Genomic DNA, 115,343 nt, shown 5'->3' with positions numbered 1-115,343 from the left:
ATTTCATAGAAATAATGGTGGTTTATCAAGATATGTGAAATTCAGATATTTTTTTGAGGTTATAAGAAATGAAAATATTTCCGAGGAAAATGTAAATATTTTGGCCAATAAGTTTTCGGAAGTAATGTTAGAAAGGCTGATGAACAGAAATTTGCTTATAGAAGACTCTTTTAACTTCATCCTAAACAATTATAAAAATTTTGATTTCCATATTGTATCAGGTTCAGATGGTAAAGAATTAAATCTAATTTGTAAAGAGATAGATATTGATGAATATTTTTTAACCATTAATGGTTCTCCTACTCCAAAAACTGAATTGGTTAGAAAATTAATTCAGAAATATAAATATAATACCTCACGTATTATGTTAATCGGGGATTCACATAATGATTATGAAGCAGCATTGTCCAATAATATTGCGTTTATGGGATATAATAATCCGAAGCTTAAAGTATTACCGATAAAATATTTAAATAATTTCTTTCCTAATCAAAAATGAAAATCTTCAGGAATATTAAAGGGATATTTTATATGTTATCATTTACTAAAATATTCAGGTCGAAAAGTATACTCAAGGATAAAAGAATAGCTATAATTGGTGCCGCAAATTCCGCCTTTGACGAAGAAAATGGAAATTACATAGACGATTTCGATTACGTTATCAGATTAAATAAGGCTCCTTATTCATTGACCGAAAATAAATCTAAATTCATCGGTACGAAAATGGATATTTTGATTCATTCATTTTATGAAAATAATGATAGCGGAGGAGGAGTAATTGATTTCAACTTATACAAAAAACTAGGGCTCAGGTATTTAATTAATCCTCATAATAATTTTAATGGATTAAAGACCCACTTAAATTATTTTAAACGAAATTTTTATACTGAGAGTACTTATTTACTATCAAAGAAAGAATATAAAAACTTAATAAGAGGTTTTGGAAAAAAAATTCCCACTGTAGGATACATTGGACTCTATATTGCTTTAAATAGTGGGGCTAAGGAAGTTTTCATTACAGGATTCACTTTTTTTAGAACTCCATATGCACAAGATTATAGAGATCATTTAATAGATATGAAAGCTAATCAAAAGCATATTTATAAGCAGGGACTTCATGACCCAGAATTAGAATTAAAAAAGTTCATTCAGCAAATTAAGAAGGTTAAAGCGGATCGTAAAATTATTATGGATAAAGCATTGCAAAATATTTTAAAAAAGGAATTGTGAACAATAAGGAGAAAAATAAGACTGCATTATTCGTGATGCCAAGGAAAAGTTCGGCTTGGAAAGGAGCGGAGGCTATGTGGATAACTGCTGGGGGATGGGCGGCAGCCGCAAAGCGACTTTTTGGTGAAGCTATAATATTTACAAATGACACCAGTGCAACTCCAAAAGAGATTCTCTCATATCCAGTTAACTCCTCAAAAGATAAAAATCAAAAAAAACGCTCAATATTAGTTAGATATTCCCCTGAAATAATTAAAACCTTATATAAAGATTTTTTATTATGGCGGGCATCTAAAAATGGTACGTTATATAATCATAAAGCTGTAATTAAGGATCAAAATATAAGTTTAGTTTGGGAGCAGCATGATTTATTTCCTGGTATAGGATATAAGTTGGCTAAAAAATATAATGTGCCATTTATTTTATATGTTCATGCTCCGCAAGTCTGGGAAACATCGAAATGGGGGGTAAAAAGACCAATTTGGGGAAAAATTATCGAGAAAATTGAAGCTAAATCGCTTAAGCGGGCAGATTTGGTGGCTTGTGTTTCAGAGCAAGTTTCTCAGAAATTGATTGAAATGGGTGTGCCTAAAGAGAAAATTCATATTTCACCAATGGCTGTTGATCCTCATTTATTTGATGATATAAATTCGAATTCGATTAAAAGAAAATTCGATTTAAATAATAAACTTGTTTTAGGGTGGACAGGCTCATTTAGGAGTTTTCATGGTCTTGATCTGCTCATAAAGACATTTGATCAAGTTTTAATGGCTGTTCCTAATGCTATTTTATTGTTAATCGGCGACGGAAAAGAGAGAGAAGAAATTGAAAAACTTGTGGAAGATTTGGATATAAGTGAAAATGTAATATTTGCAGGAAGAAAATCTTTTATTGATGTCCCAAAATATGTGAATGCTTTTGACGTAGCAATTGTAAGTGCTAGAAGTAGCAAAGATTTTCATTATTCTCCTTTAAAACTTAGAGAATATTTAGGAGCTGGAATCGCATCATTGGCACCGGACGCAGGTGAAATACCAAAAACTTTTATAGATAATCTTCATTTGAGAATATATGAAATAGGAGAAATTGAATCTACATCCCAAATAATAATAGAGCTTTTCCGAGATCAGGAAAAGCGTCAAATTTTGGGTAAAAATGGTAAGGAATTTATTTTAAATAATGGTACTTGGGATGTGGAATTGGATAAAGCCTTAAAAAAATTAAATACTTAAAATGTTAAATCGATAATTAATTATTTGAATAAAAAGGTTTTGATAATTAAATGAAAAAACTATATAAAACATTTTAATTAATTGATATATAGTATTTTAGTTTGTTTTCAAAATTTTCGTTCAATTTTTAATTGAAGTACTAAATCAAAATTTGCTTTTAAGGTATTCACTAATTCCATTTCAGTTTATGTAAAATGCCGCTCAAATTTAGCTTGCTACTTACAGATCAAAAAAATAATAAGATATTTTAATGGGAAATATAGTGGAAAAACAATTCTAAATTAGTTCCTGATTATATTCTATAGATTAGAAATAAGGTATAATTAGATGAAAAATGGACGGATTTGAATCCATTGAAATTTTCTGTTTGTTTTGGAATGTTGAGATTGAGATATAGGACGAAAGGATAATCATTGGTGAAAAATGATATATTAGGATAGTATTATTAACTCTGTTTTTATGTCATGTAAAAACATTCATAGAAATTTCCTACTATATACTAATTTTAATTTGATAGATATACAATCATTGGAAGATTTCATTTTTTTAAAATTAAGAGAACATTTAATTACTGGTCAATATTTGTTCGAAGTAATGGTGTATTATTTAATGAGCTTAGAGGTTAGAAATTATAAAAAATACTTAAATGATGCTGAACTTAGTTGAAGATCAATTATTAAAAAATAGCTTCTTGAATTATGAGATTAGTGGTTTAAGGAGAAAGTACTTTAATTACTTGCTTAAACGAGTAAAGCCTTGTAATATTCTAAGTATGTTTATGAAAATCCTCTAATTTGAAAATTCTTCAAGTAATTCAAAGGCCACAATTAAGAGGTGCAGAAATATTTGCTTGCCAACTATCCAACCACCTTCTGGATCAAGGACATGATGTGGTGGTACTTACTCTGTATCCTGGAGATGGAGAATTGCCTTTCAAGGGAACTCAAATCCATTTGAACAGGCCTATATCGCATAGGCTTTTTGATTTTATCGGTTGGAAAAAATTTGCGGAATATATTAATAAATATCAACCAGATGTTATTCAGGCCAATGCCTCTGATACTTTAAAGTTTTGTTCAAGTTCCAAATACCTCTTTAAATGGAAAAATAAACTGGTTTTCAGAAATGCAAATAAAATGGGTGATTTCATTGACTCACCACTTAAGCATAAATTGAATAAATTTTATTTAAAAAACTTGGATTACGTCATCTCTGTAAGCAAGGAATGTGAAAAAGATTTTATTAAAACTTTTCAATTTTCGGAGGATAAAATTCAAACCGTTACCATTGGTGTAGAAGAAAAGAAAATTGATGCCCTATCGCCTGATTTAAAAGAGATATATTCAAAGGGACCAGTTATAGTGCATATTGGAGGATTTGTGCCGGAAAAAAATCACGAAACTCTTATTAGAATTTTCTCATGCCTTTTAAAAAACAACCAAAGGCTGCAATTGGTTTTAATAGGAAAAGGAAAGCTTCAGGAAGCTATAAGGCAGGAAGTTCAGGAGAAGGGTTTAGAAAAAAATGTGCATTTTCTGGATTATAGAAATGATATTCTGGAAATTTTAAAAAGAGCAACTTTATTCGTTATGCCCAGTCTAATTGAAGGCTTACCTGCGGTAATTTTGGAAGCTATGTATTGCGGTACCCCAGTCGTCGCTTTCAATGTGGGGGGAATTAGTGAAGTCATTAAAAGTGGCCAAACTGGCGAACTTGTTCAGAAAGGAGATGTAGATGATTTTATACAAAGAGTTGAACGAATATTAGGTGATGAAAATTATAGAGATGAAATTGTTCAGAATGCATCAGATTTGATTCACTCACAGTTTTTAAATAATCAAATTGCTGAACAATTTGAAAGCTGTTATGAAAACCTTCTTGAACCTGAAATAAAGAGAGGGCAACTTCGTATACTTCAGATTATTCAGAAGAAGCAATTTCGCGGAGCAGAAATATTTTGCTGCCAACTATCAAATGAACTAGAGCAAAAAGGCCATGAAGTACAGGTGTATAGTATTTTTGAGGGTTCAGCTGATTTGCCTTATTCAAAAGTAATTAATTCATTTCAGCGAAATCAATCATTAAGGTACACTGATTATTCTGGCTGGAAGGCAATTGCCGAAATTGTTAGGAAATTCAAACCAGATATCGTGCAAGCGAATGCGTCTGATACTCTGAAGTATACGGTTATTTCTAGACAGTTATTTGGTTGGAAGGTCCCTATTGTTTTTAGAAATGCCAGTTTAACGAGTTTTTACATCAATGGAAGCCTTTCCAAAGAGATAAACCGATTTTTATTTCAGAAAGTTGATAAAATCGTCTCTGTTTCGGAGTCTTCTAGAAACGATTTGAATGGCCTGTTTCCATCCACAACAAACAAAAGCATTGTGATCACAAATGGGGTTAATTTGGGTTTGCAAGAAAATAGGATTTCGAGCCCCTTTCAAAATGGTAAGCTAAATATTGTTCATGTTGGTTCCCTTACTTCAGAAAAAAATCATCTCAAACTGATTAGAATTTTTGAAGGGTTTCTTGAAACTTTTTCAGAAGCGAGTTTGCATATAATTGGTGATGGACCTTTGAAAAAGATTATTGAGAATGCGATTCAGAATGCTAATTTGACAGATAAGGTTATCATGCATGGTGAAATGCCAAATCCGCAGTTGTATATAAAAAACGCCTCTATGTTGGTGTTACCAAGTCTAGTAGAAGGTCTGCCTGGGGTCATATTAGAGGCCATGAATTTTGAAACGCCAGTTGTAGCCTATAATGTTGGTGGAATTTCCGAAGTTTTAAATGATAAAACGGGATATCTTGTCGAATCAAATAATGAAACTCAATTTGTAGAGGCGATGAAACAAGTAGTTATCTCCGATAACACCAATAAAATTCTGAAAGCAAAAGAATTGGTTAAATCCAAATTCAACAATTCCCTTCTAGCCGAGAAGTTTGTAAAGGTTTACAGGAACACTATCGCAGAAAAGAAATTCAATTAATGAAAAAGATCAGAATTCTACACATCATTAAGTCATTAGGAAGGGGAGGAGCTGAAATGCTGTTGCCAGAAACGCTCGCTCTCCATGACCAGTCAAAATTTGAATTTCATTATATTTATTTTTTGCCCTGGAAAGATCAAATGGTTCAGGCCATTGAAGAACAGGGAGGAATTGTAAACTGTTTTGAAGCTAAGAATAATATTCAGTTAATTGGGCAATATCCTAAAATTGCTGATTATTGTCATTCTCATCAAATTGATCTCATACATTGCCATTTGCCTTGGGCAGGCTTTGTTGGAAGGTTAGTGCATCGAAAAACCCGTATTCCAATGGTATACACCGAGCACAATATGCAGGAACGTTATCATCCTGTGACGAAATTCCTGAACAAGAAATCTTTTAATTCTCAATCGCTGGCAGTTGGAGTTTCGGAAGACGTCTCGCAGTCTATTAAAAATAATATTTCTCCTAGTATACCGGTGAGGACTATTCTCAATGGCGTAAATACACAAAAATTTAGTCGGAATAAGCACGATCTTTCCGTTAGAGAACATTATAATATTCCGGAAAATGCCATTGTAATAGGCTTGGTTTCGGTTTTTCGGTTTCAAAAACGGATTAAGGAATGGTTACAGGTATTTAGAAACTTAAAGAATTCTTCTTCAGAAGAAATTTTCGGACTGATTGTTGGAGCAGGTCCTCTCGAAGAAGAGATTATGCAGGAAGTTGAAAGATTGAACTTAAGAGAGTCGGTTATTTTTACCGGACTCCAGGAAAACACGCTGCCATATTTCAACGCGATGGATATTTTTATGATGAGTTCCTCATTTGAAGGTTTGCCTATTGCGTTGTTAGAAGCCATGAGCATGGAATGCGCTATCGTAACAACAAATGCTGGCGGGATAAAAGAAGTGGTTAGAGATGAGAAAGATGGTTTAATGGTTCCTGTGGAAGAATGGGAAGAACTAAAAGAACGTTTGCAATCCCTGATAACTGATAGACCTAAATTAACAGAATTACAAAAGGCGGCTAGAGAAAGAGTCATAACCGAATTTAGTTTACAGGTAATGACAAAGAATTTGGAACAGGCATACATGGAATTTTCAGAATGATTATAAGAGAAGCACATACCGAAGACCTTGAGGACATTATTTCAGTTTTGAAGGCAAGTCTTGGTGAAACTTCTTCCAAGAAAACTAGTGACGTCTGGAAATACAAGCATGTAGCTAATCCATTCGGTAAAAGCCTGGTTTTGGTGGCAGAGGAAGATGGTGAGATCATTGGAGTAAGGGCCTTTATGCGATGGAAGTGGCAACTGGGAAGCCAAACTTTCAGCGCTTTTCGTGCCGTAGACACCGCAACTCATCCAGACCACCAGGGCAAGGGAATTTTCAAGAAACTTACTTTAAAAGCTTTGGAACTGGCAGAACAAGCAGGAGATCATTTTGTTTTCAATACGCCGAACTCCCAAAGTAAACCAGGTTACCTGAAAATGGGCTGGCGGGAAGTTGGTAAAGTACGTACCCAAATAATTCCGCAATCACCGTTCAGATTTCTACAAACTGCTAGAAAAACTCCCATCTATGATAATGGAAAACCCTTGAACGATTTATCAGATTTAATAAAGATTTATGATCAAAGGCGTTTAAAGGATGCTAAACTTTACACTCCAAAATCTATGGAGTATTTGACCTGGAGATATTCTGAAAATAAGATTCAACAATATTTTATTTCCTCAGACCAAGATCATTATGTAGCGGCCTATTTAAAGGATAGAGGTAAGATTTTGGAATTGCGTATTTCTGAAATGATTTTCGTGGACCAAATAGGTAAAGATAAAATATGGAAGTTTATAAATCAACTTAGTAGTCAGTATAAAGCCAATATCATATCTCACAATAGTCTAGAAAAATTTAGCAATTTTCAGATAAAAGGCAATTTTGGGCCAGTTCTGACATTTAAAAATATAACTTGCAAGTCTAAAGATCATGAGAAATTCCTGGAAGATTCTTCCTGGAATTATACTATTGGTGATCTTGAATTATTCTAGGAATGGTTGGAGGAATATTTCTTATACTTTTTTTGGCAGTAATTAACCAGGCTATTTTTAATGGGTTTGCCAAAAAACATCAATTTTTTTCGAAGAAATTGATGAATAATCTATATCTCTATCATATATTTTTTCAGATTGTCTATTACACTTATGCAAGTTTTAACGCGAGTGATTCCAAGTTATATTATTCTAGACCACAGAATAATACTAAATCCTGGTCAGAGTTCTTTGGAACTAGTACGACCTTTGTTGATTTTATATCTTATCCATTTATAAATTATCTCCATTTCAATTACGAAATGATGATGATTTTATTTGGTTGGCTAGGATTCTTGGGTTTCCTGTTTGCATATTTATTTTTTCGAGAAAATATTCCTATTAAAGTTAATGTTTTTAAGAATATAGATTTTTTGAGTTTAATTCTTTTTTTGCCAAACATGCATTTCTGGACTGCTTCTTTGGGTAAAGGATCGATAATATTTTTTGGTTTGATGATGTTTGCCTATGCCATTAAATATCCAGGAAAACGTTTAATAAGGCTTATACTAGCTGGAGCGGTGATTTATTTTGTTAGACCCCACGTTCTCCTATTTGTCGGTTTCGGTACATTATTAGGTTATATGAGTGGTAGAGAAAAAATTGCTTTTTGGAAAAAATTGTTGGTCTACATTGGAATGATAGGTGGGCTGGTATTGGCTCAGGAACAAATTTTAGCAATGGCAGGTATGCAAAATACGGATAATTTCGTTGAAAATTTTGAAAACTTTTCTGAAGACCGGGCAGATGATTTAAGTAAATCAGGTAGTGGAGTAGATATGACTTCATATCCGTTACCAATTAAATTATTTACATTCTGGTTTCGACCGCTTTTTCTCGATGCTCCTGGAGTATTAGGTCTAATAGTATCTATTGAAAATTTTATCTACCTGCTCTTATTCGTGAAAATTTTAAATAAAAGATTTTGGAAGTTTATAAAAAAATCTCCGATTACTGTTAAAATGAGCGCGACTGTATTTTTTACTTCGTCACTAGCATTAGTTTTCGTGATGTCTAACTTAGGAATTATTATGCGCCAAAAGTCACAGGTAATGTATTTCTTGTTTTTTGTGATTTACTATTTTCTGGCAGAGGAGAAATACAAAAAAATTGTAAAGATTAAGAAACTAAGAAACCTTCAGGCTAAAGAAGAGCAATTAATTACTACATGACGAATTTGAATTCTTATCTAGTCATATCTCTTGACTTCGAATTACTCTGGGGCGTATTTGATAAAGTAGATTTTCGCCAAAAGCATCAATATTTTCACAATACCCGAAAAGTTATTCCTCAACTGTTGAAGTTATTCAAGGATAACGAAATTAACTGTACTTGGGCGAGTGTAGGAATGTTGTTTAATGCGGATTGGGAAGAATGGTCGCAGCACAATCCAACTGAAGTACCTTCTTATATTAATAAAAAATTATCACCCTATTCCTATAAATTAAATAATTCGAACCTTCCTGAGGAATTGTGTTTTGCTCCAGAATTGCTTGATCAAATCTATTCTACTCCTGGCCAGGAAATTGGCACCCATACTTACTCTCATTATTACTGCTTGGAAGAAGGTCAAAGCCTGGAAGAGTTCCGTGTTGATCTCAAATTAGCTATCGATTTAGCAGCCGGGAAAGGATGTGCGATTAAATCTCTAGTGTTTCCCAGAAATCAATTTAATGAGAAATACCTTAAGGTTTGCCAGGATTTAGGAATACACTCGGTTAGGATCAATCCTACAAACTGGTATTGGAACGATGTTCAGTCAGACGGATTACTGAATAAAATCTTTCGATCTGGAGATGCTTATATAGGGCCGAAAGATAAATCGTATCACATTTCGGAAATAGAATTCTACAACAACCAGATATCTCTTCAAAAAGCAAGTAGATTTTTGCGGCCTCATTCTTCAAAATTCAATTCTATTCGCTTGGATAGAATTAAATCTGAAATGTCTTACGCTGCAAAAAATGATGAAATTTTCCATCTTTGGTGGCATCCTCATAATTTCGGTGATTTTCCAAATGAAAGTTTGTTGGAACTGAAAGAAATTATTACTCATTTTAAAGAATGTCAAAGTAAATTCGGAATGCAATCCGCAAATATGGAAGAAATTCATTTGGCTGCTCAACATTTCCACAAAACTGTGGAGTCTTAAATTTCCCTAGAACTTCACAATAGCTCAGTAATTCGTAATATTTAGTAAATTTATTGAGAATTCAGCATGAATTTGTTACATATAGCAACAATTAATCAAATTTCTATTTTGGTCTAAAATTAGAATCTATTCGTAAAAAATTGCGAAAGATTTGGATTTGATTTTACCCTACATTCAATTTTTATTATTGTTTGCCGGATTATTCCTGGTAACCAGGAACATTTTTTCCTATTTCGAGAAAAAATTTGATTTCTTTTCCAAGGATATGATGTGGTGCGTTTACGTTTATCACCTCCTATTTGGATTGATCTACTATTTGTATGCTTTATCAAACCCGTCTGACAGTAAGAAATATTTTTCAAGTACTTTATCCACAAGTAAGAGCTGGGAGCATTTTCTTGGCACTGAGACTTCTTTTATTAAGTTCATATCCTATCCATTTATAAACTACCTGAATTTCAGTTATGAAATGATGATGTTATTATTTACCTGGATAGGGTTTTTAGGGTTTCTTTTCGCTTACCTGTTTTTCAAAGAAAATATTAATCTCAAGGTTACAATATTCAAAAACATCAATCTCTTAACCCTTATTCTTTTTCTCCCCAATATGCATTTCTGGTCCGCATCCCTAGGGAAAGGAGCTATTATCTTTTCGGGATTGATGTTATTTGCCTATACTTTGAATAAACCTGAGAAACGCATATTACCAATGGCATTTGCGGCAATCTTGGTGTTTGCAGTAAGACCTCATATTTTCTTTTTTCTGGTATTAGCGCTGCTGTACGGAGTCTTTTTTGGTAAAAACCAATTGCCTTTGAAGGTTAAACTGGGTGGGATTTTGATTCTGGTTGCCAGTCTATTCCTGCTTCAGGATAAAATTTTAGGTGTTGTTAAATTATCAGATTCTAATAATCTTATCCAGGATTTTTTGGCATTTGCTTCCAAGAGATCTGGGGATTTAAGTGAGGCTACTTCTGGTCTGCATATGGCTAATTACAGCATCTTGGAAAAAGTATGTTCTTTTTGGTTTCGACCTTTATTTTTTGATGCACCGGGAATTTTAGGAGTTTTCGTGTCTATTGAAAATTTGGTATACATCATTTTATTCTCCCGTCTTTTCAAATTAGACTTTTTCAAATTCTGGAAATCCGCCAATTCCAATGTGAAGATGAGTATGGTTCTTTTTTTGGGTACCTCACTGGCCATGACTTTTATTATGTCCAATCTCGGAATCATGATACGTCAAAAGTCCATGATCATGTATTTCTTATTATTTGTCGTGTATTACTTCCAGGCTCACAGTAATGGCATTCCTGCCAGAAAAAAAGCCGAAGTGGTAAATAAATAATAAACCCAAATCTATAGAGGTATCTGGTCTCTTTAAATTATGTAGATTTGAAAAGAAGTTAAGATCTGCTTTGAATGATCCCATTTAAGAGACCGCAACAATATTTTCATTATTTCAGATTCTTTTATCGTTACCTGGGGATAAAAGTCTTCATCGGTATTATTCTGAGTTTATTGATGGGGGTTTTTGATGGAGTAGGTCTGGCACTATTCATTCCGCTGATCAAACTGGCGTTTGGAGAATCGGTTGAAACAGGGACTGAACTGGATCGGTATAGTCAGTTTTTGCTGGAGAATTTTCAGTTTGATCTAAATCTTCGGAATGTTTTTCTGCTGATCCTTATCCTGTTCAGTCTAAAAGGTATCTTTAAATTCATCGATATTTTTTTCCGCGTTTGGACTCAACAAATTTTTATGCGGAAAATCAGGGATCGCAGTATATTTCTGCTAAGCCAGTACGATTATCAGCATTTTGTAAAAGCAGATACCGGAAGAATTCAGAATATTCTCGGAAATGAGGTCAATCGTGTAAGTTTGGCTTACGGACGCTACTTCAGAACGATACATTATTTTGTTTTAGTCGCGGTTTACCTGGTTTTAGCCATGTATAATTCGTTCTGGTTTTCATTTATCGTTTTGATAGGCGGTGTGTTGCTCAATCTGGTGTTCACCTTCTTTTACAAAAGAACCAAGTTCTATTCGGCTAAATTTTCATCGGAAAGCAATGAATTTCAGGGACTTCTAATGCAGAAGATCAATAGTTTTCATTATTTAAAGGCAACGGGAAAAGCTCGTGCATACGCCAAGCGCCTGAAAGTTAAGATCAAAGAACTGGAAAAATACCAATTACGACTGGGAATAGTAGAAGCCTTTATCAGCGGGATCAGGGAACCGTTCACCATCCTCATCGTTTTTGCGGCAATTGTCATTTTCATTCAATTTTTCGAAAGTCCGTTTGCCAGTATTTTACTCAGTTTGTTGCTGCTCTACCGTTCCATAACTTATTACATAGCCATTCAGGAGCAGTGGAATGCGTTTTTAGGTGTTTCCGGAAGCCTTCAGAATCTTACGAGTTTTTTGGAGGAATTATATCAGAACCCGGAAAATTCAGGGAGTCGTGATTTTTTCCATTTTCAGCAGCAGCTTAAATTGGAAGGGGTTCAATTTGCTTATGAGGATTCCCCACCCATATTGAATAATATCAGCCTTGAAATTAAAAAGAATGAGACGGTAGCGATTGTTGGGGAAAGCGGAGCCGGAAAAAGTACCTTGCTGAACATTCTTGCCGGAATTTTGATGCCTGGAAAGGGAAGCTATCTAATTGATACTGTCAATTTCAAAGAATTTAAATTTGATTCCTTCCGCGAAAAAACTGGCTACATTGTCCAGGACCCGGTCATTTTCAACGATACAATCTTCAACAATATCAGCTTCTGGGACCAGAAGAATGACACCAATCTGGAGCGATTCCGTAAGATATGTAAGAAATCTGCCATTGACACATTTATTCAGAATTTGCCGCAGAAAGAGGATACGCTTTTAGGGTATAACGGCTTAAATGTAAGCGGTGGACAAAAGCAAAGGCTAGCCATTGCCAGGGAACTTTACAAAGACGCTGAGATTATTTTTATGGATGAGGCAACCTCGAATCTTGATAGCGAAACAGAAAATGAAATCCAGACCAATTTATTTTCCTTGAAAGGAGAATTTACCTTCGTGATCGTAGCTCATCGATTATCTACCGTAAAAATGGCTGATCGCATTATTTTACTGAAAAAAGGGGAAATTGCAGCGATTGGTGATTATCGAAGCTTGTTGGAAAACAATGAGGATTTCCGAAAAATGGTAGAATTACAGGAACTGTGAAAATAACTACCAATCAATTTGCTGCTTTTATTATCACTTATAATCGCCCGGAGATTATAGGAAATACCATTACTAAAATAAATGAGCAGTCTTTCCCTCCGGAAAAAATACTGGTTGTAGACAATAGTGAATCTGATGTCACCAAAGAAGCTATTGAAAAGCTGGGATACGAAAATTTAGAATATTACCGCGTTGGATATAATTCTGGTCCAGCCGGCGGTAGCAAGATAGGTCTTGAAAAACTATCTGCTGAAGGTTATGACTGGATCTACTGGGGAGATGATAATAATCCGCCTCGTGATGAAACAGTTTTCAGAAGATTTTTTGAATGCATTGAAGAATTGCAGCGAGCCGGAGAATCTATTGGTATGTTTTGCGGAAAGGGCGGTAAATTTAATAAAATTACCGGTCGTATCCGGTCCATGAGCAATCAGGAATTAGAGGGGAAAGAAATTGCTGAAATTGATGTAGTTGCCGGAGGGCAAACGCTGCTGGTAAATGCGGAAATTGTCAAAAAAGGAATTTTGCCGGATGCTAGTTTATTTTTTTCTTTTGAAGATTTGGACATGAGTTTAAAAGCCGGTACCATTGGTTTTAAATCATATACCGATGCTAAAACATGGCTCGAAATAAGAAAGAATTATGGTGATATCCGCACACATTACCGGCCATCAGGATCCAGTTTTGGAGACCAAACAAAACTTCACAGAAATTTTTATTCATTAAGAAATTTGCTGATAATTTACTGGAGGAATCAGTTCATTTTTGCAGTAATATTTTTGCTTATTAAATCTTTGATGAAAATGTTGGTGTCCTTTAAATTTGGATGGAAGCATGGAATTATAAATGCTCGATTAACTTATCAGGCCTTATTCCAATTTGTTTCTGGGAAATTGATTAATTTCTTAAAGATCTAGAAGTCGATGAAAATCCTATACTACAGCACGGCTTATTACTCTCAACATGGCGGGAGAGTTCAATCCAGGGAATTCTTTAGTCATCTTAAAGAAATTCCGAATTATGAAGTCAGAATTTTTCCCGAGACTGAAGTTAAAAGTACTAAAAATCAAAAGAGTAATTGGAAGAATTTGATTAAGAGAAATGGGCTCTTCCAGGTTTTATCCTTTTTCCGACGGAACAATCTATACCTTAATGATCTACTGGAAACTCTAAATTCTTATAAGCCTGAGGTTCTAATAATGCAAATGGATTCTAATTTTTTACAAATTAGAAAGGTTAAGAAATTATTTCCTCAAATAACTATATGTACTCAAATTAATGGTTCTCATTTTGATGAATCTTTTAGCAAAATAATTTTTAAAAGAACGTTTAAGAAATGGGAGAGAAAAGCCTACGGTTGTGCTGATTTAAATATTTTTGTCACGGAAGAAAGCAGGAAGATGATTATGGGAGATCACGTTTCTGTCAATAGAGATATTGTTATTGCTAATGGAGTTGATCTATCGAAGTTCCACCCTTTGGATAAAACAAATCTTAGACAAAAGCTGCAATATCCTGAAAATGATTTTATACTCGGATATATTGGTACTATCGATAATCACAAGAACTTATCAGAATTACTTCTAGCAATTGAAAATATTAGTATGGAGGACAAAAGTATAAAGTTGGTCATTATTGGAAGCGGGCCGGGCTTTTTAGATCTTCAAAATCAAGTAGAATTTCTGGAATTAACTGATCAAGTTCTATTAAAGGGCTTTATTCCATTTGAAGAAATTAACGAACATTTGAACTGCTTTGATCTCGCCGTGCATCATTCGGCAAATAGTTATATGCATCCACTGAAGTTGATGGAATATTTAGCAGTAGGGATTCCTGTGATCGCGCCAGATATTCCATTTGTGAGACAGGAATTTAAAAATGGAGAGGACGTATTAATCAATACTGAAAAACAAAAATTGGAAAATTTGATAATTTCAATAAAAAATGATGACAATTTGAGAGAAAAATTGTCAAATAATTCTAATGTCAAGCAAAAGTTACAGGAAAAATTTTCTTGGAATGCTTACGCTGAAAAAATAGCAAAACACATTGAAGAAAAAAGGAAATAGAGAGAAACTCATTAGAATTACCACCATTCCGCTGTCGTTGGAAAAACTTCTGGAAGGCCAGCTAACTTTTATGAACCAATATTACGTGGTGACCGCTGTGGCTGCGGAAAAAGAGCGACTTGATCAATACGGAGAGGATAATCAGGTCGATACTTTTTGGGTAGAAATGACGCGTGCCATAACCCCATGGCAGGATTTAAAAGCACTTTTGAAACTTTACAGATTTCTGAAAAAAGAAAAACCTTTAATCGTACATACTCACACTCCTAAGGCTGGCATTATTGGGATGACCGCTGCAAAATTAGCCGGTGTGCCTTTGCGCTTACATACTGTTGCGGGACTGCCGCTTTTGGAAACTTCCGGTCTAAAAAGAACAATTCTGGACTTTGTAGAAAAGCTAACTTACCGGTTCGCCACTCGCCTATATCCAAATTCTTTTGGGCTTCAGAAGATCATTCTGGAGCTGGATTATGCTTCTCCGGAAAAACTTAAAGTATTAGGAAAAGGTAGTTCCAACGGTATCGATACTACTTATTTCGATCCTTCTCAATATTCTTCAGAATTTAAAGTGGAGCTTCGGAAAAATCTAAATATTCCGCAGGAAGATCTCGTTTACATTTTCGTGGGACGTTTAGTAAAAGAAAAGGGAATTAATGAACTAGTAGCTGCCTTCACAGAAATTCACAAAAAAACACCTTCCGTTAGTCTTTTATTAGTCGGGCCTTTTGAACAGGATCTTGACCCGGTAAGTGAGCTAACGCTGGATCTCATTCAAAATCATCCGAAAATCTTTACAACTGGCTACCAGGTTGATGTAAGACCGTATTTTGCTATTTCTAATGTGCTGACCTTCCCCAGTTACCGAGAAGGCTTTCCGAATGTGGTGATGCAGGCAAATGCCATGAATTTACCGGCAATAGTTTCCGATATCAATGGATGTAACGAAATTGTGGAAAATGACACAAATGGAATAATTATTCCTGTTAAAGATGCCCAGGCTCTGGAAGCCGTCATGTTTACCTTATATTCCCGGCCGGAAACGAGAGAGCAGCTTTCAGAAAATTCAAGGAGACTGATGGTTGAGAATTATGAAAGACAGGAATTTTGGCATATTTTGTTAAAAGAATATAAAGAATTAGAAGCGGCTCAGAAACATTGTTAATTTCGCCGCGCCTAACCGCATTTAACGCAACATTCATGTATCGTTCTTTTTTTAAACCATTGATCGATTTTTTAGCAGCCTCAATCGGTTTTTTACTACTGAGTCCGCTATTCCTGGTTTTCACAGTGTTATTGGCGATCGTGAATAAAGGAACACCATTTTTCTATCAGCAACGTCCAGGTTTACATGGTAGAATTTTCAAGATCATCAAGTTTAAAACGATGACTGATGCAAAAGATGCTTCAGGAAAATTGAAACCCGATGCAGAACGTTTGACGATGATCGGTAGAATTGTTCGGAAAACATCTATGGATGAAATTCCGCAGTTATTAAATGTGATTAAAGGGGATATGAGTTTAGTGGGGCCGCGGCCGTTACTACCTCAATACCTGGACATTTACACGCCGCGGCAGGCGAGAAGGCACGAAGTGAAACCTGGAATTACCGGCTGGGCACAGGTGAATGGCAGAAATGCCATTAGCTGGACAAAGAAATTTGAACTCGATATTTGGTATGTGGAACATATTTCTTTTTCGGTAGATTTGCAGATATTATTTAAGACAGTCAGGAAAGTTTTAATTTCCGAAGGAATCAATACGGGAAATATGGCTACAACAGAGCCATTTAACGGAAGAAACTAAATGATTTTATACGGGGCAAGTGGGCACGGAAAAGTCGTGTTAGACATACTTCAAAGTCGGAACCTGAAGATAAATCAGGTGATTGATGATAACCCGGAAATTGAAAATTTCCAGGGCTTTTCAGTTGAATTACCTGCTGAGATAGCCGGAAATTCTGAGGTAGTACTGGCGATTGGCAACAACAAGATCAGGCAAAAACTTTCTCGAAAACTTTCTGTGAATTTCAGTAGAGCGCTCATCCACACCAAAGCCCATATTTCAGAAAATATTCAAATTGGAGATGGAAGCGTTGTAATGGCAATGGCCGTTATTCATCCTGATGTCCAAATTGGTAATCATAGCATTATCAATACTGGAGCTATCGTGGAACATGATGCGGTTCTAGGAGATTTTGTACATATTTCACCGGGCGCTGTGGTAACCGGCAATGCTAAAATAGGAGAAGGAACGCATATTGGGGCAGGAGCGACACTTATTCCTGGTGTGAAGATTGGGAAATGGGCAACCATTGGAGCTGGAGCCGTCATTATTTCAGATGTTCCTGATTATGCAGTAGTTGTTGGGAATCCTGGTAAAATCGTTAAATTTAACAAAACCGAAGATGAGTAAAGAAAAAATCTGGCTCTCCTCACCGCATATGGGAGGAACAGAATTAAAATATATCCATTCCGCATTTGATGAAAACTGGATTGCCCCACTCGGTCCTAACGTAACCGGTTTTGAAAAAGATATCCAGGTTTTCCTGGAAAATGACGGAAAGTCGGAATGCGAAGTTGCCGCACTTAGTTCAGGCACCGCGGCCTTACATTTAGCTTTAGTTTTGTTGGGAGTGGAACACGGCGATGAGGTGATTTGCCAAAGTATGACCTTCGCAGCTTCAGCAAACCCAATTACGTATCAGGGAGCAACGCCAATTTTTGTGGACAGTGAGGAGCAAACCATGAATATTTCTCCACTGGAATTGGAAAATGCGATACAGGACAGAATTCAAAAAGGTAAAAAGCCTAAAGCGATTATCGCTGTTCATCTATATGGAATGCCTTATCAGGTTGATGCAATTGAGGAAATTTCCAAAAAATATGATATTCCAGTAATTGAAGATAGTGCAGAGGCATTGGGAAGTACTTATAAAAACAAGAACTGCGGAACTTTTTCAGATTATTCTATTCTTTCTTTTAACGGAAACAAGATCATTACCACTTCAGGTGGCGGTGCTTTGGTTACGAGAAAGAAAGAGATCAAAGATCAGGCAGTTTTTAGAGCAACTCAGGCTCGTGATGCCGCACCTCATTATCAACACAGTAAAATAGGTTTTAATTACAGGTTGAGCAATATTTCTGCAGGAATTGGAAGAGGCCAAATGGAGGTACTCGTCGAAAGGGTTTCCCAAAGACGGAAGATGTTTGAATTTTACGTAAATTTATTTTCTGAAGTTGAAGGAATTACTGTACAACAAGCACCAAATTCTGATTATTTCAGTAATCACTGGTTGACAGTAATTCATGTAGATCCGGAGCAATGTGGTTTTGATCGTGAAGTATTGAGATTGCACCTGGAGCAGGAAAATATTGAAAGCAGACCTCTTTGGAAACCGATGCATTTACAACCTGTATTCCAGGATGCACCGTTTTATGGCACGGGTATTGCCAAGAAGTTGTTCCAAAATGGTTTATGTTTGCCGAGTGGTTCAAATCTGAGCGATGAAGATCGTGATCGAATTGGTTCAGCTATTCGGGAGTGTTTGACAAAGTATTCAAAAAATTATGGGTAGACTTCAGAAAGCCCTACATAGAATTTTTTCCGATCCTGATCGTTCGCTGGATATAAGAAATATCAAATATCTGCCGAGATGGGCGGTTTTATTGATTGATATTGGACTTGTTTCGATTTCTATCATTTTTACCATTCTCATCCTTCTGGATCTTTCACCATTTCAGTATACCCTGATCAGCTATTTTGATAAAGCGATCATGGTGGTAGCCGTTAATATCTTTTACTTCTATATTTTTAAGACCTACGCAGGAATTATCAGGTATTCGTCAAACATTGATGCGCTGAAACTCTTGCTTGCTACCATCAGTACCTTTATTACACTGGTGGTCATCAATTATGTGGTATATTTTTCCATTGACGAAAAGATTTTCCTGATTGGCGGCTTGTTAATCAACCTTTGGATTTCCTTTTCATTATTATTCTTATTCCGCTTAGGCGTAAAACAGGTTTACGAATATTTTAAGCTTGCTCAAAAGGACGAAAAACTAATAAAAGCTGTTATTCTGGGAGTTGATGAAAATGCTATTTCAATTGCAGGTGCACTGGACATCGAACATCCCAAACGATTCAAAATCGTTGGCTTTTTAACGAATAACACCCATAAAAGTCTACAAATATTAGGGAAACCGGTTTTAAAGCATACCTCAAAAATCCATGAAGAAGTTGCATCTCTTGGTGCCGAGGCGATTATTTTTTCGGAACATTCTTTTACTCCTGAAGAAAAATTCAAGCTGGTGGAAGAATGCCTGGAGCACGATATTGCGGTTTATAATGCCCCGCTTGTTTCTACTTACGACAATGAAAATGATCAGCCAATCGCCAATAAAGTAAAGTCCCTTCAGATTGAAGATTTGCTGGAACGAGATCCTATTGAGCTGGAAGTTCAGAATAAAATAGAACAGCTTACCGGAAAGACCATTTTAGTGACTGGTGCTGCAGGTTCTATTGGTAGTGAAATCGTGCGCCAGGTAGCAGAATATAACCCTAAAAAATTGATCATTCTGGATCAGGCTGAAACACCCTTACATAATTTGCAGCTTGAGATCGAAAATTCCTTTCCGAAATTGAATTTCAGGCCTATTGTAAGTGATGTTAGTAATAGCCGAAGGTTAGCCGCTCTATTTGCAAACAACCAGATTGATGTGGTCTACCATGCCGCTGCATACAAGCACGTGCCGCTAATGGAAAACAATCCACATGAAGCGATTTTTGTAAATATTCATGGGACAAAGAATTTAGCCGATCTGGCTGTAGAATATAATGTTGGGCATTTCGTGATGGTTTCGACGGACAAAGCGGTGAATCCCAGTAATGTCATGGGAGCATCTAAAAGAGCTGCTGAAATGTATGTCCAATCACTTTATCATAATCAGCGGGCAAAAGGACCGGAAACGACTAAATTCATTACTACTCGTTTTGGGAATGTTTTAGGCTCGAATGGTTCCGTGGTACCATTGTTCAAAAAGCAAATCGAAAAGGGTGGACCAGTGACCATTACACACCCGGATATCATTAGGTATTTTATGACCATTCCGGAAGCCTGTCAGTTAGTTCTGGAAGCTGGAGCGATGGGTAAAGGCGGAGAAATCTTTGTTTTCGACATGGGAGAACCAGTCAAAATTATGGATTTGGCGATAAAAATGATTAAACTTGCCGGCTATACACCTAATAAGCATATTAAGGTTAAAATTACCGGACTTAGACCGGGTGAAAAACTATATGAAGAATTACTGAATGATGAGTGTAAAACTCTGCCTACGCATCATAAAAAGATCATGATTGGTCAGGATGTTGTAAGAGATTATGAAGTAATAAACGATAAAATTGAAAAAATCATCAAGTCTGCCTATAAGTTGAAGAATGATAAAGTTGTAGCAAAATTGAAGGATTTAATTCCGGAATTTAAGAGCAATAACTCGGCTTATGAGCGTTTAGATAAGACCCCAGAACTCAAAAAAAACTAATCAGTGCGAAGCATTAAGTCAGTTTCCAAATACCTCTATCTTTCAATAATCAGTATTTTTTTATTGGGCAGTTGTGCCACGCGGGATGAAGTGGTTTATTTTCAGGAGCCGGAATCTCTTCAGGGGTATCAGAATTTAATGGACTATGAACCAACTATTCAGAAAAACGATGTATTAAGGATAGACGTTTCTTCCAGGAATGAAGAAGTGGTTAAGCCTTTTCAGAAAAATTCTAATGGGCAGCAATCTGGAGGTCAAAGTGGGAATATGTCGTTGACAGGCTACTTGGTAGACCCGAAGGGTTTTATTCAGTTTCCGGTATTTGGAAATATTGAGGCGGCTGGAAAAACCAGGGGAGAATTTCAAGCCGAAATAGAAGATAAAGTTCGCACGATGGTTACCGATGCGGTTGTGACGGTTCGAATAATTAATTTTAGTGTTACAGTATTAGGAGAAGTTGGAAGCCCCGGGAGAGTTCAGGTACAAGATGGCCGTCTAACTTTGCCAGAACTTTTTGCCTCTGTAGGAGATATTTCATATAGTGGGCTAAGAGAAAATATAGTTGTAATTAGGGAACAGAATGGTGAAAAATCGGTTGGAAGAGTAGATATGACTAGTGCAGATGTTTTTAAAAATCCATTTTACTATTTGAAGCAAAATGATGTGGTATATGTCGAGCCGACTTATAAACAGGTCAAATCTGCTGGTTTTATTACCAGTTATACCGGAATTTTTTCATTGATCGCTTCGATTACTGGTTTAGTACTACTTTTTTCTAAATAGTTTCCATGGAAGAAATTTTTGATTATAACGAACAGAAAGAAGAGTCCAGCTTTGATTTAAAAGCTGAGTTATATAAATACCTTACTCATTGGAAGTGGCTTTTGTTTAGTTGTATGCTGGGGCTTACAATAGCCTATTTGTATAACCGCTATACCTTACCAAAATTTAGATCTGAAGCGACTTTAATGATTCTAGACGAATCTGAAGGGAATGTATCTGGAGTATTAAATGGAGATGGTTCTGGTTCACTGCTAAAATTGGAGGATAATAGTTTGGATAATCAGATTGTTAATCTTAAGTCTAAGCGTATTGTTGAAAAAGTAATTGATGACTTGGATTTTAATATTGCCTATTTTATTGAAGGGAATGTGATTACTCCGGAGGTTTATAAAAGTTCTCCAATAACAATAAAATTTATAACATCAGATAGTATCGTCAATAAATCTTCACTAGACTTGTTGATTTCTCCAATTTCTAATCAAAAATTTCAACTTGTAGAGGACGAGAATAAAATTGGTGATTTTAATTTTGGAGAAAAGATACAACTTAAAGATTTACAGTTTAGGATTACATCAAATATTAGCCAGATTAGCAAAAGTAATCCTGTACATATTGTTGTTCAACCCACACTAGCTGTCACACAGCAATATATTGCAAACAGTGCGATATTTCCTAAGGGTAAAGCGATGGATATTCTTACTTTACAAACTACAAATAATGTAAGTACAAAAGGTGAAGACTTTTTGAATAACCTGATGTATCAATTTAATTTAGACGGTGTTCGAGATAAACGTCAAGTGGCTGCTAAAACCACTGAATTTATTCAGAACAGGTTGGAAAATATTAGCACTGATTTGGATTCCGTAGAATCCAACTTAGCTGATTTCAAAAGAGAAAATCAGTTTATGGATATTAATATTGGGGCAACCGAATATATGTCTCAGAAGACAAGTGCTGACCAGGAGCTATTTAATTTAGAAACACAGCTGAATATCATTTCATCTATTCAGAAAAGAATACAGGAAGAAGGCCAGTATGATTTGCTACCTGAAAATGTTGGTATAGAATCGGGAAATGTTAGTGGTACAATTAGTAGTTATAATCAATTGATACTGGAAAGGCGGGCGCTGTTGGCAAGTTCAACTCCTGAAAATCCGGTTATTCAAGATTTGAATGAACAGATTAATGCTGTTAGAAAAAACTTAGATGCTAATATCAACACAGCGATTAGCAATTTGAACATTAAAAAAGAGAAGCTGAGCGGTAGACAAAATAGTGCAACTGCTAAATTCAGCACCTTTCCGGGAATGGAAAAGGGGATTCGAAATATTGAGAGACAACAACAGATAAAAGAACAATTATATCTCTTTTTATTGCAAAGAAGAGAAGAGGCTGCTATTGCCTTTGCAGTCACTTCACCTGTATCAAAGGTTATAGATTCCGCATTTACACACTCTTCACCTGTTAGTCCTGAACCATGGCTTATATTAGTAGGTGGCTTTGTGATTGGTTTATTAATTCCGATTTTAATCATATTTGTCAAAAACTTTTTGGATACGAAGGTCCACCATAAGGGCGATTTGAATCCTTTGATCAAAGAAGTTCCGTTCATGGGTGAAGTTCCGAGAATTGGTCAAGATCAGTCGGATGTTATTCAACTTAATGATCGCTCTCCATTGGCAGAGTCTTTCCGAATATTGAGAACCAATTTAGCTTATCTAATTCAGAAGAAGGATAAGGGTGCGGCTGACATCATTTTCGTTACCTCAACAGTCAAAGGAGAAGGAAAAACTTTCATTTCTTATAATTTGGCCAGGACACTGGCTACCACGAATAAAAGAGTGCTATTGATCGGTGCAGATATCCGTAATCCTAAGCTTCACCGTTATACTTCTGCAACCATTGGTGCCAGGGAAAAAGGATTGTCTGATTATCTCTATGATTATGAGGTAACCAAAGAGGATATTATTTCTAAAACCAATGATGAGGGTATTGCTGTAAATGTTATTCTTTCAGGGCCTATACCTCCCAACCCTGCTGAATTGCTTATGAACGATCGAATGGAAAATTTAATCGAAACCTGTAAACCGGAATACGATTATATTATCGTTGATACTGCTCCGACTATGATCGTTACCGATACGCTATTAATTAGCCAGCAGGCCGATTATACTCTTTACGTGACAAGGGCCGATTATACTGAAAAGAACCTGCTTCAATTTCCGAAAGATTTGAAAAAACAAGGTAAGTTAAAAGGTCTTGCCGTAATCCTGAATGATGTGGATTATTCTAAATTCTCATACGGTGCCCAGTACGGCTATTCTTACGGGTACGGTTATGGTTATGGAGCCGATGAAGAATCCCGTTTGCAAAGACTTAAAAAACGCTTGTTTACCAAATCCAAATAGCGTCCTAAGCAAACAGTTTTTTGTTATTATCAACTAGGACTTTGATCAAATCTTCATGTTTGGTTTTGATCTTAATTTTCTTCAATTTTTCCAGGTGATCCATTCTATGCGCATCACTTGAAATATAATCTAACATGCCTTTTTCTAGGAGTAGAAAAGCGGTTTTCTGAATTCCCGTTCCGTAGTGACCAGATAATGACAACATATTCAATTGAAATTTGCAGCCTCTCGTTTTAAGATCTTCATATTGACTGAATTTATGATGATAATACGCATACCTCTCTGGATGTGCTAAAATGGGAGAATACGAATGATTCTGTAGCCGGAAGAGTATTTCATTCAAATTGATCGGAGCCTGGAAATAAGACATTTCAACCAACACTTTTTTGCCAACAACAGGTAGAATTTCCTGCTGTTCAATAATCTCCATAAAATGCTGATCCATCATATATTCTGCGGAAGCATTTACTGATATTTCAGTTTGCGATCTTACTTCAGCTAATGCTGAATGGATCGTCTCCTGAGTGTTTGGATAATAATCACCCATCACATGAGGCGTGCATACAATTTTTTCAATACCAAAGCTCCTAAACTGTTCAATTAACTGAAGGCTTTCTTCAATATTTTTAGCACCGTCATCCAGACCAGGCAATATATGATTATGGAAATCGGTTATACCTTCTAGAAGATCAATGAGGTAGCTGTTTTTCCGGAAGATTGAGAACATTTAAACTGTTTTTATGATTCAAAATTACATAATTTAAAGACTTATTGATAATATTTGCAACAGAGTCCTAAAAACTTATATGCGCAGACTTTTTCCGCTTTTTATTTTACTACACTCATTTTGCCTTTTTAGTCAAACGGAATACTCGGCAGAATTTTCAGGAGTTGGTCTGGCCTCTTCCAATGGCGAAATGCCTTTTTGGTTCTATTCCAATACAAAGGGAAGAATTGACCAGAAAACCAATTTGATGGGGCTATTTTCTGGAAAAGGAACTTTTGATACTTCAGATGAATCATTTGTGGAAATGGGTGCGGGCGCTTTTTTTAGCGAAGGCTATGATAATAATCTGAAACTGGATGAAGCTTATATAGCTTTCACCTCTCCAAAAATTGGAGTGGTCGTGGGAAAAAAGCATAAAAAAGATCTTTTCCGAGGCTTAAGTGCTTCCAATGAAAGTATTTTATGGTCCTTAAATGCCGGTGCAATTCCGGGAATCAGACTGTTTACTACCGATCCATTTTTTATCAGCGGAAAAGATCATGGTTTTGGTGTGACCGGAAGCTGGGAAGAGTATTTGCTTGATGATGATCGATATGTAGAAAATACCCGGCTCCATCATAAAAGTTTTCATTTTGTTTACCGCAGTCAAACTGAATTTCAGGTGTCTGTAGGATTGCAGCATTTTGTGCAATGGGGAGGTGTTTCACCCGATTTTGGGAAATTACCCAGTAGCTTTCAGGATTACACTAAGATTATTACTGGTGGAACCGGGGAAGATTCGGTAGGAGGGCAGGAAGTCAATGCTTTAGGAAATCAATTAGGAAGCTACGAATTAAAAGTCAGAGCCAAAATACAGAACTTAGATTTTCAGTTCCTGTATAATCATATTTTCGAAGATGGCTCTGGTTTAAAAATGGGAAATCTACCAGACGGTCGCTATTCTTTATATGTTGAAGATAATCGGGATAGTTTTTGGGGAGTGCCTTGGTTCAAAGCTTTTATATTGGAATATTATTATTTGGAAAACCAATCCAGAAATCGGCAGGGATCTTCTGTTGATGGGAGTGATAATTATTTTAGCAATAACTTATATCGTTCGGGTTGGACCTACAATAACTTTACCATTGGGAATCCCTTTATTATTGCCAACACACCTCAAGGAATTGGTATCAAATACAATATAGTTTCGGCAATTCATATGGGAATTACGGGTGAAATTCTGAATGATCAACCCTATAAATTGTTACTTTCTTATCGTTCTATCTACGGAAAAAAGGATTCGTTCATTGCAGATCCTAAGAAAATTATTTCTCCATTTTTCGAATTAGCTCTTCTCCAAGGGGATTACCAGTTGAACCTGCAGTTGGGAGCGGATATTAATTCTGGTGAAAGTTCTAATTTTGGTGTTGGATTGAGTTTCCGACAAGAATTCTTTTAGTCTGAGAAATTATTCTGTATTCAGCAGTAGATTTCCTATATTTAGCTACAACCAAATCTAGCATTATGAATCCCACCAGCCAATCTCCAAGGAAAGGAACCGACTTTCCCATGTTTAACTCGGTCTTCAAATTTATTTTTTAAATATATCCCTGGCGAAAATATGCATGATGAAACCCTTCGTTTATTAATAATTGAAGGCGTTCAGGAAGATTTTGCACATGTTTCAGATCTTTTAAAACCTCACAAGAATGAGGTGAAAATGGAGCTTGCACAGTCCCTTGAGACAGCCAAAAGCTTGTTGAGCGTTAGTGATTATGACCTTATTCTCTTAAGTTTTGAGATCATTCCAGCTGATAAAGAGACTGAAATAATTCAGTTATTAATGGGGCTGGCCGGTGATATTCCTTTAATTCTTCTTTGCGCGGAAGCAGATGAAAACTCTCGATCGGAATACCTATCCCGGGGAGTGAGCGATTGCCTGTTTAAGAATGAGCTTAGCTCTCGTGTGCTGCTGAAAACTATTGAATATAATATCGAACGGAAAAAGATCCAGTTAAAATTAGAGCATTCCGAGAAAAAATATAAAAGTCTGTTTGATTACAATCCCATGCCCATGTGGGTTTTGGATAAAGATGATCTCAGTTTTTTGAGCGTAAATCAGGCGGCTATAGATTTGTATGGCTACACTTCCGAAGAATTCAAAAAAATGACCGTGAAAGCGCTTTGGGCACCTTCTGAAGAAAATAGGGTGGAAAAAGTGGTGATGGCCAATGCGGAAGGGTATTTCAAAGTTCGGGTGAAACATCTTACCAAATCTGGAAAAGAGATCGTTGTGGAAGTGAAAAGTAATCCGCTTATCTACGACGGGCATAAGGCCAGAGTTTCTTTGGTTAACGATATTACGGCCCAGATCGAGGCAGAAAGGAAAATTCAGGAAAGTGAGAAAAGATTTAAATCTCTGGTCCAGGAAGGCAGCGATATTATCGCGATTCTGGATTGTGAACTTCAATACAAGTATTGCTCGCCATCCTGTACTAGTGTCTTCGGAAGAGTTCCTGAAGAATTAGAAGGTTTTTCATTCTTTGATTTGGTGCATGAGGATGACCTGGAAAAATTGCAGGTAGAAATGGCAGATCTTTCCGAAAAAAAGCGCAGCCAGTTAAGTTCTTACCGTGTAAAAGGTCAGAATGGGAACTATCGATGGCTGGAAACAGTCGCAACCGACTTAAAAACCGATGAGGCTATTCGAGGTATTGTTCTAAACTCCAGGGATATAACGCAATTTGTAGAACAGGAGCAAAAACTGAAACACAGCCTGGAGCGGTATAATATTGTGGCAAAAGCGACCAGCGATTTGATTACCGATTATGATGTGGTAAATGACTATATGCACGTAAGCCCGGCAGTTTCAGAAATGTTCGGGTATCCTTATGAAGAAGTAGACCGCCGGGTGTCCTGGTGGAATGAAAAGATTCATCCGGAAGAATATGAGCAGATCAAATCACGTATCTGTGAAATGACAAAAAATGGTGTGAAAAATCTTACAACTGAATATCGATTCAGATGCGCTGATGGAAGCTATAAATTTATTCTGGATCGAAGTTATTTGCTGATGGACCATGAACAGAAACCTCTTCGGATTATTAGCTCAATGCAGGATATTACTGATCGTAAGCGCCATATGATGGAGGTTGAGAGCCATAATAAGAGACTTCGGGAAATAGCCTGGACACAATCGCACGTGGTTAGAGCGCCACTCGCTAAACTGATGGGTTTAGTCGATCTAATGAAAAATTATCAAAATGATTTTGATAATTTTGATGAGATTATGGAAAATGTTTTAAATTCAGCAAATGAGCTTGATCAAATCATCAGAAAAATAGCGACCGAAACCGAAAAAGAGCTCTAATTATAAACCCCAAATTGCCCTACCATGTTGAGAACGATCATTATAGACGATGACGAAATAATTACGTTTTTACAGCGTAACATCGTTAAAAAATGCGAACTGGACCCAGATCCCTATTCTTTTTCCAATGCTGAAGTGGCATTAGACTTTTTACGGGAACGAACTTCTTCAGAAGAATTCCTGATCATGCTGGACATTAACATGCCGCAGATGACCGGATGGGAATTTTTAGAAAGATTGAAATCTGTTCCGAATAATCAGAATTGTTTTGTGGTTATGGTGACTTCCTCTATAGACCGGTCTGATAAGCGCAAAGCAGCTAACGACAGCCATGTGGTGGATTTTATTGAAAAACCGGTCTCTGCACGACATTGTTCCAAATTAAAAGGCCTGGAACGCCTGGCAGAATATTTCGAAGAAACCGCCTAATTTTCAAAATTTTCAATCCTCTTAGTCGATCTTAGGAATGATCGGGTTAGCGCTTTTGATCTTTTCCTCTGCCCATTCTTTTTCTTCTTCGTCAGGCTGGTCAGTATCTTCATTGATCAATTCGGCAGTTGGCTCATAATTCAGATTAATGTACATTGGGAAATGATCTGAACCAATATTGCGCTCTCTGGCAATCTCAATAAGGGTGAAATCTTTCGTGTGAAACACATGGTCTAATGGCCAGCGGAAAAGGGCATAATCTGCATGAAAAGTATTGAAAAATCCACGGCCTATCCTTGGGTCCATTAATCCGCTTAATTTCTGAAAAAGTCTTGTGGTACGCGACCAGGCTACATCATTGAGATCCCCGAGGACCAGGGCAGGTTCCTTTTCACAATCTATATCTCTGCCCAGCATCAGCAGTTCTGCATCTCGGTTGGTGGAAGTTTCACTTTCCGTAGGACTTGGAGGCATGGGATGCAAACAGTGTATTTTAACTTTTTCGCCGTTCCGAAGAATGACGTACCCGTGAATCGACGGAATATCTTCCTGCACCAGATATCGAACTTTAATATCTTCCAGTTGGAGTTTGGAATAAAAATGCATTCCGTAGAGATTATCCAGCGGAATCTTTACCGTATAGCGATATTCGTCTTCCAGGACTTCCAGTTCTTTTTCCCAACGCTCATCACTTTCCAGCGTAAGCAGAAGGTCTGGTTTGCGATCGTGGACTAACTGAATCAATTTGTCACTTCTCTTGTTAGTAGTTAAAACATTACTGACAATTATAGAAATCGAAGCACTGGAATCACTGCCTTTGAACTTAAATACCTGTTTTTTGGCTAAATAAGTATAAGGGTAAATTTTGACAAATTGATAGGATAAACTGAGCAGTAGCACACCAATCGCTATAAAATGCCAGGGTTTACTGAAGTCGTATAAGAAAACTGAAAGCAAAATGGCCAGAATGATCAAAAAGCTGATCTGGATTCTCGGAAAATCAAAACCGCGAATCCACCATTGATCAAATCTCGTTATTGAAGCCAGTGTTGGAATACACATCAGGCCCGAATAAATTAAAATGATGAGTTCAATTGTACTCATTAAAAACAGGTTTTTTTAGAAGCGGAAATTCATTCCAACACCTGCTGCATCAACACCTGTTCCGCCAATATTATTTTCAATAGAAGGATAAAATGCCAAATCCTGATTACCAATCTTATGGATTTCAGGAACTAAGATACCACAAAGCGCGCCCACGCCAAAACCTACCACGTTATCTGTCAAAAAGTGCTTTCCTGCTTTTGTCCTTAGGTAGCCCACAGTGGCCGGCACCGCAATCGCGCCCGCCCAGACGAAGGGAACGGCTTTCGAATCAGGATTAAAATCCTGGAAAACCTTTGCCGTGAAAAAAGTAGCTGCTGCTGTAGCCGCCGTGTGCCCGGCAAAAAAGGATCTTTGGGCACTGGCTTCCGTTCGCTGCTCTTCCGGTAAATTTTCATTATAGACCAGGGGCCTGCTTTTATCAACCAAACCGGCAGTAATGGTGAAAAAAGCACCGGTGGTGGCCATGGTTTCAACAAACATCACTGAAATCTGACCAAAATTTTCTCTTTCAGCATCTCCTAATAAAAGTAATGCAGGGCTGGCAAAAGATGCATAGAAGGGAATATAGCTGGCTTCATCTGCGCTTTTGGAATAGTTTCCAACAGCACCTCGGTTGATCTTTGAAATATCATTGCGGTTTAAGGCCATTAATTCAGCAGTAGTCAGTTCATCTTTATTCTGAACCAGGCTGAAACCAAGCATATTCAAACCAACGCCACCTGCAATCCAGGCACCGTCTTTCCAAAAATCGGTTTTATAAGGTGAGGAATTTTCCTGCGACCAGGAAAATTGCAAGCTGAGTAAGCAGAGTGAAATTAAAAAAATCTGTCTCATCAATTTTTTCTGTAAAAATCTCCTTTATTCAAGAAAACCGGAATAGGATTAAGAAAAGAATAACACAAAAAGCCTTTCCGCAGCAATTTTTCAATTAACATAAGATTAAAGCTTGTTGATAGAAATATGCTTCAGTTTCTGAAGGAAATCCCGTATTTTTAAATATGAAAAAGAATCAATCAGATGCGGTTAGAGGCTTTGTTTTCGACAAATATGAAGAACCGCACAAATCTCCGTTTGACCGGCTTTTTGAAATTTTCAAAGAGATCATTACACACACTTCCGGGGACCTCGATGAAGCTTTAGATTGGATGAAACAGCTGGATGAGGAATACCAGTTGACCACTGATGAATATACCCTGGATGATTTTGTGGAAGACCTGAAGAAGAAAGGTTATATCCGTGAAGAGATCGATTCGGAGGGCGGTGGCGGAATGTCGATTACGGCAAAAACCGAAAGAGCTATCCGGCAGCAGGCCCTGGAACGGATCTTCGGAAAATTGAAAAAAGGAACTTCCGGCAATCACCGAACAAATAGAGTGGGACGAGGCGATGAACATACCGGGGACTTCCGGAACTATCAGTTTGGAGATTCTTTGAGCCGTATTTCCATGACTGAAAGTTTACGGAACGCTCAGATCAATCATGGGATTGGTGATTTCCAAATGTCTGAAGACGACCTGGTAGTTGAAGAAACCCACCTGAAATCTCAAATGAGTACCGTGTTGATGATCGACATCAGCCACAGTATGATCCTGTATGGTGAAGATCGTATCACCCCGGCCAAAAAGGTTGCGATGGCGCTGGCTGAACTCATAACCACTCGTTATCCAAAGGACACTCTGGATATTTTGGTTTTCGGAAACGATGCCTGGCCCATCGAAATTGCAGAATTACCTTATTTAAAAGTAGGGCCTTACCATACCAATACGGTCGCAGGACTGGAACTGGCGATGGATATGCTGCGTCGAAAGCGAAATACCAATAAACAGATTTTTATGATAACCGATGGGAAACCTAGCTGTATTCGTGAACGCGACGGAACTTACTACAAGAACAGTATGGGGCTAGATCCCTACATCGTTGGAAAATGTTACGCGATGGCCAGACAGGCCCGAAAATTGAGAATTCCCATCACTACTTTTATGATTGCTCAGGATCCTTATTTGACCAGCTTCGTTCAGGAGTTCACGGAAGCCAATCAGGGTAAGGCTTTTTATACCGGCTTGAAAGGTTTGGGAGAAATGATTTTTGAAGATTACGAAACGAATAGAAAAAGAAGAATTAGAGGTTAGTTTATGAAAATTGAAGAAATAAAGACACTTGGCGATTTAAAGAAATCTGGATATACCAGTAGACCGATCAAAGAAGAACTTCGGGATAACCTGAAAAAGAAAATTCAGAATGGTGAACCTACTTTTGAAGGCATTCATGGGTATGAGTATACGGTGATTCCGGAAATTGAACGAGCGATACTATCCCGGCATAATATTAATTTGTTAGGATTGCGCGGGCAGGCGAAAACCAGGTTGGCCAGGTTAATGGTCAATTTGCTAGATGAGTATATTCCCGTGGTCGAAGGTTCCGAGATCAACGATGACCCCTTGAATCCTATCAGCCGCTATTCCAAAGATTTATTGAAGGAAAAAGGTGAGGAGCTTCCGGTTAGCTGGATGCATCGTGATGAACGTTTCTTTGAAAAACTGGCAACACCTGATGTAACGGTAGCCGATTTAATTGGTGATGTAGACCCTATCAAGGCTGCCAACCTGAGGTTGAGCTATGCAGATGATCGCGTGATCCATTTCGGAATGATCCCGAGAGCCAATCGATCTATTTTTGTCATCAATGAACTACCAGATCTGCAGGCCCGGATCCAAGTGGCACTTTTCAATATATTACAGGAGGGAGATATCCAGATTCGTGGTTTCAAATTACGTCTACCCTTGGATATGCAATTTGTGTTCACCGCAAACCCGGAAGATTATACCAATCGCGGAAGTATCGTAACGCCACTAAAAGACCGTATTGGTTCCCAAATATTAACGCATTATCCGGAAGATATTGAAACCGCCAGGCAAATTACGGCTCAGGAAGCGGCGCTGGATGATCGCCAGAAAGAACTGGTGCACGTACCGGAACTTGCCAAAGACCTGCTGGAACAAATCAGTTTTGAAGCACGTGATAGCGAATACATCGATCACAAAAGCGGCGTGAGTGCCAGGATGAGTATCAGTGCTTATGAAAACCTATTGAGCACTGCTGAAAGGAGGGCTTTGAAAAAAGGAGAAGATCATACCATGCTTCGTTTTGGGGATTTTCTCGGGGTGATTCCAGCCATAACCGGGAAAGTAGAACTGGTCTATGAAGGAGAGCAGGAAGGTGCCGCGTTCGTAGCTACCCAGTTGATCGGGGAGGCAACCAAATCCTTATTTCCGGAATATTTTCCGAAGATCGAGAAGTTAAAGAAACCAGATGAGGTCACTCCATATGATGATCTCGTGGAATGGTTCTTCGAGAGTTCCGGTTTTGAACTGCCAGATGATCTATCAGAAAAAGAATATCGGGAAAAACTGGATTCGATTAAGCCGCTGGAAGACCTCGTGAATAAATACCAGCCGGATGTGAAGGAAAAGGACCGTTATTTTATGAAAGAATTCATCCTTTGGTCGCTTGTTGAGTATAAAAAGCTCAGTAAAAAGCGCTTTTCCAAGGGCTTACAATTCAAGGATCTCTACGGAAGTTACATTAGCGGCTTGTAAATTTCATAATTACAGAACCGAAATCCGCCTCTTTATTTTTAATAAGGGGCGGATTTTTTATTTAATTTCAATTATCCTCAAAAGTTTTACGCTTTCCGGAATTTCGTTTTGAGGGCTGAGATTTTTAGATAACTTTATAGTATCTTACAAGATACCTGTGAAAAATACTACTACACATAACACAATCATGATCGGCGGCATTTCCGGCATCGCTGGCATGACTATTATTACAGGTATTATTACCCCTTTTCGGGGTTAATTATACACATATCGTCCGCTTACCTATATCAATTTTAATCTTATTGTATTAATTCTATAAAACTTTCGACTATGAAAGTCCTAAAATTTGGTGGGTCATCATTAGCCTCGCCAGAACGAATCAAGCTGGTTTCCAAAACCATCCAAAAGCATCTGGAAGAAGATGCTGTAGTATCTGTGTTTTCAGCCTTTGGAGGAGTTACCAACGATTTACTGGAAATGGCAGAACTGGCGGCCAAAGAGGATATTCGCTATAAAGAAATCCTCGCTGCGAATGAAAAACGCCACCTTGATGCCGCCCGGGAACTGGTTCCTGTGGCCAATCAGAGCAGTATTCTCAGCAAGATCAAAAATGAATTCAATCGCCTGGAAACCCTTTATGAAGGGGTTTACCTGCTAAACGAACTGTCTGATAAAACCAGGCATGTCATTTCCGGCTTTGGGGAAATTCTGAGTTCTCAGATCATTGCGGAATACTTCAAAGGCTTGGGGATCAAAAGCCAGTTTGCTGATACTCGCGACCTGATCGTTGCTAAGAATGCTTCCGAAAAGGTCCAGGTGAATTACGATCTCACGAACGCCAATATTGAAATATTCTTCGGAAGTCATCAATCCGGGTTATACGTCGTACCAGGCTTTGTTTCTAAAAATGAGCAGGGCTTTCCCAGTACGCTGGGCCGTGGAGGATCAGATTTTACGGCGGCCATCATCGCCGGGGCGCTCCATACGGAAAAAGTGCTGATCTATACGGATGTGAACGGGATGTACACTGCAAACCCCAACCTTGTACCCCATGCTTATTCTCTTAAAGAGATTTCTTATGAAGAGGCCATGGAATTGTCACATTTTGGAGCCAAAGTGCTATATCCGCCAACGATCCAGCCGTTACTGGATAAGAAAATTGAGATCCACATCAAAAATACTTTTGAACCGGAACAGGCGGGAACTGTGATTTCAAGGTCCAGTAAAAAGAATTTCAGATGGGTAACCGGGATCACCCATATAGATTCCATTAAACTGGTCAATATCGAAGGTAGTGGCATGGTGGGCGTTCCGGGCTTTTCCAAACGTCTTTTCGAAACGCTGTATCTGGAAGGAGTAAATGTTGTTTTGATCACGCAGGCTTCTTCGGAACATAGTATCTGTATCGCGGTCAAGGCCGATGAAGCTGAAAAAGCTAAAGCAGCGGTAGATGAAGCTTTCCAGAATGAGATCGCTTTCAAAAAGATCAAACCTGCTGAAATAGAAGGAAATGTAGCCATTATCGCGTTAGTGGGTGATCGCATGAAGAGCCATCACGGTCTTAGTGGGAAAATGTTCAGTGCGCTGGGGAACAACAATATCAATATCAGGGCAATTGCCCAGGGGTCTTCGGAAAGGAATATTTCAGCAGTTATTGCCAAAAAAGATGTTACCAAGGCCCTCAATACGCTCCATGAGCAGTTTTTCGAGGTGCCTTCCAAAGAGATCAACCTGTTCGTGACCGGTGTTGGAAACGTGGGTGGCAAGCTCATCGCTCAACTGAAAAAACAGGAGGATTACCTATTGGAAAAACTCCGACTCAAAATACGTGTTTTGGCGCTATCCAATTCCCGACAAATGCTGTTCAATGAAGACGGAATCGACCTGGATAACTGGCAGGAGGAATTGAAGAACGGTGAACCCGCCAATAAACAGGAATTTCTGGATCGAGTTCGGGAGTTTAACCTTCGCAACAGTATTTTCGTTGATAATACTGCCAGTGCCGATATTTCCCAATATTACAAGCATTATCTGGCAGATTCTGTTTCCGTGGTGACCTGTAACAAGATCGCCTGTGCTGATGCCTATGAAAACTATGAGCAGTTGCAGAATCTTGCCCGCGAATACGGTGCTTCTTTTTTATATGAAACCAATGTTGGTGCGGGATTGCCAATCATCGATACTTTGCAGAACCTGATTGCTTCCGGAGACCGCATTCAGAAAATACAGGCCGTCTTATCCGGAAGTTTAAATTACGTCTTCAATACGTATGATACTTCGGAACCATTCTATAAAGTGGTGGAACAGGCAAAAGAACAAGGTTATACCGAACCAGACCCTAAGATTGATCTCAGCGGGGTAGATGTGGCGCGAAAAATTCTTATACTAGCCCGTGAAAGCGGATTAAAACTGGAACTGGATGATATTGAAAGGGATGATTTCCTTTCCCAGGAAAGCTTACATTCCACCAGCAATGAGGAATTTTTTGAACTGCTGAAAAAAGATGAACCAGCTTTTCAGAAGATCTATGAAAATGCCAAATCCAAAGGTAGTGAACTGAAGTATGTGGCGCAGCTGGAAAATGGAAAAGCCAAGGTGGGATTACAGGAAGTTGGTCCTCAGCACCCCTTTGCAAACCTTAGCGGAAGTGATAATATCGTATTGTTCTTTACTGATCGTTACCCGGAACAGCCGCTCATCGTAAAAGGAGCAGGTGCAGGAGCTGATGTAACGGCTTCGGGGATTTTCGCAGATATTATCAGAATTGGAAAAAAATAGGGATGGAAAGTATAAAAGTTTTTGCGCCGGCCACGGTGGCCAATCTATCCTGCGGTTTTGACGTGCTGGGCTGCTGTCTGGATACGGTGGGAGATGAAATGCTCATTCAGAAAAATGATCTAAAAACCGTTCGAATTACAAAGATCACCGGTCAGGATCTTCCCCTGGAAGCCGATAAGAATGTGGCGGGCGTCGCGGTAAAAGCCATGCTCGAACACCTTAATCTCGAACAGGGTTTTGATATCGAAATCCATAAAAAGATCAAAGCAGGAAGCGGGATAGGAAGCAGTGCTGCAAGTTCGGCGGGTGCGGTGTTCGCGGTAAATGAGCTTTTGGGAAAGCCTTATTCCAAAAATGAACTCATTCCATTTGCAATGCAAGGGGAATTTCTGGCCAGTGGAAATGCACATGCCGATAATGTGGCCCCGGCCTTACTTGGGGGTTTTAGCCTGGTTAAAAGTTATGAGCCTCTGGAAGTGATCAGTCTTCCTTCTCCCGAAGCTTTGAGAGTGGTGGTTCTACACCCTTTGATCGAGATCAAAACCAAGGATTCCCGTGCCATCCTCAAGCAAACCGTAAACTTGAAGCAGGCCGTCCAGCAATGGGGAAATCTGGGAGCTTTTATCAGCGGTCTATATACGGAAGATTATGAGCTGCTTGGCCGCAGTTTAAAGGATGATATTGTAGAACCGGTACGTTCCATTCTTATTCCCTTTTTTGAGGAATTAGACAAACTTTCGGCTAAACATGCGCTGGGATTCGGAATTTCGGGTTCCGGGCCTTCGGTTTTTGCCCTATGCAAAGGGGATGAGAACGCAGCAAAAGTATATGAAGAATTTCAGGAGTTCTACAAAACCAAGGAGATCGAGTTTGATCTTCATGTATCACCCGTAAACCCTGAAGGAATTAAAATTTTATGAGATATTTCAGTTTAAATAATCATCAGCATTTCAGCAATTTTGAAAACGCGGTCGTTCGGGGCCTTGCACCAGATAAAGGACTTTATTTTCCGGAAAAAATTGAAAAATTACCGGCTTCTTTCTTTGAAGAGCTTCCGAAGCTGACCAATCTCGAAATTGGCTATCAAAGCATCAGGCAATTCGTGGGCGATGAAATCCCGGAAGAAGACCTTAAAAAGATCATTTCCAAAACCCTGGATTTTGAGTTTCCTGTGGTACCGGTTGAAAATGGAATTTCCAGTCTGGAACTTTTTCACGGTCCCACTTTGGCTTTTAAGGATGTAGGCGCCCGGTTTATGGCGGGCTGCCTGGGATATTTTAGTCAGAAATCCAATTTGGGTAATATTACGGTGCTGGTTGCCACCTCCGGCGATACCGGCGGCGCGGTGGCCAATGGTTTCCTGGGAGTGGAAGGCGTAGAGGTAGTCATCCTGTATCCAAAAGGCAAAGTGAGTGATCTACAGGAAAAACAATTAACCACGCTGGGTCAAAATATTACGGCCCTGGAAGTGGACGGAGTTTTTGATGACTGCCAGGCGATGGTTAAACAGGCCTTTTTAGATGAAACGATCACCACACATCGAAAACTGACTTCCGCCAACTCGATCAACGTAGCAAGATGGCTCCCGCAGATGTTCTATTATTTCATCGCTGCAAAACAAATTCAGGAAAAGCCTGTTTTCGCGGTCCCCAGCGGAAATTTCGGGAACATTTGTGCCGGTCTTATGGCACGTGAACTCGGGCTTCCGGTTGCCCATTTCGTAGCGGCTAATAATGTGAATAATACCGTAGTTGATTTTATGGATTCTGGAAAGTACCAGCCCAAGCCAAGTACGGCAACGATCTCTAATGCGATGGATGTGGGTGATCCCAGCAATTTCGTACGGATTCTTCAGTTATTCGGAAATGAGCACCAGGCCTTGAAAAAAGATTTTTCGGCGTATAGTTTTTCTGATGAGGACACACGGAAAACAATCCGCGAGGTTTTTCAAAAGGAAAATTACATTCTTGATCCTCATGGAGCCGTGGGCTATCTCGGTCTTCAACAATATTTGAAGGAAACGGCTTCAGAAGCTCCAGGGATCTTTCTGGAAACTGCACATCCAGTGAAATTTTTAGATACTGTGGAAGAGGAGATCCAAACGAAAGTCCCTGTCCCGGAATCGGTTCGATCCTTATTTGATAAAAAGAAAAAATCCCTTCAGATTTCGAGCAAATACGAAGATCTGAAGAGATTTTTATTAGATGAGAATTAGTATTTCGCAGGCTCGTTTTCCTTCGGCAGACTTTTTAGAATGAATTCCCGAAGGTCATCATTCGCTTGCTGAAGGTCGTCTTTTCGTAAATACATCATATGGCCGCTTCGGTATGCTTTGAAACTGAGCCGGTCTTTCATTTTTCCGCTTGGATCCAGTTGCCACATGGAGTACTTCGCATTGAAATAGGTGGTGGCGCCATCAAAATAACCCGATTGGATCATGACGTCCAGGTTTGGATTCTGAGCCATAGCCTGGCGTAAATTTTCCCCGGTATGATCACCGCTGCGATCCCAGGGATGCACCGGCCCGAACATCATATATTTAAGATTGGTCTTGAAATTCAGTTCTTCACGAAGGTAATAATTGATCGCTGGTGTAAAGGAATGCAGCCAGGAGGTGAGTTCCGCATTGTAATCAGGGGAATTACCGGAACTTCTGGCGTCTAGACCGCGGTAACGGGAATCAAGGCGTCCCACCGTGTACCCCTCATTCCGTAACAATTCTTTCCAGAAGAGGCGGAATGGTACTTCAAGATTATTATCCAGGAATGTTTGCTGGTCAATCCCGGAATAATGAGCCATTTTACCGGCAATTTCTTCTCTTTCTGAAACATCGAGGAACCCGCCTTTGACCAGTGCCGGCAGTACCTTATTGATCGTGAAATCTTCTACTTCCGGGAGCAATTCCTCAAGGTCCTTATTTTGTAATTCTGAAGGTAATAATTGGTGATACCAGGCTGCAGCGGCAAAATAAGGAAGCCGGTTGGCAATTTCAACCGGGCCACCGCGCTCAATTCCCAATTCCGTTGGAGAGACGAGGATCACGCCGTTCAGGTACATCCACTGACTGTTTTGCAGTTCCAATGCCAGCCCGGAAACGCGCGTCGTACCATAACTTTCACCAATCAGGTATTTGGGAGATAACCACCTGTTTTTCCTGGTAACAAAGGTATTTAACCATTCGGCCAGGTACGTGACATCGGCATTGACCCCAAAGAATTTCTCACGATCTACTTTACCTTCTTCGTCAGGAATCGGGCGGGAATATCCTGTATTTACGGGGTTTACATACACGATATCCGCCACATCTAAAATAGAGCTCGTATTTTCCCTAATTCCGTAAGGTTGTACAGGAAAACCTTCATCGTCAATTTTCAATACGCGAGGACCGGTATACGCGATATGCATCCAGACAGATGCCGATCCCGGACCGCCGTTGAAAGAAATGACCAGTGGCCTGTTCTTACGATCTTTTATACCGTCGCGGGTATAATAGGTATAATAAATGCTGGCAACAGGCTCATTTTGCTCACCCCAAAGTGGCATAAAGCCTGTTTCTGCTGTATAATTAAAACTGTTACCGTTTACACTTACCGAATGTTTGGTCGTGACAGAAGTATCCTGTGGAATTTTGATCTTTTGCGCGTGAGTAAATTGAACGGCAGCTACGGCTAGCAGCAGGCAGTAAATTTTCTTCATGAAGTCTATTTTTTGTTGTTTAGGTTTTCGTCTCTAAAAATGATCACGTAACTCAGAACGATCCCTCCAATTGCGGCCAGCATAAAAAACACCATCGCCAGGCCCGGATACCCGAAAATGGTAAAATCTGAAGGAACCTGCATCAACATTGCGGCGCCGATGATGGTCGCGGCAATGATCAGCCCCAGCGTGATCCTGTTGGCTACTTTTTGAAATCCATCAGTGACCCGTTTTTCATCGATCGCGTCTATTTGGATTTTAAACTCATTTTCTGCCAGGTTTTGCGTTATGCGATTGAGTCGTTCGGGCAGGTGTTCCAGCAGGTTCTTGGACTCTATCAGCATGCTGAAGAAATTCTCCGGTTTCAGGTCGTTGAGCATTTTCTTGCGCATGATCTCATGCACATTTTTCTGAATTGCCGCCCTCAGGTCAAATTCCGGGTCTAGCTGGGCCACGATCTGGTCCAGGTTGAGCAGGATCTTACCTAAAATATTGATTTCCACCGGAAGTCTTATCTGCGTGTTTATCGCCAAACGATTCAGCTGAATTAAAATTCGGCCTGTTTGGAGATCTTTAGCCCGCGAATTTTCGCTTTCCATTATCACGTTACTAACGGTTTTCCTGAAGCGAATTTTATCGGAGTCCTCCGTAAATTCACTCATCTTCAAAAGCGTGGCGGCGGTTTGTTCCCCGTTACTATTGCTCAGCGCCAATAGCAGTTCAATTAGCTGCTCCTGAAGCTGCGGGGTAAAACGTGCAACCATTCCCAGATCGATCAGAGCGATCTTATTGTCTTCTGTAAATTTGATATTACCGGGATGGGGATCGGCGTGGGCAAACCCGTCGTTAATGATCTGCTGCAGGTAAGCTTCAACCAGTTCATCTACCAGTTCAGAAAAGTCATTTCCGAGTCGGCGTAAAGGGGAAAGCGAGGTGATCTTTCTTCCGGTTACGAATTCCATGGTGATCACTCGGGAAGAGCTGTAATCCAAAACCGGCTGAGGGATCAGCAAATGCTTGAAATACTCTAGATTTTTTCCCAAAGTCTTCAGGTTTTGAGCCTCTTTGCGGTAATCCAGTTCGTTGATGAGAATGTGACGCAATTCTTCAAAAACCTCGTCCAGGGCGTAGGTTTTGGCCATTTCCAGATGCTTCACGGCCATTTCGGCCATATCAGTCAGCGTATCCAGATCCTCAATAAATTGCTTTTTGATGCCCGGACGCTGAACTTTTACCGCCACCGGTTTTCCTGAAAGCAATTCGGCATGGTGCACCTGGCCGATGGAAGCGCTGGCAATCGGTTTCTCATCAAAAGTTTTGAATGCCTTGGAGATCTTGGTGCCAAGGTCTTCTTCGATCACCTGCTTGAGCTCTTCAAACGGCACGGGACTTACGTTATCCTGAAGATTCGCAAGGGCTTCCAGGTATTCGTCGGGCAACAGGTCTGGGCGGGTAGATAACAATTGGCCAAGTTTAATATAAGTCGGACCCATATTTTTCAGGTCCTCGACCAGTTCTTCTGGAGACTGCCTGAACTCGTGTTCACTGTCCTCGTCTACTAATTCATTCAGTGCCACATCGCTGGTTTGCCGAAAAATATCGCTGTTCCAGTATTTCAGCATGAAGCGGATGAATTTATAATACTGGCGCACTTTGGTTGGGTTTGCATTCATAAGAATCAGGCTAAAGCTTAAATTTAGGAAATTAAACAGGCATTAAAAAGATAAGAGTCTGTTGAGGTTATTGATATTGTTCGGGTGACCGAACAGGTACAATAGGTCGCCCTGCAGGATTTCAGTTTGCGGAGAGATCTCAGTAAGGTGCCTGCGATCCCGCTGAATGGCGAGCACGGTCACACCATAATTCTTCCCAATCCCTGATTTTTCAATACTTTTCCCCACGATCTTTTTATTGTTCTGCTGCACTTTGATCGTCACAATTTCGCGGTTCGGGATATTCAGATGTTCAAGGGCAGGGGAATGCGGTTTTTTCTTGAGGGAAGTCAGCATCTCATAATCTGAAGAACGGATCTGATTGGTGAAATCCTGAATTTCATCAAAAGGGACCAGGTATTTTTTCAGCACACGGGTAAAGATCTCGATCGAAGTTTCAAACTCTTCCGGGATCACTTCATCGGCGCCCAGCCTGATCACTTCTTCGATCTCACTCACGTACCTCGTACGAACGATCACGGTCGCTGTTTGCGTGAATTGCCTGATGCTCGTAAGGATCTTTTTCGTGGCATTAGGATCAGAAATGGCGATCACGATCACCCTGGCTTCCTGGATGTGGGCATGTTTGAGGATGAGTGCATTGGTTGCATCCCCAAAAACGATTGGTTCTTTACCGGCCTTGGCCTTTTTAAAAGTTTCAGGATTCGTATCTAAAATCACATAAGGAATTTCCGCTTTTTTGGCAGCCTTGGAAATGTTTTGTCCGTTTATTCCGTAGCCAATCACGACCAGGTGGTCGTGCAGGTTGTCTTCGGAAAATTCTTCTTCAGCTTTGGAGCTTTTTTTGATGTTTTCGAGTCGTTTTCGTACTGCGGAAGAGATCGGTAATTTCAGAATGGCATAGGTGAATTTTTCCGCATTGGCAATCAGAAAAGGCGTTAGCCCCATGGAAATGATCGAGATGGCGAGGAAATACTGATAAATATTTTCCGGGATGATGCCGCTATCTTTTCCAACTCCGGAAAGGAGCAAGGAAAATTCCCCAACCTGGAACAGGCTGAAAAGTACTAACAACATCGTTCTTGGCGGATACTTCAGAATAAGAACGGTCACTGCGAGAATGATCATTTTCATCAGTACCACACCTACTACGAGTAAGGCGATATTCAGAATATTGGAAAAAAAGAAATCCAGGTTCAGCAGTGTTCCTACTGAAATAAAGAAAAAACTGATGAATATCTCACGGAATGGCAACACATTCGCGGTAGCCTGGTGACTGTAATCTGATTCAGAAATGATCAAACCGGCGAAGAATGCCCCCAGGGCCAGTGAAAGACCAACGGTTGAGGTAAGCCACGCCACCCCGAAACAGAGAACAACTACCGTCAAAATAAAGAGTTCCTGGTTCCTGGTTTTGACGACCCAACCCAGTAATTTCGGGACGATGTATCTTGCCAGAATATAAACCACCACGAGAACCAAAAGGATCTTGATGGCCATAATTGCCACCGTAGAAAGGATATTTGGCGTTTCGCCCGCCAGAAGCGGTGTAAACAGCATCATGGGAACCACGATAATATCCTGAAAAATCAGGATTCCCAGGCCAATTCTCCCGTGGGGGGCTGTAATTTCCCCTTTTTCCTGAAGCAATTTCAGTACAATTGCGGTACTGCTCAGGCTAAAAAGAAAACCTAAAAAAACAGCACTTTGCCAGGGAAGCCCGATCAAGATGGATAAGGCCGCGGTAATGAGGATCGTTCCGCCCACCTGGATACCCCCGCCTAAGAATATGATCTTTTTGATGGAGGCAAGACCCTTCAGGGAAAGTTCGATCCCGATCACGAACAGCAGAAAGATAATCCCAATTTCAGATAGTAATTCTACTTCGTGGTTGGAACTGATGAGGTTAAAGGCATATGGTCCTGCAATGATCCCGGCCAGTAAGAACCCCAGGATCGCAGGTAGTTTCAGGCGCTGGAAAGCCAGGATTATCAGGATCGATAATCCAAGAATTACAACAATATCCTGAAGCATAGGGATTTCCATAAATTGGCTGGTTTGGTTCGAGACTAAAGATAATAAGATAAGTTTTGAGATATGTTATAAAAATAAAAAAGCGACAGGAAGTCCTGCCGCTTAGTCGCTTTCAAAAGATTTGATCTATTAACCTTTTAACCAAGCATGTCTTAATTCCATCTGAACCCCATCGGCATTCTGGTTTTCTACCAGTTTTTCCTGGCTATCCATGGGTGTAGTTATTTTTCCGGAAAGTTCCATCTCTTTACCGTCTCTTTTAATGACCATGGTAATATCATTCCCTTCCTTCCATTCCTGGGAAGCAGAGATGAGTCCGTAGACATTCTGTAGATTATAGGCGGTACCATTAATGGAAACAAGAATGTCGCCGCTCTTCACACCAAGATCGTTAAGGAAAGTATTCAATTCCATCTCGCGGAAGATCAGCTCCCCGGTTTCCTGGTTGGGCCTGATGTACGGCGTCTGGCCTTTGAGAAAGAAACCAACTTCGCTCATCACTTCTTTTTTGTACAGTCCTACTTTTTCGAAGAATTGCTCGTAAGGGATCGGCGTAGAGCCAGTTACATACTGATCAAAGAAATCCTGAATTTCAGGATAGGTCAGTTCCACAATGGTAGGGATGAGGTTTTCATCCTTGAACGGCTGATCTTTACCATATTTTTCACTCAGTTTTTTCATTAGGTCAAGAATTCCCATCTGGCCACCGCTCAGTTCTCTTAAGCGAATATCTAAGGCCATTCCTATCAAAGCACCTTTCATATAAACATTATAATACATGTCTTTGTATGGCTCTTCCAGGATGTTCTTGCTCATTTCGGTAAAAGGAACAGTATCGTCGAAACGCTGCGAAACCGAAATCTTGTCGGTCATTCGGTTATAAAATTCCTGGTTATCGATCAATCCCTGGTTTACCTGGAACAAATTGGCGAAATATTCGGTCACTCCCTCGTACATCCAAAGGTGTTCTGACATTTTAGGATCATTATAATCAAAATAATGAATCTCTTCAGCGTGAACGCTTAGCGGCGTAATAATGTGGAAGAATTCATGGGAAACAATATCGGTGAGCGAATTTTCCAAAGCTTCCTTCGGCATAGATTCTGAAAGTACCACGACGGTGGAGGTATGGTGCTCCAAAGCGCCGAAGTTACCCGCATCAGGTTTATCATCTTCAGCCAGGTATAGCAGGATCGCATATTTATCAGTATTATTAATATCACCCAAAAAACTTTTCTGAGCAGAGATCATTTTTTCGATAGCCGGTTTCAGGTCCTGAGCGCTGTATTTTCCGTTTGGAGAATACACGTCGAGCAAGACTTCCATTCCCTGAACGTCAATTTTCGCGGTATCAGCCTTGGCATACATGATCGGGTGATCGATCACATCGAAATAACGATCTACATCGAAGATATCGGTGCTAATTGCCGGGTTATTACCGGTTACGCTCTCATTTAAAGTAAGGGAAGTTCCCGGAATAAGCTTGGTTGGGCGCTCGATCTCCAGGTGATATTTCTTTTCGGTCATCCCATCAAAATATCCTACAAAACCGTGAAGATTCAACAGGAAGTTCTTGTCTTTTAAAATGTTGGTTCCGGCCATAGAATAAGTGCCGCCTTCATTTTCCCAGTCGAATGAATCATTCACCTCGTACACCACCTTGTCCAGGTTCTTGGCGTTAGTGATCATCCAGGTATTTTCGTCTACCTTTTTGAAATCCATTGGCTCGCCTTTATAATTAAGGGCTCTGAAGTTTTCTGAAAATTTTCCGTAGTTATCGGTAGAATAGGTTCCCGGCACCGTCTTGGGAATAAAAAAGCTGGTGGTGTCTTTGGTAAACCTATCCGGATCTACCGTAACGGTAACTTTATCATTGGAAACATTTACGAGGTCCAGGTGAGCGGTAACAGGTTTTTCGGGCAGCTGAACATTTTGGGTTTTACAGGCAAATAGCAGGGAAGCAGTTGCAAGTCCCAGAATGAGTTTTTTCATAAGTTCATTTTGTTTAGTTATAAGACTGTTGAAAGGCTTAAAAGTTACATCGCGAAAATCGAATTTGTATTGTTGAAGTTTTGTTAATAAAAGCATAATGTATAATCTTATAATATTCAGTTAATTGCGGTTGGAAAAAAACAAAACAACGCATGAAACAAAAATTACCCTACCTCCTGATATTTTTGGGATTTTTACTATCAACCAATTTAGGCTTTGCCCAAACTGTTTTCATCAATGAAATTCATTATGATAATGCGGGCGGTGATACGAATGAAAGGATTGAAATTGCCGGGCCGGCCGGGACCGATCTTACGGGCTGGAAATTAATGCTGTACAACGGAAGCGGCGGTACAGAATATGCTACGGAAACTTTAACTGAAATCATTCCAGATTCCGGTACTGGTTTCGGATATATCGTCGTTTCTCCAAGCAGCTTTCAGAATGGTCCTGATGGAATTGCCCTGATCGATAATGCCGATAATGTCATCCAGTTTTTAAGCTATGAAGCTGCTTTTATGGCGGTTGGAGGTCCTGCTGATGGAATGATGAGCACTGAAATAGGAGTGGAAGAGTCAGGCAGCACACCTGCCGATTTCTCCCTGCAGCTAGGTGGTGAAGGAACAGAATATACTGATTTTACCTGGCAAACCGAATTGGCTTCAACTTTTGGGGAGGTGAATGCCAACCAGCAATTGGGGACTGTTCAACCAATCGTTTTCATCAACGAAATTCATTATGACAATGCCGGAACTGATACCGGCGAAGCTATTGAAATAGTCGCGACTGCAGGAACCGATCTTTCCGGTTATTCCCTGGTGCTTTATAACGGCTCCAACGGAGCAAGCTATTCAACTGAAAATTTAAGTGGGATAGTGGCTGATGAACAATCTGGTTACGGGTTTACAGTGATCTATCCAGGTTCGTTTCAAAATGGATCACCAGATGGGTTGGCCCTGGTAGACCCAGACGGGAATGTTCTCCAGTTTTTGAGCTATGAGGGCAGCTTTAGCGCTACCAATGGCCCAGCAAGCGGGATGACCAGTACCGATATTGGCGTCGAAGAATCGGGATCAGAATTTAATTCTTCCCTGCAATTGGGCGGGCAGGGATTGAAATATGAAGACTTTAGCTGGCAGGCAGAACAACTGGGAACTTTTGGAGCAGTAAACACCAATCAGTTATTTGAAGAAGGAACCGTAGACCCTGAACCTGAACCAGTGAACGGAATTGCCTTTATCAACGAATTGCACTATGATAATGATAGCAGTGATACCGGTGAAGCGGTGGAGATTGCTGGAACGGCAGGGCTGAATCTTAATGGTTATACACTTGTTTTCTACAATGGCAATGGCGGAGCGATCTATAAATCACAGGATCTAAGCGGCACGTTATCAGAGCAGGACAACGGCTACGGAACTTTGAGCTTTGAAGTTTCGGGAATCCAGAATGGTGCTCCAGACGGGTTGGCTTTAGTAGATCCGGATGGTGCGGTGATCCAGTTTTTAAGTTATGAAGGAACTTTTACCGCGGTAGAAGGTCCTGCAGCCGGTATGGAAAGTACCGATATTGGGGTTGCTGAACCGGGAAATAACAGCGCAGGCTATTCTTTGCAATTAGCAGGTGAAGGTTCTTATTACGAAGATTTCAGCTGGACGGGTCCCATTACCAATACTTTTGGGGCAGTCAATACCAACCAGAAATTTGTTCAGCCAGTACCGGTGCTTTTTGTAAACGAGTTACACTACGACAATAGCGGAGGCGATGTTGGTGAGGGGATCGAAGTAGCCGGAACTGCCGGCCTGGATCTCACTGGTTACAGCATTGCTTTCTACAATGGGAATGGTGGGGATGTTTATAAAACTGAAAACCTTTCCGGAGTTTTACCAAATCAGGATAATGGCTACGGAACTTTGAGTTTTGAAGTTTCAGGTATTCAGAATGGAGCGCCAGACGGTTTGGCTTTGATCAATCCGGAAGGAAATGTAATTCAGTTTCTAAGCTATGAAGGCAGCTTCGTGGCGACAAGCGGTCCTGCAGCGGGATTGGAAAGTACAGATATTGCCGTGACTGAACCAGGACCTGTGGAATACTCTTTACAACTGCAGGGAACTGGTAAAGTGTATGAAGATTTTATCTGGATTGGACCTGTGCCTAATACTTTTGGAAGTGTAAATTCCAGACAATCTTTTGGAGAACCCACTTCAGAACCCGAGAAAATCATTTCCATCGCCGAGGCGAGGGAAAAAGCCGATGAGCAGATCGTAACCGTCGCCGGAACTTTTACCGTGGTGAATGAAATTGGCGGGCCTGCGTATATCCAGGATAAGAACGGGGCGATAGCGATCTATGATGAGAACATATTTGAAAACGAAAACTTTAAAATTGGTGATTCTATCAAATTAACCGCTATAAAAACCACCTATTTCGAGCAGGTGGAATTGGTAAGCGCTATTGAAATTATGGATCTGGGCGAAGCAACGCAGCCAATTGTTCCAAAGGAAATTAGCCTGAACGAGTTAGATCAATATCCAGATCAGCTGGTACAGGTTTCCAACATCCAGTTTGCAGAAGAAGAAATTGGAAAACTGGTAAGAGGTGGTGAGAATTTCAGGATTTCAGATGCCAGTGGAGATGGAGACTTAAGGATCGATCATGATACCAAAGACCTGCTGTATGGAGTTATTCCGGAAAGTTGCAGTAGTGTGACGGGAATTGCCGCAGATGTGTATTTTAATATAATTCCGAGATCTAGCGACGATTTCAGCTGTCTGGAGAAATTTGATGGTGACAATGGTTTGGATATTTCCTATGACCAAACACTGGATGTTGTAACCTGGAACCTGGAATTCTTCGGATTTTATAAAAATAACAGCGCCCCGGCACCAGAAGCCATTCAGAAGGAAGCAGTAAAAAGCAGAATTATTGAATTGAATGCTGATCTCATCGCAGTGGAAGAAGTGGTAAATGTGGAATTATTCGCGGAAATGGTTTCGGAATTAGAGGGTTATGATTTTATTCTTTCAGATGCTGTATCCTATCCTAATAGCAATGATCCGGAGTTTGGAACGCAACGAATTGGTTTTATCTATAAAACTGATGTGATAGATGTAAAAGAATCTAAAGTTTTACTGGAAAGTATTCACCCCTATTATAATGGTGATGACCGTTCCTTTATCACCGATGCAAGTTATCCAACTGGCGATGCAGATCAATTCTGGTCCAGTGGGAGATTGCCATTTTTGATTGAAACTACGGTAACTCTGGATGGCCAGTCTCAAGACTACGACTTTGTAGTCATCCACGCCAAATCTGGTTCCAGTGCAGAAGATTATCAAAGAAGAGAGTTTGATAATAAAGTTTTAAAAGATAGCCTGGATACGTATTATGCTGGCAGTAACCTGATGGTTCTTGGTGATTTCAATGATGATATCGACCAGACCATTGCAGACACCTATGCCACAGCATCGTCTTACTATGAATTCATTAATTCAGAAGATTACGAGTTTGTCACCCGCAGACTTAGTGAAGAAGGTTTTAATTCAACCCTGAATTATTCTGATATTATTGATCACATTATGATCTCTGATGAGCTTTCTGATAATTATGTAGAAGGCAGTGCCAGTGTGCGTTACGACCTTTACACGGCAGATTACGGCTCTACAGCTTCTGATCACTTTGCTGTCTCTGCCCGGTTCTCCTTATTTGAGTCGGCTGATAATGGCAAGAACAATCCTGATATGGTTCAGGTTTGCTTCAATGGCCACACCCAGTTTGTTTCTGAAAACGCGGTGGCCAATCTATTGAAGAAAGGGGCCGTTTTAGGTAAATGCGAAGGTACCCAGGAGTTGTATGCGACGCCCAACCCGGTTGAATCTACAACAATTATTAGTCTGGAAGGTTTTAAAAACGGTCAGGCAAAGCTGAATATCTATAGTCTAAGTGGAAATTTACTGGCATCTGAAAGAATTCAGGTTAAAAACGCTACGGCAGAACTGGAACTGAATATGAGCGGGTACTTACCGGGCTTATATATTATACAGGTTCAGAATTCATTTGGACAACTGGAAACGATCAAAGTGGTTAAGAAATAGCACCTTTGAAAAACTCCTTCATAAAAAAAGGCGCCAATTTTGGCGCCTTTTTTAATTATATTCAGTTGTTATTTAAACTCTTACGTGGCCTTCGCCCAATACGTAATATTTATTGGTAACCAGCTGTTTCAATCCTAACGGACCTCTATGATGTAATTTATCAGTAGAAATCGCAAGTTCCGCTCCAACTCCCATTTGTCCACCATCAGTGAATCTTGTGGAAGCATTATGATAAACAGCGGCGCTGTCTACCTGTTCCATGAAGGTAATCGCCTCGTCACGGTCTTTGGTGATAATAGAAGCGGAATGACCTCCGGAATACTGGTTGATCTTCTCGATCGCAGAATCCAAACCATCAATCGCTCCAATTACGATTTTCATTGCCAGAAACTCCTCATACCAGGTGTCTTCAGAAGGAATTTTTTCTTCATCGGTCAAAACTTTAGAAACTTCCTCATCTACCAGAATAGTCACATTGTGATCCCGGAAAAGTTCCTGAAGCTCTTTCAGTTTTCCTTCGTAATCTTCGATATTTTTATCAACTAAGACTTTATCGAGTGCGTTGCACCCTGAGATCTTATCGATCTTCGCGTTCAACATCACTTTCTTGGCAACGTCAAAATCGGCATTTTTGGAAACATAAAGGAAGTTATTCCCTCTACCGCTTACCAGAACAGCTCCGGTTGCGTGTTCCTTTACAAATGCGATCAATCTTTCACCACCACGTGGTACAATTAAATCTAATTGCTCAGGCGGATTCTTCAGGAAATCCTGGGTTTCAGTTCTGTTAAGGTGTAACAGCTTGATCCAGTCCTTGCTCAAACCGTTTTCTTCCAGTGCTTCATGCCAGCATTCTTCCAGAATTTTGTTAGAATGAATAGCCTCTTTTCCGCCTTTCAGATAGATTTTATTATTCGCTTTAAAGGCTAAAACCGCGGCTTCAATAGTTACATCCGGTCGGGATTCATAAATGATCATGATATTCCCGAAAGGAGCCGTTTTATTGGTAATATCCAGCCCGCTATCCAGTTTTCGGTGTTCGATCGTCTGGCCTACAGGATCATCCTGTTCCATCACTTCCTGAACCGACTGGATCATCCCGTCTACTTTCTTTTCATCAACCACTAAACGATCATACATTGCCTGATCGTCACGATCGAAAGCCTCAAGGTCCTTTTTATTTGCTTCAATGATCTCGTTACGCCTCTTATCCAGGATATTCATCATAGATTTAAGGACATTATTCTTTAATTCAGATTTTATCAACTTCATTTCTTAATTCTTTCTTTTTCGGTTATTAATTTATGCTGTAAACTTCGTACCTACAGGCTTTCCGGCCATAATGTCTAAAATGACATTTTCTCTTTTACCGTTGGCGATGTAGGTGGTAATATTTTTGGAAGCGGTACTTTTTGCAATTTTGATCTTGGATTCCATACCACCACGGCCTTCGCCTTCACCTTTGTCTGATTCCTGAACGTATTTTTCCACGTTTTCATCAACCTGTACTTTGTTCAGTTTTTCTGAATCGTCGTCTTCCGGGTGTCCGGTGTACAAACCATCGGTATCACTCAGAATGATCAGTTTTTCCGCACCAATCAATTCAGCGACCAGACTGGCCAGTTCATCGTTATCAGAAAACATAGACATGGTCACCGATACCGCATCATCTTCATTAGCGATCGGGATAATTCCTTCGGAAAGTAACGATTCATAACAATTGATCATATTTTCCCTGTGAATCCCCGGGCTAAAGTCTCTTTTCGTAGCCAGCACCTGCGCACAACGCATTCCGTAATCATGGAAGATGCTGTAATAGTGGCGCATCATACGTGGCTGCCCAACTGATGAAAACACCTGTCTTCTCTTGCTTTCATCCTTTATATTGATCTCTCCAAGGATTTCTTTTCCGGCAATTGCCGAACCTGAAGAAACCAGGACCGTTTGCACATCTTCTTCATAAAGTGTGGCGATCTGGCGAACCAGGCTTTTCAAAATTGGTCCTAAAATTCTATTGTCTTTGTTGGTCATCACGTTCGTACCAACTTTTACGACAATTCTTCTTTTCTTATCCATCTTAAATGGTTTGGTTTAACTCTTTTTTAGTTATTTATCTTCGCCTAGTTCTACCGCTCGATCAAATGCGGCGTAGGCAGCTTCTTTAATTAATTCCTTTACATTATTATCGTCCATGGAATCCAGTGCGGCTCGCGTGGTTCCACCTTTTGAGGCTACACGATCCATCCAAGTATCTGGAGAAAGATCATTTCGATTGAACAATTCCACGGCACCTTCAAAAGTCTGACTTACCAGTACACGGGAATCGTTCTTCGAAAAGCCCATTTTCAGAGCGGCTTCCAGCATGGAATTCATAAAATAAAAGACATATGCAGGCCCACTTCCTGAAATTCCGGTAGAAGCATCAATAAAGTTCTCATTCTCAACATGGATAGATTCCCCAGTCGTGTCAAGCAGGTTTCTTACCATGAGCAATTCTACTTTTGAAACTTCCTGAGATTCGGTATAAGAAGTGACGCCTTTTCCTACCTGCGCTGGTAAATTGGGCATGGAACGCACCACTTTTCTGGCATTCAATCCCGCCTGAATTTTGGCGATGGTCACCCCGGCCATCAAGGAAACGAAGATCTGGTCTTTATTCACCATAGGTTTCATCTCTTCAAACAACTCTTCACAATGGTAAGGTTTTACCGCTATAAATACCATATCAGCCTGTGGAAGACAGTCTTCAAGTTTCTCGTACACATCGAAATGGTCCATTTCCCGCAATCTTGCGATCACATCGGCAGATTTGTCAAAAACCATCAGGTTTCTGCGACCCAGCATTGGCGATTTCGCCATACCTTCCGCATACGTTAGACCCATGTTTCCTGCTCCAATAACTAATGTTTTCATTTTTTCTTTTTTGGTTCTTATTGTTTAGGTTTTTTCTAAACTTTCAAATTCGCTCTAGAATGTCCAAACACCATGCGATAGTCAGGTGAAAGGAGCCAAAATTGGCGAACAAGCTTTAATTTAGGATTTATTTCAGCTTGAAATCGCTAAGAAAACCTTAAAAAGTGTTTAAGAAATTTTAATGGAATTGGGGTGAAAACTGAACTTCTCTAAATATTTGAAACCCAAGCCTGAAGACTCTGAAGGTATCAGAGGAATTCTTTGCTAGATTCTGATCGCTATTTAACCAGCATTTCAAACCTAATCCCGGAAATGTTATTTTTTTCTGAAAATTTCAAAAATTAAAAAAGCATTGCAGATTTGGCGCATTTTCTCTGCAAGAATGTCAGGTTTAAGCTTTTGCAACTTTTGTGCAACAGAAATGTGGATACCTGCAATTACTATGTGGTTTCATGCAAAATTAGTTTGAGAAGGCGTAATCCTTTTGGATATAATTCCTTATTATTACCAATTCCTGAAAACTACTGCTATATAATGGAGAAGACAAAAAAGGGAACTCAAAAGAAGCCTGTTTCTAAGAATATTACCGAGCAGCCGAGAATCGTGGCTGTAGGTGCGAGCGCAGGGGGTCTAGAAGCACTGAAATTGTTCTTTAAGAAGATACCTGAGAATGATAAAAATGCTTACGTAGTCATTCAGCATTTGTCGCCAGACTACAAAAGTATGATGGGGGAATTATTGAAGAAAAATACCAATTTACCCATTGTCCAGATCTCTGACCAGATGGAGGTGAAAGGTGGCCAGATCTACCTGATTCCCCCGGCCAATAACCTGGTACTGGAAGATAATATTTTAATCTTAAGGGATAAGCCTAAGAACCAGACGCTAAACCTTCCAATCGATATGTTTTTTGAGTCGATGGCGCAGCAGCGTGAGGAACGTGCGATCGGGATCGTATTGAGCGGAACCGGAAGTGACGGGACACGTGGGGTGCGTGCGATCAAAGAGCACAATGGAATGGTGATGGTTCAGGATCCTTCAGAAGCGAAATTCGACGGAATGCCAAAAAGTGCTATCAACACAGGCCTGGTAGATTATATTCTGCCCGTGGAAGAAATGGCACCCGAATTAAAAAATTTCCTTTCTTCTCCCGCGGTTTTTCATTTTGAAGACGGCGATGTAAAATATGACGAAAAAGAACTGAATAAGATCCTGAGCTATATCGATGAAAAAGCCGGGCTGGATTTCAGGGAATATAAATATGCCACGCTCGCAAGGAGGGTGGCACGAAGGGTAAACATCTGTAAGTGCAAGACCTTGACAGATTATCATGAATACCTTCAGAATAACGACGAGGAAGTAGAGATACTCTACCGTGAATTCCTGATTGGAGTGACCAAATTCTTCCGTGATGATAAGGTATGGCAGGTTTTGAGAACCAAGGTTTTTCCGAAGATGATCGAGGAGAAACAGGATGGGGAAGTGCTCAAAGTCTGGGATGTTGGTTGTAGCACCGGAGAGGAAGCCTATTCCTTTGCGATGTGCCTGCATGAGGAAATGGAAAAGCAGAATAAAAATCTGGAAATCAAGATTTTTGCGACTGATATTTCCCAACCGCATCTGGATATTGGCAGTAAGGGGATTTACCCGGAAAGTATTGTGGCCGATGTTTCCAAAGATCTGCTGCTGAAATATTTCCTAAGCAAATCTCACAGCTACCAGATCGTGGAAAAGATCAGGAGAATGGTGATTTTCTCCAAACATAATATTATTAAAAACCCGCCATTCAGTAATATGGACATGGTGGTTTGCCGAAATCTGCTCATCTATTTCCAGAACAGCATTCAGAAAAAAGCGATAAATGTGCTTCATTATGCTTTAAAGGAACAGGGGATCCTGGTGCTTGGAACGAGTGAAAGCGTGCACAGTCACAAAGAATCTTTTGCTGAAATTGACAGAAGGTGGAAGATCTATAAAAATATCGAACCCAGCCGAAGGCTCAAGAACGGCATTAGCCACGCGACCTCTAACGGGGAAATGCGCAACACCAGGCTGGTGGAAAATCGTTCTTCGCGAGAACGCAAAAGTTTTAAAAATCGCTCTAATCCTATCAGGCAGAAAATTCAGCAGGAATTTCATGATGCCATCCTGGAACAATTCGGAGCCGCAACGGTTTTTGTTGATTCAGATTACAACATTTTGCATGCGCTGGGCGAATTCAGGAAATATGCGCATTTACCGGTAAGCGGTTTTTCCATCAATCTTTTGGAAATGCTGCCATCCGACCTTAAATATATGGTTCAGTCTACCTTGAATAAGGCCAACAAGGAGCATAGGCGAATGATCTATCGCGATGCGCTGATCAAAAAGGAAGACGGAGAAAAATTTGGAGCCGATATCATCATCAAACCGCTGGAAAATCACAGCATTGATGGAGAAACCAATTTCATTATCACTTTTGTTGAAAAAGACACGCTCGTAGAGGAGATCGAAGAGGTGCAGAAGGTGAGTCCGTCGAACCAGACCAAAGAATATGTGGCCAACCTGGAGGAAGAGCTGAAAAAGACCAAGGAAGAGCTACAAACTTCGATGGAAGAGATCGAGACCAGCAATGAAGAGCTGCAGGCGGCCAATGAAGAATTGCTTGCTTCCAATGAGGAATTGCAGTCTACGAACGAGGAACTGCAGAGTGTAAACGAGGAGATCAATACGGTAAATGCCGAGAACATTCAGAAAATGGATGATCTTGCCGCGCTGAATGCCGATATGAACAACCTCCTGAAAAGTACCGATATTGGGGTGATCTTCCTGGATTCAGATTTGATGATCCGGAAATTTACTCCGGCTATCAAGAAGCATTTTAACCTGATCAATGGGGATATTGGCCGTCCTATCGACAGTTTTACGACCAGTTTCGGTCTCAGTCGTAAACATAGTTTTATGGAGCGTTGTAAAAAGGTGCTTCAAATTGGTAAAACCCAGGAAAAACATATCGTTTCCCGGGAAGGCCGCAATTACCTTCAGCGAATTTCACCCTATGTGGATTCCAATGACAACATCGATGGAGTGGTGATTACTTTTATCGATATCGAAAATATTCAGAAGTCCAAAGAAAAACTGATCGCCAGTGAGAAGCGTTTTAAATCTTTCTATGAAGATGATCCGGTATTGCATTTGAGCGTGGATCCTAAAACAAAACTCGTCGTGCAGTGTAACCGAAAAGCCGTTCAGAAGCTGGGTTACGAAACGAAAGAGGATATCATCGGAAGACCGATCTTTGAGTTCTTTGAAAAGAATACGAAAATAGCTGATTTCAAGAAGCAGGCGAAAAAGACCCAGGTAAATGAGTTTACCAATATGGATCAAAACATGCTGACGGCTAATAATAAAAACCTGCCGGTGCTGCTAAATGCAACGGGAGAAATGGATGAAAATAACGAGCTGAAAACCATTCGTTATACCTGCGTGGATATTTCAGCCTTGAAACATGCCGAAGAACAACTGAAGGAGCAGAAAGCTGACCTGGAACGCGCGAATCGTGACCTGGAACAGTTTGTTTCCATATGTTCCCATGACCTTCAGGAGCCGCTTTCAACCATCAAATTTGGTAGTGACGTGCTTGGAAAAATGTATGCCGATAAGCTGGATGAGAAAGGCGAAAATTATGTGAAATACATTAAAAATGCTTCTGACAGGCTTTCGGCACAGATAAAAGGCCTGCTCGAACATTCGAGAATTGGGAAGAACGGCAAGAAGGTAAGCGTGAACATGAACGAGGTGGTGGAAGTCGTGAAGTATGACCTCGGGAAGAGCATCAGGGATTCCAGCGCTAAAATTTATGTGGGAGACCTTCCGAAGCTTAAAGGTTACGAGATCGAGCTCCGTTTGTTATTCCAGAATCTTATCAGTAACGCCATTAAATATGTTCCGGAGAATCGCGATCCCGAGATCAGGATCTCGGCTTATGAGGAAGGAAATTACTGGGTGTTCTCTATTATGGATAACGGTGTAGGAATTTCCAAGGAAGACCAGAAGAACATTTTCACCATTTTCAACAGGGTGCCCGGCCAGAACGAAATAGAAGGTACCGGGGTTGGCCTTGCGCACGTAGAAAAGATTGTGCTGCTCCACGAAGGAACGATTTGGGTAGACTCCCAGAAAGACGTGGGGAGTACCTTTTTCTTTAAACTGAAAAAATAATTGAATGTCTCAAAATAGCCAGTACCCTGAAGAAGTTGATCTGTCCAGTTGTGAGAAAGAACCCATTCATATTATCGGGAAAACCCAGTCGCACGGCGTACTGGTAGCCAGTGATAAGGAAACTTTCAGGATCACGCAGATTGGGAAAAATGCTGGCGAGATCTTCGGAATCTCTCATTCAGAGCTGCTTGGGAAACAACTCGAGGAGCTGGTTGGTTCAGAATATGGGCAGTTTCTTCGAAATCTGGTTGATGAAGACGAATTGCTGGAAGTAAGAGAAATCAGTATTCATGATTCTTCGTTCGTGGCGATTCCGCATATTTCAGGGGAAAGCCTGGTGGTAGATTTTGAACCGGTGGGGAAATCGGCCAATTCTTTTAATTTTCAGGCCCAGCTCACTAAAATTCTGAATAATCTCAATGCTTCGGAAACTTCTCTGGAATTGTGCGAGGACGTGGCCAGGATCACGAAAAATATTTTCGGCTATGATCGTGTCATGGTCTATCGATTCGATGAAGAATGGAATGGACAGGTTGTTGCTGAAGAACGGGAAGAACACCTGGAAAGCTGGTTGGGGCTGCATTATCCCGCAAGCGATATTCCGAAGCAGGCACGCGAGCTTTTTTTTAAGAACCGTGTACGTATCATTTCAGATGTAAATTACCAGCCGGTCGAAATCACTCCGCAGTTTTCTCCTATAAATGGGGAACCTCTGGACCTTTCAAAATCGAAATTACGCGGTGTTTCTCCAATTCATATCGAATATTTACAGAATATGAAGGTGGGCGCCTCGCTTACGGCCGCGCTCATCAGCAACGGCAAACTATGGGGGCTGCTGGCCTGCCATCACTATTCAGCACGTTTTATCAATTATTACCAGCGGCAAACCTGCGAGTTTCTGATACAGATATTCTCTAACGAATTATCGCTAAAGGAATCCAATCTTTTCCTGAAGCAGATCGATGAACAGGCAGCCGTCCGAGAGCAGCTTTTGAAACAGGTACATTCTGCAGGAAGTATCCGGAAAGGCCTTTCAGAAGGAGAGGCCAGGTTCACTGATGTGATGGACTGCTGCGGTGGTGCGATCATGTTAAAAGGTAAGATCAAACTGGTAGGAAAGACACCTGATAAGAAGCAGGTGAAATCACTTATCAAAGAATTCCTGGCCAAAAAGTCTGAAAGCCTGTTTTTCACTAAAAATCTTATTCAGTTTTACCCCGCGGCAAAACGTTTTCAGGACAGTGGTTCAGGGATTTTAAGCGTGAGATTGGGACAGAGCGATAAGGATTTTCTCATCTGGTTCCGGCCAGAAGTGGTTCAGTTAGTGGACTGGGGCGGGAATCCACAAAATAAAGCCTCCTATGATGAAGAAAAACAACGTCTCACTCCGCGGAAATCTTTTGAAAAATGGACGCAGGAACTCACCGGTGTTTCAGCAGCCTGGAAAGATTACGATCTATCTGCTGCGCGATTGCTGAGAGAAAGCGTGAGTTACGTAATCTTAGAGAATCAGAAGAAGGAGATCAACGATTTAAACGATCAGCTGGTGGAAGCTCATAATGAGCTGGAACTTTTCAGCCAGGGATTATCTCATGACCTGAAGGCACCACTTCGCGGAATTGACGGTTATGCGCATATCCTCAAAGAAGATTATTACAGTAAGCTCGAAAAGGACGGAAAACTGGCGGTAGATACTATCTTGAGTTCAGCAGAAGAAATGCGGGATTTAATTGACAATATTCTTTCTTTTGCCGGTGTTTCCAACCAGGATCTCAACAAAAGCGTGAATTCCAGTTCGCATATGGTACAGGACATACTGGTGTCATTCAACGTGAAGAATAATTATCCGCATACCAGTATCGAAATTGAGGAAAATCTTCCGAAGATCATTGGAGATAGAAGGATGCTGGGGCAGGTTTGGTCTAACCTGCTGGCCAATGCCCTGAAATATTCCGAAAAATCGGAAAACCCTAAAATTGAGATCGGTAGCGCCGCTCATCACAACAAAACCATCTATTTTGTAAAAGATAATGGGATAGGTTTCGATCCTAAATTCAGCGAAGACATTTTCGACCTTTTTTCCCGTAGATCGGGCGACGATTATACCGGATCGGGTATTGGGCTTGCGATCGCTAAAAAAATCGTTGAAAAGCATGATGGGGAAATTTGGGCTGAAAGCAAACCCGGGGAAGGCTCTACATTTTATTTTTACGTTTAACATTTCTTAATTGCAAGCTAAAGCGGAAAGTGATATTTTCGTAAGCCTAGGAACTTACGCTTAATGATTAGAACTTCTTTAAGAATCTTATTGGTTGAAGATAACGAGGCAGATGCGGTATTGATTGAACGCCAAATCAATAAGATCGTTGAGAAACCAACCCTTGAGGTGGTTGACAATCTGGTTGAGGTGCGTGATCGCCTGGTAAATTTTGTGCCAGATGTCGTTCTTTCAGATTATAATCTTCCAACCTGCACCGGCCTGGATGTCCTGGAACTCGTCAAAGAATACGATCCCGAGCTGGGGTTTATTTTTATTACCGGTACCATCAACGATGAAGAACTGGCCGCGAATACGATCCTTAGTGGTGCTTCCGGCTATATTCTGAAAAAGCACATCAATAATCTGGGCGAAAAACTGGAACCTTTATTGAAAAAGGTCATGCTGAATATGGTTTCCCAGGAAGAATTACGGGAACGCATTCGCCAGAATAAGATTACTGTAAACCAGATCTACGAATATCTTGAAAAGATCGATTCTGATAACGATGAGCAGTTGCGGAATATTGAAAGGATCAAATCTGCAATGTCTCAGTTTAAACTGAATGATAATGTTGAATAGCCTGCGCGAGGCTACTGAAAGGCTCCACCGGGAGCTGGAAAAAGAAAACCTGGCCAATAAAATTACCGATCATTCCATTTCTCTTGAAGAATACAAATTGCTGATGCTTCAGAATCATGTGGCGTACAGCGTGGTGGAAGATCAGCTTTTCAAAATACTGGATATTTACAGTCCCTCCAAAACGCAGTTGATCGAAGAAGATCTGAAAAGTCTGAATCTTGAACCGGTTACCTGCGGGCATATTCGGTTTGAGATTTTCAATAAGGCCGAAGCTATGGGTGCTGCCTACGTGATCCTGGGATCAGCGATGGGTGGCTTTATCATTGGCCGTGAAATGAAGAATTGCGAGTCCTTAAAAGATTTGCCAGGTCAGCAGTTTTATAGTGAAGATCGCGAAGGTGTGAAGAACTGGAACAACTTTACGAAAACTCTGAAAAACGCTTCCTTTACAGAAGAAGAAGTGCAAATGGCCCAGCAAAAAGCGATCGAAACCTTTCAAATCTTTTCGATAGCTTATAAAACCGAAGTTCCGGTTTACTAAAAATAAACATTCAAAAATGATCAATTTTCGAAATGCCTTTGTGGCACTGCTTTGCTGTTTCTTTTTATTTTCAAATCTCCAGGCGCAGAGCGGAAGGATTCCCGTAAAAGGAAAAAACGGAATGGTGGTGAGCAGTCATTATCTTGCTTCGGAAGTTGGGAAAGATATTCTGAAAAAAGGTGGAAATGCGGTCGATGCTGCCGTTGCTACTGCTTTTGCCTTATCGGTGACGCTGCCTTCCGCAGGAAATATTGGAGGTGGTGGCTTTCTGTTGTATTATGGTGCAGATGGGGAGAAAACCACCTTTAATTTTCGAGAAAAGGCGCCGCTAAAGGCCACTCCGGAAATGTACCTGGACGAAAATAACCATATTAAAGATCAATCCAACCACGACGGGATCCTGGCGGTAGGCGTTCCGGGAACGGTTGCAGGACTCTACCAGGCGCATCAAAAACAAGGAAATTTATCCTGGGAGCAATTAGTGCAACCTGCGATCGATCTTGCTGAAAATGGTTTTGAAATAGGAGAGGACCTGGCAGATTTTTCGGATTGGGTTTATGAAAATCGGCAAAAATATCCATCTACTGCAGCCATTTTTCTGAAGTTTGATTCTCAGCCTTTTGATCCCGGTGATGTTCTTAAACAACCTGAACTGGCAGGGACTCTCCGGCGAATCAGGGACCAGGGCGCTGAGGGGTTTTATTCTGGGAAAACGGCAAAATTGCTGCATCAGTTCATGAAGGAAAATGACGGGATCATAACCCGGAAAGATCTTAAGAAATACCGTGCGGAAGAATTGGCACCGGTAACCGGCAGTTATCGCAACTACGAAATTGTAGGAATGCCACCTCCAAGTTCCGGGGGCGTGGCAGTGATCGAAATGTTGAATATCCTGGAAGGTTTTCCGTTGAAAAAGTATGGCCAGAATTCAGCTCAAAGCCTGCACCTGTTAACGGAAGCGATGCGACGCGCCTATGCCGATCGCGCGTTATTCCTTGGAGATGCCAATTTCAATCCTGAAATGCCCTTGGAAAAACTAACCTCAAAAGACTATGCCGGGAAACTTCGGGAATCTATTGAAATGAAAAAAGCTTCCGTCAGCGATTCGGCCAATTTTAATAAAGAGCATCTTGCCTATGAAAGTCCGGAAACCACCCATCTATCCGTAGTAGATCAAGAAGGCAATGCGGTTTCGTTAACTTATACGCTGGAACAATCTTACGGATCGAAGATCGTGGTGGAAGGAGCGGGATTTCTGCTAAATAATGAAATGGGTGATTTTAATCCAATTCCCGGTTATACCAATTCCAAAGGTTTGATTGGTACGAAACCAAACCTGATCGCTCCTGAAAAACGCATGCTATCGAGTATGAGTCCTACAATTGTTGCCAAAGATGGCCAACCGGTGATCGTAATTGGTTCGCCGGGAGGGCGCACCATCATTAATACCGTGCTGCAAGTGATCGTGAATATGATCGATTTTGAACTGGATATCGCCAAGGCTATAGAATCTCCCAGGTTTCACCACCAGTGGCTCCCTGATGTTACTTATTTTGAGAGCTGGGGTTTTTCGCCTGATACTATGGAATTATATGAAGCGATGGGACACGAGGTGAAAACTCGTTCTTCGCAGGGTCGTGCGATGGGAATTTATATAGATACTGAAAATGAAGAATTACAGGGCGCAGCAGATTCTCGTAGCCCTAATGGTCGTGCTGTGGGTTATTGATCAAATATCAAAAAGTAGTTTTTGCTGAACTTCTCCCGGCTGCATATTGTCCAGTTTTTCGTTTCCAATTCTCACACGAACCAGGCGCAAGGTAGGAAAACCAACAGCAGCAGTCATTTTTCGCACCTGGCGGAATTTTCCTTCTGTTAGCGTAATAGATATCCAGCTGGTGGGGCCATGACGTTCACTGCGGATAGCCCGTCCTCTCTCCGGAAAACCGGGTGCGGAATCCAAGAGGCTGCACTTGCAGTTTGCAGTTAAATATTTCTTCCCATTGATGCTGATCTCCACGCCCTTTTGAAGATTGTCAATAGCCTCGCTGGTGATTTCTCCATCAACTTGCGCCACATATTCTTTTTCGATCTTACCGGCCGTGATAAGCTTGCTCAGTTTACCATTCGTAGTGAGGAGGAGCAGGCCTTCACTGTCTTTATCCAGTCTTCCAATCGCCATTGTGCCTTCCGGGAAGTCTCCAAGTTCTCCCAGCATCTTTGTTTTCTTCTGTTTTTGCTGATTGGTGATGAACTGGCTCAGGTAGCCAAATGGTTTATAGATCTTGAAATGAGCATGCATGAAATTCACCATTTTTAGGTATTGCCCAACTGCAATTCCTACGATACTTTCGTTTGATTAAAGCAACAAATCAACTAAATTTTAATTTGAAGATGAAAAACATTTATACAATTCTTGCACTTTTTATTACTATGAGCCTTTCTGCACAGGAATTACCATCGAGGATCGGTTTAAAAGCCGGTTATCCAAACGGGCTGGGTCTGAATGCGGAATATGTGACACCTTATTTAAAAGGAAAACTGGCACCTAACGTGGAAGTTTCGGTTTATCCTATCCCGGAATCGATCTTTACACAAAGAAGGGGAACGATCACGTATCTGCAAGGCGGATTCAATTATTATTTTTTCAAACCTGGCGACGGACTTTATAGTAACTTAAGCTATGGATACCTTAAAGGAAAAGGTGAAGGTGATAATATTCGTGCTGAGAAGCCGAACGCCAACGGAGAATACCTAAAGGGAACCGGTTACCTGGATGAATCCAATCATTCTCTGAATTTTAAAGTGGGTAACAAATTTGGAAATAAATATTATTTCAAGCCGGAACTGGGCTATGCTTTTAATAAACTGGAAAAAGATCATGCGATCGATGTACGTTTCGCTGATGGTTCTTCAGAAACTCAATATGAAAGTATTCCCGGCGTGTTTACAAAAGGCATTCTGGTAGGTTTTGGAGCGGGCATCGCTTTCTAAGAACCAGTAAATAAAAACTTTTTTATCAGTATAGGTCAAAAGCCTGGGCATACTGGGCGAAGCCGTAATTGCTGGTGATCTTCAGTTTCTCTTTGATATTTTTTCGGTGAGTATTTACCGTATCAAAAGAAATAAAAAGTTCTTCAGCGATTTCGGCTGAGCTTTTTCCGAGCGCTACTAACCTGAGGACTTCTTTTTCTCTCTTGCCGAGTAAAAGAAATTTTTCGAGATTTTGTTTGAAGAACAGGTTTTCGGCAACGAGCCTGTTCAGTTTATTCGGAAGATGTTTCAGGTGATTTACGGGATTCGCAATGGTGATAATATGAGTAGATTTTCCCTGTTCATCCAGATGGAAAATTTCCGCAGAGCAGGAGTGCCAGATCCATTCGTTTTCCTGCGCGAGTTTGATCTGCTGAAAAAAGCTAAAACTGGAAGTATTTTCTGCCATAGTTTGTATGCCCGCCAACTTCTCGCGATAATCGAAAAGGTCTTCGTTGTGAAAATAGGCATTCTGAAAATTATCTGGTTCTGCCTGAATTTCAGTAAGCTCTTTGCCAAGCGATTTGAGTCCTTTTTCTGAAATAAATACCGGGCAAAAATCATCCATTCTGCGAATGATGATCATGCCCGGTATCAAATGGGAAAATGCCTGGAGCTGTTTCAGCTTTTGCTGAAAGGTGCCTCCTGGGTTCATTTATTGTAAACTATCTTGTGGTACTGGAAAACCGCGATCTCTCATCAGCGCATCGATCTTCGCATCCCGCCCACGAAATTTTCTGTAAGCTTCAGCAGGATCCATGGAGTTACGCGGAGCAAACAGGTATTTTACCAGTTTTCGCGCAGTTTCTTTGTCATAGAATCCATCAGGTGCTTCCGCGAAAGCTTCCGCCGCGTCTGACGTCAACACATCAGCCCATAAATATCCATAATAGCCTGCTGCATATCCTTCACCGGAAAAAACATGGCCAAAATGTGGAGTACGGTGGCGCATCACGATCTCCTCGGGCATATTCAATTCTTGCAGGGTCTCTTTTTCAAATTTATCCGGATCGATCTGGTCGGGATCTGTAGTATGATATTTCATGTCCATAATTGCGGAAGCCAGGAATTCAGTAGTCGCAAATCCCTGGTTGAAGGTTGCAGCTTTCTTGATCTTCTGGACGAGCTCGTTTGGAATGACATCATTTGTTTTGTAGTGTCTCAAATATTTATTGATCACTTGATCTGTAGATAGCCATCTCTCCAGTAGCTGCGATTGGAATTCAGTATAATCACGAACGCCTCCGTTCAAAGTAGGATAGGCTACGTTCGAAGAAAGGAAATGAAGGGCATGGCCAAATTCGTGGAAGAAAGTTTCCGCATCATCCCATGACACCAATACCGGCTCGCCGGGAGCAGGTTTGATAAAGTTAGAATTATTGCTGGCAAGTACCGGCTCGCCGCCTTCGAGTTGATTGAAACCGCGATAGGTTGTAGCCCAGGCTCCAGATCTTTTTCCGGTTCGGGCATAGGGATCTAAATACCATAAACCTACAAGTTTACCAGTATCCTTGTTAGTAACTTCCCAAACTTTCACATCTTCATGAAAAACCGGAACTGTATTTTCCTTTACCGGTGTGAATTCAAAATTGAAGAGTTCTCCCGCTGTAAAAAAGAGTGCCTGGGTTAAATTTCCCAGTTCGAGGTATTGTTTGACTTCCTCACTGTCCAGGTCATATTTGGCTTTACGAACTTTTTCAGCGTAGTATCGGTAATCCCATGGTTTGATCGTAATGCCGGGGTTTTCTTCATCGGCAATTTGCTGCATATCGCTCACTTCCTCTTTAACCCTTGCAAGCGCAGCCGGCCATACCTGCATCATAAGATTCATGGCGCTTTCCGGAGTTTTCGCCATTCGATTTTGTAAACGCCACTCGGCATAATTGTCATAACCGAGCAAGTCCACACGCTCATCACGCAATTTTAAAATATCTGAAATGATCTGGTTGTTATCGTATTCATCCCCGTTATCCCCGCGAGAATAATAGTTTCTCCAAACCTTTTCCCGTAATTGGCGATTATCAGAATATGTTAGAAAAGGATCCATGGAAGATCGGGTATTGGTCACCGCATACTGCCCACCTTTTCCGCGATCTGCGGCAGCTTTAGCAGCCGACTTCACATAGGATTCCGGAAGTCCGGAGAGCTGACCTTCGTCCAGATACAAAACATAATTTTCCTCGTCTGCCAGCACATTGTTAGAAAACTGGGTATACAAACTGGAAAGCTCTTTATTGATTGTAGCATAACGCTGCTTATCGGACTCGTTCAGATTGGCTCCCTCCATGGCGAAATCTTCATAGATCAGGTCTATCACACGCTGCTTTTCGGGAGACAGCGGGTTTTTTTTCGATTTTTCGTAGACCTTTTTGATTCTTTGGAAAAGCGCTTCATTCTGGCTGATCTTAGAATTGAATTCCGAAATTTGTGGAGCCATTTCTTTTTGAACTTCGCGAAATTCGGGATTGGAAACATTGCTGCTGAAGATGCCATAATACACAAAAGCACGTTCAAGCTCTTTTCCAGATAGCTCCAGAGGTTCAATGGTATTTTCAAAAGTTGGTTCTTCCGCATTACCCGTGATACGGTCAATTTCAGCAAGTTTAAGCTCCATTCCTTTCTGAAGTGCTGGTTTTACCAGGTCTACAGTCATTTTATCAAAAGCGGGGACACCTCCATAAGGGCCTTCCCATTCAGCCAGCAAAGCATTATTCATAGCGATATTTTCAGAATTTGTTTCGGGGGTTTTAGCGCATCCTGCCAGAACAGCCAGGCTGATCACGCCAATGTGCCGGAAAATTGTATTCATTGTAATTTCTTTGGATTTTGCATGGAATATACGAACAAATCCAAACTTAAAATAGATCTTAATCCGAAGGAATTTCCTGGATCTGTGCTCCATTCAGCAGCTTGCGGGGCGAAATGCCATACTTTTCTTTAAAGATCTTGGAAAAATAACTTCGACTGGACAGCCCAAGTTCGTAAACGACCTCGCTTACATTCTTTCTTCCTGAAGACAGCATATTGAGGGCTTTCGAAAGTCGGACATCGCGAATGTATTCATTGACCGTTTTCCCGTAGAGGGCCTGAAAACCGGTTTGCAACTTGTTGGTGTTTACACCCGCAACCTTAGCCACGTCGTGCACGGTGGCAGCCATTGCAATGTTCTCTTCAATATGTTTTGCAGCTTTTTCAATGGCTTCGAGGTCTTTTTCGCGGATATTATTACTGAAAAATTCGTGATCTTCCTTCTTGAACCGGTACAACATGTAGCTCAAAATTTCCAAGGTTTTCCCGCCCAGATAGGTCACTCGTGGAAAACCTTCCAGTTCGGAACTTTTGATCTTTTTCAATACTTCGGAAGTTTGCATATTGAATTTTCCTACCTGGCAAATGCGTCGTTCGGCTTTTACATCATTGAATATTCGGTAATAAACCGGTTCGAGTTCATGCAGATCAAAAGAAAGGTATTGCTGAAATTTGAGTCGGTCCACCTCCAGATAGGTCAAATTGACCTCGGTATTCGCCGGAAAATTGATGATATGGGTTTCCTGGTCCAGCGGTGCTGCAATCAAATGCTGATGGTGTTTCAGTTTTTGTACATGTTCGGAATTGTGGAACTGGCTGGTTAATTCGCCAGACAATAGGTAGAGTATGCGCAAGGGTTTAACGACCGGATGGCAAATCCGGAATTGTGTTTTTTCCTTAAAGCTGCATTTATAAGTATACAGGCCTATTCCGTTTGGAAAATTGATCCCGTAGACGTGCCCGTTTCCTAAACTGGCGGGGATCTGAAGACTAAATTCTCCGAGTTCGTTTTGATATCCTATTTCAAGTTGTTCTGCTAATTCCGGCACAAAATCGTCCACATCATTCAATTCTAAACGATAGACATTCATGTAAAAGTAAAGATTTGTTGATTCGTATCTAAAATAAGGCTGAAAAGCCCATTATTCCTTATAGTTTCAGTTAAAACTTTACTAAATGCCTCATTTTCAGAAAAATTTGAAGCTTAATTCTGTTTCCTGAGAACCTGCAATGGTGGACTTTTAATGACTTCCAGACTATTGAAAATGCCTATGAGCCAGACCAGTGCGCAGATTGCCGGAACGATTACCACGAAGGGGATCAGCGAAGGAATAAATACTGATTGGAATAAAAAGTAAGCCATTAAAAACCCGGCTACCAAGGCCAGCAGAATCCCGGCCAAACTTCCTAGCAGGCCCAAATAGATGTATTCCAGCGAGACGATCTTTAAGATCTGGCCACTTTGAGCGCCCAGTGTTCGTAATAGCACACTTTCCTTAATGCGCTGATATTTACTGGTACGAACTGCCCCAATCAACACAATAATTCCGGTGGCAATACAGAAAAAAGCCATGAAATTAACGAGCCAGGCTATTTTCCCCAGGATATCTTCTACCAGGGATAAAATTTGCCTTAAATCAAGTATAGAAATATTTGGGAAATTTTTGACGATTTGTTGCTGTAAGCTTGCTGACTGTGATTCGTTGGCTGCTTTGGTGGTGAAAACCTTGAATTGCGGGGCCTGTTCCAGGGCACCGGCAGGAAATACCAGTGAAAAATTAAGCTGCACACGGCCCCAGTCCACTTTCCGCAAACTACTGATCCTGGTAGGCATCAGCACGCCCTGAACGTTGAATATAACCGTATCGCCTAAAGAAACTTCTGCATCTTTCGCAAAATCTTCACTGGCCGAAACCGGTATCGTGCCCTCACCGTCAAAACTGGAGATCCACCGGCCTTCTACAATTTCTTCGGACGCAATGATCGAATCCCTGAAGGTGGTTCGAAATTCGTGATTCAGGATCCAGCGGTTGATGGTGGAAGTAGAATCATTTTTTAGCTCCTGCGTAGTTTTGCCATTGAGTTCGGCAACCCGCATGGTAACGATCGGGATTTCATCCAGCACCGGAAGACCTTCAGCAGTGATCGTTTCAGATACATTTTTGGCTTGTTCGGTTTGAACATCTAACAGGATGAGATTCGGGCTGTTGGCCTGTGCATCCAGCGAGGCTTCTTTCAGTAAAATTCCGCGGCTAAAATACAGGGTGCTGATCAGGAATGTGCCCAGACCAATACTGAGAACGAGCATCAGCGTTTGGTTATTAGGTCTAAACAGATTCAATAAGCTCTGACGTGCGATGAAGGAAGCTTTCTTCGGAAAAAATCTTTTTACTGAAACGATAAATAATTGGGAAGTTCCGGTCAAAATCCCGAATATGACCAGGAGACTCAGCACAAAGTAACCGGCAAATTTCCAATCCCCAAGTAAGAAATAGGAAAAAAGATAGATAAAGACAAAAATCGCCAGAAGTATCGCAAGTCTTGCCCTTAGTGAAGCGTTTTTACGATCGTTGATGACGCGCAGCGCTTCCAATGGCGAAACATACAGCGTTCCCACCAGACTTTGCAGGGCAAAAAGCAGTGATAGAAAAAAGCCTAATGAAATACCCATGAGGATGGCTTCGGGAACCAGGGTTATCTCGACCTCAAAAGGTAGAAGATTCCCGATAATTGCTGGAAACAATTGTTGTAACAGGACACCTAATGTTGTTCCGGCAACTCCGCCAAGTAAACCGATAAGCGCGATCTGGATCAGGAAAATCAAGAAACTTTGTTTACGGCTTACCCCAAGACACTTGAGTACTGCAACCGATCTTAATTTCGATTTGATATAAAGATGAATGGAGCTGGCGATCCCAATACAACCCATCAATAAGGCGATAAAAGCAACCAGATTCAGGAATTTCCCGAAGTTTTCATAACGACGCCCCAGCCGTTCACTGGTGGCAGTATGGGTATCAATATCGGCATTTTCAATATCGAGCACCGGGTCCAGCTTTTCATCGAGCTCCTTCATATCCTGCCCGGCCCTGGCCTGAAAGTAATAATTGTAATCTATGCGACTTCCGGTTTGAATGAGTCCGGAACTTTTTACCGCGTATTCCGGAACGAGAACGGGAGGAGCGATAGAAGAGAATATGGAAGAACTACCGGGAATAGATTTTAACCTGCCCAGAATAGGCAGGGTCACGTTTCCAAATTTGATGCTGTCGCCAGGTTTGAGGCCAAACTGTAACATCGTCGTGGCATCGACCAAGGCCGCATTTTGTTGCTGAAAATCTACCGGATCGTTTTGAGTGGTCTCGATCTTCCCGTAAAAAGGAAAGCCTCCTGAAATTCCGCGGAGATCCATCAATTTGGTTTTTCCGTTCGATGGAAAAAGGATCATCGACGAGAAACTGGTCTCACTGGCATCGGCGCCGCCAAGAGAATCGATGATGTGCGAAACTTTTTCGGTAATGGGCTGATCGCTATCAATAATATAATCGGCACCCATCAGTGATTTAGATTGCAACGCAATATTATCTTTCAGGTTTTCGCCAAAGCTATGTATCGAAACTACCGCGGCAATGCCCAGAACAATGAATGCCATAAAAAGGCCTAATTTCCCGAAGCTTGCGCGGGCATCTCGCCATGCCATTTTCCACAACCATGAAAATCCTGCAGTATGATTGAAATTTTCAGCCATTATGAAATTTCACTTTCCAGGATTCGGCCGCCTTTGAGACGAAGTACCCGATTAGACAATTTGGCGAGTTCCATATCGTGCGTAACGATCACCAGCGTAGTGCCGTGTTCTTTATTGAGTTCAAAAAGCAGTTGAATGATCTTTTCCCCGGTTTCTTCGTCCAGATTTCCAGTAGGTTCGTCGGCAAAAAGTATTTCGGGTTCGTTCACAAAAGCCCGGGCCAGCGCCACACGTTGTTGCTCCCCGCCAGAAAGCTGAGAAGGGTAGTGGTGGATGCGGTCGCCGAGGCCCACCTTTTCCAATAGCATCTTCGATCTTTCAAAAGCAGCTTTTTCTGCCTGCAGTTCCAGTGGTATAGCTACATTTTCAATAGCTGTTAGTGTGGGTAAAAGCTGGAAATCCTGGAAAACAAATCCTGTTTTCCTGTTCCGAAGGCGGGCTCGCTCGTCCTCTGTTAACCGGGTTAACTCTTCACCGCAAAGTTCTACCTTTCCGGAGCTAGCCTCATCCAGCCCGGCACACAGGCCTAGCAGCGTGGTTTTTCCGCTTCCGGAAGGTCCAACAATACTAAAAACTTCGCCTTTTTTGACCTCAAATGTGAGATCGTGTAAAATTGTTAACTCCCTGTTACCTCCAGAATAAACCTTCTGTAGGTTTTGAACGTTTAATATATTTGACATAGCAATTTCGTGATACCACAAATTATAAAAATGATTTCAATTATGACCAGTTTCCGGACGTTTCGATTCACATTCCTTTTCGCTTTTCTAGTTTTTTGTAATTCCTGTAAAAATGAAACACAAAAAGCTACGGAACCATCTTCGGAAAAGATCCAGTCTTGGGAAAATTCAGCAGCAGTAAAGGATTCAGTAAAAAACATACTTTTCTACGGGAATAGCCTCACCGCCGGTTACGGATTGGATTCAGACGAAGCTTTCCCGGCTTTGATACAGCAGAAATTAGATTCTTTGAACCTCGATTATAAGGTCATCAACGCAGGTTTAAGTGGCGAAACCACAGCTGGCGGGCTCGGCCGCTTGGATTGGATATTAAAACAGCCGGTTTCCATTTTCATACTGGAACTTGGCGCTAACGATGGTCTGCGGGGGGTACCGCTGGACGAAACCCGAAAAAATCTCCAGTCGATCATTGACAAGGTTCGGCAAAAGGATCCTGAAACCAACATTATCCTTGCAGGGATGCAATTACCTCCAAATATTGGCAGAGAATATACTGCTGAATTTAAAGAGATTTATCCTTCCCTGGCAGAAAAAAATGACCTTTACCTCATTCCGTTTTTGTTAGAAGACGTAGCCGGAAAACCTGACCTAAACCAGGGTGATGGCATTCATCCCACCGCGGAAGGACAGAAAATTGTCGCCCGAAATGTGTGGGAAATTCTTCGTGAGGTCATTTCAGAATAAGAATAGCAAACTAGGATGCAGGAACCGCATTGATTTCTTTCATAATTTCAGCAAAAAGGCGATAGGATTTCAGGCGGTCTTCCTGATGATAAATGTGAGAAGTTACTATCAGTTCATTAACACCGGTATCCTTCAGGAAAGCTTCGGTTTTGTCACGCACGCTAGCCGGACTTCCGAAGAAGGCGTATTTCATCATTTGCTGAACTGCGGGCTGCATCTTCAGATAAGCGTAATCTTCATTAAAATCTTCCGGTTCCTGCAGGTAATCAGGATTTTGAGAAAGAACTCCTAGAATCATGCGCAGAGAACTGGTAGAGAGTCTTTCTGCCTCTGCATCCGTATCAGCAACAATGACGTTAATCCCCGCGATCGTATAAGGTTCCGAAAGATATTCCGAAGGCTGAAATTCTGACCGGTAGATCTCAAGAGCCTGAAAAAGCTGATTTGGTGCAAAATGACTGGCGAACACATACGGCAGGCCTTTAGCAGCGGCAAGGTGTGCACTATCGGTACTCGAACCCAGAATGTAAAAAGGCATTTCCACACCTTCAGCTACCGTTGCCCGGACTTTCGTGGTTTCCCTGGTATTGGTAAAATACCTCCGGATTTCCTCTATTTCGTGCGGAAATTGATAAACTGAATTCATGCGATCTGATCGAATCGCCTGCGCGGTGATTTGATCGGTCCCAGGAGCTCTTCCTAGGCCAAGGTCAATTCTTCCCGGATAAAGTGCGCCCAGCGTCCCGAATTGTTCAGCTACGATAAGCGGCGAATGGTTAGGCAACATGATTCCACCCGATCCCACGCGAATACTTTTGGTTCCGTTAGCGATATAATCAATCAATATAGCTGTGGCCGAGCTGGCAATACTTTTCATATTATGATGTTCGGCCAACCAGAAGCGGGTATACCCAAGACTTTCGGCGAGATTTGCCAATTCCAGACTATTCTGAAAAACTTTTTGCAGGGAAATCCCTTCACCTACTACTGCCAGTTCCAAAACGGAAAAATCTACTTTCTGCTGCATATTTTTTTCTGAAGGACAAAAATAAGGCTAAATGCCATGCGATCTCGAAATTGGGAATTGTAATAATCTATATCTGCTGCAAGTCGCAGCATGCGTGGTTATTGAAAAGCACAAAATAATGCTAAAGAAAACTTAAATTTTAACATCATCGCCTTGCTGAAATGTTTATATTTCATTGAATTTGAATAAGATATCATGAAAGAGTTAAGCCTACCCGAAGCGATAAGTATTCTCGATCAGGTATCTATTTATGGAAATATTTTTTCCCCTCATGATCACCTAATCGTGCAGGATGGCTGGTTCATTCAGGAATCCGGTAAAAAGTATCTTCGTGGTCATACCAGCGATGAATTGCTGGAAATTATCAAAAAAAATTCAGGGAACTTTCGGGTGTATTCCTCCAGGCACAGAAAACTCAGTGGCGATTACAGCATCAAGAATTACCGAAAAAGCACCAAAAAAGTTTATTAACTACCGACTAAAAATGAGCGCTCCGTAAGCTGGAATGTCGAGTTTTCCCTCCAGTTTATTTTCTAATTGTTCGATTTCCATAGCCGCAACCTCCAGGTCGCTTAAACTGTCATCATATCCTTTCCAGGTACTGTTGAATCTCAATTGCCAGTTGTCTTCCTGCAGCTGCAATTCGTAATTTTGAAGATCCTGAGAGCTGAAATTCAGAATGATTAAAACCGACTGGTGTTCCTCATTATAACGTTTATAAGCCAAAACTTTATTTTCATGATCTGTATGCAAAATTTCTACATGCTGGCCTGATAGTGCCTCCAATCCAGGAACTGCTCCTTTCCTGAAGTTGATCAGATCGGTCACCATACGTTCAATCCCTTTTAAACGCTCGTATTTTTGCCAGTCCAATCCTTCAGTATCTTTGAAATATTCGTCCTCCAGGAATTCCTGGCCCTGGAATAACATGGGTATCCCCGGCGCAGTGAGGCAAAGAACTATTCCTAAAATTGCTCGTTTTTTAGCAAAGACACTTTCCGCATCGCCGGGTTGAATTTCTTCCGGGACTCGGGCTTTTCCATTGGCTACTTCATCGTGAGACTCGGTATAGATGACCCGGCTGTAGGCATCATTTTCATATCGATAACATAAAGCATCAATAATCTTTTGCAGGTCACGATCCTGATCATTCACATTCGTGAGTACTTCCCGAACCGGATGCACAAAATTCATGTCCCATTGTGTGCCGTAACCAATTCCGCCTTTATCTATAGGATTGGTAACGATACTCTGGCTTTTCAGGTCTTCAGCAATGGTGATCACATTTGGGTATTTTTGATGTAGTTCATTATTGATGTCGCGCATCAGGATCATCCCTTCCAGAATTTCTGAATCCAGGCCCAAACCGCCACCTTCGTAACGAATGTAGGAGGTAGCATCCATCCGCAGGCCATCACAATGATATTTTTCAATCCACATCAGGGCGTTATCGCGTAAATACTGGCGAACTTCCGGCCTCCCGTAGTCAGGGCGGGTATTTCCCCAGGGCGTATCGCTGCGATGGTCGTTATAAAAATAGATCCCGCCTTTATCATTTTCGCTCCATCCATCAAACTGCCAAAGGTCTACGTCAGATGGTCCAAAATGGTTATATACCACGTCCATTATCACTCCAATTCCATGATGGTGTGCCGCCTTTATGAGTCGGAACAACCCGTCTGGACCGCCATAATCCTGTTCGACTGCAAAGGGGTGAGCGGGATTGTAACCCCAGGAAATCCCGCCGGCAAATTCGGCTACCGGCAATAATTCGATGCAATTTATTCCAAGTTTCTGGAGATATGGTAATTTGGAAATGACATCATCAAATGTTCCTACTTTTCCAGGATCGGGCCGGTAGAAAGTTCCTACATGCAGCTCATAGATTACTAGCTGATTCCATGATGGCAGCTGAAACGCATCGTTTTCCCAGTCAAAATTCAGGGTGCGAATGATAGAATTTCCGTCACTGTTGGTCACTTCAAAAGCATACGGATCATTTTTATAAAAGGAACGTTCCCCATTTTGGATGAGGTATTTGTATTGATCTCCTTCATTAGCTTTCGAAGTAATTCCGCTCCAATAACCGTTACCTTCATTTTCCAGGATTAACTGGTCAGCTTTCCAGCCATTAAAATCACCCACCACGGCGACCGCGTTGGCGTTCGGTGCCCATACACGAAAAGTGGTTTGACCTTCTTCCAGAATCGCGCCCATCCCTGCGGAAGGCGCCACCGTTTTCACGAGTTCCTTTTCCATAGCAATTACAGTTTTTTTATTTAAAAGTAGCTGCTGAAGAAATGCTAAGATTTTATTTGTGAGATAATTAACTAAACAAAAAAACCGGCGCCTGCCGGTTTCAGAAATTGTAGCAATATTAGACTTTATCGGTCTTATTTTCGATATGCTCTACATAATTTGCCTGGTTGGAAATGATCCTGCTGGGGGATATTCCGTATTTCTTTTTGAAGATCTTGGAGAAGTAACTTCGGCTGCTGAGCCCCAGCTCGTAAACGACTTCCGAAACATTTTTTTCTCCTGTGCTCAGTAGATTCAAAGCTTTCGTTAACCGCACATCGCGGATATACGAATTGACGGTTTGCCCATAGATCGCCTGGAAACCTTCCTGGAGTTTGTTCACGTTCAGGTTTACTTCCTTCGCAATTTCATCAACCGTTCCAACCGTGGACAGGTTGTTGCCAATGTATTCTACTGCGTTTTCAATGGCTTTAAGATCTTTGCGTTTCAGGTATTTGTATTGTTCCTGATCCTGATTTTTGCTAAAACGAGTGAGCATGTAAGAAAGGATCTCGAGCGATTTGGCCCCCATAAAATTAATCCTTGGAAATTTAATTTCTTCGCAATTCTTGATCTGTTTAATGACATCAAAAGTGCGGAAACCATAGCTGCCCTTGTCGCAAACCTGATTGGTAGCCTGTATGTCACTAAAGATCTTGTAATAAATGGGCTCCAGTTCTTCAATATCGAAAGAAAGATAGTGCTTGAATTTCTTCCTGTCGATCTCGAGATAACAAATGTCTACTTTTGTATTGGCGTTGAAAATAAGACTGTGCACTTCGTCTGCCCGCGGAGCAGCAATCAGGTGTTCGTGACCTTTAATACTAAAGGTTTCTGCCTGGTTGTTGAAATGTGATGAAAGTTCTCCGTTCACACAATAGATCAGCCGAAGCGGAGTCACATTGGGATGAAAAATCTGGATTTTCGTATCCCTTAAAAACGTACAATCAAACCAATACAATCCAATGCCATTGGGGAAATTGATGCAATTTAATTTTCCTTTACCCAAATCTTTGGGTACGTGCAGCGCATATTCCCCCAACTCGTTCTTATACCCAATGCCAAAATGTTCGGCAAGAGCGGGTATAAAATCGTCAACCTCCTTGAGTTCGAGATAGTAATGCTGCATAAATTGTGATGTTTTTAAGAATTTTTGCAAAAAAAATTAAAATTACTATAAAACTTAAATTTTTCATTCCTGAAACTCCTCGTATCTGGTTAAACTTTTATTAAAAGTACGGATTGCGTTAATGGGCTATTTAATACAGCACCGATTCGCATTTTAATTGAGCAATTTGCTGAAAAATTGAGGCTATTGATGCGAGAATTATTGAAAAATAACGCGGGTGTATTATTGGGATTTTTGGGATTGATCGTTCTAACGCTGATTAGCCCTAAAACCCTAAAAATTCTGCTTCTGATGAACCTTCTGGCGATCATCTTTCATCTTTTGGGCCAGTTCAGACTGCGTTCCAGGATCGGCCGTCAAAGCAGGAAAGGAAAAAATAGCGGGTCACCAAATGTTTCGGTACATGTGCCCTGTTATAATGAGCCGCCTTCTCTGGTGATCCAGACGCTAAAATGCATTCAGCAAAATGATTATCCCAATTTTGAAATCATCGTCATTGACAATAATACCCGAAAAACGCATACCTGGAAACCGGTTTCCGATTATTGTGAGCGCTTCAGCAACATCCGGTTTCAGCATTTTGACCAATTAGGCGGTTTTAAGGCCGGTGCTTTAAATGAAGCTCTGAAAATTACTTCCGAAGAAGCCGATTATATTTTTGTTCTAGATGCCGATTATTGTGTTTCCCGGAAAGCCATTCGCAAGGCCGTGAACCAGGCAATTCTCAATAAAGCACAACTTGTTCAATTTCCGCAGGCCTACCGGAATGTTTCCGGATGGAACCAGGCCTTGAATGAAGAATATGCACATTATTTTGAAGTCTTTTCTTCCGGAAGTAATTCTGACGGGAATGCGCTTGCCACTGGAACGCTAACTTTAATGCAACGGTCTGCCCTGGAAAAACTTGGCGGCTGGAAATCCCAGAGCATTACTGAAGATGCCAGCCTGGGAATCGCTTTTCGAGAAGCCGGTTTTCAAACCTTGTTCGTGAATGAGCAGATTGGTTTTGGTCTTATGCCTACCAATACGGAAGATATTCGGAAACAGCGCGTTCGCTGGATGTTTGGAAATATTCAGTCTTTACGGGAACTCCTTGCGTGCAGATCATTGAAGCTGAAAGATCGCCTGGATTGTTTGCTGCAACTCACGGCTTGGATTAATTTCCTCGGAATTCCCATTCTTTCCACTTTGCTCGTCCTGACTGGCTTTTTTTTCGATGATGCCGATCTTACTGCCGAAGTTTCTGCATTGATCAGCCTGAATATGGGGGTTTTTCTGATCGGGAAATTCCTGTTGTTTCATTCCATTTTCAAAAATGGCAGGGCCTTTATGGTTCACATTTCCTTTTTGTTGGAAGGCGCTTTCTGTTGGTGGAAAGCCTTATTTGGAGCGCAAAAACCCTTTGTTCGCACCAATAAATTTCAACGAAAACAACTACTAGACTGGTCATTCTTCTTACTGCCGGCCCTATTACTGCTGTTCAGCATTTCGCAATTTTTAACCAGTCATACTATCCTGGCCTTCAGCTTTTTGATCTATTCAATTTTATTGCTGAATGCGGCCCTTTATCTCAATGAACAAATGACGCCCTCAAAAAGTCTCACGCTCAAACTATTGAAATCATGAAGATTGGGATTATTGCACATTTTCGTTTTCCGTTAAGGGAACCTTATGCCGGCGGACTGGAGATGATCACTCATCATCTGGTTAAAGAATTGGAAAATGAAGGACATGACATTACCGTTTTTGCCAGGGAAGGATCAGATTGTCAGAATTTAAGGAGTCTGGAGTCTTATGCCGGATTTTCTCCGGAACAACTGCAGATCGAAGGAGATCTGGAAGAAAGGCTTGCAGAAGTGGCATACGCCAGAATCTTCCGGGAAATTGATGATCTGAAATTCGACTTGGTTCACAATCATTCCCTTCATCATCTTCCGATCATTTTGGGAAATGAATTGCAAACGCCCTTTATTACCTCGCTGCATACACCAGCCTTTCCTGAGATTAAGCTGGCGCTCCATTGTGTTAGAGCAAACCTAAATCAGCAATTCACCGCCGTGAGCGAAAACCTGTCAAATTATTATTCCGCATATATTCCGAAGCCAAAAGTGGTCTATAATGGAATCGATATTGAAAAATGGCAGTTTTCACCAGGCAATAGTGGTAAATACTGTATCTGGTACGGAAGATTTTGCAAGGAAAAAGCGCCACACCTTGCCATAGAAGCAGCGATTTTGGCTCAATTGCCTATTGTCCTGGCCGGACCCGGCGAGGGGAATGAGTATTTCGAGGAAATGATTCGGCCGCACCTGGAAAAATACCCGGAAATCGTTCATTTTATCGGACATGTAGATCAACAGGAACTCAATATTTTGCTGAATGATGCCCGAGCTTTCTTATTCACGAGTGTCTGGGAAGAACCTTACGGACTGGCAATCGCGGAGTCACTGGCGGCAGGAACGCCGGTCATAAGCTGGGACAAGGGCGCTGCACCAGAAATCCTCACAGAAGAATGTGGCATCCTGTTGCCGGAGGCCGATGTAAACAGTATGGCGAAGGCACTGCATGCCTGTACCGAAATTTCACGAGTTGCCTGCCGGGAAAGAGCGCTGAATTTCTGCGGAAACATCCAGATGGTGCGCGCATTTACAAGTTTGTACGAAAGAAGTATCCAACCAAAAAAAGAACTATGTTAGCCTATTATTCTCATTCACAGGGTTGCGGTCATAGCCGTTTTGCCGCTTTGATGAGCGAGTATTTCAAAGGAAAATTCAAGGTTTTTACAAGTTGCCCTTATTATTTTCAACCGGGCGTTCCCATCGTAAAACTTCCCACGGAAGATCCCGATGGAACCGGAATTCCCGCCGGGAAAATACCTGCACCGGAATATTTACATTATTCACCGGTCAACCAGGAATCGATCAAAAACCGAAGTTTAAAGCTGCTAACAGGTTTGATCAATTCTCATGTACAACTGCTGATTGTGGATGTAAGCGTGGAAGTTGCAGCGTTGGCCCGGGTTTCTTCTATTCCGTATGCTTATGTTCGCCTTCCCGGGAATCGCAACGATCCCGCTCATATTCAGGCTTTCCAGGGTGCTGTTTTTTTACTGGCTTATTATCCCGAAGAATTTGAACCGGAAGACACACCAAAATGGGTACGGGAAAAAACGATCTATCTGGGATTCCAAAGTCGGTTTCAGTTTGAAACGACCGTGAAACCCTCACAATTGTCAAATATCCTGGTGGCCATTGGGAAGGGTGGTTCTGAGAATATTCAGAAAACCCTGGATAAAATTCAGCAGCGTTTTTCCACCGCGAAAATTACCGCCATTGGAGATTTTGAAATGAACATTCCTGAACGTTTTCCGAAGATCCATTTTCCGGGGTTTGTAGATAATGTGCAGGCTTATATCGAAAAAGCCGATGTGGTCGTCGCTTCCTGCGGACTCAATAGCATCGGGGAGATTTTGGCATCAGGGAAGCCGTTTATCTGCATTCCGGAGAAGCGGCCTTTCCAGGAACAGCATATTACCTTTCAGAATCTGAAGCGACAGAATCATGTGCTCGATATTGACGAGATCCTGGAAATGAACGACAAGGAACTTTTAGATCGGCATTTTTCCGGTGATGAGTTAGTTCAAAACTCATCGATGGAGCGATTCAGGGCGTGGCTGGAAAAATATGAATACGACCCTTTAAAGCTTTTTGAAAACATATCGGAAATGAAAAAACCAGCAGATGCTTATGCCTGATTTCAGCCTGATCATTATTGTATCAGAAAGACGGGAACAGCTTCGGAATGTACTGGAACAGTTGCACAAAAGCTCTGTTAAACCTTCTGAAGTACTGGTTATTTACATGGATGATCTTCCAGAGATTTTGGAAACCGGAATTGCGCTTCGAAATTTCCGGATTACAGGAACCTCTGGTAAAATGCCGCTTGCAGCTGCCCGTAATTTTGGAGCAAAATATGCCAGTTTTGAGAAGTTGTTTTTTCTGGACGTAGATTGCCTTCCCGCACCCGACTTTTTTGAGCGAATGCTGGAAGATTATTCGGAAAACAGCATTTTAAGCGGAACGCCCTATTACCTTCCAGCAGATTTTGACATGGATGCATTGGAAGAGCAGGCGGTAGCCCATCCGGCAAAGCCTCCAATTTCTGATCGGCAGCCGGTAGCCGATTACAATTCCTTCTGGTCGTTATGTTTCCTGATTGGGAAGGAGCAGTTTCGTTCGTTAGGTGGTTTTGAGGAGGCATACACCGGTTACGGAGCCGAGGATACTGATTTCGCTCAGAAACTTCGAAAAGCAGAAATTCCATTTTTCAGAAGTCCGGCGAAGGTCTATCACCAGTATCATCCAAAATACGAACCACCTTTGAATCACTTAGAAGCTATTTGCCAGAATGCGGAGATTTTTCATCAGCGCTGGGGATTCTTCCCTATGGAAATATGGTTGAAGGAATTTCAGAAAATGGGGTATATCACGATGAAAGAAAATAAAATCAGTATCTTAAAATTTCCTTCTTCAGAAGAAATTGCTGATTGCCTAACGAAAAAACCATATTAATTTTATGATTTTCTTACTAATAGGAATACTCCTGTACCTGGCGGTGGTTTCAGATATCATTCAAACTACACTTTCCATGCAGGGGGGCGGTTGGATCACTACCAGGCTTGCTCATTACCTCTGGAACGGGTTTCTACTTTTGGCTGGACGCGATGGGAATAAGAAATTTCTTTCCCATTGTGGTTATATTTTACTGGGAATTATCCTGATAACATGGGTGGTCTTATTGTGGGGAAGTTTCAGTTTGATGCTACTTTCTGTAACCGATTCAGTGGTGAATGCGCAGACCAAGTTGCCTGCCGATATATGGAATAAATTTTATTTCGCTGGTTTCAATATTGCCACGCTTGGCCTAGGTGACTATGTTCCCGGGAATGATTGGTGGAAATTTGTGACCAATGTTTACGCGTTTACGGGTCTCATATTGCTTACCATGTCTGTCACATACCTGGTTCCGGTACTTTCCGCAGTAATAGAACAGCGCAAACTGGCGATAAAATTGGAAATCCTGGGGCCTGATGCAGAGACGATCCTAGCAGACCTGCTACAGGAAAAAACTTACGTGATGAATCACAAGCTGGATGAAATTTCAGACAGTCTGATCAAGCATACCCAAAACCACCGGGCATATCCAATTATTCATTATTTCCATAGTTATAAACCAGAAAAAGCGATCGTGCTACAACTGGCGAAACTCTTTGAGGTGTATTACCTGATCAAATTCCATTTGAAAGCGGAATGGCAACCGGCAAAAATTCATATCAGTTCGCTGGAAGATTCTTTTGTGAATTATACAAATATTGTTCGGGATGTGACCCATATGAATTTGATCGAAGAACTTCCAGAAGCTTTTACCTATAAGGAGTTGGAAACAAAGTATTATCAGCTGGAGAAGCCTAATCCAGAAACTTTAGAAGCGATCAATGAACGCCGAAAGGTTTTTCATTCGCTGGTCATTAAGGATGGCTGGAAACCAAAAACTAATTAACTTACAGAACTTAACAACCTACCAAAAATGCAAGAAGATCATACTTCAGAAAAGACAATGACGATTATTCCTATTCAAAGTGGCGCCAGTTTTTACCTTCGGAAAGGTGATAAACTTAAGGTTACCGATATTAAAGGGGCGCAAGTAAGCGATATGGTGTTGTTCAATGCCCGTTGTATCAAAGAAAAGATCTCGTCCGGGAAAACAATGGATTTTGAGGAGAGTATTCTGCTGAGCAAAGGAAATTACCTTTGGAGCAATCGTGGTAGAAAAATGATGGAGATCCTGGAAGATACGAATGGCCGAAATGATTTTTTACTGGCTCCCTGTTCTGCGGAAACATTTAAGATCATGTACGGTCACGAAGGTTATCACCCGAGCTGCCATGATAACCTGACAAAAAACCTTAAGGATTACAGCATCGAGGAAGATGATATACCCACGGCTTTCAATATTTTTATGAACGTGCAATTCGATGAGCAAGGAAAACTCAGCGTCGAAAAACCTACCAGCAAAGCAGGAGATTATGTGCTTTTTGAGGCCAAAATGAACCTGATCGTTGGTCTTACAGCCTGCTCGGCGGAAGACAGTAATGGCGGAAGTTTTAAACCCATCGGGTATGAAATTATTTCGGCAGAGTAGGGAAAATCTTTGTTTTTTAGAAGTGAATTTTGCAGGTTCCATTCGTACAGTAAATGCTGTAAAGATCGAATCCATGCAACCTTTCCTGTAAATTATATAGAATGTTAAATACCTGCGGGATTTTGAGTTTTAAACCAAGGGATGGGAATGGTAAAATTTTATCGCAGATGGCTTAGGATTTGAGTATCTCATATTTGCTGTCCTTTATTGGAAGGGAAAAGGAAAGGTGAGAAAGTAGAATTGCAGATCTAAAGTCAGGATGTTTCCCGAAATAGTCTTCAGAAGGATTAGATCTATTTATATTTAAAGTTTTAAATAGAGACAGCATTTATGCGCATTTACAATGCCCACCACAATAATTTAAAAAATATCCATTTAATTATTCCGGAGAACCGTTTGATCCTGGTTACCGGGCTATCTGGTTCCGGGAAATCATCGCTGGCTATGGAGGTGATCGCCAATGAGGGATATCGGTATTTTATGGAAAGCCTTCCGGCCTTCAACCAGCAAAATGCCCAGGCCATTCCAACTGCCGAGGTGGACGCGATCGAAGAATTACTGCCGGTGATTAAAGTAGAGCAATCCAAGCGATTTCAATCTATTAACGCCACTTTCGGCACATTAACCGAGCTCACTCAAACTTTCCGAATTCTTTTCGCCAGATATTCCGCGGAAAAATCATTGAGTAAATCCTGTTTTTCTTTCAATCATCCAAAAGGCGCTTGTGACTACTGCCGTGGAGTAGGAGAGGCGGAATATATCGACCTTCAGAAATTGATCGCCGATGAAAATAAGACCCTTCGGGAAGGAGCGATTACGACCACTTTGCCTAACGGGTATATCGTTTATTCGCAGATCACGGTAGATGAGTTGAATAAAGTTTGTAAGGCACATGGATTTTCGGTGGATATTCCCTGGAAGGATCTTTCCGCTGAGCAAAAAGACGTGATCTTAAACGGAAGTGAGCGCTTAAAGGTTTTCTACGGAAAACACAGCATTGAATCCAGGCTGCGATGGAAAGGACTGAAAGCAAAGCCGCGCGAAGAAGGATTTTATAAAGGAATACTCCCGATCATGTCCAATATTTTAAGGTTAGATCGAAATCCGAATATTCTGAAATTTGCCAGTTCCGAAATATGCCCTGAATGTCATGGTGCGCGTATTAAACCAGAGTATTTGCAGTTTAAATGGCAGGGTCAGGATTTTGCCAGCTGGATGGATATGCCGCTTGAGCAGTTGTATAAAACCCTTCAGGTGCTTCAGTTAAAAGGAGGGGAAAAAGCGCTGGTAGATCAGATCTGCCTGGAACTTCTTGATTTGACCAGTCTGGGGATGGGACAGTACTCCTTAAGCACTCCCAGTTTCGACATTTCTTCTGGTGATGGTCAGCGTATCAAACTGGTACGCCAGGTAAATGCGAACCTCCAGGGTATTCTATATGTTTTTGACGAACCTTCCATCGGTCTTTCCGGGAATTATCAGAAATATCTGTTACAAATTTTCCGGCGTTTAATAGACCGCGGAAATACCGTAATGCTTGTGGAACACGATCTCAATTTCATCCGGTCGGCCGACTGGATCATCGAATTGGGACCGCAAGCTGGTATCAATGGTGGAAAGGTGCTTTATAATGGATCTGTTGAAGATTTTCTGAAAAATGAGCTGATAAATAGCCCTACTTTGCAAGAATTAAAGTCGAAAAATACGGCACTTCCTGAGGAACCTATGAAGCAAACCGAGGGTGATTTTCAGCCTCAAAAAGCCAGGTTGCTTGTAATAAGCAAAAAAACGGGAAGGGCGCTCCAAAGACTACAGGATTATTGTGAGGAGCATCAACTTCAACTTCAAACAGTTTCAGATCAGCCAATTGGGAAGACACCGAGGAGCAACCCTGCGACCTATACTGGCCTGGCAGATAAAATTCGTGATATTTTCGCTAAAACATCTGAGGCAAAAGCGAAGGGATTATCAAAAAGTGCTTTTTCTTTCAATAATAAGCGCGGCCGTTGTGCAACCTGTGAAGGAGCCGGGGTGATCACGCTTTCCATGAGCCTGATGGGCAACATTAATCAAACCTGTCCCAGTTGTAACGGGAAGCGATTCAAACCTGAAATTCTGAAGATTCACTGGAACAATAAGAACATTTCAGAGATCTATGATTTGAGTATTTCGGAAGCGCTTCCTCTTTTTTCTGAAGAAAAGAAAATCACCGGAATTCTATCCCTTCTCGAAGAATTGGGCCTGGGATATATCAAACTTGGTCAACCCTCCAATACTTTATCTGGTGGCGAAGCGCAGCGTGTGAAGCTCACCAAGCATTTTGCTAAAAATTCAACTAAAACGCTTCTCGTTCTGGAAGAGCCCAGTATTGGCCTGCATCAACAGAACGTGAGACAGTTACTCCATGCTTTGCACCGATTGAAAAAGCAAACAGCCGGAATTTGCTGTTTTGAAAATCATGCTCTTTTTCAGGCATCCGGTGATATTTTGGTCGAAAATGAGCCTGTTTACAAGGCTCCGGAGATAGCCAAAACGAGCATTAAGTTGGATGATAAAATTTCCATCCAAGGTGCGAGAACCCATCATTTAAAAGATCTGGATATTGATTTTCCGAAGAACAAACTAACGGTAATCACAGGAATTTCAGGTTCCGGGAAATCTTCACTGGCTATTGATACACTTCACGGCTACGGATTACAGGAAATGACCAGACAATTCTCCGCATATCAGCAATCACGCGTAGGGGTTAATTTTCAGTTTGAGGCTGATCGAATTGAAGGCCTGAGTCCAACAATTTGTGTCACCCGGAAGGAAAGGAATTTTACCCGCCGAAGCGATATCAGCAAACAGGTAGGCCTGGATAAATTGTTGCGGTTTGCGTTTTCCAGGAAGGCGCAATATCAGGGCGAGGAACTTTCAGCCAGCCATTTTTCCAACAACCATGAGCTGGGAAAGTGTACCATATGTGATGGATATGGCGAGGAAATGATTCCCGATATCAGTAAGATCGTCCTCGAACCTGAGAAGAGTATCGCCGATGGATTACTGGAGCATAACAAAGCCCTGGCTTATTACGGTCGTTCCGGGGGGCAGTACATGGCTATTTTAGGGGAAGTTGGGAAGAGTCATGGTTTCACTTTGAAGACGCCATTTAGTCGGTTGTCAGAAGATCAAAAACAGTTATTGTTTTATGGTACGGGTGATAAGATTTGGAAAACTGACTGGAATTTCAAGACCAAAACCCGTGCAGGAACGCAGGCAGTTAGCATGAGTTGGGACGGAATCTTCAATTACCTGAAAGCCGAATATTTTAAAACCCGGAAAAATAAAAATATACAGAACCTGGAATCGCTCCTGAAATTGGCTAAATGTGGTAATTGTTCTGGAAGTGGCTTAAAACCGGAGCGCCTGCAATTTAAAATTGATGGGAAATCGATACATGATCTGAAATCGATGGATTTTAAAACCCTGCAAAACTGGGTTTCAAAAAACAAATTTCAGAAGGAGATCGATCAAAAACTGATCGGGAATTTATATTCTCTAACGGCTAATACCTTCAAAGTTGCTGAAAAACTGCATATTGATCATCTTCAGTTGAAGAGAAAATCGATCAGCTTATCGGGAGGAGAGAACCAGCGAGTAGGATTATTGACGCAGTTAAATAGTCCGTTAAAAGGCATCACGTATATCCTGGATGAACCTTCCGCTGGATTATCACTCCATAATATTCCGGACCTGATCAATCTTTTGAAAGACCTGGTCGCCAAGAAAAACACGGTCATCGTCATAGAACATCAAAAAGACATCATTTTGTCGGCAGATCATTTAATTCAATTAGGGCCAAAAGCTGGGAGTGAAGGAGGTTTTCTCACTTTTACCGGCACGCCCCAGGATTTTATGAATCAGGAAAATGTTCATCCGTTTTTTAAATCAAGGGATACTGATTTTAAACTGAAAAAGAGCAATGAGGTGATCATGATACAGGGAATTTCCAGATTCACTTTAAAAAAGAAACTTTTAGAGATCCCAATTGGCGGTATTACCGCTTTGAGTGGGCGATCTGGTATGGGAAAAACAACGCTCGTAAAGGATATTATAATACCAAGCCTGACAAAGCAAAAGCCGGTAAATTGCGATCGAACCGAATTTCCGAAACCTTTTAAGAAGGCTTTTTATTTTGAATCCAAACCCCTTCGTGCTTATTCAGAAACTTTATTGGTTTCCTATCTGGATCTTCTGAAGGGCATTTGCAAACTATTTGCCAAAGGATCGCATTGGAAACCTCGAGATTTTAGTTATAAAACGAAATCGAGTCAGTGTCCCAATTGTCAGGGAAAAGGTTTTGTGGAAACCAGCCTGGACGTAACTGCAAATGCTAGGGAAATATGTGAAGTTTGTCATGGTAAACGCTATAAAAAGGAGTTGCTGGAGCATTATTTGGGCTCCAAGAATATCGCGGAAGTGCTATCTCTGAAGGTTTCTGACTTTAAATCTTGGTTGGTAAGCGTAAATGCGGCTGAAGGAATGTGCGAAAAAATCGACTATTTTGAGGAAATAGGTCTGGGTCATTTGAAATTGGAGCAGCCGGTCAAATCACTTTCTTCCGGGGAAAAACAGCGCTTGCAATTGCTGAACTGGATTGAGGAAACAGCTGAAGACACCCTATTCATACTGGATGAACCCAGCGTTGGTTTGCATTTGGAAGACATCGATTTACTCTATGAAATTCTGAAGAGACTGGGCAATAAAAACGATGTTCTGGTAATTGACCATAATCCCTATTTGCTGCGTAAAATTGGAATTGGAACCGTACTACAATAAGGATAGAAAAACTGAAATTTTTCACAATTTGTTTAGGTGATACTTGAAATTTCAGTTTCTATGCGGCTGAGATATGTGGAAGAATCTTTTTGATTTTTCCCAATGATCCTATTTTCTATATAATCAGTTATTGGCTTCAGTAGTTTATCTAAATTTCTTTTAATGAAACGGCTTTAGATGGGGGGAAAGAATGGATTTGCGCAGTTTGGTTTTCCACTGCTTTAAGATTCCATCGAAGGATCTGGAATAATTTTTCAGAATTCTTGCAACGCAATTTTATCAAAAGATTTAGATCGTTCTTTTTTAGGCCGTTGAAATACCCCTGTTCTGTTATAGTAGTTTACCTTTTATCTTATTCGAATGATCTTATGCACTCTTGAAAATTGGTAAACGAACGCTAATAGTAAATAACCACCATCACGGATGAACGATTCGAAGCATAGGATACCTATTGAAATTTTGCTTTAAAGGATAGCCTATTTACTTTCCAAAACAGAAAATAATAATCCTTTATTGATAAGGGGTTGTGACTCTCAAGGTACAAATAAGGTACAGATAAGATGTGATTTTAGGAGTTTTACAAAAAACAGCCTCTAAATTCCTTTCCGAAGAATTTGATTTAGAGGCTTCTTTTTGAATAGTTCCCTGTTTTATTACTCTGTGGCTAGTGAAATAAGATTAATTATTCCCTCCAAGGCTAGATAAGTATGGTGAACCTGAACCTTATCAATTGATTCACCTTGAGCCTTTTGATTTAGATAATTATCAATATCTGGTTCCCAAACTGATAAAGAATTTTCTACCAGTCGTTGGTTTGCTGGTGAATAAAAAAAAGACTTTACCTTTCCTAAAATTGTCTTTTTAATTTCCAGAGCTCTATCATGATCTTCATCAAAAAATGGCCCAATTAAACCTCTCATGTCCGCAATGGCTGACGTTTTACTCATAATTTAGATTTTTAATGGAGACCAATATACCAGTAGTTTTTCCATTTTTAAAATGCTAAATGCATTAAATCGAAATTTAATTGACTATGTGAAGTAAGAAGTCATTTAGGTATACCCAAAATAAGTATCTGTTTAAAATTGATAATGTGTGATTTGCTTATATTATTTGAGCATATCCGTTCGTAATATCTTGGCTAGAACCATGAGAGATTATTAATAAAATCAACTTAGGACTAAAGTCCTATTAACCATTATTGAATGAATAGAAAATAAGTATGCAAATACCCATTACTAAAATACCTAAGAAAGTCATCCATAATTCTCCCTGTAGTAAGTTTAAGAAGTCACTTTCAAAATTGGTACTCAAAAAAATAAAAAATAGTATTAATATTACCGCAGGTATTATAAAGCAGCCAACCGGGGTCTTTTTCTTATTTTCCAAATTATTTGATTTTTCCAAATATAGCAAACTAGTTTAAATCTAAAATTGCAGTCACCGTTTTACGGCCGTTATAACGGTAATTCATAAATGAAATAATTGCTCTATTTCTGATAAGGTAAACCGATCGGCTTCATTAATTCTTTTCATTAATTTCAGATATCTTTTAGTTGGTTTACCATTGTAAAACTTCTTGAAGTGCTTACTGTAAAGTAATTCATAGTTTTTTTCACTATCGAAATAACTACCATAGACCTTTTCTATTTGTCGCCATGTCTTGCTCTTGGTTTGACTTTCGTACATACAACCCCTAAAGGCTTGACGATGTAAAAAGTAACCGGAAACCGAATACAGTTTACGACAACGCTTGTTGGTTTCAGGACATAGAAAATACCAAATAACGCCTTTCCCCAGGTTGGAAGGAATAGAAACTAAGTTCACCTTATAATTTCGCGGCTCTTCCCTAAATTTATAGTCCAACTCGATATAAGGTTGATTACTGTAGGTATTTACTTTTATCGAAATACTACCAGTTGAGGTTCCGTTTCTACTCCAAGTTATTGTTCCAGTTCTTACTTGGCCGGATTTGAGGTATTCCCATTGCTTTAACTTGGAAATGTTTAATTGTAATACTTCGTCGAATAGAGTAGGGAAGGTGTGATTTTTTGGCATGGCATAAGTTTTTTGAAACCTAAATAATTAGAGAACCTAGAAAAAGGATGTTACTTATTGACACTATAATTGAATTGTAAAAAGGTAATCATCGCAATAGCGCCTTAAATTTCTCAACTGTTATTTCTTTTATTTTCGCGTGATAGTTTTTAGTTGAGGAATCAACATACTTATTGTAAGCTAATCGTTGCCGATATCGTTCTTGCTTTGTAAGAGAAGTCCAATACTTCCCATCTTTCCATTGATATAGTTTTTTAGTCATCGTAAAACTGTTTTCAGGAGATTCAAATAGTAAACAGTTTTGCCATTCCTCCAGAACCATATCTTTTAATCGTTGATATTTGTTTAAATCTAAAAGATCGGAAAGGCATTTAATACCTATTTTGTTGATCCTAGCCATTCTTGTGAATTTAAGTTCAATTCTCATATTAGGACTGTTCAAACCATATTGAAGGCCTTTATCATAGACCTTCACAATGTATTGTGAATGCTCAGCTTGTTTGATATAACCTCCAATCCTTGAAACATCTTTGAAAGAAGTGTTTTTATGGCATAAAAGCGAGTCTAATACATCTTTACTTGCTTTTGGAGGTCTAATATTCACCCCGGTCTCAAAGTTGCTAATAATGGCTTTATCTAAATTAATATGGAAAGTATTAGCAAGCTTTCTTAAGACTTGTTGTATCATAGAAAAAGTGAAGTCATTGTAATTATGTTTTCCTTCATTAAAAAATTTATGAATACTGCCTTGAATCCTAAGTAGTCCGTTATCAAACAAAATAAAATCGATCCCCTTATAATGGGCTTTTTTCCTGGGGATCGATTCAGCTGTTTTGCAATAATAAGAACCAACAAAGTTTAATAATGGGTGCTCTTCAATATAAGTTACATCGCAACCCCAAATGTTCATCTTAATAAAATCGACCACAACTTTAAAAAAGAGAAAGTTGATCTGATAATTCTGAGAATTCAGGATTTGTGGTAATATACCAGGCTTTGAATCCTGTCTTTTCGCAATAATCCTTTTTAATCTCCCAAAGACGTCCAGAACATTCTAAATCTCGTTTATACCTACAGATATTCTTTTGTGGTACTCCGGTAGCTTCAGATACCATTGAAGCTGTTGCAATATGATCCTGTAAATATTGAAATATGGTTATCAGTTGGGTATTAAAGTCCGTATCTTCACCCTGTCTTTTATGTAAAGGGTTGTTGCTAGTGTTTTCCATTACTTCAACCCTTTTTTATTGTTGGACAAATATGTTTCTGCCTGTTGCTCAATTTCAGAGTTTGACATCTTACGCCCCTCTTTCAGATACTCCATGAGTTCAGTACTGGAAAAGTAAAGTCGTTTGCTTCGCTTCATTACAGGTAATTCACCCTTACTTACTTTGCTGTAAATAGTGGGTACTGTAAGATTTAAAAAATGTGCTGCATCCTGAACGGTTAGGAGTTGTTCAGAATTTTTAATTGGTGCAGACTCTTTTGGTAAGTGTTTTAGGTCAAGTATCAAATTTTCAATACTACTTAACCTTGCTTCAATTACTTCAAATGGATTGTTCATTTTGTAACAGTTTTAATATTTAACTGTCACAAATATTTAACGGGTAGAGAGCAGGTAACCGGTTATAACCAGTTACAACATTTATTGATATTCAGCATCTTGTATTCTTTTAAGAATGGAAATTTCGTCTTTTACTCTATTTTGTTTGTCTATAGGCAATTCTTCAACTACGCTTTGCAGTAGTTCGATTTTATTTTTTAATCTTTTTGGCGTGCATGGTTGAGGTTTACCTTTTCTATTTGCTGCACTTAAATAGAATGAATAGTGTTGAAAAAGTTTTTCACCTGAATTATGCCCATATTCTTTGGCAATTTTATTTCCGTTTTCTCGGGTAATTTGTATTTCCGAATAAACATACTTCAAGGCAATTTGACGAATGGTAAGGTTAGGTTTTTGCTTGTCATTTTTTTGAGGTTGCAAAGTTTTACTTTGGTTTCTTGCTTTCTTAAAGGCTGTAAGAATAGCTTTTTTTATGTACAATAATTGCTGATAACCCAAATTGTAAGCAATACGACCATTTGTTAAGGAATGTAAGTGTACAGTAAAAGTCTGGCTACCTATTCCATCCGGTCTTACATCTTTGAGTTCTTTTTGAAAAGATTCAATAGCATGTTCCCTTGTTTTTCCTTCAGGATGGTCATAAGGCTTTTTAGGGTTTTTAACTTCATTCAACAAAAAATATAATTCGCTTTTACGCTCAAATATTTTGTCTTGTAAGTATTTTTCCCAAACCTCAACTACTTTTAAGCAACCGCTAAAAAACTCGTCTGCTTCATAGAAGTGTTCTACTTCAGCTTTTTTAAATACTCTATAAAAATATTTCTCTAAGAACTCCCTGTTATTATCCTTGAAATAACCTTGTAAAACAATATCTAAATAATTCATTTCTTTTTCTTGTGCATTAGAATTTGCAGAATAGTTTTTCAAATTTGTTTTTTTATTTATTTGGAGTTTATCAATTTTTAGTTCATTCAAATAATCATTGATAACATTATTAGCATACATTGTAAGCTCTCGATATTTTCTTTTTGCAATATCACGTTCAATTTTATTGTCAAGCATAAAATCAATTCTTTCTTGCCCCATTTTCTGATTCTCAATGAAGTCCTCTAAAATTAGTTTTGATAATAGACTGTTTTCCAGCTTCGGCAATAAGTTTAGAATATTCTTAGCAAAGGCTTCAGCATATTCTTTGGTTTCAGCATCTTTATTCCGGATAACATACAGATTAAAGTCTTGAATTATATCCTGAATTCTTTCTTGTTTTATCTTTTGAATAATTGCTGTCTTCTCAATTGAATGCTTTTTGAATTTATCGGGAACTTCTTCTTTAGCCGATAGATCGTAAAATTTATTTCGAATATCTTGTATGGAAATTTCAAAATCTGTTTGGGTTATAAACCCTGCCATTCCAGTTTGATTTACAGGGATTCTTTTACTTGCTTCTCGACGACCTGCTTCTAATTCTTCCTTGGTATAATAACTACTGATAAAAAGATCCAAATCTGGTTCAGGTTTAGTATCTAAATACTCTTCAAATAATAATTTCCTTAGCTGTTTATTTTTTTGGAATAAGTGAAGAAAGGGAACTATAAAAACTCTTCTACGGTTTAAGTCTTTTAAAAATTGCCTTTTAATTTTCATTTGTCATTAATGCTTAAATGGATTACATATCCAGTTTAATTTTATTGGCTGCCTTTCGTTTTGCTTCATCAACTATTTTGGCATAAACTTGCGTTGTTTTGAGGTCTTTATGTCCTAACATCTTTGATACTGTGTAAATATCAGTACCATTAAATAGTTGTAAGGTGGCAAACGTATGTCTGAAACAATGAAAGGTAATATCCTTAGTTATTCCTGCTGCTCCGATCCATTGAAATAAGTGTTTGTTGTGATATGCGGAATATTTTAGCCCCTCAAATACTGATTTATCTTGTGGCATTTCTTTGGGGTTTTCTTCACCCTCAGTAAAGCCGTAAGCCTGTTCGGAGATTGGTAATACTTCAACGCCTTTCGTTTTCTTTTGGCTAAAGTTCAGAAAATAGCCTTGTCCTTTGATGTGCTCTAGTTCGCTCCAGGTCATTTTTTGAATATCTGAAAACCTCAACCCTGTTAAAGCAGAAAACAAGGCAGCACGTTTTAACAAAGGGTTGTTACAATCCGTTTTAACGAGCTTATTTAGCTCATCAATGGTTAAATACTCACGTCTTGTTTCAGTTGCTTTAATAGGCTTTATCCTGGAGTTTAAATCATCTTGTAGGATACCGTCTTTAAACGCTTGTTTTAAAGTGGCTTTAACTTTATTGAAATAAGAAACCGCTGAATTTTGAGAAAGTTTAGTTTTAGTGCTTCTATTGCTTTTAGTATTCAGTAAATATTCTTTTAAATCCTCTAAAAATTTCTGGTTGAGGTCGGCAAATCTCAAACTACCATTTGTATAGGCTTCAAGGTAATTTAGTGCGGAAACCCAGTTATCGTAATTTGTACCTTTCCGTTTATCTGCAAGTTTTCTGAAATATTCCACAAAACATTGTTCGCCTAAATCTTTTATTCTTAATTGTTCCTTTTCATACTGGCTGTAAATTTCTGGCTTGTTCAGAAAGTTTTCACGCTTTTGGCGTATGCTTTCACCTATTTTCAAAGTTTCAGCATTATGCTTCTTGTCAATTGGAGTTTTAGGCTTTCCAAAAATGTAAAGTCCTAAAAATTCCCTACGTGTATCTTTTCCGGTTTCAGGGTGGGGAATAGGTGGGTAAAAATCAAGATACAGGCTTTTACGACCTTTACTAATGTCTTTCTGTCTTAAACTTACTTTTGTGGCCATAGTCTTTTATGCATTGTGAAAATAGTGAAAACGTTTACGGATAAAAAATCTATTTATTAATCAAATATTCTATCAATTTCAGATCGCTTTATTCTTGTCATTCTTTGCCCTAAGTTTACAGCTGAAATAGTTCCATTTTCAATGTAATTATAAACCGAACGTACCGAACAGTTTAATAACTCTGATACTTCACGAACAGTTAAAAATTCTTTGGCTTTAAGTTGCTCAATAGGTTGCTTCTTTTTTTTCCTTGTTTCACTAATTGATTTCTCAACTTTTTCAGATCGCTTTTTTGCCTTGTAAGCTCTTTGATTGCACTTATGGGAACAGTATTTAGTTACCGTCGTTCTGGCTGTAAATTCTTTTTTACAATATTGGCAAATTCGTTGAACCTCAATTTTACTACTCATTATGTAACTTTAATTATTCTTAAGGGTATTTAAGTGCAATTAAGTGTAAATTAAAAAGGGTTATATCCTAAATTTATGTACCTCAACTGCATAAGGTACAATGAAGGTACAAATTTGTACCTAATAAACACATATTAACTCAAAGTAAACATTAACTTGGTTGCATTAAAAAAGCCCTATGAAAAAGGCTTTATAATCGTTTTTAATATGTTTTCTGATTACCTGTTTTGTGATAGTTACTTTCCAATACAGAAGTTGGCGAATATATTTCCTAGGAGATCGTCGTTAGTAATCTGCCCTGTGATTTCTCCAAAATGATATAATGCCTGTCGAATATCTATCGCAAGGAGATCTCCACTTAATTCATGATTCAGGCCTTCTTCTACCTTGTTCATTTCTTCCAGAGCCCGGAGCAATGCCGCGTAATGCCTGCTGTTAGTGACGATGGTGTCACTGTTTCTAAGAGCTCCCGTATTCACAAACTCCAACAGTTTTTCTTTTAATTCCTCAACACCTGTATTGGATTTTGCGGACAGCAGAAGGTACTGTGCCCGATTGTTCATCGCTGAAATCAGATCGAGTTCTTTTTTCAGTTTTGTGATCTCTTCTTCTGCGAGTCGGTCGATCTTATTGGAAATAATCAAAAGCGGTTTAAGCGGAAACTTATTTTTAATCTTTTCAATTTCTATACGCACCTGCCTGAGTCTTTCGGTATTTACCGCAATTTGAGAGGAATCTACCAGATATACTACCACCTGCGCCTGGCTGATCTTTTCAAAGGTCTTTTTAATACCGATGCTTTCCACCACGTCTTTGGTATCACGGATCCCGGCAGTATCAATAAACCGGAATCCTACACCCCCAATGCTCATTTCATCTTCTATGGTGTCCCTTGTGGTTCCCGCGATATCTGAAACGATGGCGCGTTCTTCGTTCAATAAGGCATTTAAAAGAGTCGATTTCCCCACATTTGGTTCGCCAACAATGGCCACAGGAATTCCGTTTTTAAGTACGTTACCGGTCGCAAAGGAATCGATCAGTCTCTTAAGCACGGTCTGAATTTTAGAAACCAGTTCCCGAAATTGATCCCGATTGGCAAATTCCACGTCTTCTTCAGCAAAGTCGAGTTCCAGCTCAATAAGCGAAGCGAAATTCAGCAATTCTTCGCGTAGTTTTTGAATTTCGTTGGAAAATCCTCCACGCATTTGCTGCATGGCCATCTGGTGAGACGCAGCATTTTCCGAATTGATCAGGTCTGCAACAGCTTCAGCCTGGCTGAGGTCCATTTTACCATTCAGGAATGCCCGCAGGGTAAATTCTCCTGCTTCCGCAGAGCGGCAGCCTTTCCGAATCAATAATTGAATGATCTCCTGCTGAATATAAGGACTTCCGTGACAGGAAATTTCTACTGTTTCCTCACCAGTATACGATCTTGGGGCACGAAATACAGAAACCAAGACTTCGTCAAGTGTTCGTTCACCATTCATGATATTTCCCAGGTGGATCGTATGCGAAGCCTGATCTTCGAGGGGCTTTTTACTTTTAGCCACAAAAAGCGGTGCGATGATCTTAATAGCTTCTGGTCCAGAAACCCTGATTACGGAAATGGCCCCGGCTCCCGCAGGAGTAGCAAGGGCTACGATGGTGTCATTCAGCTTCATGCCGCAAATTTAGTAAACTCTGCAGGTGTAACAATAAGAAAGTTTTGTCGTCTATTAAATACACGCTTATCAAAAACCATCAAAAACATCAATCATGAGAGAAGACAAACAATTGCTCGTCATCACCCATTTAAGTCAGTTATTAGATCTTATTACCGGGATTGGCGGCTTCATCGTTCCGCTTGTGTTATGGCTTACGCAACGGGATAAGGTTGCGGGAATGGACCTGCACGGTAAGGCGATTATGAATTTCCAGATCAGCCTTTTTATCTATTCCATTTTGTGTGTTCCGCTGATCATTTTCCTTGGTTTAGGAATTATCCTGCTAATCATCATTGGGATCATTGCACTGGTTTTTCCAATTCTAAATGCGATCAAGGCCAGTAACGGCGAGATGCCGTATTATCCTCTCAGTATCGAGATCATCAAGTAATACTCATAGAAAAAGCCCGATGCAGTTAGCGATCGGGCTTTTTCGTACTATCAAATATGAATCTTAGTTATTCAGCATCACCGGCATTACGAGCATGGTGATTTTCTCACCCGGGTCAAGGCCATCAACCGGAGTTAGAATTCCGGCCCTGTTCGGCAAACTCATTTCCAGCATTACTTCATCAGCTGCAAGGTTTCCAAGCATTTCTACAAGGAACCTGGAATTGAAACCAATTTGCATATCGTCTCCCTGGTAAGAACAGGTTAAACGCTCTTCTGCTTTATTGCTGTAATCCACATCTTCTGCGGAAATATTCAGTTCGGCACCGGCGATTTTCAATCTCACCTGGTGGGTTGTTTTATTAGAGAAAATAGAAACCCTTCTAACAGAACTCAGGAACTGGTTTCTTTCGATCGTCAGTTTGTTTGGGTTCTCTTTTGGAATGACGGCTTCATAGTTTGGATATTTCCCGTCGATCAGTCTACAGATCAAGGTCGTATCGTCAAATGTGAATTTCGCATTCGAATCGTTGTACTCGATCAACACATCGCTTTCACTGCCGGCAAGGATACCTTTTAAAAGGTTCAATGGCTTTTTAGGCATGATGAATTCTGCAGGGGCATTTGCCTGCACATCTTCCCGAGAATATTTTACCAGTTTATGGGCATCAGTCGCAACAAAGGTGAGCCCGTCTTCTTTAAATTGGAAGAACACTCCGCTCATCACCGGTCTCAGATCATCATTTCCGGAAGCGAAAATGGTTTTCGAGATCGCTGTTGCAAGCACATCACCTTCAACAACCGTGCTGTTTGGATCGTCCAGCTCAACCGGGTTCGGAAATTCCTCTCCATCAGCATAAGCTAGCGCATATTTACCATGGTTCGAGCTTAGTTCAATGGTGTGATTATCTTCCGCAACGAACGTAAGCGGCTGCTCCGGAAAAGTCTTCAGCGTGTCCAGCAACAGCTTTGCGGGAACAGCAATTTTTCCTTCAGAATCTGACTCTACCTGGAGTTTCGCGCTCATAGTCGTTTCCAGATCAGAAGCAGAAACAGTTAGTTCGTCATTCTTGAGGTCAAACAGGAAATTATCTAAAATCGGTAAGGTATTACTGTTGTTGATTACCCCTCCAAGTATTTGTAGTTGTTTCAGCAAATAATTGCTGGATACAATAAATTTCATCGGCTATTGTTGATTAATTTTGAATCCTTTACAAATATATTTGAATAAAGCCGAAATGGAAGGCGAGCGCAGGAGTTTTTATTAACAGAATCTGAAATGGCTTTTAAATCAAATAACTGAAATACAGTAGTTTAAAAATTAAAATACCAGCCAGATTGTTAATATGTGCGCTTAGGTGCCAGATTGGGTTTTCGATCGAAATCACTTTATATATTTCCGGCGGCGGTAGTAATGAAAGCCTAAACCGAAAAGCGCGAGGATGACCAGCGGAGCTGCGAGGTTGATGAGCTGCCAGGTCGTTCTTTCGGCTTCCAGCTTCTCGCTGTCCAGGAATGCAATTCGAACTTCTTTTGACCGAATATCGATAAGCCCATTGTCGTCCAACATATAATTCACGGCATTCAGGAGAAATTCCTTATTTCCGTAACTGTTTCCGGTAAATCGATCAAAGCCTAACTCTACCGGGCGACCCCGCTGCAGGTCATTTTTGATCACGTCCCCATCAGAGATCACCAGCATCTTGGTATCGCTGCTTTGATCCTTCACATCGTCCAGTTCAAAAGGCTTGATCCGGTTCTTGTATACTGATGGAAACTGGCCTTCCAGCAGCACGGCAAGATTTTGCTCTCCACTATTGAATGCTGTAAGATCGGGTTTTTCATTTACCAGGTCGAGGCTGATCTGTAGCGGCGTTCCCTGTACTTCAGTTCTTGGAGAGCTGGTAAGCAGAACGGTTTTGTGAATGCCGTTTTTCAAGGTGTCGATCGGGTTGGCATACTCAAATTTTACAGCTTCCAGGTTATTGATGATCGGGTGTTGATTAGGAGAAGTGGTTAACGGACTATAAAACCAGGGATACGGGTTAAATCGTGTCTCACTTCCCTCTCCGCTGGCTAAAATTATCGGCGCAGAATAAAGGTCTTTTACCAGTTCCGGGTTGATCCTAATACCATAAGAAAAGAAGTAATCACCCAGGTTCAGGTCCTTCGGGATTGCGATCGCCGTCCCGGAAGCGTTCATGAGACTGTCACTTTCCATATTGGTCATTTCTGCCAGCCAGATCATTTTTCCGCCATGCATCAGGTACTGGTCAAGTACCAATTTTTCTTTTTCAGAATAGGCCTGCGTCGGTTTTGGCTCGATCACCAGGTCGTATTGCTCCAATTCTTTTAAAGTTCGTTGTGGAACCTTAGCTACGGAATCCAGCGTAAATGGCGCCGTGTAATAATACTGCTGAAGCGTTTTGACGAAGTCGGCGATATTGGCATCTGGCAGTTCCCCATTTCCGCGCATGATGGCGATCTTTTTTTTGCGTGGATAAACCAGTTTACTGATCCCGTCTGCCAGAACATATTCCAGTTGCTGCACCGAAGCGGTAACGCGTTCTTCATCAGTGGAACCAATCTGGTTCTTCATCAAAGGAATGGTAACCGTTTTTTGGCCATAATTGGCAATTGCCCAGGGAAAGACGATACTTTCACTGTTTTTGCCATTTTCACGCACGTTTACCCGGGCGGGTGTCATCCCCATTTGCATAAATTCCTGGGCCACAATATTGGCGTCCTGGCCATTTTCCAAAGGATCTACAAAATTGAATACTATGTTCCGGTTATGAGCAGCGAATTCTTCCAGCATCTGGCGGGTTTCACTTTGCAGCCGGCGGAATTCTGATGGAAAAGAACCTTGCAGGAACACATCAAAAATGATCGGGGAGTCTACGTCTTCCAGAATTCGTTCCGAAGCGGGAGAAAGGCTGTACCGCTGATCTTCTGTAAGATCCAGGCGTGTATAGAATTTACCGGAAATCCAGTTGAGGGCGATCAGTGCCACCAGTAGAATGATCAGGGATCTGGAACTTTTGGTGCTCATCATCTTCGGATTTTATTTCTGGAAATATTCTGTTCCGTTAGTTTCAAAAAAAGAAGAATGACACTCAGAAAATAGATAACATCGCGGGTATCGATCACGCCGCGGCTGATGCTTTCGTAATGAAAATTAATTCCGAAGTATTCCAGGATATAAGATTTTTCCCCGGTAATACCGGTTTCGCTCAAGGCTTCAAAAGCATAAAAACTCACAAAGCATAACAATACGGCGAGCAGGAAAGCCACGATCTGGTTCGATGTGAAACTGGAACTGAAAATACCAATGGCGCAGTAACATCCGGCAAGGAACAACAATCCCAGGTAAGATCCCAAAGTAGCTCCCAGGTCGAAATTGCCCACTGGCCTGCCCAGAAGGCTGATCGTATAAAGATAGATCAATGTGGGAATGATGGCCAGGGCTACCAAAGCGAGGCTGGCGAGGTATTTCCCGAAGACCAGTTTCGAAAGGCTAATTGGTTTTGTAAGCAGCAATTCCAGCGTGCCCATGCGGCGTTCATCGGCAAATAACCGCATGCAGATGGCCGGGATCAGAAAAATGAAGATCCACGGAGCCAGTTGGAATAAAGGATCCAGGCTGGCAAATCCGGAATCCAAAATATTGTATCCGCCGCTGAAGACGAACAGGAACAGCCCGGTGATCAAAAGGAACAGGCCAATGACCAGGTAACCCGTCAGTGAACTGAAAAATGATCGTATTTCCTTCTGAAAAATTGCTAACATGCTGTTATTTTAGTCGAGGCTCACCAGTTTATCCACGCTCCAGGCTTCCGGTTTGGTATTGAACAGAATTTTGGTTTTGGCCCAAACGCTTTTAAATAATGCTGAATTTCTGTAGTTTTCCAGTGACTGCTCGTCTTTCCAGTAACTATACGTGAAAAACTGTTCCGTATTGTGTTTGTCGCGATAGAGTTCCAGGAACGCGCAACCTTCAAAACCTCGAATTTTCTCTTTATTTTCTTCAAAATTGGAAAGAAACTCCGGTATTTTTTCAGGATGGAATCCCATTTTAACGATACGTACAAACATTATTCGAAATTTATGGTTACAGTGTCCAGGTAATCCAGCCCGAAGAGGGTAGAAGCCCCGCCAACCGTTTTTAAATTGCTTTTATAAATCGCCAGTTCAATATAACCGGCTGAATTAAAAACTGCCAGTTTCTTGCCGTCTTCTTCCCGCCTTTTATCTTTCTCAACCTCAAAATTGATCGCGTGACTGTATGCTTCATGGATTTCAGAAAAGCTAACGTTCCTGGCGCGAATCGTAAAGTCACGGCCTTTACGAACATTTTCAAAGAATTTCCTGGAAATATTCGTGATCACATTTCCGTAATTATCAATATAGATCACATGTCCCAGGATTTGCTTTTTGTCTGAATTGACCGTGGGCTCGTACTGCTTCAGGTACTTGATCTCGGTAACGGTTTTCCCGATCACTTCCAGGGTTCCGCCGCGGGCCAGGTGACAGGCCACTTTAACGAAAACATCCAAAACGGGAAAATTGGTTTCGATCTTATCATGAATGTTGATTTCCACGATCTTTTCGGGATTGATTTCAGAAGCTAGCAGGGATAAAATCCCGTTATTGGCACAGATGAAATAATGATCGTCCAGTTTCACCGCCAGGTGCTTATTTTCGGGCGTTAGTTCTGAATCGATCCCGATAATGTGAATGCTGCCCTTCGGAAAACTGCGATATGCATTTTTGATCGTGTAAGCGGCTTCACTGATATGAAACGGAGTGATGGAATGCGAAATATCAACAATTCTAACCTGATCGAGCTCACTGTAGATTGCTCCCTTAACCGCGCCAGCGAAATAATCTTTTTCCCCGAAATCGGTCGTTAAGGTGATGATTGCCATAGGCGATTGTTAATATTTTTTTAATCTGAAACTGGTTATTTTCCTTAAGTTTGTATGGAAGGCGAATATAAATCTATTTTTATTGATTCGCTTTCGGCTAAAGGCTAAAAATAACTGTAAAATTTGGTTTCAAAATTAGGATTTTGAATCACGAAGGACAAATAAAAAGACCCGCAAATTAACTGAAATGCTTCAACTAAAATCAAATAGCTTTTGAACGAACTTCTCATAGAACTTTCAGAAATCAGCCCACGCGAATTCTTCGGGCAACAAAATGAACACATTGAACTTTTAAAGAAATATTTTCCCAAACTCAAAATTGTTGCCCGCGGCAGTAAGATCAGGGTTTTTGGTGATGAAGAAATGCTGGAGGAATTTGACCGGCGTTTTACCATGCTCATGGACCATTTCGGGAAATATAACAAGCTCGATGAAAACACGATAGAAAGGGTGCTTACCAGTGACAGTGAGGAAGATTACCAGACTTCGGCAGAAAGTGGTGAAACGCTCGTGCATGGTGTGAGCGGAAAAGCCATTAAGGCCCAAACCGCCAACCAGCGCAAGATGGTGGAACTTTCCAAAAAGAATGATCTGGTTTTCGCCATTGGACCTGCCGGTACCGGGAAAACCTATACGGGTGTGGCCCTGGCAGTAAAAGCTTTGAAAGAGAAGCAGGTTAAAAGGATCATTTTAACCAGACCAGCAGTGGAAGCGGGCGAAAACCTCGGTTTTTTACCCGGTGACCTGAAGGAAAAACTGGATCCATACATGCAGCCGCTTTACGATGGGCTTCGTGATATGATCCCTGCCGAAAAACTCGAAACTTTCATTGAAAAAGGCGTCATCCAAATTGCTCCTTTAGCATTCATGAGGGGGCGAACACTGGATAACGCTTTCGTGATCCTTGATGAAGCCCAGAACACTACCCATGCCCAAATGAAAATGTTCCTCACCAGAATGGGGAAGAACGCGAAGTTCATCATTACCGGGGATCCTGGCCAGATTGACCTTCCAAGACGTGTTATCTCGGGACTTAAGGAAGCACTTCTTATTCTGAAAGACGTAAAGGGCGTTGGCATGGTCTACCTGGATGATAAAGATGTGATTCGCCACAGGTTGGTTAAAAAGATCATCGCCGCTTATAAAACTATTGAACACAACGAATAAATCTTAAAAGGAATTCTTCCTGATGAGCAATACAATCACCAAAACAAATTTTAATTTTCCCGGACAGGTTTCGGTTTATAAAGGTAAGGTTAGGGACGTGTATTCCCTGAATGACGACAGGCTGGTCATGATAGCCAGTGACCGACTTTCTGCCTTTGACGTGGTCATGCCGAAAGGGATTCCCTATAAAGGGCAAATTCTGAACCAGATCGCTACAAAAATGATGGAGCAGACCAGCGACATCGTTCCGAACTGGCTGGAGGCGACTCCAGATCCCAATGTGGCCATTGGTAAAAAATGCGAGCCCTTTAAAGTGGAAATGGTGATTCGCGGATACCTTTCCGGTCACGCGGCCCGCGAATACAAAGCTGGAAAACGAATGCTTTGCGGGGTGGAAATGCCCGAAGGAATGAAGGAAAATGATCGCTTTCCAGAACCTATTATCACACCTGCCACAAAAGCCGAGCACGGTGATCATGATGAAGATATTTCAAGAGAAGATATTCTGAAAAGAGGTATTGTTTCCGAAGCTGATTATACCAAAATGGAAAAATATACCCGAGAGCTCTTCCAGAGAGGAACTGAAATTGCCGCTAAACAGAATCTCATTTTGGTTGATACCAAATATGAATTCGGAAAAACCGCTGAAGGTGAAATCGTCTTAATAGATGAAATTCACACACCCGATTCCTCCCGCTATTTTTATGCAACGGGATATTCCGAAAGACAGGAAAAAGGAGAAGCACAAAAACAGCTTTCGAAAGAATTCGTTCGCCAGTGGCTTATCTCGCACGGGTTCCAGGGTCTAGAAGGCCAAAAAATCCCGGAAATGACTGATGAATATATCGAAAGTGTTTCCGAAAGGTATATTGAACTCTACGAGAACATTACCGGGGAAAAATTTAAAAAGGCAGATGTTTCCAATATTGAAGAACGCATCCGTAAAAATGTGAATTCCTACCTGGAGAAGCCTTAATTTTATCAGGTTAATTGCTTTGAGTGAACTATTCTATTAAATTCTGATAAATTTCAGGTTTTTATTGGAGTTTATTTTTTGGATTGCTCCCGATTTAATAATTTTAGAAAAGACCGGTTTTACCGGTTTTTTCATTTATACAATTCAATTTACACACCTAACATGAGTAATTACCATATTAAAAACCTGGAGGAATATTTTCAGGTTTATCGCAAATCTGTACGAGAACCGGAAAACTTCTGGCAGGAGATCGCTGAAGAACACTTCGTTTGGAGACAAAAATGGGATAAAGTGCTGGATTGGGATTTTTCGAAGCCTGAAGTGAAGTGGTTCGAAAATGCCAAACTTAATATTACCGAGAACTGTATTGATCGCCATCTGTTAACAAAAGGAGATCGTCCTGCGATCATCTGGGAACCGAACGACAATCAAGAAGAAGCACTGAAGATCACGTATAAAGAATTGCATAAAAAAGTGAACCAGTTTGCCAATGTTCTCAAAGATCATGGTATTCAGAAGGGGGACCGGGTTTGTATTTACCTGCCCATGATCCCGGAACTTGCCTATGCGGTTCTTGCATGCGCCCGGATTGGAGCGATACATTCGGTTGTTTTTGCTGGGTTTTCAGCCTCAGCTTTGGCCACACGAACCTTAGATGCTGATTGTAAGATGATGATCACGGCAGATGGAAGTTATCGTGGGGATAAGACCATAGATTTGAAAGGAATTGTGGATAAAGCACTGGACCAATGTCCGGATGTGGAAACTGTCCTGGTCGTTAAAAGAATTGAGTCTGAAATTTCCATGAAAGAAGGCAGAGATCACTGGTTGCAACCGTTGATGGAGGCAGCTTCGGATGAATGCGAACCGGAAATCATGGATGCCGAAGACCCGTTATTTATTCTTTATACTTCAGGTTCTACCGGCAAACCGAAGGGAATGCTGCATACTACCGGAGGTTATATGGTCTACACCGCCTATACGTTTAAGAATATCTTCAACTATCAGAATAATGATGTGTACTGGTGTACTGCGGATATTGGCTGGATAACCGGTCATTCTTATATAGTTTACGGCCCGCTTGCAAATGGAGCCACCACCCTTATGTTTGAAGGGGTACCTTCCTATCCGGATTATGGTCGATTCTGGGAAGTGGTTGAAAAACATCAGGTGAATCAGTTTTATACCGCTCCTACCGCCATTCGAGCACTAGCAAAGAAAAACCTGGATTTCGTGGAAAAATACGATCTTTCTTCCCTGAAAGTCCTGGGAACCGTGGGAGAACCGATCAATGAAGAGGCCTGGCACTGGTACGATAATAATATAGGCAAAAGTAAAAGCCCCATTGTTGATACCTGGTGGCAAACCGAAACCGGAGGCATCATGATTTCACCTATTCCATTTGCCACTCCAACGAAACCAACTTTCGCAACTCTACCATTTCCGGGTATTCAACCGGCGCTGATGGATGAAGAAGGGAAAGAAATAAAAGGAAACCAGGTTGATGGGCGATTGTGTATCAAATATCCGTGGCCATCTATGGCGCGAACTGTGTGGCGTGATCATGACCGTTACCGAGATACCTATTTTTCGGCGTTTGAGAATAAATATTTCACCGGTGACGGAGCACTTCGGGATGAAGTGGGATATTACAGGATTACCGGAAGGGTGGACGATGTGATCATTGTTTCAGGACATAACCTGGGTACCGCACCAATTGAAGATGCGATCAATGAGCATCCGGCTGTGGCAGAATCAGCTATCGTAGGATTCCCGCACGATGTGAAAGGGAATGCCTTGTACGGTTTTGTGATCTTGAAGGAAGCGGGAGAATCCAGGAACCAGGATAACCTTCGCAAGGAGATCAACCAGCAGATCGCTGATAAAGTGGGACCAATTGCCAAACCAGATAAAATTCAGTTTGTAGAAGGACTTCCAAAAACCAGGAGCGGAAAGATCATGCGAAGAATTCTTCGGAAGATCGCTTCGAAAGACACTTCAGATCTTGGAGATACTTCTACTTTGCTGAACCCTGAAGTGGTGGAAAGTATAATTGAAGGAACACTTTAACGGTTTGGAATAATAATTGTGTTAACCTTTTTAACTTTTAGGACTGTTCTATATATTAACAGAAATAACAGTTCCCTTAATTAATTTATAATCACCTAAACTGTATGAAAAAAATTGCACTTTTAATTTTGCTTTTCGTTGGAGGCGGCCTTATGGCTCAAAATACTGTAGCATTTGCCAGCGCTCGCGGAATGAGAATTTTTACTAAAGAAAAGGAACCTGATACCTTTACTGGAACTCCTTATTTTGAAAAAGATTTTGTTCTTGGAACTATTCATGACGAACAGGGGCGTTCTCAACCGGCTTTCCTGAGATATAACGCAGTGGAAGATGTCGTGGTCGTGAAATTGGATAAGCTTGAAAAAGATTCTTATATGCTGCCAAAGCTTTCAAAGATCAGTTATGAACTACCAGGATATACGTATTATATTGATCAGATTGATACGGAAGATGGGATTAAAGAATCTTATTTTGCCAGCTATTTTAAAGGAAATAAATCTCAGTTTATCGGTATTCCAAAGGTGGATATCATAAATCCTCAGAAAGCTGCAACTGGGTACGAAAAAGATAAACCTGCCCATATTGATGTGGAGATGGAATATTACATTTCTATAGACGGTGGAAAATTTAAGGAAACCAGGTTGAAAGAGAAAGACCTGGAAGATTTCTTTAAATCTGATAAAATGGAGGAATATTTTGATGAGCACAAGATTAAAGATGAAAAAGATGTAGTGGAAATGTTGAAATTCTACGAATCGTAAGGATCTTCTTGAACTAAACCTTAAAAGCCTCCTTAATGGAGGCTTTTTTAATATTTCAGTTTTACCAGCTTGTCCAGGCTCAATGAATCTTTATTACCAATTCTACCTAATAATTTGAGAAAAACCAGCGCCGTTATGAACGCATCTCCGGTAGCGGTGTGACGATCAACCAGGTCTATATTGTAGGCTTCCGCGATTTCGTCCAGCGAATACACTTTATCGCGATCGATCAAATTGGTGATCAGCCTGTTTTTTTTATACATCATCCCGGTATCCAGCACTTTGTTCCGCAATTTTGGTAATCCCATTCTTTTCAGCGCACGATTGATCATTTTCACGTCAAAACCAGCATGATGCGCCACCAGTACCGAGCCATGAGAATAATCCAGAAATTGTTCAATGGCTTTTTCTTCTGAAATCTTTTCAAATTTTTCATTCTGAATGAGTCCGTGGATTTTAACTGATTCCGGATTGAAAAAATCCTGTTGCAAATACAGCTCCAGATTTTCAGAAATATCAATTTGTAAATTTTTGACGCTCACCGCGCCGATGCTCAAAATTCGATCTTCATTCGGGTCGAGTCCGGTTGTTTCGGTATCGAAGACTACAAACCTGGTTTCGCTGATTGCGGAAGGCATATTTTCCAGCGAAGCCGCATAATCCTTATAGAACTTCGGAAGGTTCTCGGGTAGTTTGTTGCTGGAAAACAGTTTTCTGATCATAGATAATACGTGGTTTCAAACCGAAGTTTGATGAGTTCTTGGATCTCCTTGATCGTTTTAAAACAACGTTTCAGTTTGATCTTATCTTCCTTGCTCAAAGTTTGCAGGTCTATATACCGGCCGCTGTCTTTATGCAAAAGCCCCTGTTTCGTTCGGAATTTGATCAGGGCTTTGGAGCTGTAGGCGCAGGCCAGGTAAATCTCCTTATTATTGGGTTCCAGTTGTGCTAGCTTTTCAAATCGTTCTGCGGTATTGCTGATATTCTTTACGCGATGCTCCAGGATCAGCAATCGGCCGGCATCAGTGAGCGGCATGATCCCCCGTTTTTTAATATCGAAAAAATCTTTGTTCTCTCCATCCTGTTCAACAAGGAATTGCCGGAAAAAGCCAAGAGGGGAAGGGTTTCTAAGTGCCTGTGCAGCGAGTCTGTTCAGAAAATTCCTGTTTCCCTTCAGAATATCAAAAACATGTTCCGAAATGGAGTTGGTCAGGGAAACATCACCATACGAAATATCAAAATCGAAGAAAATCTGGCACAGCAAAATTTCGTCATTCCCGGAAGTGGATACCCATTCAGAAAACTGTGATTTCCATTCGCTTTTAGTAAGGCAATATTTGGGATTTCTGGCCATCATTTCTGCCGGGCAGAATTCATAACCAATAATATTCAGTCTTTTGGTGACCTTGGTGGCCAGCTTCAGAAAATAAGCCCGTATTTCTTCCAGGTCTTCTTCAGCCACATCCTCAAAAACCAGGGCGTTATCCTGATCGGTGGTTAATAATTGCTCTTTTCTTCCCTGGCTTCCCAGCGACATCCAGGCAAAATTCACGGGTGGCGGGCCTTCCATTTTTTCCAAACAACGATCGATAACCCTCTTGATCGTGGCATCATTCAGCTCAAAGACAATTTTCGAAATGTGGGTTAACGGAATATTACTTCTTAAGTAGCCTTCCAGTAAAAACATGATCCGGTTCCTGATCTTTTTCAGCCTTTTCGTGCTATTAGCGCGCTTAATGGCTTTCATCAGGACAGCCGGGTTGTTTCCCTGCGATACCATAATATCGTGTTCCGAAACGATACCTTTCACCTTGGTATTGGGTGTGCCATCTTTGGTGATGCAAATATGGTTGATGTTGTGCTTCATCATCGTAAGCTGTGCCTGGGCCAAGGTAATGTCTTTGGAATAGCATATCACCGGGGAATGCATGATACTGCTCACATTTTCATCAATAGAAACCTTTCCTGTCACGACGCTTTGACGAAAATCCACATCGGTCACAATGCCAAGTGGCGCCTTTTCTTCGGAAACCACGATCACCGATCCTACCTTGCGTTTGGCCATCTTTTTGGCAGCTTTGCGGATGCTGGTTTCCGGTTTCACCGTCAGCATTTTTTTAATGATCGGCACCGGCTGAAATTCATATAGATCTTCTTTCTTGAAACTGATCTCGTCGTCCTCTTCCGTAAACAACTTCCCGCGATGCTCTGTGGCGTAAGGGTTGCGGGTGTTGGAGGCGAAACTTTCCATCAAAAAATTTCCCACCCTGGAATTGGAAATGGCAAGTGGTTTAAAAATTTTCAGCGGAATGGCGTAAATGACGCTTTCTTCGGAAGTGATCGCGTTGATCTGGTAATTTTCCTTGGCAAACAAAGGTCTCAATCCAAAAACATCTCCTTCATCACATTTGTCGATGGTTTCCGGTATTTGCTGTTCGTTGTATTTCTGAAGATCAACCGCACCTTTATTGACAATGTAAAAACAGTCATGAACCGCTTCACCTTTTTGAAAGATCAGTTTTCCTTTTTCAAAATACTGCACGCTGATCTCTCTGGAAACCTTTTCTAACTGATCTTTCTCCAGTAAAGAAAAAGGAGGGAAGGCATTGAGAAAATCAGCAATCCGTGAAGCAATAGTGTTGTAAGCCATACTCAAATTTAGAGAATCGGCTGCAATCGCTGGAAGTTTTGTTTATTTTTTCTCGTCGATTTCGATACGATAGTCCTGAATAAGTTTCAAAATAGCTTTTTCAGTTTCTGAAAGTTCCTGGTAAGTTGGCTCTTTATCGTCACGAACCTTTTTGAAATAGGGGCAGATTTCCCCGGTTTCATAGGTTTCAACAACTCTCGGGTGCACATAATAACTTCGGCATACGGCGCGAGTGTTTCCCAAACCTTCCGCAGCGGCATCAAAACCTTCCAAAATGTGCTTTTTTCTTTCTTTTTCATCTTCGGAATAGCCCAGCTCTCTTATCGTTTCAAAGAAAATTTTGGTGGCAGACCAGGTTCTGAAATCTTTGGCAGAGAACATATCTCCGCTGATCTCGTGAATATAATCATTGATCATTCCACTATCTATGGTCTGTTTCAGGTTATTCTCATCATAGAACTTGAATAATTCCCAACCTGGAATCTCTTCACACTGGTTGATGAGATCTACTAAAAGTTTATTTTCGACTGTAATCGAATGTTCCTTCCCTTTTTTCCCAATAAATTCGAATTTGATCCCGTTTTCAAATGTTTTTACGTGTTTGGTACGGAAAGTAGAAAGCCCGTAAGTTTTATTATTTCTGGCGTAATAATGATTGCCGATACGGATATGGGTTTCTTCCATCAGCCTGATGACTAGTGCCAGAACTTTCCTCTTCGGCATGCCTTTCAATTCCAGGTCTTCATTTACCTGCTTTCGGATCTTCGGAAGGTTTTTTCCGAAGGCTGCCATTTTAAAAAATTTGGTCTGATTCCGAATTTCTGACCATAACGGGTGATACATATATTGTTTTCGCTCCTTCTCATCGCGGCCAACTACCTGTAAATGCCCGTTTTCATAATGACAGATGCGAACATTTTTCCAGGCTGGTGGAATTACCAATGATTTGATGCGATCAATCACGCCGGAATCTGAAATTTTTTCCTCTTTATAGTAATAGGCAAAACCACGTCCAATTTTTTTCCGACTAATCGAAAGATGGTTTTCAGAAACATAGCGGAGATTGGCTAAGCGAACCGCTTCCTGCGGATCATTCATTATAGTCGTAACATCATCAGGGGAAAGGGTCATCGCATTTTTTTCTTAAAGATATAGCGAAACCCAGGCGACATTGCCTAAAGATTTGTGAAATATTATTCCGTAAAAAATAAAACTCCCTTAAAAATAAGGGAGTTGTAATAAAATTTTTAGAAATACCGATTATTCAAAATAACTGAAGGTATCACCATCTTTAATTTTCAGTAGTGATTCATAGATAAGGTTGATCACATTTTCAACATCAGCCTTGTGAACCATTTCAACCGTAGTGTGCATATAGCGAAGCGGTAGGGAGATCAAGGCAGATGGAACGCCACCGTTACTGTAGGCGAACGCGTCGGTATCAGTCCCTGTAAAACGAGAAGAAGCCATTCTTTGGAAAGGAATGTTCTTTTCTTCCGCAGCATTGATGATAAGCTCTCGTAGTTTATTCTGAACGGCAGGGGCGTAGGAAATTACCGGTCCGTCTCCAATTTTTGCCAATCCATTGGTCTTCTTTTCGATCATTGGTGTCGTGGTGTCGTGGGTCACATCTGTTACGATCGCCACATTGGGTTGGATTCGATGGGTAATCATCTCTGCCCCGCGTAGCCCAATCTCTTCCTGAACAGAATTGGTCACGTATAAACCGAATGGCAATTTCTGGTTGTTTTCCTTCAGAAGCTTGGCAACCTGCGCGATCATGAACCCTCCAATACGGTTATCTAGTGCGCGGCACACGAATTTGTCCTTATTAAGGATGAAGAACTCATCGGGGTAGGTAATCACACAACCTACGTGAACGCCTAATTTTTCTACTTCCTCTTTATTAGCGCATCCTACATCGATGCAGATATTGTCCATTTTTGGAGATTGTTCTTTCTCCTTATTACGAGTATGAATGGCAGGCCAGCCAAAAACACCTTTTACAATACCGTTCTTGGTGTGGATGTTCACGCGTTTGGAGGCAGCGATCTGGTGATCACTTCCACCGTTGCGCACAACATAAATCAGTCCGTCATCCGTTATATAATTCACATACCATGAAATTTCGTCAGCATGCCCTTCGATAACCACTTTGAATTTTGCTTCGGGATTGATTACTCCAACAGCCGTTCCGTAGGTATCGGTAATAAATTCGTCTACATACGGTTTAAGGTAATCCATCCAGAGTTTTTGTCCTTCCCACTCATAGCCGGTTGGTGCGGCATTGTTCAGGTAGTTTTCCAGGAATTCCAGCGATTTCTCGTCCAGTATTTTAGATTGTTTCATAATTCATAATTTTTAGCGAAATTAAGAAGTTTTGGACGGAAGGCAACGCCTGAATTAGTAATTTTGGAATGATTTTAGCGAAACTGAAACTAAAATTGTAGATCAACTTTGAAGTTTTCAAACACCTTTCTAAGTATATGCATGCTGTTCGCCATTGGCGTTTCGGCACAGGAAAAACAGGATTCGGAACAGGAAACCGATTCCCTGGAGAAAACCTATATGATTATTGATGGGGATTCGGTGCCCCGGGAAATGATCGACCTGGAAGAAGTGGTGTTGCTAAAAAAGCTGAAATTTGATGATCTAAATGATCGCAGGCGCTATTTGATTCTTCGGCGTAAAACAAGAAAGGTATATCCTTATGCAAAACTGGCCTCGGAAAGATTGATTGACCTCAATTCGAGACTGGATCAAATTAAATCGAAAAGAGCCCGTAAAAAATACACCAAGATCGTTCAGAATTATATTGAAGATGAATTTTCAGGGGAATTGAAAAAACTAACCCATACGGAAGGACAGATTCTGGTAAAGCTGATTCACCGCCAAACCGGATATACCGCTTTCGATTTGGTTAAAAATTTGAAAAGCGGTTGGCGAGCTTTTTGGTATAATACCACTGCCAGTCTTTTTGAAATATCTTTAAAGGAAGAATATCATCCTGAATCGAACAGGGAAGATTATTTAATTGAGGACATTTTGCAACGTTCTTTCCGCGATAATATATTAGAAAGGCAAAAGTCAGCACTCGATTTTGAGTATCTTGAATTGACTGATAAATGGAGTAGCGACAGGCCAAAGAATAAAAGCAGTAAATCTTAGCTTCAGGATATCAGTTTCTTAGGGTCAAATCTTAAATTTTTCTCAAATTTTATTTCTTTTTTCTTGTTTTAGATTGAAATGTTGTCTTATATTTGCACCCGCTTTCGCAGGAAAGTGTTGTTCATTGAGAGTTGGTTTTTTGCTGAGTTGTTGGGGGTGTAAGGAGAGGAAAGAAGAAAAAAACAGCTGCAAAAAATTTTTTCAAAAAAGTTTTGGTGGAAAGCAAAAAACAGTTGTATATTTGCAGCCGCTTTGAAAAACAAGTGGTGTTGAAAAAAAGGAGCTGCCGTCGGGGCATGTAGAGGGGTTCGAGTCCTTAAGTTCTAACAAAGATGAAGATCATTGACATATTGAATTGACAGGGATTATATAGAGGTATATAATTCAGTGTATAAGAATTAAGACGAAACGTCAGACCTGAGCAATTTCTTGGTAGTTGTTACATTATATAAGAATTAACGATGAAGAGTTTGATCCTGGCTCAGGATGAACGCTAGCGGCAGGCCTAACACATGCAAGTCGAACGGTAACAGGAATTAGCTTGCTAATTTGCTGACGAGTGGCGCACGGGTGCGTAACGCGTATACAATCTGCCTTTAAGCGGGAAATAGCCCATGGAAACGTGGATTAATGTCCCATAGTATTATGGATTCACCTGGATTTATAATTAAACATTTATGGCTTAAAGATGAGTATGCGTCCTATTAGCTAGATGGTAAGGTAACGGCTTACCATGGCAACGATAGGTAGGGGTCCTGAGAGGGAGATCCCCCACACTGGTACTGAGACACGGACCAGACTCCTACGGGAGGCAGCAGTGAGGAATATTGGACAATGGAGGCAACTCTGATCCAGCCATGCCGCGTGCAGGAAGACTGCCCTATGGGTTGTAAACTGCTTTTATACAGGAAGAACCACACCTACGTGTAGGTGCTTGACGGTACTGTATGAATAAGGATCGGCTAACTCCGTGCCAGCAGCCGCGGTAATACGGAGGATCCAAGCGTTATCCGGAATCATTGGGTTTAAAGGGTCCGTAGGCGGGACAATAAGTCAGTGGTGAAAGTCTTCCGCTCAACGGGAGAATTGCCATTGATACTGTTGTTCTTGAATTAGTATGAAGTGGTTGGAATGAGTAGTGTAGCGGTGAAATGCATAGATATTACTCAGAACACCTATTGCGAAGGCAGATCACTAATACTATATTGACGCTGATGGACGAAAGCGTAGGTAGCGAACAGGATTAGATACCCTGGTAGTCTACGCCGTAAACGATGGTCACTAGCTGTCCGGCCTAATTGAGGGCTGGGTGGCTAAGCGAAAGTGATAAGTGACCCACCTGGGGAGTACGTTCGCAAGAATGAAACTCAAAGGAATTGACGGGGGCCCGCACAAGCGGTGGAGCATGTGGTTTAATTCGATGATACGCGAGGAACCTTACCAGGGCTTAAATGCAGTCTGACAGGAGTGGAAACACTCCCTTCTTCGGACAGATTGCAAGGTGCTGCATGGTTGTCGTCAGCTCGTGCCGTGAGGTGTCAGGTTAAGTCCTATAACGAGCGCAACCCCTTTCGTTAGTTGCCAGCGAGTCATGTCGGGAACTCTAGCGAGACTGCCGGTGCAAACCGTGAGGAAGGTGGGGATGACGTCAAATCATCACGGCCCTTACGTCCTGGGCCACACACGTGCTACAATGGTAGGGACAGAGGGCAGCTACCCCGCGAGGGGATGCGAATCTTCAAACCCTATCACAGTTCGGATCGCAGTCTGCAACTCGACTGCGTGAAGCTGGAATCGCTAGTAATCGCACATCAGCCATGGTGCGGTGAATACGTTCCCGGGCCTTGTACACACCGCCCGTCAAGCCATGGAAGCCGGGGGTACCTGAAGTCCGTCACCGTAAGGAGCGGCCTAGGGTAAAACTGGTAACTGGGGCTAAGTCGTAACAAGGTAGCCGTACCGGAAGGTGCGGCTGGAACACCTCCTTTCTAGAGCCAAGCTGTACTTATAAACAGCCAGCGCAATTACCAGATAGGGAGTTGTTACTAACAGAGAAGACCTCTTTGGTCTTGATTCTTATACTGTCAATTTGATTATATGTGAGATGTATACTGTATAAAGTATGCTGTATATGGAAGTTTTTTCCTGATACATTATACAATTGACCTTATACATGACACAAAGGACAGTCTCATAGCTCAGCTGGTTAGAGCGCTACACTGATAATGTAGAGGTCGGCAGTTCGAGTCTGCCTGAGACTACTTAAGAAGTAATTTTTTAAGCCTTAGGGCGAAAAGGGAATTACGAAGTTCATTAAAAGATATTGAAAGGAAATTTTAGAAGTTGGGTTTGTTACGAGTTGGAAAGACTCTTAACTCATAACTAAGAACTCATAACTGAAAAATGGGGGATTAGCTCAGCTGGCTAGAGCGCCTGCCTTGCACGCAGGAGGTCATCGGTTCGACTCCGATATTCTCCACCAAGTTTAGATGTTAGATGCTGGACTTGAGATGTTAGATTGTCTAATATCTCATATCTAAGATCTCCAATCTGGACAGAACGTTCATTGACATATTGAAGAAACAAATAATACGAGAGACGCTATTTAATTATAGATAGAATAATCTAAGGTAAATAAATACATTATAAAAGAAAGATCTAGAGATAGATCACGAGCATTAGAAGCAAAACGCATACAAGCTAGATAAGGGCGTATGGGGGATGCCTAGGCTCTCAGAGGCGAAGAAGGACGTGATAAGCTGCGAAAAGCTGCGGGGATTGGCACATACAAGTTGATCCGCAGATATCCGAATGGGGCAACCCACTTAGTTGAAGGCTAAGTATCCGCAAGGAGGCGAACCCGGGGAACTGAAACATCTAAGTACCCGGAGGAAGAGAAAACAATAGTGATTGCGCTAGTAGTGGCGAGCGAACGCGCAGTAGCCCAAACCAATGAGTTTACGGACTTATTGGGGTTGTAGGACTGCAATATAGATTGTATCATGAACTAGAATCATCTGGAAAGATGAGCCATAGACGGTGACAGCCCGGTATGGGTAAGTGCATATAATTTTAGCAGGATCCTGAGTAGTGCGGGGCACGTGAAACCCTGTATGAATCCGGCGGGACCATCCGCCAAGGCTAAATACTCCTGAGAGACCGATAGTGAACCAGTACCGTGAGGGAAAGGTGAAAAGAACCCTGAACAAGGGAGTGAAATAGAACCTGAAACCATACGCTTACAAGCGGTCGGAGCCCCTTTGGGGTGACGGCGTGCCTTTTGCATAATGAGCCTACGAGTTACCGTTTCCAGCAAGGTTAAGCACTTCAGGTGTGGAGCCGTAGCGAAAGCGAGTCTGAATAGGGCGCTTTAGTTGGTAGTGGTAGACGCGAAACCGTGTGATCTACCCTTGGGCAGGTTGAAGCTGTGGTAACACATAGTGGAGGACCGAACCCGTTGACGTTGAAAAGTCTTGGGATGACCTGAGGGTAGGGGTGAAAGGCCAATCAAACTCGGAAATAGCTCGTACTCCCCGAAATGCATTTAGGTGCAGCGATATAGTTAGTTTTATAGAGGTAGAGCTACTGATTGGATGCGGGGGCTTCACCGCCTACCAATTCCTGACAAACTCCGAATGCTATAAAATGGTATATATCAGTGAGGGCATGGTGCTAAGGTCCATGTCCGAGAGGGAAAGAACCCAGACCATCAGCTAAGGTCCCCAAATGTATGTTAAGTTGAATAAACGCGGTTGGACTGCCCAGACAGCTAGGATGTTGGCTTGGAAGCAGCCATTCATTTAAAGAGTGCGTAACAGCTCACTAGTCGAGCGGTCCGGCATGGATAATAATCGGGCATAAACATACTACCGAAGCTATGGATTACAGTTTTAACTGTAGTGGTAGGGGAAGCATTGTAACAGAGGCGAAGGTGTACTGCGAGGTATGCTGGATTGGTTACAAAAGAAAATGTAGGCATAAGTTAACGATAATGCAGGCGAGAAACCTGCACACCGAAAGACCAAGGTTTCCCCAGCTATGCTAATCAGCTGGGGGTTAGTCGGGACCTAAGCGAACCCGAAGGGGGTAGTCGATGGACAAGCAGTTAATATTCTGCTACTTGCCCCATGTTAAAGCGGACGGAGCGTAAAGTTGGTGCGTACTGACGGAATAGTACGTTGAAGGGAGTGGTAACACCTCGATAGTACACGAAAGCTACGGCCGAGTGATAATCCAGCGGCGCGACTTCCAAGAAAAGCGAGTGGAGGCAACCGTACCGTAAACCGACACAGGTAGTTGGGATGAGAATTCTAAGGTGCTCGAGAGATTCATGGCTAAGGAACTAGGCAAAATTGGCCCGTAACTTCGGGAGAAGGGTCGCCACAGCAATGTGGGCCGCAGTGAAAAGATCCAGGCGACTGTTTATCAAAAACACAGGACTCTGCTAAATCGAAAGATGACGTATAGGGTCTGACACCTGCCCGGTGCCGGAAGGTTAAGGGGAG

General features: G+C 40.9%; 86 protein-coding genes, 2 tRNA genes, 1 rRNA gene and 1 other annotated feature (1 of these 90 running past the window's edge). Of the genes, 52 read left to right on the top strand and 37 right to left on the bottom strand.

Annotated elements, in window-relative coordinates; genetic code table 11:
- From GRFL_RS00455 to GRFL_RS00365, 19 genes are all read left to right on the top strand, one after another.
- Positions 1 to 499: the 3' portion of an HAD family hydrolase gene (locus GRFL_RS00455; RefSeq protein ID WP_083642510.1), read on the top strand. The gene continues 131 nt to the left of window position 1, outside the view; 499 of the gene's 630 nt are visible here — the last part of the coding sequence; its start codon lies beyond the left edge, outside the window; the stop codon is at positions 497 to 499.
- Positions 496 to 1,230 carry a glycosyltransferase family 29 protein gene (locus GRFL_RS00450; protein ID WP_083642508.1) on the top strand — a complete coding sequence of 245 codons (735 nt, stop codon included), beginning with the start codon at positions 496 to 498 and terminating at the stop codon, positions 1,228 to 1,230. The genes GRFL_RS00455 and GRFL_RS00450 overlap by 4 nt, the downstream gene beginning before the upstream one ends.
- Entirely contained in the window at positions 1,227 to 2,462 is a 1,236-nt protein-coding gene (locus GRFL_RS00445; RefSeq protein ID WP_083642506.1) for a glycosyltransferase family 4 protein, read from the top strand. Before GRFL_RS00450 ends, GRFL_RS00445 begins: the two co-directional genes overlap by 4 nt.
- A gap of 794 nt (positions 2,463 to 3,256) precedes the next feature.
- Positions 3,257 to 5,458, top strand: coding sequence for a glycosyltransferase (locus GRFL_RS00440; RefSeq protein ID WP_083642504.1), 2,202 nt, complete (start codon positions 3,257 to 3,259; stop codon positions 5,456 to 5,458).
- A complete protein-coding gene (locus tag GRFL_RS00435) occupies positions 5,458 to 6,570 on the top strand; it encodes a glycosyltransferase (RefSeq protein WP_083642502.1) in 1,113 nt (370 codons plus the stop codon). Before GRFL_RS00440 ends, GRFL_RS00435 begins: the two co-directional genes overlap by 1 nt.
- Positions 6,567 to 7,508, top strand: coding sequence for a GNAT family N-acetyltransferase (locus GRFL_RS00430; RefSeq protein ID WP_083642501.1), 942 nt, complete (start codon positions 6,567 to 6,569; stop codon positions 7,506 to 7,508). Before GRFL_RS00435 ends, GRFL_RS00430 begins: the two co-directional genes overlap by 4 nt.
- Positions 7,509 to 7,810: 302 nt before the next feature.
- A complete protein-coding gene (locus tag GRFL_RS00425) occupies positions 7,811 to 8,719 on the top strand; it encodes a hypothetical protein (RefSeq protein ID WP_236995849.1) in 909 nt (302 codons plus the stop codon).
- Positions 8,716 to 9,699, top strand: coding sequence for a polysaccharide deacetylase family protein (locus tag GRFL_RS00420; protein WP_083642497.1), 984 nt, complete (start codon positions 8,716 to 8,718; stop codon positions 9,697 to 9,699). Before GRFL_RS00425 ends, GRFL_RS00420 begins: the two co-directional genes overlap by 4 nt.
- 151 nt (positions 9,700 to 9,850) lie before the next feature.
- A complete protein-coding gene (locus GRFL_RS00415) occupies positions 9,851 to 11,047 on the top strand; it encodes a hypothetical protein (protein WP_179946856.1) in 1,197 nt (398 codons plus the stop codon).
- 74 nt (positions 11,048 to 11,121) lie between these two features.
- Complete coding sequence (locus GRFL_RS00410; protein WP_083642495.1) at positions 11,122 to 12,912, top strand: ABC transporter ATP-binding protein; 1,791 nt, start codon at positions 11,122 to 11,124, stop codon at positions 12,910 to 12,912.
- The gene (locus GRFL_RS00405) at positions 12,909 to 13,829 is read left to right on the top strand and encodes a glycosyltransferase (RefSeq protein WP_158091630.1); all 921 of its coding nucleotides are present in this window, start codon (positions 12,909 to 12,911) and stop codon (positions 13,827 to 13,829) included. Before GRFL_RS00410 ends, GRFL_RS00405 begins: the two co-directional genes overlap by 4 nt.
- 288 nt (positions 13,830 to 14,117) lie before the next feature.
- On the top strand, positions 14,118 to 14,981 hold the full coding sequence (locus GRFL_RS00400; protein WP_169833964.1) for a glycosyltransferase family 4 protein: 864 nt from the start codon (positions 14,118 to 14,120) through the stop codon (positions 14,979 to 14,981).
- Complete coding sequence (locus GRFL_RS00395; RefSeq protein ID WP_236995848.1) at positions 14,962 to 16,143, top strand: glycosyltransferase family 4 protein; 1,182 nt, start codon at positions 14,962 to 14,964, stop codon at positions 16,141 to 16,143. Before GRFL_RS00400 ends, GRFL_RS00395 begins: the two co-directional genes overlap by 20 nt.
- A 35-nt stretch (positions 16,144 to 16,178) precedes the next feature.
- Positions 16,179 to 16,784 (top strand): sugar transferase, encoded by a 606-nt coding sequence (locus GRFL_RS00390; RefSeq protein ID WP_083642489.1) that lies wholly within the window; start codon positions 16,179 to 16,181, stop codon positions 16,782 to 16,784.
- Positions 16,785 to 17,393, top strand: coding sequence for an acetyltransferase (locus GRFL_RS00385; RefSeq protein ID WP_083642488.1), 609 nt, complete (start codon positions 16,785 to 16,787; stop codon positions 17,391 to 17,393).
- Complete coding sequence (locus GRFL_RS00380; protein ID WP_083642486.1) at positions 17,386 to 18,555, top strand: DegT/DnrJ/EryC1/StrS family aminotransferase; 1,170 nt, start codon at positions 17,386 to 17,388, stop codon at positions 18,553 to 18,555. The genes GRFL_RS00385 and GRFL_RS00380 overlap by 8 nt, the downstream gene beginning before the upstream one ends.
- The gene (locus tag GRFL_RS00375; protein ID WP_083642484.1) at positions 18,548 to 20,521 is read left to right on the top strand and encodes a polysaccharide biosynthesis protein; all 1,974 of its coding nucleotides are present in this window, start codon (positions 18,548 to 18,550) and stop codon (positions 20,519 to 20,521) included. Before GRFL_RS00380 ends, GRFL_RS00375 begins: the two co-directional genes overlap by 8 nt.
- A gap of 3 nt (positions 20,522 to 20,524) precedes the next feature.
- A complete protein-coding gene (locus GRFL_RS00370) occupies positions 20,525 to 21,304 on the top strand; it encodes a polysaccharide biosynthesis/export family protein (RefSeq protein WP_236995847.1) in 780 nt (259 codons plus the stop codon).
- A gap of 5 nt (positions 21,305 to 21,309) precedes the next feature.
- Positions 21,310 to 23,712, top strand: a complete 2,403-nt coding sequence (locus tag GRFL_RS00365; RefSeq protein ID WP_083642482.1) for a GumC family protein — start codon at positions 21,310 to 21,312, stop codon at positions 23,710 to 23,712.
- Positions 23,713 to 23,716: 4 nt separating this feature from the next.
- Here the strand turns inward: GRFL_RS00365 and GRFL_RS00360 are convergent, their stop codons facing one another.
- Positions 23,717 to 24,439: a tyrosine-protein phosphatase gene (locus GRFL_RS00360; RefSeq protein WP_083642480.1), complete on the bottom strand. Its 723-nt coding sequence runs from the start codon at positions 24,437 to 24,439 to the stop codon at positions 23,717 to 23,719.
- A 79-nt stretch (positions 24,440 to 24,518) separates the two neighbouring features.
- Between GRFL_RS00360 and GRFL_RS00355 the strand changes: the two genes are divergently transcribed.
- From GRFL_RS00355 to GRFL_RS00345, 3 genes are all read left to right on the top strand, one after another.
- Complete coding sequence (locus GRFL_RS00355) at positions 24,519 to 25,877, top strand: capsule assembly Wzi family protein (RefSeq protein ID WP_083642478.1); 1,359 nt, start codon at positions 24,519 to 24,521, stop codon at positions 25,875 to 25,877.
- Positions 25,878 to 26,039: 162 nt separating this feature from the next.
- Entirely contained in the window at positions 26,040 to 27,788 is a 1,749-nt protein-coding gene (locus tag GRFL_RS00350) for a PAS domain S-box protein (RefSeq protein ID WP_083642476.1), read from the top strand.
- Between the two features lie 24 nt (positions 27,789 to 27,812).
- Positions 27,813 to 28,217 (top strand): response regulator, encoded by a 405-nt coding sequence (locus GRFL_RS00345; protein WP_083642474.1) that lies wholly within the window; start codon positions 27,813 to 27,815, stop codon positions 28,215 to 28,217.
- Between the two features lie 21 nt (positions 28,218 to 28,238).
- Here GRFL_RS00345 and GRFL_RS00340 read toward each other — a convergent pair whose 3' ends face one another.
- Together GRFL_RS00340 and GRFL_RS00335 are read right to left on the bottom strand one after the other, a co-directional pair.
- On the bottom strand, positions 28,239 to 29,321 hold the full coding sequence (locus tag GRFL_RS00340) for an endonuclease/exonuclease/phosphatase family protein (RefSeq protein WP_083642473.1): 1,083 nt from the start codon (positions 29,319 to 29,321) through the stop codon (positions 28,239 to 28,241).
- A 15-nt stretch (positions 29,322 to 29,336) separates the two neighbouring features.
- Positions 29,337 to 30,158 (bottom strand): phosphatase PAP2 family protein, encoded by an 822-nt coding sequence (locus GRFL_RS00335; RefSeq protein WP_236995846.1) that lies wholly within the window; start codon positions 30,156 to 30,158, stop codon positions 29,337 to 29,339.
- A gap of 164 nt (positions 30,159 to 30,322) precedes the next feature.
- Between GRFL_RS00335 and GRFL_RS00330 the strand changes: the two genes are divergently transcribed.
- The 5 genes from GRFL_RS00330 (at position 30,323) to thrC (ending at position 37,913) form a co-directional block, all read left to right on the top strand.
- On the top strand, positions 30,323 to 31,453 hold the full coding sequence (locus GRFL_RS00330; protein WP_083642470.1) for a vWA domain-containing protein: 1,131 nt from the start codon (positions 30,323 to 30,325) through the stop codon (positions 31,451 to 31,453).
- Between the two features lie 3 nt (positions 31,454 to 31,456).
- Positions 31,457 to 32,920, top strand: coding sequence for a MoxR family ATPase (locus GRFL_RS00325; RefSeq protein WP_083642468.1), 1,464 nt, complete (start codon positions 31,457 to 31,459; stop codon positions 32,918 to 32,920).
- 330 nt (positions 32,921 to 33,250) lie between these two features.
- Positions 33,251 to 35,698 carry a bifunctional aspartate kinase/homoserine dehydrogenase I gene (gene thrA, locus GRFL_RS00320; protein ID WP_083642466.1) on the top strand — a complete coding sequence of 816 codons (2,448 nt, stop codon included), beginning with the start codon at positions 33,251 to 33,253 and terminating at the stop codon, positions 35,696 to 35,698.
- Between the two features lie 2 nt (positions 35,699 to 35,700).
- Entirely contained in the window at positions 35,701 to 36,618 is a 918-nt protein-coding gene (locus GRFL_RS00315) for a homoserine kinase (RefSeq protein ID WP_083642464.1), read from the top strand.
- Positions 36,615 to 37,913 (top strand): threonine synthase, encoded by a 1,299-nt coding sequence (thrC, locus tag GRFL_RS00310; protein WP_083642463.1) that lies wholly within the window; start codon positions 36,615 to 36,617, stop codon positions 37,911 to 37,913. Before GRFL_RS00315 ends, thrC begins: the two co-directional genes overlap by 4 nt.
- Here the strand turns inward: thrC and GRFL_RS00305 are convergent.
- The 4 genes from GRFL_RS00305 to GRFL_RS00290 form a co-directional block, all read right to left on the bottom strand.
- Positions 37,910 to 39,394, bottom strand: a complete 1,485-nt coding sequence (locus GRFL_RS00305; RefSeq protein ID WP_083642461.1) for a S10 family peptidase — start codon at positions 39,392 to 39,394, stop codon at positions 37,910 to 37,912. The two genes, thrC and GRFL_RS00305, sit on opposite strands and share 4 nt — an antisense overlap.
- Positions 39,395 to 39,399: 5 nt before the next feature.
- The gene (locus GRFL_RS00300; RefSeq protein ID WP_083642460.1) at positions 39,400 to 41,067 is read right to left on the bottom strand and encodes an ABC1 kinase family protein; all 1,668 of its coding nucleotides are present in this window, start codon (positions 41,065 to 41,067) and stop codon (positions 39,400 to 39,402) included.
- 42 nt (positions 41,068 to 41,109) lie between these two features.
- Complete coding sequence (locus tag GRFL_RS00295) at positions 41,110 to 43,113, bottom strand: monovalent cation:proton antiporter family protein (protein WP_083642458.1); 2,004 nt, start codon at positions 43,111 to 43,113, stop codon at positions 41,110 to 41,112.
- A gap of 117 nt (positions 43,114 to 43,230) precedes the next feature.
- Positions 43,231 to 45,093 carry a M61 family metallopeptidase gene (locus GRFL_RS00290; RefSeq protein WP_083645894.1) on the bottom strand — a complete coding sequence of 621 codons (1,863 nt, stop codon included), beginning with the start codon at positions 45,091 to 45,093 and terminating at the stop codon, positions 43,231 to 43,233.
- A 152-nt stretch (positions 45,094 to 45,245) separates the two neighbouring features.
- Between GRFL_RS00290 and GRFL_RS00285 the strand changes: the two genes are divergently transcribed.
- A complete protein-coding gene (locus tag GRFL_RS00285) occupies positions 45,246 to 49,187 on the top strand; it encodes a T9SS type A sorting domain-containing protein (protein WP_083642457.1) in 3,942 nt (1,313 codons plus the stop codon).
- Between the two features lie 72 nt (positions 49,188 to 49,259).
- Here GRFL_RS00285 and GRFL_RS00280 read toward each other — a convergent pair whose 3' ends face one another.
- The 3 genes from GRFL_RS00280 to proC are packed head-to-tail and all read right to left on the bottom strand — an operon-like array spanning position 49,260 to position 52,100.
- Positions 49,260 to 50,459, bottom strand: a complete 1,200-nt coding sequence (locus tag GRFL_RS00280) for a glutamate-5-semialdehyde dehydrogenase (protein ID WP_083642455.1) — start codon at positions 50,457 to 50,459, stop codon at positions 49,260 to 49,262.
- Between the two features lie 30 nt (positions 50,460 to 50,489).
- Positions 50,490 to 51,263 carry a glutamate 5-kinase gene (gene proB, locus GRFL_RS00275; protein ID WP_083642454.1) on the bottom strand — a complete coding sequence of 258 codons (774 nt, stop codon included), beginning with the start codon at positions 51,261 to 51,263 and terminating at the stop codon, positions 50,490 to 50,492.
- A gap of 30 nt (positions 51,264 to 51,293) precedes the next feature.
- Positions 51,294 to 52,100 carry a pyrroline-5-carboxylate reductase gene (gene proC / locus GRFL_RS00270; RefSeq protein ID WP_083642452.1) on the bottom strand — a complete coding sequence of 269 codons (807 nt, stop codon included), beginning with the start codon at positions 52,098 to 52,100 and terminating at the stop codon, positions 51,294 to 51,296.
- 534 nt (positions 52,101 to 52,634) lie between these two features.
- Here proC and GRFL_RS00265 point away from each other — a divergent pair.
- From GRFL_RS00265 to ggt, 5 genes are all read left to right on the top strand, one after another.
- Entirely contained in the window at positions 52,635 to 56,300 is a 3,666-nt protein-coding gene (locus GRFL_RS00265; RefSeq protein WP_083642450.1) for a CheR family methyltransferase, read from the top strand.
- A 4-nt stretch (positions 56,301 to 56,304) separates the two neighbouring features.
- Entirely contained in the window at positions 56,305 to 58,518 is a 2,214-nt protein-coding gene (locus GRFL_RS00260) for an ATP-binding protein (protein WP_083642448.1), read from the top strand.
- Between the two features lie 63 nt (positions 58,519 to 58,581).
- Entirely contained in the window at positions 58,582 to 59,139 is a 558-nt protein-coding gene (locus GRFL_RS00255) for a response regulator (protein WP_083642446.1), read from the top strand.
- Positions 59,129 to 59,680, top strand: coding sequence for a biliverdin-producing heme oxygenase (locus tag GRFL_RS00250; RefSeq protein ID WP_158091629.1), 552 nt, complete (start codon positions 59,129 to 59,131; stop codon positions 59,678 to 59,680). Before GRFL_RS00255 ends, GRFL_RS00250 begins: the two co-directional genes overlap by 11 nt.
- A 16-nt stretch (positions 59,681 to 59,696) precedes the next feature.
- A complete protein-coding gene (gene ggt / locus GRFL_RS00245; RefSeq protein ID WP_083642443.1) occupies positions 59,697 to 61,409 on the top strand; it encodes a gamma-glutamyltransferase in 1,713 nt (570 codons plus the stop codon).
- Here the strand turns inward: ggt and GRFL_RS00240 are convergent, their stop codons facing one another.
- Positions 61,410 to 61,994 (bottom strand): pseudouridine synthase, encoded by a 585-nt coding sequence (locus GRFL_RS00240; protein ID WP_236995845.1) that lies wholly within the window; start codon positions 61,992 to 61,994, stop codon positions 61,410 to 61,412.
- Positions 61,995 to 62,074: 80 nt separating this feature from the next.
- Here GRFL_RS00240 and GRFL_RS00235 point away from each other — a divergent pair, with 80 nt between their 5' ends.
- Positions 62,075 to 62,674, top strand: coding sequence for a hypothetical protein (locus GRFL_RS00235; RefSeq protein WP_083642441.1), 600 nt, complete (start codon positions 62,075 to 62,077; stop codon positions 62,672 to 62,674).
- A 25-nt stretch (positions 62,675 to 62,699) separates the two neighbouring features.
- Here the strand turns inward: GRFL_RS00235 and GRFL_RS00230 are convergent, their stop codons facing one another.
- The 5 genes from GRFL_RS00230 to GRFL_RS00210 form a co-directional block, all read right to left on the bottom strand.
- Positions 62,700 to 63,368, bottom strand: coding sequence for a response regulator transcription factor (locus GRFL_RS00230; RefSeq protein ID WP_083642439.1), 669 nt, complete (start codon positions 63,366 to 63,368; stop codon positions 62,700 to 62,702).
- On the bottom strand, positions 63,369 to 65,522 hold the full coding sequence (locus tag GRFL_RS00225) for a M3 family metallopeptidase (RefSeq protein WP_083645892.1): 2,154 nt from the start codon (positions 65,520 to 65,522) through the stop codon (positions 63,369 to 63,371). It abuts the gene before it with no gap.
- 58 nt (positions 65,523 to 65,580) lie between these two features.
- Positions 65,581 to 66,612, bottom strand: a complete 1,032-nt coding sequence (locus tag GRFL_RS00220) for an AraC family transcriptional regulator (RefSeq protein WP_083642436.1) — start codon at positions 66,610 to 66,612, stop codon at positions 65,581 to 65,583.
- Positions 66,613 to 66,725: 113 nt separating this feature from the next.
- Positions 66,726 to 69,269 carry an ABC transporter permease gene (locus GRFL_RS00215; protein ID WP_236995844.1) on the bottom strand — a complete coding sequence of 848 codons (2,544 nt, stop codon included), beginning with the start codon at positions 69,267 to 69,269 and terminating at the stop codon, positions 66,726 to 66,728.
- Complete coding sequence (locus GRFL_RS00210; protein WP_083642434.1) at positions 69,269 to 69,949, bottom strand: ABC transporter ATP-binding protein; 681 nt, start codon at positions 69,947 to 69,949, stop codon at positions 69,269 to 69,271. The genes GRFL_RS00215 and GRFL_RS00210 overlap by 1 nt, the downstream gene beginning before the upstream one ends.
- A 30-nt stretch (positions 69,950 to 69,979) precedes the next feature.
- Here GRFL_RS00210 and GRFL_RS00205 point away from each other — a divergent pair, with 30 nt between their 5' ends.
- A complete protein-coding gene (locus tag GRFL_RS00205; RefSeq protein ID WP_236995843.1) occupies positions 69,980 to 70,693 on the top strand; it encodes an arylesterase in 714 nt (237 codons plus the stop codon).
- Positions 70,694 to 70,703: 10 nt separating this feature from the next.
- Here GRFL_RS00205 and GRFL_RS00200 read toward each other — a convergent pair whose 3' ends face one another.
- Positions 70,704 to 71,720, bottom strand: coding sequence for an LLM class flavin-dependent oxidoreductase (locus tag GRFL_RS00200; RefSeq protein WP_083642432.1), 1,017 nt, complete (start codon positions 71,718 to 71,720; stop codon positions 70,704 to 70,706).
- 195 nt (positions 71,721 to 71,915) lie between these two features.
- Between GRFL_RS00200 and GRFL_RS00195 the strand changes: the two genes are divergently transcribed.
- Positions 71,916 to 72,191, top strand: coding sequence for a hypothetical protein (locus GRFL_RS00195; RefSeq protein ID WP_083642431.1), 276 nt, complete (start codon positions 71,916 to 71,918; stop codon positions 72,189 to 72,191).
- On the opposite strand, the gene GRFL_RS00190 is transcribed toward GRFL_RS00195, so the two are convergent.
- Both GRFL_RS00190 and GRFL_RS00185 read right to left on the bottom strand, forming a co-directional pair.
- Positions 72,192 to 73,979 carry an alpha-amylase family glycosyl hydrolase gene (locus GRFL_RS00190; RefSeq protein WP_083642430.1) on the bottom strand — a complete coding sequence of 596 codons (1,788 nt, stop codon included), beginning with the start codon at positions 73,977 to 73,979 and terminating at the stop codon, positions 72,192 to 72,194.
- Positions 73,980 to 74,097: 118 nt separating this feature from the next.
- On the bottom strand, positions 74,098 to 75,147 hold the full coding sequence (locus GRFL_RS00185) for a helix-turn-helix transcriptional regulator (protein WP_083642428.1): 1,050 nt from the start codon (positions 75,145 to 75,147) through the stop codon (positions 74,098 to 74,100).
- A 189-nt stretch (positions 75,148 to 75,336) separates the two neighbouring features.
- Between GRFL_RS00185 and GRFL_RS00180 the strand changes: the two genes are divergently transcribed.
- The 7 genes from GRFL_RS00180 (at position 75,337) to GRFL_RS00150 (ending at position 86,169) form a co-directional block, all read left to right on the top strand.
- Entirely contained in the window at positions 75,337 to 76,773 is a 1,437-nt protein-coding gene (locus tag GRFL_RS00180; RefSeq protein WP_083642426.1) for a glycosyltransferase, read from the top strand.
- On the top strand, positions 76,770 to 77,843 hold the full coding sequence (locus GRFL_RS00175) for a glycosyltransferase (RefSeq protein WP_083642425.1): 1,074 nt from the start codon (positions 76,770 to 76,772) through the stop codon (positions 77,841 to 77,843). The genes GRFL_RS00180 and GRFL_RS00175 overlap by 4 nt, the downstream gene beginning before the upstream one ends.
- Positions 77,837 to 78,901 (top strand): glycosyltransferase, encoded by a 1,065-nt coding sequence (locus GRFL_RS00170; RefSeq protein WP_158091628.1) that lies wholly within the window; start codon positions 77,837 to 77,839, stop codon positions 78,899 to 78,901. The genes GRFL_RS00175 and GRFL_RS00170 overlap by 7 nt, the downstream gene beginning before the upstream one ends.
- The gene (locus tag GRFL_RS00165; protein ID WP_158091627.1) at positions 78,894 to 79,718 is read left to right on the top strand and encodes a glycosyltransferase family 2 protein; all 825 of its coding nucleotides are present in this window, start codon (positions 78,894 to 78,896) and stop codon (positions 79,716 to 79,718) included. Before GRFL_RS00170 ends, GRFL_RS00165 begins: the two co-directional genes overlap by 8 nt.
- Before the next feature lie 4 nt (positions 79,719 to 79,722).
- The gene (locus tag GRFL_RS00160; protein ID WP_083642421.1) at positions 79,723 to 80,706 is read left to right on the top strand and encodes a potassium channel family protein; all 984 of its coding nucleotides are present in this window, start codon (positions 79,723 to 79,725) and stop codon (positions 80,704 to 80,706) included.
- 57 nt (positions 80,707 to 80,763) lie between these two features.
- Positions 80,764 to 81,348, top strand: coding sequence for a DUF1989 domain-containing protein (locus GRFL_RS00155; protein ID WP_083645889.1), 585 nt, complete (start codon positions 80,764 to 80,766; stop codon positions 81,346 to 81,348).
- Between the two features lie 330 nt (positions 81,349 to 81,678).
- Positions 81,679 to 86,169: an AAA family ATPase gene (locus tag GRFL_RS00150; protein ID WP_083642419.1), complete on the top strand. Its 4,491-nt coding sequence runs from the start codon at positions 81,679 to 81,681 to the stop codon at positions 86,167 to 86,169.
- A gap of 653 nt (positions 86,170 to 86,822) precedes the next feature.
- On the opposite strand, the gene GRFL_RS00145 is transcribed toward GRFL_RS00150, so the two are convergent.
- The 9 genes from GRFL_RS00145 to mnmE all read right to left on the bottom strand — a co-directional run bounded on the left by GRFL_RS00145 (position 86,823) and on the right by mnmE (position 94,686).
- Complete coding sequence (locus GRFL_RS00145) at positions 86,823 to 87,116, bottom strand: hypothetical protein (protein ID WP_083642418.1); 294 nt, start codon at positions 87,114 to 87,116, stop codon at positions 86,823 to 86,825.
- 523 nt (positions 87,117 to 87,639) lie between these two features.
- Positions 87,640 to 88,227: a hypothetical protein gene (locus GRFL_RS00135; protein ID WP_083642414.1), complete on the bottom strand. Its 588-nt coding sequence runs from the start codon at positions 88,225 to 88,227 to the stop codon at positions 87,640 to 87,642.
- Positions 88,228 to 88,315: 88 nt separating this feature from the next.
- Positions 88,316 to 89,137, bottom strand: coding sequence for a hypothetical protein (locus tag GRFL_RS00130; RefSeq protein WP_083642413.1), 822 nt, complete (start codon positions 89,135 to 89,137; stop codon positions 88,316 to 88,318).
- 22 nt (positions 89,138 to 89,159) lie between these two features.
- Positions 89,160 to 89,456 (bottom strand): hypothetical protein, encoded by a 297-nt coding sequence (locus tag GRFL_RS00125; RefSeq protein ID WP_083642411.1) that lies wholly within the window; start codon positions 89,454 to 89,456, stop codon positions 89,160 to 89,162.
- The gene (locus GRFL_RS00120; protein ID WP_083642410.1) at positions 89,456 to 89,791 is read right to left on the bottom strand and encodes a helix-turn-helix domain-containing protein; all 336 of its coding nucleotides are present in this window, start codon (positions 89,789 to 89,791) and stop codon (positions 89,456 to 89,458) included. Before GRFL_RS00120 ends, GRFL_RS00125 begins: the two co-directional genes overlap by 1 nt.
- A gap of 81 nt (positions 89,792 to 89,872) precedes the next feature.
- Positions 89,873 to 91,435 (bottom strand): hypothetical protein, encoded by a 1,563-nt coding sequence (locus GRFL_RS00115; RefSeq protein ID WP_083642408.1) that lies wholly within the window; start codon positions 91,433 to 91,435, stop codon positions 89,873 to 89,875.
- Positions 91,436 to 91,457: 22 nt separating this feature from the next.
- Positions 91,458 to 92,615 carry a tyrosine-type recombinase/integrase gene (locus GRFL_RS00110; RefSeq protein WP_083642406.1) on the bottom strand — a complete coding sequence of 386 codons (1,158 nt, stop codon included), beginning with the start codon at positions 92,613 to 92,615 and terminating at the stop codon, positions 91,458 to 91,460.
- A gap of 56 nt (positions 92,616 to 92,671) precedes the next feature.
- Positions 92,672 to 93,025, bottom strand: a complete 354-nt coding sequence (locus tag GRFL_RS00105) for a helix-turn-helix domain-containing protein (RefSeq protein WP_083642404.1) — start codon at positions 93,023 to 93,025, stop codon at positions 92,672 to 92,674.
- A 236-nt stretch (positions 93,026 to 93,261) separates the two neighbouring features.
- Positions 93,262 to 94,686 carry a tRNA uridine-5-carboxymethylaminomethyl(34) synthesis GTPase MnmE gene (gene mnmE / locus GRFL_RS00100; RefSeq protein WP_083642402.1) on the bottom strand — a complete coding sequence of 475 codons (1,425 nt, stop codon included), beginning with the start codon at positions 94,684 to 94,686 and terminating at the stop codon, positions 93,262 to 93,264.
- 94 nt (positions 94,687 to 94,780) lie between these two features.
- Here mnmE and GRFL_RS00095 point away from each other — a divergent pair, with 94 nt between their 5' ends.
- Positions 94,781 to 95,119: a DUF4870 domain-containing protein gene (locus GRFL_RS00095; protein WP_083642401.1), complete on the top strand. Its 339-nt coding sequence runs from the start codon at positions 94,781 to 94,783 to the stop codon at positions 95,117 to 95,119.
- A 63-nt stretch (positions 95,120 to 95,182) separates the two neighbouring features.
- Here the strand turns inward: GRFL_RS00095 and dnaN are convergent, their stop codons facing one another.
- The 5 genes from dnaN to GRFL_RS00070 all read right to left on the bottom strand — a co-directional run bounded on the left by dnaN (position 95,183) and on the right by GRFL_RS00070 (position 100,046).
- Positions 95,183 to 96,301 carry a DNA polymerase III subunit beta gene (gene dnaN, locus GRFL_RS00090; protein WP_083642399.1) on the bottom strand — a complete coding sequence of 373 codons (1,119 nt, stop codon included), beginning with the start codon at positions 96,299 to 96,301 and terminating at the stop codon, positions 95,183 to 95,185.
- A 201-nt stretch (positions 96,302 to 96,502) separates the two neighbouring features.
- Positions 96,503 to 98,173, bottom strand: a complete 1,671-nt coding sequence (gene gldG, locus GRFL_RS00085; RefSeq protein WP_083642397.1) for a gliding motility-associated ABC transporter substrate-binding protein GldG — start codon at positions 98,171 to 98,173, stop codon at positions 96,503 to 96,505.
- Positions 98,170 to 98,907: a gliding motility-associated ABC transporter permease subunit GldF gene (gene gldF / locus GRFL_RS00080; RefSeq protein WP_083642396.1), complete on the bottom strand. Its 738-nt coding sequence runs from the start codon at positions 98,905 to 98,907 to the stop codon at positions 98,170 to 98,172. The genes gldG and gldF overlap by 4 nt, the downstream gene beginning before the upstream one ends.
- A 9-nt stretch (positions 98,908 to 98,916) precedes the next feature.
- A complete protein-coding gene (locus GRFL_RS00075; protein WP_083642394.1) occupies positions 98,917 to 99,213 on the bottom strand; it encodes a putative quinol monooxygenase in 297 nt (98 codons plus the stop codon).
- Positions 99,213 to 100,046 (bottom strand): SAM hydrolase/SAM-dependent halogenase family protein, encoded by an 834-nt coding sequence (locus GRFL_RS00070; protein ID WP_083642392.1) that lies wholly within the window; start codon positions 100,044 to 100,046, stop codon positions 99,213 to 99,215. The genes GRFL_RS00075 and GRFL_RS00070 overlap by 1 nt, the downstream gene beginning before the upstream one ends.
- A gap of 213 nt (positions 100,047 to 100,259) precedes the next feature.
- Here GRFL_RS00070 and GRFL_RS00065 point away from each other — a divergent pair, with 213 nt between their 5' ends.
- The 4 genes from GRFL_RS00065 to GRFL_RS00050 all read left to right on the top strand — a co-directional run bounded on the left by GRFL_RS00065 (position 100,260) and on the right by GRFL_RS00050 (position 105,020).
- Positions 100,260 to 101,213, top strand: coding sequence for a PhoH family protein (locus GRFL_RS00065; RefSeq protein ID WP_083642391.1), 954 nt, complete (start codon positions 100,260 to 100,262; stop codon positions 101,211 to 101,213).
- Between the two features lie 22 nt (positions 101,214 to 101,235).
- A complete protein-coding gene (locus tag GRFL_RS00060; RefSeq protein WP_083642389.1) occupies positions 101,236 to 102,189 on the top strand; it encodes a phosphoribosylaminoimidazolesuccinocarboxamide synthase in 954 nt (317 codons plus the stop codon).
- Positions 102,190 to 102,351: 162 nt separating this feature from the next.
- The gene (acs, locus tag GRFL_RS00055) at positions 102,352 to 104,259 is read left to right on the top strand and encodes an acetate--CoA ligase (RefSeq protein WP_083642387.1); all 1,908 of its coding nucleotides are present in this window, start codon (positions 102,352 to 102,354) and stop codon (positions 104,257 to 104,259) included.
- 104 nt (positions 104,260 to 104,363) lie between these two features.
- On the top strand, positions 104,364 to 105,020 hold the full coding sequence (locus tag GRFL_RS00050; protein ID WP_083642386.1) for a hypothetical protein: 657 nt from the start codon (positions 104,364 to 104,366) through the stop codon (positions 105,018 to 105,020).
- Positions 105,021 to 105,067: 47 nt separating this feature from the next.
- Here the strand turns inward: GRFL_RS00050 and GRFL_RS00045 are convergent, their stop codons facing one another.
- From GRFL_RS00045 to GRFL_RS00030, 4 genes are all read right to left on the bottom strand, one after another.
- Positions 105,068 to 105,742 carry a 3'-5' exonuclease gene (locus tag GRFL_RS00045; RefSeq protein WP_083642384.1) on the bottom strand — a complete coding sequence of 225 codons (675 nt, stop codon included), beginning with the start codon at positions 105,740 to 105,742 and terminating at the stop codon, positions 105,068 to 105,070.
- Positions 105,739 to 107,670 (bottom strand): DUF294 nucleotidyltransferase-like domain-containing protein, encoded by a 1,932-nt coding sequence (locus tag GRFL_RS00040; RefSeq protein ID WP_083642382.1) that lies wholly within the window; start codon positions 107,668 to 107,670, stop codon positions 105,739 to 105,741. Before GRFL_RS00040 ends, GRFL_RS00045 begins: the two co-directional genes overlap by 4 nt.
- Before the next feature lie 42 nt (positions 107,671 to 107,712).
- Positions 107,713 to 108,801 (bottom strand): DNA topoisomerase IB, encoded by a 1,089-nt coding sequence (locus GRFL_RS00035; protein WP_083642380.1) that lies wholly within the window; start codon positions 108,799 to 108,801, stop codon positions 107,713 to 107,715.
- Between the two features lie 129 nt (positions 108,802 to 108,930).
- A complete protein-coding gene (locus GRFL_RS00030) occupies positions 108,931 to 110,019 on the bottom strand; it encodes a M42 family metallopeptidase (protein ID WP_173850097.1) in 1,089 nt (362 codons plus the stop codon).
- A 141-nt stretch (positions 110,020 to 110,160) separates the two neighbouring features.
- On the opposite strand from GRFL_RS00030, the gene GRFL_RS00025 reads away from it, so the two are divergent.
- From GRFL_RS00025 to GRFL_RS00010, 4 genes are all read left to right on the top strand, one after another.
- The gene (locus tag GRFL_RS00025) at positions 110,161 to 110,838 is read left to right on the top strand and encodes a DUF4294 domain-containing protein (RefSeq protein ID WP_083642378.1); all 678 of its coding nucleotides are present in this window, start codon (positions 110,161 to 110,163) and stop codon (positions 110,836 to 110,838) included.
- 458 nt (positions 110,839 to 111,296) lie between these two features.
- Positions 111,297 to 112,826 (top strand): 16S ribosomal RNA (locus tag GRFL_RS00020).
- 199 nt (positions 112,827 to 113,025) lie between these two features.
- A tRNA-Ile gene (locus GRFL_RS00015) sits at positions 113,026 to 113,099 on the top strand.
- A gap of 144 nt (positions 113,100 to 113,243) precedes the next feature.
- A tRNA-Ala gene (locus GRFL_RS00010) sits at positions 113,244 to 113,320 on the top strand.
- 211 nt (positions 113,321 to 113,531) lie between these two features.
- Positions 113,532 to 115,343, top strand: a sequence feature (23S ribosomal RNA rRNA prediction is too short).

The organism is Christiangramia flava JLT2011, assembly GCF_001951155.1.
Lineage (GTDB): Bacteria > Bacteroidota > Bacteroidia > Flavobacteriales > Flavobacteriaceae > Christiangramia > Christiangramia flava.
Note: the sequence above shows the minus strand (reverse complement) of the source record. Positions and strands in the feature narration are given on the sequence as shown.

Bases quoted from the DNA above. Each gene is read 5' to 3' on its own strand.
- GRFL_RS00450 (WP_083642508.1), top strand. From the start codon at position 496: ATGAAAATCTTCAGGAATATTAAAGGGATATTTTATATGTTATCATTT.
- GRFL_RS00435 (WP_083642502.1), top strand. From the start codon at position 5,458: ATGAAAAAGATCAGAATTCTACACATCATTAAGTCATTAGGAAGGGGA.
- GRFL_RS00430 (WP_083642501.1), top strand. From the start codon at position 6,567: ATGATTATAAGAGAAGCACATACCGAAGACCTTGAGGACATTATTTCA.
- GRFL_RS00425 (WP_236995849.1), top strand. From the start codon at position 7,811: ATGATGATGATTTTATTTGGTTGGCTAGGATTCTTGGGTTTCCTGTTT.
- GRFL_RS00420 (WP_083642497.1), top strand. From the start codon at position 8,716: ATGACGAATTTGAATTCTTATCTAGTCATATCTCTTGACTTCGAATTA.
- GRFL_RS00410 (WP_083642495.1), top strand. From the start codon at position 11,122: ATGATCCCATTTAAGAGACCGCAACAATATTTTCATTATTTCAGATTC.
- GRFL_RS00400 (WP_169833964.1), top strand. From the start codon at position 14,118: ATGGATTCTAATTTTTTACAAATTAGAAAGGTTAAGAAATTATTTCCT.
- GRFL_RS00390 (WP_083642489.1), top strand. From the start codon at position 16,179: ATGTATCGTTCTTTTTTTAAACCATTGATCGATTTTTTAGCAGCCTCA.
- GRFL_RS00385 (WP_083642488.1), top strand. From the start codon at position 16,785: ATGATTTTATACGGGGCAAGTGGGCACGGAAAAGTCGTGTTAGACATA.
- GRFL_RS00380 (WP_083642486.1), top strand. From the start codon at position 17,386: ATGAGTAAAGAAAAAATCTGGCTCTCCTCACCGCATATGGGAGGAACA.
- GRFL_RS00375 (WP_083642484.1), top strand. From the start codon at position 18,548: ATGGGTAGACTTCAGAAAGCCCTACATAGAATTTTTTCCGATCCTGAT.
- GRFL_RS00365 (WP_083642482.1), top strand. From the start codon at position 21,310: ATGGAAGAAATTTTTGATTATAACGAACAGAAAGAAGAGTCCAGCTTT.
- GRFL_RS00360 (WP_083642480.1), bottom strand. From the start codon at position 24,439: ATGTTCTCAATCTTCCGGAAAAACAGCTACCTCATTGATCTTCTAGAA.
- GRFL_RS00355 (WP_083642478.1), top strand. From the start codon at position 24,519: ATGCGCAGACTTTTTCCGCTTTTTATTTTACTACACTCATTTTGCCTT.
- GRFL_RS00350 (WP_083642476.1), top strand. From the start codon at position 26,040: ATGCATGATGAAACCCTTCGTTTATTAATAATTGAAGGCGTTCAGGAA.
- GRFL_RS00345 (WP_083642474.1), top strand. From the start codon at position 27,813: ATGTTGAGAACGATCATTATAGACGATGACGAAATAATTACGTTTTTA.
- GRFL_RS00340 (WP_083642473.1), bottom strand. From the start codon at position 29,321: ATGAGTACAATTGAACTCATCATTTTAATTTATTCGGGCCTGATGTGT.
- GRFL_RS00335 (WP_236995846.1), bottom strand. From the start codon at position 30,158: ATGAGACAGATTTTTTTAATTTCACTCTGCTTACTCAGCTTGCAATTT.
- GRFL_RS00330 (WP_083642470.1), top strand. From the start codon at position 30,323: ATGAAAAAGAATCAATCAGATGCGGTTAGAGGCTTTGTTTTCGACAAA.
- GRFL_RS00325 (WP_083642468.1), top strand. From the start codon at position 31,457: ATGAAAATTGAAGAAATAAAGACACTTGGCGATTTAAAGAAATCTGGA.
- thrA (WP_083642466.1), top strand. From the start codon at position 33,251: ATGAAAGTCCTAAAATTTGGTGGGTCATCATTAGCCTCGCCAGAACGA.
- GRFL_RS00315 (WP_083642464.1), top strand. From the start codon at position 35,701: ATGGAAAGTATAAAAGTTTTTGCGCCGGCCACGGTGGCCAATCTATCC.
- thrC (WP_083642463.1), top strand. From the start codon at position 36,615: ATGAGATATTTCAGTTTAAATAATCATCAGCATTTCAGCAATTTTGAA.
- GRFL_RS00305 (WP_083642461.1), bottom strand. From the start codon at position 39,394: ATGAAGAAAATTTACTGCCTGCTGCTAGCCGTAGCTGCCGTTCAATTT.
- GRFL_RS00300 (WP_083642460.1), bottom strand. From the start codon at position 41,067: ATGAATGCAAACCCAACCAAAGTGCGCCAGTATTATAAATTCATCCGC.
- GRFL_RS00295 (WP_083642458.1), bottom strand. From the start codon at position 43,113: ATGGAAATCCCTATGCTTCAGGATATTGTTGTAATTCTTGGATTATCG.
- GRFL_RS00290 (WP_083645894.1), bottom strand. From the start codon at position 45,093: ATGAAAAAACTCATTCTGGGACTTGCAACTGCTTCCCTGCTATTTGCC.
- GRFL_RS00285 (WP_083642457.1), top strand. From the start codon at position 45,246: ATGAAACAAAAATTACCCTACCTCCTGATATTTTTGGGATTTTTACTA.
- GRFL_RS00280 (WP_083642455.1), bottom strand. From the start codon at position 50,459: ATGAAGTTGATAAAATCTGAATTAAAGAATAATGTCCTTAAATCTATG.
- proB (WP_083642454.1), bottom strand. From the start codon at position 51,263: ATGGATAAGAAAAGAAGAATTGTCGTAAAAGTTGGTACGAACGTGATG.
- proC (WP_083642452.1), bottom strand. From the start codon at position 52,100: ATGAAAACATTAGTTATTGGAGCAGGAAACATGGGTCTAACGTATGCG.
- GRFL_RS00265 (WP_083642450.1), top strand. From the start codon at position 52,635: ATGGAGAAGACAAAAAAGGGAACTCAAAAGAAGCCTGTTTCTAAGAAT.
- GRFL_RS00260 (WP_083642448.1), top strand. From the start codon at position 56,305: ATGTCTCAAAATAGCCAGTACCCTGAAGAAGTTGATCTGTCCAGTTGT.
- GRFL_RS00255 (WP_083642446.1), top strand. From the start codon at position 58,582: ATGATTAGAACTTCTTTAAGAATCTTATTGGTTGAAGATAACGAGGCA.
- GRFL_RS00250 (WP_158091629.1), top strand. From the start codon at position 59,129: ATGTTGAATAGCCTGCGCGAGGCTACTGAAAGGCTCCACCGGGAGCTG.
- ggt (WP_083642443.1), top strand. From the start codon at position 59,697: ATGATCAATTTTCGAAATGCCTTTGTGGCACTGCTTTGCTGTTTCTTT.
- GRFL_RS00240 (WP_236995845.1), bottom strand. From the start codon at position 61,994: ATGGTGAATTTCATGCATGCTCATTTCAAGATCTATAAACCATTTGGC.
- GRFL_RS00235 (WP_083642441.1), top strand. From the start codon at position 62,075: ATGAAAAACATTTATACAATTCTTGCACTTTTTATTACTATGAGCCTT.
- GRFL_RS00230 (WP_083642439.1), bottom strand. From the start codon at position 63,368: ATGAACCCAGGAGGCACCTTTCAGCAAAAGCTGAAACAGCTCCAGGCA.
- GRFL_RS00225 (WP_083645892.1), bottom strand. From the start codon at position 65,522: ATGAATACAATTTTCCGGCACATTGGCGTGATCAGCCTGGCTGTTCTG.
- GRFL_RS00220 (WP_083642436.1), bottom strand. From the start codon at position 66,612: ATGAATGTCTATCGTTTAGAATTGAATGATGTGGACGATTTTGTGCCG.
- GRFL_RS00215 (WP_236995844.1), bottom strand. From the start codon at position 69,269: ATGGCTGAAAATTTCAATCATACTGCAGGATTTTCATGGTTGTGGAAA.
- GRFL_RS00210 (WP_083642434.1), bottom strand. From the start codon at position 69,949: ATGTCAAATATATTAAACGTTCAAAACCTACAGAAGGTTTATTCTGGA.
- GRFL_RS00205 (WP_236995843.1), top strand. From the start codon at position 69,980: ATGATTTCAATTATGACCAGTTTCCGGACGTTTCGATTCACATTCCTT.
- GRFL_RS00200 (WP_083642432.1), bottom strand. From the start codon at position 71,720: ATGCAGCAGAAAGTAGATTTTTCCGTTTTGGAACTGGCAGTAGTAGGT.
- GRFL_RS00195 (WP_083642431.1), top strand. From the start codon at position 71,916: ATGAAAGAGTTAAGCCTACCCGAAGCGATAAGTATTCTCGATCAGGTA.
- GRFL_RS00190 (WP_083642430.1), bottom strand. From the start codon at position 73,979: ATGGAAAAGGAACTCGTGAAAACGGTGGCGCCTTCCGCAGGGATGGGC.
- GRFL_RS00185 (WP_083642428.1), bottom strand. From the start codon at position 75,147: ATGCAGCATTACTATCTCGAACTCAAGGAGGTTGACGATTTTATACCC.
- GRFL_RS00180 (WP_083642426.1), top strand. From the start codon at position 75,337: ATGCGAGAATTATTGAAAAATAACGCGGGTGTATTATTGGGATTTTTG.
- GRFL_RS00175 (WP_083642425.1), top strand. From the start codon at position 76,770: ATGAAGATTGGGATTATTGCACATTTTCGTTTTCCGTTAAGGGAACCT.
- GRFL_RS00170 (WP_158091628.1), top strand. From the start codon at position 77,837: ATGTTAGCCTATTATTCTCATTCACAGGGTTGCGGTCATAGCCGTTTT.
- GRFL_RS00165 (WP_158091627.1), top strand. From the start codon at position 78,894: ATGCCTGATTTCAGCCTGATCATTATTGTATCAGAAAGACGGGAACAG.
- GRFL_RS00160 (WP_083642421.1), top strand. From the start codon at position 79,723: ATGATTTTCTTACTAATAGGAATACTCCTGTACCTGGCGGTGGTTTCA.
- GRFL_RS00155 (WP_083645889.1), top strand. From the start codon at position 80,764: ATGACGATTATTCCTATTCAAAGTGGCGCCAGTTTTTACCTTCGGAAA.
- GRFL_RS00150 (WP_083642419.1), top strand. From the start codon at position 81,679: ATGCGCATTTACAATGCCCACCACAATAATTTAAAAAATATCCATTTA.
- GRFL_RS00145 (WP_083642418.1), bottom strand. From the start codon at position 87,116: ATGAGTAAAACGTCAGCCATTGCGGACATGAGAGGTTTAATTGGGCCA.
- GRFL_RS00135 (WP_083642414.1), bottom strand. From the start codon at position 88,227: ATGCCAAAAAATCACACCTTCCCTACTCTATTCGACGAAGTATTACAA.
- GRFL_RS00130 (WP_083642413.1), bottom strand. From the start codon at position 89,137: ATGAACATTTGGGGTTGCGATGTAACTTATATTGAAGAGCACCCATTA.
- GRFL_RS00125 (WP_083642411.1), bottom strand. From the start codon at position 89,456: ATGGAAAACACTAGCAACAACCCTTTACATAAAAGACAGGGTGAAGAT.
- GRFL_RS00120 (WP_083642410.1), bottom strand. From the start codon at position 89,791: ATGAACAATCCATTTGAAGTAATTGAAGCAAGGTTAAGTAGTATTGAA.
- GRFL_RS00115 (WP_083642408.1), bottom strand. From the start codon at position 91,435: ATGAAAATTAAAAGGCAATTTTTAAAAGACTTAAACCGTAGAAGAGTT.
- GRFL_RS00110 (WP_083642406.1), bottom strand. From the start codon at position 92,615: ATGGCCACAAAAGTAAGTTTAAGACAGAAAGACATTAGTAAAGGTCGT.
- GRFL_RS00105 (WP_083642404.1), bottom strand. From the start codon at position 93,025: ATGAGTAGTAAAATTGAGGTTCAACGAATTTGCCAATATTGTAAAAAA.
- mnmE (WP_083642402.1), bottom strand. From the start codon at position 94,686: ATGAAGCTGAATGACACCATCGTAGCCCTTGCTACTCCTGCGGGAGCC.
- GRFL_RS00095 (WP_083642401.1), top strand. From the start codon at position 94,781: ATGAGAGAAGACAAACAATTGCTCGTCATCACCCATTTAAGTCAGTTA.
- dnaN (WP_083642399.1), bottom strand. From the start codon at position 96,301: ATGAAATTTATTGTATCCAGCAATTATTTGCTGAAACAACTACAAATA.
- gldG (WP_083642397.1), bottom strand. From the start codon at position 98,173: ATGATGAGCACCAAAAGTTCCAGATCCCTGATCATTCTACTGGTGGCA.
- gldF (WP_083642396.1), bottom strand. From the start codon at position 98,907: ATGTTAGCAATTTTTCAGAAGGAAATACGATCATTTTTCAGTTCACTG.
- GRFL_RS00075 (WP_083642394.1), bottom strand. From the start codon at position 99,213: ATGTTTGTACGTATCGTTAAAATGGGATTCCATCCTGAAAAAATACCG.
- GRFL_RS00070 (WP_083642392.1), bottom strand. From the start codon at position 100,046: ATGGCAATCATCACCTTAACGACCGATTTCGGGGAAAAAGATTATTTC.
- GRFL_RS00060 (WP_083642389.1), top strand. From the start codon at position 101,236: ATGAGCAATACAATCACCAAAACAAATTTTAATTTTCCCGGACAGGTT.
- acs (WP_083642387.1), top strand. From the start codon at position 102,352: ATGAGTAATTACCATATTAAAAACCTGGAGGAATATTTTCAGGTTTAT.
- GRFL_RS00050 (WP_083642386.1), top strand. From the start codon at position 104,364: ATGAAAAAAATTGCACTTTTAATTTTGCTTTTCGTTGGAGGCGGCCTT.
- GRFL_RS00045 (WP_083642384.1), bottom strand. From the start codon at position 105,742: ATGATCAGAAAACTGTTTTCCAGCAACAAACTACCCGAGAACCTTCCG.
- GRFL_RS00040 (WP_083642382.1), bottom strand. From the start codon at position 107,670: ATGGCTTACAACACTATTGCTTCACGGATTGCTGATTTTCTCAATGCC.
- GRFL_RS00035 (WP_083642380.1), bottom strand. From the start codon at position 108,801: ATGACCCTTTCCCCTGATGATGTTACGACTATAATGAATGATCCGCAG.
- GRFL_RS00030 (WP_173850097.1), bottom strand. From the start codon at position 110,019: ATGAAACAATCTAAAATACTGGACGAGAAATCGCTGGAATTCCTGGAA.
- GRFL_RS00025 (WP_083642378.1), top strand. From the start codon at position 110,161: ATGCTGTTCGCCATTGGCGTTTCGGCACAGGAAAAACAGGATTCGGAA.